Origin of the sequence: Lysinibacillus sp. FSL R5-0849 (assembly GCF_038595075.1) — a bacterium.
Taxonomy (GTDB): Bacteria; Bacillota; Bacilli; order Bacillales_A; family Planococcaceae; genus Lysinibacillus; species Lysinibacillus fusiformis.
This window is the reverse complement of the sequence record NZ_CP152004.1, coordinates 3,628,053-3,743,395: the sequence shown is the minus strand read 5'-3', so window position 1 is coordinate 3,743,395 and position 115,343 is coordinate 3,628,053. Positions and strand designations below refer to the sequence as shown.

At 38.8% G+C, this 115,343-nt stretch carries 104 protein-coding genes, 40 tRNA genes, 4 rRNA genes, 1 pseudogene and 1 riboswitch (2 of these 150 cut by a window edge); of the genes and pseudogenes, 112 read left to right on the top strand and 37 right to left on the bottom strand.

Annotation, left to right across the window (positions count from 1 at the left end; all coding sequences use genetic code 11):
- Window positions 1-55 carry the 3' portion of a 5'-3' exonuclease gene (locus MKY80_RS18520; RefSeq protein WP_008179968.1) on the top strand. The gene continues 833 nt to the left of window position 1, outside the view, so 55 of the gene's 888 nt are visible here — the last part of the coding sequence; its start codon lies off the left edge, out of view; it ends in the stop codon at window positions 53-55.
- An 89-nt stretch (window positions 56-144) separates the two neighbouring features.
- On the opposite strand, the gene MKY80_RS18515 is transcribed toward MKY80_RS18520, so the two are convergent.
- Complete coding sequence (locus MKY80_RS18515) at window positions 145-648, bottom strand: C39 family peptidase (RefSeq protein WP_043990671.1); 504 nt, start codon at window positions 646-648, stop codon at window positions 145-147.
- A 59-nt stretch (window positions 649-707) separates the two neighbouring features.
- Window positions 708-1,025, bottom strand: a complete 318-nt coding sequence (locus MKY80_RS18510; protein ID WP_008179965.1) for a thioredoxin family protein — start codon at window positions 1,023-1,025, stop codon at window positions 708-710.
- 375 nt (window positions 1,026-1,400) lie between these two features.
- Here MKY80_RS18510 and MKY80_RS18505 point away from each other — a divergent pair, with 375 nt between their 5' ends.
- From MKY80_RS18505 to MKY80_RS18435, 15 genes are all read left to right on the top strand, one after another.
- Window positions 1,401-3,785, top strand: a complete 2,385-nt coding sequence (locus MKY80_RS18505) for a 3-hydroxyacyl-CoA dehydrogenase/enoyl-CoA hydratase family protein (RefSeq protein ID WP_089986191.1) — start codon at window positions 1,401-1,403, stop codon at window positions 3,783-3,785.
- Between the two features lie 52 nt (window positions 3,786-3,837).
- Window positions 3,838-5,010: an acetyl-CoA C-acetyltransferase gene (locus MKY80_RS18500; protein WP_008179961.1), complete on the top strand. Its 1,173-nt coding sequence runs from the start codon at window positions 3,838-3,840 to the stop codon at window positions 5,008-5,010.
- 242 nt (window positions 5,011-5,252) lie between these two features.
- On the top strand, window positions 5,253-7,037 hold the full coding sequence (locus MKY80_RS18495; RefSeq protein ID WP_008179958.1) for an acyl-CoA dehydrogenase family protein: 1,785 nt from the start codon (window positions 5,253-5,255) through the stop codon (window positions 7,035-7,037).
- 182 nt (window positions 7,038-7,219) lie between these two features.
- On the top strand, window positions 7,220-7,576 hold the full coding sequence (locus tag MKY80_RS18490) for an arsenate reductase family protein (protein WP_008179957.1): 357 nt from the start codon (window positions 7,220-7,222) through the stop codon (window positions 7,574-7,576).
- Window positions 7,577-7,657: 81 nt separating this feature from the next.
- Window positions 7,658-8,038, top strand: coding sequence for a glycine cleavage system protein GcvH (gene gcvH / locus MKY80_RS18485; protein ID WP_025116632.1), 381 nt, complete (start codon window positions 7,658-7,660; stop codon window positions 8,036-8,038).
- 91 nt (window positions 8,039-8,129) lie between these two features.
- On the top strand, window positions 8,130-8,471 hold the full coding sequence (locus tag MKY80_RS18480) for a hypothetical protein (RefSeq protein ID WP_025116633.1): 342 nt from the start codon (window positions 8,130-8,132) through the stop codon (window positions 8,469-8,471).
- Between the two features lie 15 nt (window positions 8,472-8,486).
- Window positions 8,487-8,798, top strand: a complete 312-nt coding sequence (locus tag MKY80_RS18475; protein ID WP_089986190.1) for a thioredoxin family protein — start codon at window positions 8,487-8,489, stop codon at window positions 8,796-8,798.
- Window positions 8,799-8,854: 56 nt separating this feature from the next.
- Window positions 8,855-8,959, top strand: a riboswitch (SAM riboswitch).
- Window positions 8,960-9,042: 83 nt separating this feature from the next.
- Window positions 9,043-10,071 (top strand): methionine ABC transporter ATP-binding protein, encoded by a 1,029-nt coding sequence (locus MKY80_RS18470; RefSeq protein WP_036120001.1) that lies wholly within the window; start codon window positions 9,043-9,045, stop codon window positions 10,069-10,071.
- Window positions 10,061-10,729: a methionine ABC transporter permease gene (locus MKY80_RS18465; protein ID WP_107922460.1), complete on the top strand. Its 669-nt coding sequence runs from the start codon at window positions 10,061-10,063 to the stop codon at window positions 10,727-10,729. Before MKY80_RS18470 ends, MKY80_RS18465 begins: the two co-directional genes overlap by 11 nt.
- Before the next feature lie 66 nt (window positions 10,730-10,795).
- A complete protein-coding gene (locus tag MKY80_RS18460; protein ID WP_008178012.1) occupies window positions 10,796-11,647 on the top strand; it encodes a MetQ/NlpA family ABC transporter substrate-binding protein in 852 nt (283 codons plus the stop codon).
- A 676-nt stretch (window positions 11,648-12,323) separates the two neighbouring features.
- Window positions 12,324-13,649 carry a nucleotide sugar dehydrogenase gene (locus MKY80_RS18455; RefSeq protein WP_307723780.1) on the top strand — a complete coding sequence of 442 codons (1,326 nt, stop codon included), beginning with the start codon at window positions 12,324-12,326 and terminating at the stop codon, window positions 13,647-13,649.
- 16 nt (window positions 13,650-13,665) lie between these two features.
- Window positions 13,666-15,096: a polysaccharide deacetylase family protein gene (locus MKY80_RS18450; RefSeq protein WP_237068863.1), complete on the top strand. Its 1,431-nt coding sequence runs from the start codon at window positions 13,666-13,668 to the stop codon at window positions 15,094-15,096.
- Window positions 15,093-16,964 (top strand): glycosyltransferase, encoded by a 1,872-nt coding sequence (locus MKY80_RS18445; protein WP_089986188.1) that lies wholly within the window; start codon window positions 15,093-15,095, stop codon window positions 16,962-16,964. Before MKY80_RS18450 ends, MKY80_RS18445 begins: the two co-directional genes overlap by 4 nt.
- Window positions 16,961-18,712 (top strand): polysaccharide deacetylase family protein, encoded by a 1,752-nt coding sequence (locus tag MKY80_RS18440; protein WP_090003327.1) that lies wholly within the window; start codon window positions 16,961-16,963, stop codon window positions 18,710-18,712. The genes MKY80_RS18445 and MKY80_RS18440 overlap by 4 nt, the downstream gene beginning before the upstream one ends.
- Before the next feature lie 22 nt (window positions 18,713-18,734).
- The gene (locus MKY80_RS18435; RefSeq protein ID WP_089986186.1) at window positions 18,735-19,796 is read left to right on the top strand and encodes a glycosyl hydrolase family 18 protein; all 1,062 of its coding nucleotides are present in this window, start codon (window positions 18,735-18,737) and stop codon (window positions 19,794-19,796) included.
- A gap of 103 nt (window positions 19,797-19,899) precedes the next feature.
- Here MKY80_RS18435 and MKY80_RS18430 read toward each other — a convergent pair whose 3' ends face one another.
- Entirely contained in the window at window positions 19,900-20,802 is a 903-nt protein-coding gene (locus MKY80_RS18430) for a LysR family transcriptional regulator (RefSeq protein ID WP_090003326.1), read from the bottom strand.
- Window positions 20,803-21,318: 516 nt separating this feature from the next.
- Between MKY80_RS18430 and sufC the strand changes: the two genes are divergently transcribed.
- From sufC to MKY80_RS18355, 15 genes are all read left to right on the top strand, one after another.
- Window positions 21,319-22,104, top strand: a complete 786-nt coding sequence (gene sufC / locus MKY80_RS18425; RefSeq protein WP_085961721.1) for a Fe-S cluster assembly ATPase SufC — start codon at window positions 21,319-21,321, stop codon at window positions 22,102-22,104.
- Window positions 22,105-22,122: 18 nt separating this feature from the next.
- Window positions 22,123-23,430 (top strand): Fe-S cluster assembly protein SufD, encoded by a 1,308-nt coding sequence (sufD, locus tag MKY80_RS18420; RefSeq protein ID WP_107922463.1) that lies wholly within the window; start codon window positions 22,123-22,125, stop codon window positions 23,428-23,430.
- On the top strand, window positions 23,430-24,659 hold the full coding sequence (locus tag MKY80_RS18415; RefSeq protein WP_107922464.1) for a cysteine desulfurase: 1,230 nt from the start codon (window positions 23,430-23,432) through the stop codon (window positions 24,657-24,659). The genes sufD and MKY80_RS18415 overlap by 1 nt, the downstream gene beginning before the upstream one ends.
- Entirely contained in the window at window positions 24,649-25,074 is a 426-nt protein-coding gene (sufU, locus tag MKY80_RS18410; protein WP_008178033.1) for a Fe-S cluster assembly sulfur transfer protein SufU, read from the top strand. The genes MKY80_RS18415 and sufU overlap by 11 nt, the downstream gene beginning before the upstream one ends.
- A 99-nt stretch (window positions 25,075-25,173) precedes the next feature.
- On the top strand, window positions 25,174-26,571 hold the full coding sequence (sufB, locus tag MKY80_RS18405; protein WP_008178036.1) for a Fe-S cluster assembly protein SufB: 1,398 nt from the start codon (window positions 25,174-25,176) through the stop codon (window positions 26,569-26,571).
- Window positions 26,572-26,977: 406 nt separating this feature from the next.
- Complete coding sequence (locus MKY80_RS18400; RefSeq protein WP_342530581.1) at window positions 26,978-27,973, top strand: ABC transporter substrate-binding protein; 996 nt, start codon at window positions 26,978-26,980, stop codon at window positions 27,971-27,973.
- 134 nt (window positions 27,974-28,107) lie between these two features.
- Entirely contained in the window at window positions 28,108-28,965 is an 858-nt protein-coding gene (locus MKY80_RS18395) for a DUF72 domain-containing protein (protein WP_342530579.1), read from the top strand.
- Complete coding sequence (locus MKY80_RS18390) at window positions 28,965-29,789, top strand: sulfite exporter TauE/SafE family protein (protein WP_025116650.1); 825 nt, start codon at window positions 28,965-28,967, stop codon at window positions 29,787-29,789. The genes MKY80_RS18395 and MKY80_RS18390 overlap by 1 nt, the downstream gene beginning before the upstream one ends.
- A 36-nt stretch (window positions 29,790-29,825) precedes the next feature.
- Window positions 29,826-31,190, top strand: a complete 1,365-nt coding sequence (locus MKY80_RS18385; protein ID WP_008178045.1) for a bifunctional UDP-sugar hydrolase/5'-nucleotidase — start codon at window positions 29,826-29,828, stop codon at window positions 31,188-31,190.
- A gap of 36 nt (window positions 31,191-31,226) precedes the next feature.
- On the top strand, window positions 31,227-32,336 hold the full coding sequence (locus tag MKY80_RS18380; RefSeq protein WP_008178047.1) for an HD-GYP domain-containing protein: 1,110 nt from the start codon (window positions 31,227-31,229) through the stop codon (window positions 32,334-32,336).
- Window positions 32,337-32,359: 23 nt separating this feature from the next.
- Complete coding sequence (gene yunB / locus MKY80_RS18375; protein ID WP_008178049.1) at window positions 32,360-33,157, top strand: sporulation protein YunB; 798 nt, start codon at window positions 32,360-32,362, stop codon at window positions 33,155-33,157.
- 106 nt (window positions 33,158-33,263) lie between these two features.
- Window positions 33,264-34,181 carry a lipoyl synthase gene (lipA, locus tag MKY80_RS18370; protein ID WP_043990437.1) on the top strand — a complete coding sequence of 306 codons (918 nt, stop codon included), beginning with the start codon at window positions 33,264-33,266 and terminating at the stop codon, window positions 34,179-34,181.
- Window positions 34,182-34,213: 32 nt separating this feature from the next.
- Entirely contained in the window at window positions 34,214-34,564 is a 351-nt protein-coding gene (locus MKY80_RS18365; protein WP_008178052.1) for a YutD family protein, read from the top strand.
- A gap of 110 nt (window positions 34,565-34,674) precedes the next feature.
- Entirely contained in the window at window positions 34,675-35,202 is a 528-nt protein-coding gene (locus MKY80_RS18360; RefSeq protein WP_008178054.1) for an HAD family hydrolase, read from the top strand.
- 50 nt (window positions 35,203-35,252) lie between these two features.
- Window positions 35,253-35,447, top strand: a complete 195-nt coding sequence (locus tag MKY80_RS18355) for a hypothetical protein (protein ID WP_008178056.1) — start codon at window positions 35,253-35,255, stop codon at window positions 35,445-35,447.
- A gap of 123 nt (window positions 35,448-35,570) precedes the next feature.
- Here MKY80_RS18355 and MKY80_RS18350 read toward each other — a convergent pair whose 3' ends face one another.
- Window positions 35,571-35,837 (bottom strand): DUF3055 domain-containing protein, encoded by a 267-nt coding sequence (locus tag MKY80_RS18350; protein WP_008178058.1) that lies wholly within the window; start codon window positions 35,835-35,837, stop codon window positions 35,571-35,573.
- 88 nt (window positions 35,838-35,925) lie between these two features.
- Here MKY80_RS18350 and MKY80_RS18345 point away from each other — a divergent pair, with 88 nt between their 5' ends.
- Window positions 35,926-36,378: a DUF86 domain-containing protein gene (locus MKY80_RS18345; protein ID WP_036119960.1), complete on the top strand. Its 453-nt coding sequence runs from the start codon at window positions 35,926-35,928 to the stop codon at window positions 36,376-36,378.
- A complete protein-coding gene (locus tag MKY80_RS18340) occupies window positions 36,375-37,127 on the top strand; it encodes a TIGR01457 family HAD-type hydrolase (RefSeq protein ID WP_008178063.1) in 753 nt (250 codons plus the stop codon). The genes MKY80_RS18345 and MKY80_RS18340 overlap by 4 nt, the downstream gene beginning before the upstream one ends.
- Window positions 37,128-37,207: 80 nt before the next feature.
- Here MKY80_RS18340 and MKY80_RS18335 read toward each other — a convergent pair whose 3' ends face one another.
- Window positions 37,208-37,444 (bottom strand): YuzB family protein, encoded by a 237-nt coding sequence (locus tag MKY80_RS18335; RefSeq protein WP_008178065.1) that lies wholly within the window; start codon window positions 37,442-37,444, stop codon window positions 37,208-37,210.
- A gap of 269 nt (window positions 37,445-37,713) precedes the next feature.
- Between MKY80_RS18335 and MKY80_RS18330 the strand changes: the two genes are divergently transcribed.
- Window positions 37,714-38,778, top strand: coding sequence for an NAD(P)/FAD-dependent oxidoreductase (locus MKY80_RS18330; protein WP_008178067.1), 1,065 nt, complete (start codon window positions 37,714-37,716; stop codon window positions 38,776-38,778).
- A gap of 46 nt (window positions 38,779-38,824) precedes the next feature.
- Here MKY80_RS18330 and MKY80_RS18325 read toward each other — a convergent pair whose 3' ends face one another.
- Window positions 38,825-39,160 (bottom strand): YuzD family protein, encoded by a 336-nt coding sequence (locus MKY80_RS18325; protein WP_008178069.1) that lies wholly within the window; start codon window positions 39,158-39,160, stop codon window positions 38,825-38,827.
- Window positions 39,161-39,244: 84 nt separating this feature from the next.
- Between MKY80_RS18325 and MKY80_RS18320 the strand changes: the two genes are divergently transcribed.
- A complete protein-coding gene (locus MKY80_RS18320) occupies window positions 39,245-39,481 on the top strand; it encodes a NifU family protein (RefSeq protein ID WP_004228295.1) in 237 nt (78 codons plus the stop codon).
- A gap of 47 nt (window positions 39,482-39,528) precedes the next feature.
- Here MKY80_RS18320 and MKY80_RS18315 read toward each other — a convergent pair whose 3' ends face one another.
- The gene (locus MKY80_RS18315; RefSeq protein ID WP_089986182.1) at window positions 39,529-40,221 is read right to left on the bottom strand and encodes a DUF2225 domain-containing protein; all 693 of its coding nucleotides are present in this window, start codon (window positions 40,219-40,221) and stop codon (window positions 39,529-39,531) included.
- Between the two features lie 186 nt (window positions 40,222-40,407).
- On the opposite strand from MKY80_RS18315, the gene MKY80_RS18310 reads away from it, so the two are divergent.
- Entirely contained in the window at window positions 40,408-40,782 is a 375-nt protein-coding gene (locus tag MKY80_RS18310; protein ID WP_036127329.1) for an iron-sulfur cluster assembly accessory protein, read from the top strand.
- A gap of 183 nt (window positions 40,783-40,965) precedes the next feature.
- Here MKY80_RS18310 and MKY80_RS18305 read toward each other — a convergent pair whose 3' ends face one another.
- A complete protein-coding gene (locus MKY80_RS18305) occupies window positions 40,966-41,487 on the bottom strand; it encodes a GNAT family N-acetyltransferase (protein ID WP_008178077.1) in 522 nt (173 codons plus the stop codon).
- A 155-nt stretch (window positions 41,488-41,642) separates the two neighbouring features.
- Window positions 41,643-42,194: a hypothetical protein gene (locus MKY80_RS18300; RefSeq protein WP_239355273.1), complete on the bottom strand. Its 552-nt coding sequence runs from the start codon at window positions 42,192-42,194 to the stop codon at window positions 41,643-41,645.
- 167 nt (window positions 42,195-42,361) lie between these two features.
- On the opposite strand from MKY80_RS18300, the gene MKY80_RS18295 reads away from it, so the two are divergent.
- The 5 genes and pseudogenes from MKY80_RS18295 to MKY80_RS18275 all read left to right on the top strand — a co-directional run bounded on the left by MKY80_RS18295 (window position 42,362) and on the right by MKY80_RS18275 (window position 47,828).
- A complete protein-coding gene (locus MKY80_RS18295; protein WP_008178080.1) occupies window positions 42,362-42,859 on the top strand; it encodes an NUDIX hydrolase in 498 nt (165 codons plus the stop codon).
- 24 nt (window positions 42,860-42,883) lie between these two features.
- Window positions 42,884-44,635, top strand: a pseudogene (locus MKY80_RS18290) (sensor histidine kinase).
- 6 nt (window positions 44,636-44,641) lie between these two features.
- A complete protein-coding gene (locus MKY80_RS18285) occupies window positions 44,642-45,385 on the top strand; it encodes a LytTR family DNA-binding domain-containing protein (protein ID WP_008178082.1) in 744 nt (247 codons plus the stop codon).
- 118 nt (window positions 45,386-45,503) lie between these two features.
- On the top strand, window positions 45,504-47,297 hold the full coding sequence (locus MKY80_RS18280) for a carbon starvation protein A (protein WP_008178083.1): 1,794 nt from the start codon (window positions 45,504-45,506) through the stop codon (window positions 47,295-47,297).
- A gap of 201 nt (window positions 47,298-47,498) precedes the next feature.
- Window positions 47,499-47,828, top strand: coding sequence for a YuiB family protein (locus MKY80_RS18275; RefSeq protein ID WP_004228336.1), 330 nt, complete (start codon window positions 47,499-47,501; stop codon window positions 47,826-47,828).
- A gap of 97 nt (window positions 47,829-47,925) precedes the next feature.
- On the opposite strand, the gene MKY80_RS18270 is transcribed toward MKY80_RS18275, so the two are convergent.
- Window positions 47,926-48,408: a divergent PAP2 family protein gene (locus tag MKY80_RS18270; protein ID WP_008178086.1), complete on the bottom strand. Its 483-nt coding sequence runs from the start codon at window positions 48,406-48,408 to the stop codon at window positions 47,926-47,928.
- 123 nt (window positions 48,409-48,531) lie between these two features.
- Between MKY80_RS18270 and MKY80_RS18265 the strand changes: the two genes are divergently transcribed.
- The 7 genes from MKY80_RS18265 (at window position 48,532) to cysI (ending at window position 56,081) form a co-directional block, all read left to right on the top strand.
- Window positions 48,532-50,040 carry a leucyl aminopeptidase gene (locus MKY80_RS18265; protein ID WP_008178088.1) on the top strand — a complete coding sequence of 503 codons (1,509 nt, stop codon included), beginning with the start codon at window positions 48,532-48,534 and terminating at the stop codon, window positions 50,038-50,040.
- 134 nt (window positions 50,041-50,174) lie between these two features.
- Window positions 50,175-50,378, top strand: coding sequence for a hypothetical protein (locus MKY80_RS18260; protein ID WP_008178090.1), 204 nt, complete (start codon window positions 50,175-50,177; stop codon window positions 50,376-50,378).
- A 393-nt stretch (window positions 50,379-50,771) separates the two neighbouring features.
- A complete protein-coding gene (cobA, locus tag MKY80_RS18255) occupies window positions 50,772-51,545 on the top strand; it encodes a uroporphyrinogen-III C-methyltransferase (RefSeq protein WP_089986181.1) in 774 nt (257 codons plus the stop codon).
- A 12-nt stretch (window positions 51,546-51,557) separates the two neighbouring features.
- Window positions 51,558-52,298 carry a sirohydrochlorin chelatase gene (locus MKY80_RS18250; protein WP_008178094.1) on the top strand — a complete coding sequence of 247 codons (741 nt, stop codon included), beginning with the start codon at window positions 51,558-51,560 and terminating at the stop codon, window positions 52,296-52,298.
- A complete protein-coding gene (locus tag MKY80_RS18245) occupies window positions 52,298-52,447 on the top strand; it encodes a YezD family protein (protein WP_008178096.1) in 150 nt (49 codons plus the stop codon). The genes MKY80_RS18250 and MKY80_RS18245 overlap by 1 nt, the downstream gene beginning before the upstream one ends.
- Window positions 52,448-52,493: 46 nt before the next feature.
- Complete coding sequence (locus tag MKY80_RS18240; RefSeq protein ID WP_096364927.1) at window positions 52,494-54,275, top strand: assimilatory sulfite reductase (NADPH) flavoprotein subunit; 1,782 nt, start codon at window positions 52,494-52,496, stop codon at window positions 54,273-54,275.
- Window positions 54,276-54,362: 87 nt separating this feature from the next.
- On the top strand, window positions 54,363-56,081 hold the full coding sequence (gene cysI / locus MKY80_RS18235; RefSeq protein ID WP_008178099.1) for an assimilatory sulfite reductase (NADPH) hemoprotein subunit: 1,719 nt from the start codon (window positions 54,363-54,365) through the stop codon (window positions 56,079-56,081).
- Window positions 56,082-56,158: 77 nt separating this feature from the next.
- Here cysI and MKY80_RS18230 read toward each other — a convergent pair.
- From MKY80_RS18230 to MKY80_RS18210, 5 genes are all read right to left on the bottom strand, one after another.
- A protein-coding gene (locus tag MKY80_RS18230) for an IS3 family transposase (RefSeq protein WP_342530556.1) occupies window positions 56,159-57,444 on the bottom strand; the annotation gives its coding sequence in 2 pieces (ribosomal slippage) (window positions 56,159-57,111 and window positions 57,111-57,444; 1,287 coding nt in all).
- 139 nt (window positions 57,445-57,583) lie between these two features.
- Window positions 57,584-58,654 carry a sulfate ABC transporter ATP-binding protein gene (locus MKY80_RS18225; protein ID WP_008178104.1) on the bottom strand — a complete coding sequence of 357 codons (1,071 nt, stop codon included), beginning with the start codon at window positions 58,652-58,654 and terminating at the stop codon, window positions 57,584-57,586.
- A gap of 15 nt (window positions 58,655-58,669) precedes the next feature.
- Entirely contained in the window at window positions 58,670-59,542 is an 873-nt protein-coding gene (cysW, locus tag MKY80_RS18220) for a sulfate ABC transporter permease subunit CysW (protein WP_008178106.1), read from the bottom strand.
- 10 nt (window positions 59,543-59,552) lie between these two features.
- Window positions 59,553-60,386, bottom strand: a complete 834-nt coding sequence (cysT, locus tag MKY80_RS18215; RefSeq protein ID WP_342530553.1) for a sulfate ABC transporter permease subunit CysT — start codon at window positions 60,384-60,386, stop codon at window positions 59,553-59,555.
- Between the two features lie 11 nt (window positions 60,387-60,397).
- On the bottom strand, window positions 60,398-61,441 hold the full coding sequence (locus MKY80_RS18210; protein WP_239355471.1) for a sulfate ABC transporter substrate-binding protein: 1,044 nt from the start codon (window positions 61,439-61,441) through the stop codon (window positions 60,398-60,400).
- 444 nt (window positions 61,442-61,885) lie between these two features.
- Here MKY80_RS18210 and MKY80_RS18205 point away from each other — a divergent pair, with 444 nt between their 5' ends.
- The 4 genes from MKY80_RS18205 (at window position 61,886) to cysC (ending at window position 65,478) form a co-directional block, all read left to right on the top strand.
- The gene (locus MKY80_RS18205) at window positions 61,886-62,587 is read left to right on the top strand and encodes a phosphoadenylyl-sulfate reductase (RefSeq protein ID WP_008178112.1); all 702 of its coding nucleotides are present in this window, start codon (window positions 61,886-61,888) and stop codon (window positions 62,585-62,587) included.
- A 12-nt stretch (window positions 62,588-62,599) separates the two neighbouring features.
- Window positions 62,600-63,664, top strand: a complete 1,065-nt coding sequence (locus tag MKY80_RS18200) for an inorganic phosphate transporter (protein ID WP_008178114.1) — start codon at window positions 62,600-62,602, stop codon at window positions 63,662-63,664.
- Between the two features lie 84 nt (window positions 63,665-63,748).
- Complete coding sequence (gene sat / locus MKY80_RS18195) at window positions 63,749-64,888, top strand: sulfate adenylyltransferase (protein WP_342530547.1); 1,140 nt, start codon at window positions 63,749-63,751, stop codon at window positions 64,886-64,888.
- Window positions 64,885-65,478 (top strand): adenylyl-sulfate kinase, encoded by a 594-nt coding sequence (gene cysC, locus MKY80_RS18190; protein ID WP_342530546.1) that lies wholly within the window; start codon window positions 64,885-64,887, stop codon window positions 65,476-65,478. Before sat ends, cysC begins: the two co-directional genes overlap by 4 nt.
- 56 nt (window positions 65,479-65,534) lie before the next feature.
- Here cysC and mnhG read toward each other — a convergent pair whose 3' ends face one another.
- Genes mnhG through MKY80_RS18155 form a run of 7 tightly spaced genes read right to left on the bottom strand, consistent with a single transcriptional unit; the run spans window position 65,535 to window position 71,290 of the window.
- Window positions 65,535-65,903: a monovalent cation/H(+) antiporter subunit G gene (gene mnhG / locus MKY80_RS18185; protein ID WP_008178118.1), complete on the bottom strand. Its 369-nt coding sequence runs from the start codon at window positions 65,901-65,903 to the stop codon at window positions 65,535-65,537.
- Window positions 65,887-66,168, bottom strand: a complete 282-nt coding sequence (locus MKY80_RS18180; protein WP_008178119.1) for a Na(+)/H(+) antiporter subunit F1 — start codon at window positions 66,166-66,168, stop codon at window positions 65,887-65,889. Before MKY80_RS18180 ends, mnhG begins: the two co-directional genes overlap by 17 nt.
- Complete coding sequence (locus MKY80_RS18175) at window positions 66,165-66,644, bottom strand: Na+/H+ antiporter subunit E (protein WP_008178121.1); 480 nt, start codon at window positions 66,642-66,644, stop codon at window positions 66,165-66,167. Before MKY80_RS18175 ends, MKY80_RS18180 begins: the two co-directional genes overlap by 4 nt.
- A gap of 4 nt (window positions 66,645-66,648) precedes the next feature.
- On the bottom strand, window positions 66,649-68,136 hold the full coding sequence (locus tag MKY80_RS18170; protein WP_008178123.1) for a Na+/H+ antiporter subunit D: 1,488 nt from the start codon (window positions 68,134-68,136) through the stop codon (window positions 66,649-66,651).
- On the bottom strand, window positions 68,129-68,470 hold the full coding sequence (locus MKY80_RS18165) for a Na(+)/H(+) antiporter subunit C (protein WP_008178124.1): 342 nt from the start codon (window positions 68,468-68,470) through the stop codon (window positions 68,129-68,131). The genes MKY80_RS18170 and MKY80_RS18165 overlap by 8 nt, the downstream gene beginning before the upstream one ends.
- Window positions 68,470-68,892 (bottom strand): Na(+)/H(+) antiporter subunit B, encoded by a 423-nt coding sequence (locus MKY80_RS18160; RefSeq protein ID WP_008178127.1) that lies wholly within the window; start codon window positions 68,890-68,892, stop codon window positions 68,470-68,472. The genes MKY80_RS18165 and MKY80_RS18160 overlap by 1 nt, the downstream gene beginning before the upstream one ends.
- Complete coding sequence (locus tag MKY80_RS18155) at window positions 68,879-71,290, bottom strand: Na+/H+ antiporter subunit A (RefSeq protein WP_107922472.1); 2,412 nt, start codon at window positions 71,288-71,290, stop codon at window positions 68,879-68,881. The genes MKY80_RS18160 and MKY80_RS18155 overlap by 14 nt, the downstream gene beginning before the upstream one ends.
- Window positions 71,291-71,444: 154 nt before the next feature.
- Here MKY80_RS18155 and MKY80_RS18150 point away from each other — a divergent pair, with 154 nt between their 5' ends.
- Window positions 71,445-72,008, top strand: a complete 564-nt coding sequence (locus tag MKY80_RS18150; protein ID WP_008178131.1) for a DUF5366 family protein — start codon at window positions 71,445-71,447, stop codon at window positions 72,006-72,008.
- Window positions 72,009-72,421: 413 nt separating this feature from the next.
- Here the strand turns inward: MKY80_RS18150 and MKY80_RS18145 are convergent, their stop codons facing one another.
- Window positions 72,422-74,272, bottom strand: coding sequence for a transglycosylase domain-containing protein (locus MKY80_RS18145; protein ID WP_342530538.1), 1,851 nt, complete (start codon window positions 74,270-74,272; stop codon window positions 72,422-72,424).
- Window positions 74,273-74,509: 237 nt separating this feature from the next.
- Between MKY80_RS18145 and MKY80_RS18140 the strand changes: the two genes are divergently transcribed.
- Both MKY80_RS18140 and MKY80_RS18135 read left to right on the top strand, forming a co-directional pair.
- Window positions 74,510-75,097, top strand: a complete 588-nt coding sequence (locus tag MKY80_RS18140; protein WP_012292385.1) for a peptidylprolyl isomerase — start codon at window positions 74,510-74,512, stop codon at window positions 75,095-75,097.
- 22 nt (window positions 75,098-75,119) lie between these two features.
- On the top strand, window positions 75,120-75,332 hold the full coding sequence (locus MKY80_RS18135; RefSeq protein WP_008178137.1) for a hypothetical protein: 213 nt from the start codon (window positions 75,120-75,122) through the stop codon (window positions 75,330-75,332).
- 40 nt (window positions 75,333-75,372) lie between these two features.
- Here the strand turns inward: MKY80_RS18135 and MKY80_RS18130 are convergent, their stop codons facing one another.
- Together MKY80_RS18130 and MKY80_RS18125 are read right to left on the bottom strand one after the other, a co-directional pair.
- Window positions 75,373-76,794, bottom strand: a complete 1,422-nt coding sequence (locus MKY80_RS18130; protein WP_171366136.1) for a hypothetical protein — start codon at window positions 76,792-76,794, stop codon at window positions 75,373-75,375.
- Between the two features lie 110 nt (window positions 76,795-76,904).
- Complete coding sequence (locus tag MKY80_RS18125; RefSeq protein WP_008178141.1) at window positions 76,905-78,080, bottom strand: MalY/PatB family protein; 1,176 nt, start codon at window positions 78,078-78,080, stop codon at window positions 76,905-76,907.
- 72 nt (window positions 78,081-78,152) lie between these two features.
- On the opposite strand from MKY80_RS18125, the gene MKY80_RS18120 reads away from it, so the two are divergent.
- On the top strand, window positions 78,153-78,413 hold the full coding sequence (locus MKY80_RS18120; protein ID WP_089986172.1) for a DUF1871 family protein: 261 nt from the start codon (window positions 78,153-78,155) through the stop codon (window positions 78,411-78,413).
- 84 nt (window positions 78,414-78,497) lie between these two features.
- Here MKY80_RS18120 and MKY80_RS18115 read toward each other — a convergent pair whose 3' ends face one another.
- Entirely contained in the window at window positions 78,498-79,838 is a 1,341-nt protein-coding gene (locus MKY80_RS18115) for a sodium-dependent transporter (protein ID WP_008178145.1), read from the bottom strand.
- A 222-nt stretch (window positions 79,839-80,060) separates the two neighbouring features.
- On the opposite strand from MKY80_RS18115, the gene MKY80_RS18110 reads away from it, so the two are divergent.
- The 3 genes from MKY80_RS18110 to yugI all read left to right on the top strand — a co-directional run bounded on the left by MKY80_RS18110 (window position 80,061) and on the right by yugI (window position 82,701).
- Complete coding sequence (locus MKY80_RS18110) at window positions 80,061-80,609, top strand: sigma-70 family RNA polymerase sigma factor (RefSeq protein WP_008178147.1); 549 nt, start codon at window positions 80,061-80,063, stop codon at window positions 80,607-80,609.
- Window positions 80,602-82,239: a hypothetical protein gene (locus tag MKY80_RS18105; RefSeq protein ID WP_239355474.1), complete on the top strand. Its 1,638-nt coding sequence runs from the start codon at window positions 80,602-80,604 to the stop codon at window positions 82,237-82,239. The genes MKY80_RS18110 and MKY80_RS18105 overlap by 8 nt, the downstream gene beginning before the upstream one ends.
- Window positions 82,240-82,323: 84 nt before the next feature.
- Window positions 82,324-82,701, top strand: coding sequence for a S1 domain-containing post-transcriptional regulator GSP13 (gene yugI, locus MKY80_RS18100; protein ID WP_008178152.1), 378 nt, complete (start codon window positions 82,324-82,326; stop codon window positions 82,699-82,701).
- Window positions 82,702-82,744: 43 nt separating this feature from the next.
- Here the strand turns inward: yugI and MKY80_RS18095 are convergent, their stop codons facing one another.
- Window positions 82,745-84,052 carry a sigma-54-dependent Fis family transcriptional regulator gene (locus MKY80_RS18095; protein WP_008178156.1) on the bottom strand — a complete coding sequence of 436 codons (1,308 nt, stop codon included), beginning with the start codon at window positions 84,050-84,052 and terminating at the stop codon, window positions 82,745-82,747.
- A gap of 145 nt (window positions 84,053-84,197) precedes the next feature.
- Between MKY80_RS18095 and pruA the strand changes: the two genes are divergently transcribed.
- The 5 genes from pruA to MKY80_RS18070 all read left to right on the top strand — a co-directional run bounded on the left by pruA (window position 84,198) and on the right by MKY80_RS18070 (window position 90,979).
- Window positions 84,198-85,742 (top strand): L-glutamate gamma-semialdehyde dehydrogenase, encoded by a 1,545-nt coding sequence (gene pruA, locus MKY80_RS18090; RefSeq protein WP_036119850.1) that lies wholly within the window; start codon window positions 84,198-84,200, stop codon window positions 85,740-85,742.
- Window positions 85,743-85,987: 245 nt separating this feature from the next.
- Window positions 85,988-87,181 carry an ornithine--oxo-acid transaminase gene (locus MKY80_RS18085; RefSeq protein ID WP_008178160.1) on the top strand — a complete coding sequence of 398 codons (1,194 nt, stop codon included), beginning with the start codon at window positions 85,988-85,990 and terminating at the stop codon, window positions 87,179-87,181.
- A gap of 84 nt (window positions 87,182-87,265) precedes the next feature.
- Complete coding sequence (locus MKY80_RS18080; protein WP_008178162.1) at window positions 87,266-88,510, top strand: Glu/Leu/Phe/Val dehydrogenase; 1,245 nt, start codon at window positions 87,266-87,268, stop codon at window positions 88,508-88,510.
- A 218-nt stretch (window positions 88,511-88,728) separates the two neighbouring features.
- The gene (locus tag MKY80_RS18075; RefSeq protein WP_089986785.1) at window positions 88,729-89,892 is read left to right on the top strand and encodes an iron-containing alcohol dehydrogenase; all 1,164 of its coding nucleotides are present in this window, start codon (window positions 88,729-88,731) and stop codon (window positions 89,890-89,892) included.
- A 355-nt stretch (window positions 89,893-90,247) separates the two neighbouring features.
- Window positions 90,248-90,979 carry a hypothetical protein gene (locus MKY80_RS18070; RefSeq protein WP_342530525.1) on the top strand — a complete coding sequence of 244 codons (732 nt, stop codon included), beginning with the start codon at window positions 90,248-90,250 and terminating at the stop codon, window positions 90,977-90,979.
- Between the two features lie 99 nt (window positions 90,980-91,078).
- Here the strand turns inward: MKY80_RS18070 and MKY80_RS18065 are convergent, their stop codons facing one another.
- A complete protein-coding gene (locus MKY80_RS18065) occupies window positions 91,079-92,062 on the bottom strand; it encodes a cation diffusion facilitator family transporter (protein WP_008178167.1) in 984 nt (327 codons plus the stop codon).
- 13 nt (window positions 92,063-92,075) lie between these two features.
- Window positions 92,076-92,798: an MgtC/SapB family protein gene (locus MKY80_RS18060; protein WP_342530522.1), complete on the bottom strand. Its 723-nt coding sequence runs from the start codon at window positions 92,796-92,798 to the stop codon at window positions 92,076-92,078.
- A gap of 647 nt (window positions 92,799-93,445) precedes the next feature.
- Between MKY80_RS18060 and MKY80_RS18055 the strand changes: the two genes are divergently transcribed.
- From MKY80_RS18055 to MKY80_RS17940, 24 genes are all read left to right on the top strand, one after another.
- Window positions 93,446-93,544: a putative holin-like toxin gene (locus MKY80_RS18055; protein WP_220273102.1), complete on the top strand. Its 99-nt coding sequence runs from the start codon at window positions 93,446-93,448 to the stop codon at window positions 93,542-93,544.
- 950 nt (window positions 93,545-94,494) lie between these two features.
- Window positions 94,495-96,046 (top strand): 16S ribosomal RNA (locus MKY80_RS18050).
- A gap of 233 nt (window positions 96,047-96,279) precedes the next feature.
- Window positions 96,280-99,207: ribosomal RNA gene (locus MKY80_RS18045) — 23S ribosomal RNA — on the top strand.
- 186 nt (window positions 99,208-99,393) lie between these two features.
- Window positions 99,394-99,509: ribosomal RNA gene (gene rrf, locus MKY80_RS18040) — 5S ribosomal RNA — on the top strand.
- The 16S, 23S and 5S rRNA genes sit together here with 20 tRNA genes alongside, the layout of an rRNA operon.
- 10 nt (window positions 99,510-99,519) lie before the next feature.
- Window positions 99,520-99,592, top strand: a tRNA-Val gene (locus MKY80_RS18035).
- 6 nt (window positions 99,593-99,598) lie between these two features.
- Window positions 99,599-99,674 (top strand) — tRNA-Thr (locus tag MKY80_RS18030).
- 8 nt (window positions 99,675-99,682) lie between these two features.
- A tRNA-Lys gene (locus MKY80_RS18025) sits at window positions 99,683-99,758 on the top strand.
- 23 nt (window positions 99,759-99,781) lie between these two features.
- Window positions 99,782-99,866 (top strand) — tRNA-Leu (locus MKY80_RS18020).
- A 36-nt stretch (window positions 99,867-99,902) separates the two neighbouring features.
- Window positions 99,903-99,977, top strand: a tRNA-Gly gene (locus MKY80_RS18015).
- A 5-nt stretch (window positions 99,978-99,982) separates the two neighbouring features.
- Window positions 99,983-100,071 (top strand) — tRNA-Leu (locus MKY80_RS18010).
- An 8-nt stretch (window positions 100,072-100,079) separates the two neighbouring features.
- A tRNA-Arg gene (locus MKY80_RS18005) sits at window positions 100,080-100,156 on the top strand.
- Window positions 100,157-100,165: 9 nt separating this feature from the next.
- Window positions 100,166-100,242 (top strand) — tRNA-Pro (locus MKY80_RS18000).
- Window positions 100,243-100,259: 17 nt separating this feature from the next.
- Window positions 100,260-100,335: transfer RNA gene (locus tag MKY80_RS17995), tRNA-Ala, on the top strand.
- Between the two features lie 26 nt (window positions 100,336-100,361).
- Window positions 100,362-100,435: transfer RNA gene (locus MKY80_RS17990), tRNA-Met, on the top strand.
- Between the two features lie 6 nt (window positions 100,436-100,441).
- Window positions 100,442-100,515: transfer RNA gene (locus tag MKY80_RS17985), tRNA-Ile, on the top strand.
- A gap of 18 nt (window positions 100,516-100,533) precedes the next feature.
- A tRNA-Ser gene (locus tag MKY80_RS17980) sits at window positions 100,534-100,626 on the top strand.
- 50 nt (window positions 100,627-100,676) lie between these two features.
- Window positions 100,677-100,751 (top strand) — tRNA-Met (locus MKY80_RS17975).
- A 3-nt stretch (window positions 100,752-100,754) separates the two neighbouring features.
- Window positions 100,755-100,830, top strand: a tRNA-Asp gene (locus MKY80_RS17970).
- A 53-nt stretch (window positions 100,831-100,883) separates the two neighbouring features.
- A tRNA-Phe gene (locus tag MKY80_RS17965) sits at window positions 100,884-100,959 on the top strand.
- Window positions 100,960-100,964: 5 nt separating this feature from the next.
- Window positions 100,965-101,038: transfer RNA gene (locus MKY80_RS17960), tRNA-Gly, on the top strand.
- 1 nt (window position 101,039) lies between these two features.
- Window positions 101,040-101,113 (top strand) — tRNA-Ile (locus tag MKY80_RS17955).
- An 8-nt stretch (window positions 101,114-101,121) separates the two neighbouring features.
- Window positions 101,122-101,198 (top strand) — tRNA-Asn (locus MKY80_RS17950).
- An 11-nt stretch (window positions 101,199-101,209) separates the two neighbouring features.
- Window positions 101,210-101,300, top strand: a tRNA-Ser gene (locus MKY80_RS17945).
- Window positions 101,301-101,302: 2 nt separating this feature from the next.
- Window positions 101,303-101,374, top strand: a tRNA-Glu gene (locus MKY80_RS17940).
- 67 nt (window positions 101,375-101,441) lie between these two features.
- Here the strand turns inward: MKY80_RS17940 and MKY80_RS17935 are convergent.
- From MKY80_RS17935 to nadB, 4 genes are all read right to left on the bottom strand, one after another.
- A complete protein-coding gene (locus MKY80_RS17935) occupies window positions 101,442-101,858 on the bottom strand; it encodes a VOC family protein (protein ID WP_008181739.1) in 417 nt (138 codons plus the stop codon).
- 139 nt (window positions 101,859-101,997) lie between these two features.
- A complete protein-coding gene (gene nadA / locus MKY80_RS17930; RefSeq protein ID WP_008181741.1) occupies window positions 101,998-103,101 on the bottom strand; it encodes a quinolinate synthase NadA in 1,104 nt (367 codons plus the stop codon).
- Window positions 103,088-103,948, bottom strand: coding sequence for a carboxylating nicotinate-nucleotide diphosphorylase (gene nadC / locus MKY80_RS17925; RefSeq protein WP_008181743.1), 861 nt, complete (start codon window positions 103,946-103,948; stop codon window positions 103,088-103,090). Before nadC ends, nadA begins: the two co-directional genes overlap by 14 nt.
- Complete coding sequence (gene nadB, locus MKY80_RS17920; RefSeq protein WP_107922366.1) at window positions 103,905-105,491, bottom strand: L-aspartate oxidase; 1,587 nt, start codon at window positions 105,489-105,491, stop codon at window positions 103,905-103,907. Before nadB ends, nadC begins: the two co-directional genes overlap by 44 nt.
- Window positions 105,492-105,591: 100 nt before the next feature.
- Here nadB and MKY80_RS17915 point away from each other — a divergent pair, with 100 nt between their 5' ends.
- The 22 genes from MKY80_RS17915 (at window position 105,592) to MKY80_RS17810 (ending at window position 108,891) form a co-directional block, all read left to right on the top strand.
- Entirely contained in the window at window positions 105,592-106,662 is a 1,071-nt protein-coding gene (locus MKY80_RS17915; protein WP_239355512.1) for an IscS subfamily cysteine desulfurase, read from the top strand.
- Between the two features lie 248 nt (window positions 106,663-106,910).
- A 5S ribosomal RNA gene (gene rrf / locus MKY80_RS17910) occupies window positions 106,911-107,026 on the top strand.
- Between the two features lie 10 nt (window positions 107,027-107,036).
- Window positions 107,037-107,109 (top strand) — tRNA-Val (locus MKY80_RS17905).
- A gap of 6 nt (window positions 107,110-107,115) precedes the next feature.
- A tRNA-Thr gene (locus tag MKY80_RS17900) sits at window positions 107,116-107,191 on the top strand.
- An 8-nt stretch (window positions 107,192-107,199) separates the two neighbouring features.
- A tRNA-Lys gene (locus MKY80_RS17895) sits at window positions 107,200-107,275 on the top strand.
- Between the two features lie 23 nt (window positions 107,276-107,298).
- Window positions 107,299-107,383, top strand: a tRNA-Leu gene (locus MKY80_RS17890).
- Between the two features lie 36 nt (window positions 107,384-107,419).
- Window positions 107,420-107,494: transfer RNA gene (locus tag MKY80_RS17885), tRNA-Gly, on the top strand.
- Window positions 107,495-107,499: 5 nt separating this feature from the next.
- Window positions 107,500-107,588, top strand: a tRNA-Leu gene (locus tag MKY80_RS17880).
- 8 nt (window positions 107,589-107,596) lie between these two features.
- Window positions 107,597-107,673: transfer RNA gene (locus MKY80_RS17875), tRNA-Arg, on the top strand.
- 9 nt (window positions 107,674-107,682) lie between these two features.
- Window positions 107,683-107,759: transfer RNA gene (locus tag MKY80_RS17870), tRNA-Pro, on the top strand.
- Window positions 107,760-107,776: 17 nt separating this feature from the next.
- A tRNA-Ala gene (locus tag MKY80_RS17865) sits at window positions 107,777-107,852 on the top strand.
- 26 nt (window positions 107,853-107,878) lie between these two features.
- Window positions 107,879-107,952, top strand: a tRNA-Met gene (locus MKY80_RS17860).
- A 6-nt stretch (window positions 107,953-107,958) separates the two neighbouring features.
- Window positions 107,959-108,032 (top strand) — tRNA-Ile (locus tag MKY80_RS17855).
- An 18-nt stretch (window positions 108,033-108,050) separates the two neighbouring features.
- Window positions 108,051-108,143 (top strand) — tRNA-Ser (locus MKY80_RS17850).
- Window positions 108,144-108,193: 50 nt separating this feature from the next.
- Window positions 108,194-108,268, top strand: a tRNA-Met gene (locus MKY80_RS17845).
- Window positions 108,269-108,271: 3 nt separating this feature from the next.
- Window positions 108,272-108,347: transfer RNA gene (locus MKY80_RS17840), tRNA-Asp, on the top strand.
- Window positions 108,348-108,400: 53 nt separating this feature from the next.
- Window positions 108,401-108,476, top strand: a tRNA-Phe gene (locus MKY80_RS17835).
- Window positions 108,477-108,481: 5 nt separating this feature from the next.
- Window positions 108,482-108,555, top strand: a tRNA-Gly gene (locus MKY80_RS17830).
- Window position 108,556: 1 nt separating this feature from the next.
- Window positions 108,557-108,630 (top strand) — tRNA-Ile (locus tag MKY80_RS17825).
- Window positions 108,631-108,638: 8 nt separating this feature from the next.
- Window positions 108,639-108,715: transfer RNA gene (locus MKY80_RS17820), tRNA-Asn, on the top strand.
- An 11-nt stretch (window positions 108,716-108,726) separates the two neighbouring features.
- Window positions 108,727-108,817: transfer RNA gene (locus tag MKY80_RS17815), tRNA-Ser, on the top strand.
- Between the two features lie 2 nt (window positions 108,818-108,819).
- Window positions 108,820-108,891 (top strand) — tRNA-Glu (locus tag MKY80_RS17810).
- 120 nt (window positions 108,892-109,011) lie between these two features.
- Here the strand turns inward: MKY80_RS17810 and MKY80_RS17805 are convergent.
- From MKY80_RS17805 to MKY80_RS17795, 3 genes are read right to left on the bottom strand one after another with little or no spacing between them, the layout of a single operon-like run.
- Window positions 109,012-109,809 carry an ABC transporter ATP-binding protein gene (locus tag MKY80_RS17805; RefSeq protein WP_008180325.1) on the bottom strand — a complete coding sequence of 266 codons (798 nt, stop codon included), beginning with the start codon at window positions 109,807-109,809 and terminating at the stop codon, window positions 109,012-109,014.
- Between the two features lie 15 nt (window positions 109,810-109,824).
- Window positions 109,825-110,880, bottom strand: coding sequence for an iron ABC transporter permease (locus MKY80_RS17800; protein WP_008180327.1), 1,056 nt, complete (start codon window positions 110,878-110,880; stop codon window positions 109,825-109,827).
- Window positions 110,880-111,881, bottom strand: a complete 1,002-nt coding sequence (locus tag MKY80_RS17795; protein ID WP_089985571.1) for an iron ABC transporter permease — start codon at window positions 111,879-111,881, stop codon at window positions 110,880-110,882. Before MKY80_RS17795 ends, MKY80_RS17800 begins: the two co-directional genes overlap by 1 nt.
- Before the next feature lie 161 nt (window positions 111,882-112,042).
- Here MKY80_RS17795 and MKY80_RS17790 point away from each other — a divergent pair, with 161 nt between their 5' ends.
- On the top strand, window positions 112,043-113,023 hold the full coding sequence (locus MKY80_RS17790; RefSeq protein ID WP_258955058.1) for an iron-siderophore ABC transporter substrate-binding protein: 981 nt from the start codon (window positions 112,043-112,045) through the stop codon (window positions 113,021-113,023).
- A 118-nt stretch (window positions 113,024-113,141) separates the two neighbouring features.
- Window positions 113,142-114,350, top strand: coding sequence for a diaminopropionate ammonia-lyase (locus MKY80_RS17785; RefSeq protein WP_008180332.1), 1,209 nt, complete (start codon window positions 113,142-113,144; stop codon window positions 114,348-114,350).
- A gap of 52 nt (window positions 114,351-114,402) precedes the next feature.
- Here MKY80_RS17785 and MKY80_RS17780 read toward each other — a convergent pair whose 3' ends face one another.
- Window positions 114,403-115,343 carry the 3' portion of a trypsin-like peptidase domain-containing protein gene (locus tag MKY80_RS17780; protein ID WP_342533073.1) on the bottom strand. The gene runs 31 nt beyond the window's last position, so only the last 941 of its 972 coding nucleotides appear in the window; its start codon lies beyond the right edge, outside the window; the stop codon is at window positions 114,403-114,405.

Genomic DNA, 115,343 nt, shown 5'->3' with positions numbered 1-115,343 from the left:
GAGTGGCTACACGCTTATTGCCAAGCATGCCCGTTCTTTGTATTCGCTTATTTAATCAATCATCGCAGAGTATAGTCATATGCTCTGCTTTTTTATGGTAAGGAGAAGAATAGAGAGCAAATAGTAGGCGATTCGATATTTGCTCTAGTGAGGGGCCATTTTTACAAAGGACAATACTTTTTCGTTGTGTTGATAGAGTGCCTGACGAATGATGCTATCACGATTTGCTGTACCGTTATCATGAAAAATTAAGTTTAGCTGATCATTTCTAATGTCATAGCCAATTAGCGGTACCCAATGATAGGCGAAAGTAGAGGTTTGATCTCGCCAACGAAAACTAAAATAACGATCAAAGCGCATAGCAACAGGACGCCCTGCATCAATTTCCTGTAAAGCTTCTTTTAATGAACAAGTACGAACATCCCATGATGGATATAATCGGCGTAAATTGCGAATCAAACGCCATTTGAACAAACCAATTTTTGTACTACCAAGCTGTTTATAAAGCTCATTAATCGAAGGAGCAGTTCCATTCAAATAATTTAACATAACGTGTATGGTAGTAGGGCCACAAGCAGAATTACGATAGTTAGCTGCAATCGAAGCATCGTATTGTGATTTTCCGAGTAGCCCCAATTGTTGGCGCATAATGGTATCTCCTTTCAAAAAGAGCTGCATTTCATGAAGAAATGCAGCTCTCATTATTGTTATTGTTGAGCAGATAAAAATTCAGTTACTTGTTGAGGTGTTTTTGCATTGGCACTGTGTAAGTGAGCAAGCTTTTCACCGTTTTGGAAAATTAATAAACTTGGGATGCCCATTACATCATATTTGTCTGCAATTTCTGGAAGCTCGTCACGGTTTAGCTCATACCAATCAAATTGGTTATACTCTTCAATGATTGGATCGATGAACATGTTCATACGAGTACAGTCTGGGCACCAGCCAGCGTAAAATTTCACTAGTACTTTTTGGTTGCCATTGATTAATTCATTAAATTGTTCTGCAGTAGTAATTGTTTTCATTAAGTATTCACTCTCCTTGCTTACCATTCTACACATTTTTCGCGTAACCTGAAAGTTTTCTGTTTGGCTGTAGTCATCGCTACTTATTGTCTTCTTTTAGCTCGTAAACGACAAAAAAAGATGTGTATTGCAAAAATAATTCTTGAAAAAAGATTGCTAAATTAGACAAAATAATCTACACTAAAAACAGAAAAGTAGTTTTATCTTCATTCATTAGCAATGTTTTGAAATGGAGGTAAACCTTAGTTGTGCTTGTTGAATTTAGTAAATATTCATTCAGCAGAGGGACAAAAATCCACTAAGGTACACTTGATATTTTTTTGACTAAAAAATGAATGGCTATTCATTCAATGGAAGAATAAGGGGGAATTGCTTGTGACTTATAACATTAAAAAAGCTGCCGTTCTAGGTTCTGGGGTGATGGGCTCTGGAATTGCAGCGCATTTAGCTAATATCGGTATACCAACATTACTATTAGATATTGCACCGAAGGAACTAACGCATGAGGAAGAGGCAAAAGGTCTTTCCTTAGAGCACCCAGCTGTAAGAAATCGTCTTGTAAACGGAGCTTTGCAAAAGTTATTAAAGCAAAAGCCAGCACCACTTACTTCTAAGAAAAATTTATCACTACTAACGGTCGGCAATTTTGAAGATGATTTAGGGAAACTAAAAGATGTAGATTGGATTATTGAAGTTGTTGTAGAAAACTTACCTATTAAACAAAGTCTGTATGAAAAAATCGATGCTGTTCGTACACCTGGAACAATTATTAGCTCAAACACATCTGGGATTAGTATTAATGCGATGGCAGAAGGACGTTCAGATGATTTTAAAAAGCATTTTCTAGGCACACACTTTTTCAATCCGCCTCGCTATTTAAAACTATTAGAGGTGATTCCAGCTGATACAACTGCACCTGAAGTAGTAAGCTTCATGAAAATATTTGGTGAAGATGTGCTTGGTAAGGGCGTTGTGCTTGCAAAGGATACACCTAACTTTATTGCTAACCGCATCGGCACTTATGGGTTACTCATCACGTTACAGGAAATGCTAAAAGGCGGTTACTCAGTTGGAGAAGTAGATTCCGTGACAGGTCCGCTAATTGGTCGTCCCAAATCGGCAACGTTTCGTACGCTCGATGTTGTTGGATTAGATACATTTATTCATGTAGCTAAAAATGTCTACGATCAAACAACAGGTGAGGAACAACAGGTATTTGCTGTCCCAGAATTTTTGCAAAAAATGGTCACGAACGGTTGGCTCGGTGCCAAATCAGGCCAAGGTTTCTTCATAAAGCAAGGAAAAGAGATTCATGAAATTGACCCAACGACTTTGGCCTATAGTCCAGCGAAAAAATTAAAAACACCTTCCATTGAAATGGCGAAACAAACTCGTGGATTGGCTAATAAAGTGAAGGCTTTAACATATGCAAAAGATCGTACAGGTGAATTATTATGGGGAATATTTGCTCCTACATTAATTTATTCTGCTCAGTTATACGGTGAAATTGCAGATGATATTGTAGCTATTGATAATGCGATGAAATGGGGCTTCGGCTGGCAACAAGGACCATTTGAAATTTGGGATGCTATTGGCGTGAAAGAAGCTGTAGCAAAAATGGAGGCAGAAGGTCGAGAAGTACCTGCCTTTGTAAAAGAGATGTTAGCAAATGGGTTTGAAACTTTCTATTCAGATATAGATGGTGACTTGGCTTACTATAATGGTTCGGAGTATGTCAAAGTGCCTGTTAATGAAAAGGAAATTGATTTAAAACGATATAAGAAAAAACATGGCGTAATTAAATCCAATACAGGTGCTAGTTTAATAGACTTAGGTGATGGAGTTGCATTATTAGAATTCCATTCTCAGTCGAATGCTATTGGTTTAGATATTATTCAAATGATAAATTTTGCAATTGACGAGGTAGAAGCTAATTATAAGGGCTTAGTTATAGGAAACCAGGGGAAAAACTTCTGTGTTGGAGCAAATCTAGGAATGATTTTAGTAGAAGCACAGGATGATAATATCTTTGAACTAGATTTTGTCATTAAGGCATTCCAAGATGCGATGCAAAAAATTAAATATTCACGTAAGCCAGTTGTGGCGGCACCGTTTGCCATGACATTAGGTGGCGGCGCAGAGGTTTGCTTACCTGCTGCACATATTCAGGCAACGATGGAAACATATATGGGCTTAGTGGAAGTAGGCGTTGGGTTAATTCCGGGCGGCGGAGGTAATAAAGCCCTTTATCAAAAATTCCTAAAGGGTCTACCAAATGGTGTTGAAATAGACTATCAACATATTGCAAATAAAGTATTTGAAACAGTTGCGATGGCGAAGGTTTCAACATCTGGTGAGGAAGCACGCGAAAATAACTTCTTAAACTTCGTAGATGGGATTTCAGTTAACCAAGATCATCAATTATATGATGCGAAGCAAGCGGCTTTAGCACTTTACGAAGCAGGCTATCAACCACCTGTACCAACAAAAGTTCCTGTGGTGGGTGCATCAGGCTACGGTACATTACTCATGGGTGCGCAAGGTATGTATGAGTCTGGCTTTATCAGTAAGCATGATTTGAAAATTGCTAAAAAGCTAGCATATGTTATTGCGGGTGGTAAGGTTCCATATGGCACATTAGTCGATGAACAGTATCTATTAAACTTAGAGCGTGAGGCATTCCTTAGCCTCGTTGCAGATCCACTTTCACAGCAAAGAATGCAACATATGCTGCTAAAAGGGAAACCACTTCGTAACTAATGGACGGACGAAATAGACAAAACTTGCACATGAAACAAAGGGGGATTATACGATGCGTGAAGCCGTTATTGTAGCAGGAGCACGAACTCCAATTGGAAAAGCAAAAAAAGGTTCTTTAGCAACAGTAAGACCAGATGACTTTGGTGCTGCCGTTGTCAAAGAAACATTAAAAAGAGCAGGCTATGAGGGACCGATAGATGATTTAATTTTAGGCTGTGCTATGCCAGAAGCAGAACAAGGGATGAATGTAGCTCGTAGTATCGGTGCACTTGCCGGATTGCCAGATACAACTCCGGCTCTAACCATTAATAGATTTTGTTCTTCAGGTCTACAGGCGATTGCCTATGCAGCTGAACGAATTATGCTAGGGCACTCAAAGGCTATTCTTGCCGGTGGTGTCGAGTCAATGAGTATGGTGCCAATGGTGGGGAACACACCCCGCTTAAATCCAACTTTAGCAGAAACAGCTCCACAATATTATATGGGAATGGGGCATACAGCTGAGGAAGTAGCTCGACAGTACAATGTAAGTCGAGAAGATCAAGATGCATTTGCTGTTCGTTCACATGAACTTGCTGAAAAGGCGATCAAAGAAGGTAAATTTAATGATGAGATTGTACCAATAGAAGTGGAACAACATTATGTTGACGAAAACAATAAGCCACAGGTTAAAAAATTCACTTTCAGTATGGATGAAGGTGTACGTCCTGGTACATCGGTTGAAGGCTTAGCGAAGCTTCGTCCAGCTTTCCATGTGAAAGGGAGTGTGACGGCAGGGAACGCTTCTCAAACTTCCGATGGTGCAGCAGCTGTATTGGTGATGGATCGCGAAGAGGCTGTCAAGCAAGGTTTAACACCAATGGCAAAATTCCTAGGCTTTGCAGTAGGTGGTGTACCACCTGAAGTAATGGGAATTGGTCCAATTGTGGCGGTACCAAAAGCATTAGAAATTGCAGGTTTATCAGTAGATGCTATTGATCTATGGGAAATCAATGAGGCATTTGCATCCCAATCCTTACAGGTTGTTCGTCATTTAGGCATTGACCAAGATAAGGTCAATGTGAATGGTGGAGCTATCGCATTAGGACATCCACTTGGTGCAACGGGTGCTATTTTAACACTAAAACTTATTCATGAATTAAAGCGTCAAGGCAAGAAATATGGTGTAGTAACTATGTGCATTGGTGGCGGCATGGGGGCTGCTGGAGTATTTGAAATTCTATAATTTTCATTAGATCAGCTTGAGGTGTACTGTTTCCGGTTGCCTCCGAGCATGTATATGTCAAGCTTTTCTATATATGTTTGTCTTCACTCAGCAAAAGGTTTGTAGCGTCAGAAACCTTCTCTAATATGACTGGAGAAGATGCTGAATAAAGATTAAGCCTCTAGCAAATATCACAGATTTTGAAGAGGCATCATTCAATAGGGGATTAGACTATCAAAATAGATATATTGGGAGGAATTTATATGACTGAAAAAACAACGGATTTCATTAAAGGCGGCGGATTTTTAATTGAAGATGTGGAATTAGATCGTGTGTTTACACCAGAAGATTTCACTGACGAGCATAAAATGATTGCCAAAACAACAGAAGAATATGTAGCAAATGAAGTTTTACCTGTAGTTGAAAATTTAGAGCACCACGAATTTGAGCATTCAGTACGTCTCCTTAAAAGTGCTGGTGAATTAGGCTTGCTAGGAGCAGATGTTCCTGAAGAATACGAAGGACTAGGCTTAGATAAAGTTTCTTCAGCATTAATTGCAGAAAAAATGTCTGTAGCAGGTGGTTTCTCCATCACTCATGGTGCACACGTTGGAATTGGCTCATTACCAATCGTGCTATTTGGTGACGAAGATCAAAAGAAAAAATATTTACCGAAGCTTGCCTCAGGTGAATTAATTGCTGCTTATGCATTAACAGAGCCGGGATCAGGCTCAGATGCTTTAGGGGCAAAAACAACTGCGAAACTAAACGATGCAGGCACACATTATATTTTAAATGGTGAAAAGCAATGGATTACAAATGCAGGCTTTGCAGATGTGTTTGTTGTTTACGCTAAAATTGATGGCGATAAGTTCACTGCCTTTATTGTTGAACGTGCATTCAAAGGTGTTTCTGTGGGTCCTGAAGAGAAGAAAATGGGAATTAAATCTTCATCTACTCGTACACTAGTGTTAGAAGATGCAGAAGTGCCAGTAGAAAATTTATTAGGTGAAATTGGTCGTGGGCATGTCATTGCCTTCAATATTTTAAATATCGGTCGCTATAAACTTGGGGTTGGAACAATTGGTGGATCAAAACGTGCATTTGAGTTAGCAGTACAATATACAAACCAACGTCAGCAATTTAAAACAAAGCTTTCTGACTTCAACCTTACAAAAGAAAAATTATCAACGATGGCTTCTCAATTGTATGCATCAGAATCCTTAAACTATCGTACTGTTGGTTTATTTGAAGATCGTTTAAGCCAGCTAAGTCCAGAGGAGCAAAAGGAAGGAAAAGTGATTGCAGGTGCTATCGCTGAGTATGCGATTGAATGCTCAATTGCTAAAGTATTTGGATCAGAAACATTAGATTATATTGCAGATGAAGCGGTACAGTTACATGGCGGTTATGGCTTCATGGCTGAATATGAGGTAGAGCGTATTTACCGTGATTCTCGTATTAATCGAATTTTTGAAGGTACAAATGAAATTAATCGCATGATTGTACCAGGTACATTTATGAAAAAGGCACTAAAAGGTGAGCTGCCACTATTACAAGTTGCGCAAAATCTACAGCAAGAGCTTCTGATGTTAATGCCGGAGGATATCGGTACAGAGCCACTAGCTCAGGAAAAATACTTAGTGAAAAATGCTAAGAAGATTGCTGTATTAGCGGCAGGCTTAGCAGCACAACGCTTTGGTGCGAAGTTAGATCAAGAACAAGAAGTTTTAGTGAATATTGCCAATATCGCTAATCAATTATTTGCAATGGAATCAGCTGTATTACGTACAGAAAAAGCGATTGCTCGTGATGGCGTTGAAAAAGCACATCAAAAATTGCTATACACTCAAATTTTCTGCCAAGAAGCATTTGCTGAAATCGAAAAAGAAGCAAAAGATACAATTCTTGCTTCCGCAGATGGCGATGCAGCACGTATGACTTTATCTGCATTACGTAAATTAACACGTAATAATCCATACAACCTAATTACGAAGAAACGTGAAGCATCTGTGAAATTAATTGAAGCAGAAAAATATATCGTTTAATCGTATGAAAAACGCTAGCTATCCGCAAATGGGTAGCTAGTTTTTTTATTCCAGATAAATTTATGAAAGTAACGGATAAAAATACAGAACCGATGGATAGACTTACGAAAATGAGCGAAGATCCACCATTCTAAATGATTATGATGGTATACTACAGAAAAAGACAGCAGAGGAGCATTTTTATGACGATTCAATTTTTCCATTATCCAAAATGTACAACATGTAAAAAAGCACAAAAGTGGTTAAATGATCATGACGTTTCCTATGAAGAGGTACATATCGTAGAGCAGCCACCAACAAAGGATGAAATAACAGCTTTATGGCAAGCAAGTGGACTACCTTTGAAGAAGTTTTTTAATACTTCTGGCATGAAGTATCGTGACCTTGGTTTGAAGGACAAGCTAGCTGATATGACTGAGGAAGAACAGCTTAAGCTACTTGCTACGGATGGTATGTTAATAAAACGTCCCATCGTAACAGATGGAAAAAAAGTAACTTTAGGGTTTAAAGAATCCGATTTTGAGCAAGCTTGGTTATAACCGTTTTTATCCTTGTTTTTATAGGAGAAGTATGGCACACTGAAAGTGAATATATTACATAATTATGGAGGGGTTTTTTGCATGAGCACACCGAAAGACTTACGTTACTCTGAAGAGCATGAATGGGTAAAAGTAGAAGATGGAAAAGTACGTATTGGTATTACGCACTTCGCACAATCTGAATTAGGAGATATCGTTTTCGTTGAACTTCCACAAGTTGGCGATGAAATCAAAACAGATGATCCATTCGGTAGCGTAGAATCAGTAAAAACTGTTTCTGAATTATATGCACCAATCTCAGGTACTGTAGTGGAAGTAAATGCAGATTTAGAAGATAGCCCAGAATTCGTTAATGAATCACCATATGAAAAAGCATGGATGATCGTCGTAGAGCCTGCTGATGCATCAGAAGTTGATAAACTTATGACAGCAGAACAATACGAAGAGATGACTGCAGAATAAGACAAGCCATAATCAAAAAACGTCGGAAACTACCGGCGTTTTTTATTATATAATAATGTATAAGTGGATATGTCTAAATGGAGGTGGCGTAATGTTCGATGGGAAATGCTTGATAGTAGAAGGACGCTCAGATAAGCTACAAATTGAGCCGATTTTGAACGAGAATGTTACAATACTATGTACGAATGGAACAATTGGAGTGCATCAATTAGAGGAGCTAATAGACCCCTATGAGGGCTGCGAGCTATTTACTTTTTTTGATGCTGATACTTCAGGCGATAAGCTACGCGCTTTAATGGACAGACATTATCCGGAAGCGGAGCATTTACGTACAATGCCGACATATAAGGAAGTAGAAACGACACCAAGAAAAGTGTTAGCAATGATTTTACTGCGTGCGCATTTCTCCATCCATAATGAATATATTTTATAAGGTTGCGTGAACTAAATGGAAGAATGGTCAAAAGAGCAGTGGGAGTCGGCTTTACAGTCGGGAGAAAAAGCTGCGTTTTATTTATATACACCGATGTGTGGTACTTGTGCAGTGGCATCGAAAATGATGTCAATTGTAGAACAACTATTACCTCACCTAAAACTAGGGAAAGCAAATATTAATTTTTTGGAGCAAATTGCTATTGAACATCAAATTGAAAGCGTCCCATGTTTACTTGTGTGTGATGGCGGCAAAGTGACAGAAAAGATTTATGCTTTTCAATCCGTACCATTTTTGTACGAATTGTTAAAAAAATCAATTGACTGAACTTTATTAGCGTGGTAAAGTAACAAATATATTACTAAAACATTAAATATATCGAACTCTTATAAAGAGCGGCGGAGGGAAGTGCCCTATGAAGCCCGGCAACCATCACATAGTGAAAAGGTGCCAAATCACTCAAAGATTTTTTCTTTGAAAGATGAGAGAACGGTTCAACGTATAATACGTGACCCCTTCTACTTGTCTATAAGTGGAGGGGTTTTTTTATATAAGAAAAGGAGTATTCGCTATGATACAGCTTCAAAATATAACGAAGAAATACAAAACAGCAAATGGCGAATTAACGGCAGTCAAAGATGTTAACCTTACTATTAATAAGGGTGAAATTTTTGGCATTATCGGCTATAGTGGCGCTGGTAAAAGTACGATGATTCGTTTACTTAATGGTTTAGAGAAACCAACAGCAGGAACAGTAACGGTGAACAATCAAGAATTTTCTTCGATTAAGGGTCAAAAGCTTAGAGCAGCTAGACAAAAGGTTAGTATGATTTTTCAACATTTTAACCTACTTTGGTCACGAACAGTTGCAGAAAACATTGCCTTCCCATTAGAAATTGCAGGTGTATCAAAAGCTCAACGTGAGGCACGGGTGAAGGAATTGATAGCACTTGTTGGCTTAGAAGGTCGCGATCAAGCATATCCATCGCAGCTGTCTGGTGGACAAAAGCAACGAGTAGGGATTGCACGTGCATTAGCAAATAATCCAGAGGTTTTACTATGTGATGAGGCAACATCTGCACTAGACCCAGAGACAACAGATGCCATTCTTGATTTACTGGTAGATATTAATGAACGGTTAGGGTTAACGATTGTCCTCATTACTCATGAAATGCATGTCATTCGCAAGATTTGTCATCGTGTAGCAGTGATGGAGGCAGGCGAAATTGTAGAGCGTGGGGAAGTATTGCAAGTTTTCCAGGCACCTCAGGCAGCCATTACTAAGAAATTTGTAGCCCAAATTACAAATACAAAGGAAACACAGGATACAGTAGAACAAATCAAAGCAAATTATCCAACTGGACAACTTGTCAAATTGATTTTTGTTGGTGAAAAAACAGAACAGCCAGTTATTTCACATCTAGTGAAGCAATTCGATGTGGAAGTAAGCATCGTACACGGAAATATTTCACAAACGAAAAATGGTGCATATGGTACCCTCATAGTCCAAATTGATGGGTCGAAAGCAAATGTGACTGAAGCCTTAAGCTATTTAAATACAGTGGAAGTACAAACGGAGGTGATTGCAGATGCTAACTAATCTCTTTCCGAATGTAGACTGGGATAGCATGTGGCAGGCTACGTATGAAACATTATATATGACGGCCATTTCTACAGTTATTACATTTATTCTTGGGTTAGCTATTGGAATCGTCCTATTTTTAACAAGTCCCAATCAGTTATGGGCTAATAAAATTGTTAGCTTTTTAACAGGGTCACTCGTTAACATTTTCCGCTCTATCCCATTTATCGTGTTAATTATTTTATTAATTCCATTCACTAAGCTTTTACTAGGTACAATCCGTGGAGCTAATGCTGCTTTACCTGCTTTAATTATCGGTGCGGCTCCATTCTATGCACGTATGGTATTAATTGCGTTACGTGAGATTGATAAAGGTGTCATTGAAGCAGCTCGTTCAATGGGGGCAAAAACATCCACAATTATTTGGAAAGTTCTAATCCCTGAATCATTACCAGCACTAATTTCGGGTATTACGGTTACGGCTGTAGCACTTGTTGGATATACAGCAATGGCAGGGATAATCGGTGCAGGAGGTCTTGGGAACTTAGCCTTCCTAGACGGGTTCCAAAGAAATCGCCAAGATGTGACATTAATGGCAACTATTTTGATCTTAGTAGTCGTCTTTATTATCCAATGGATTGGTGATTTCATTACAGAAAAAATTGATAAACGTTAATAAAACTGAGGTTATTCCGGTTCTTGCCGCTAACATATTTTCATCAAAATAAAGGGAGTGTCATAAATGAAAAAGTTATTAACAGGATTATTTTTATCAATACTTGTACTAGCTTTAGCAGCTTGCGGTACTGATAAAAAAGAGGATGCAAATTCAGCATCTGGTGATAAAACAGATAGTAAAGAAAACGTTACTTTAACAGTGGGAGCTTCTAATACACCGCATGCAGTAATTTTGGATAAAGCAAAACCGATTTTAGCTGAGAAAGGTATTGACCTTAAAGTAGAAACATATACAGACTATGTGCTACCAAACCAAGATTTAGAATCAAAAGAATTGGATGCAAATTACTTCCAACATATTCCGTATTTAGAGTTACAAATTAAAGACAATGGCTATGACTTCGTCAATGCTGGTGGTGTTCATATTGAGCCAATCGGTATTTACTCAAAAAAATATAAATCTTTAGAGGAACTTCCTGAAGGTGCAACAATCTTACTTTCTAATTCTGTATCTGATCACGGTCGTATGCTGTCATTATTAGAAGCTAAGGGCTTAATTAAATTAAAAGATGGTATTGATAAAACAGCAGCAGAAATTAAGGATATAGAAGAAAATCCTAAAAACTTTAAATTTGATGCGAATACTGCACCAGAAATGCTTGTACAAATGTACGAAAACGACGAAGGGGACGCAGTACTGATCAACTCTAACTTTGCTATTGATAATGGCTTAAACCCAATCAAAGATGCGATTTCTCTTGAAGACAAAGAGTCGCCATACGTAAACATCATCGCAGTACGTGCGGGTGATGAATCAAGACCAGAAATTAAAACATTATTAGAAGTATTAACGTCTAAAGAAATCCAAGACTTTATTTTAGAAGAATGGAAAGGTGCAGTAGTACCTGTTCAATAATTTAAATAAAAGGGTACCTAAGTAGTGAAATACTTACGTACTCTTTTTCTTTTTTTAATGAATTTTGATAGCTTTCGGAAAGTGACTATTTACAAGTTGTCGATTTCCGAGGAAATAAAAAGGCTATATAAAATAGTTACAACAACTTATGTAATGTCTATTCTACGTGCTTCAAAGGATTGTTCTACCTAATCCCTCCAGTATCGGTGAAAACCAATGCTGAAGGGATTTTTTTAGAGTTTCAAAAAAGGAAAAAATGTTAATTTTCTATTTATTAACATTCTTCAGTGTCGCTTATCAACTTTTTCATCTACACTAATAAAGCGACTCTAAATATATTTACTAAATATCTGAATAAATAATGAACTTTTTTGTTCTAAATACTAATAAAGTAGGCGTTTTATCGTGAATGAAGGAATTATTTAGAAATTGTTTAGTTGCAAGTAGTACTATATAATTGTTAGAAAAGTTTTTTTGTGAAATTTAGATTTTATTCATCTATTTTGACTAAAAAAATCATACTTAAGTATGTGGAGATGGAAGGGGTTTGGTGAAAATGGCAATGAGAAATGGCCTATTACGTTGCAGAATACTCGGCATATATAAGTAGATGAATAGATAACGAAAAAAATGGCTATAAAAATTACATGAAAGTTAAGCCAAAGGAGTTATTGTTATGACGATAAACACGAAATCAATGAGCTCAGCTTTATTAAATAAAATTCAAACAAAAAAAGCGACAATCGGGGTAATTGGCCTCGGCTATGTAGGTCTACCATTTGCCATTGAAATTGTTCAAAAAGGTTTTCATGTTTTAGGCTTTGATAAAAATCAAGAAAAAATCGCCCTGTTGCAAAACGGTGAAAGCTATATAGCTGATATCCCGAAAGAAAATATACAGTTACTATTAAAGGAACATCAATTTGAAGCAACCTATGATTTTTCCAAACTTGCTTCTGTTGATGTTGTCATCATTTGTGTGCCAACCCCTACAACGGAGGATGGCACTCCTGATATTTCCTATATAGAAGAAGCAGCTCACGATATAGGGTGCCATATTAATTCAAATGCACTAGTCATTCTTGAAAGTACGACCTATCCTGGGACGACAGAGGAAATTGTTCAGCCTATTTTGCAAAAACATGGCTTTGCGGTTGGTCAAGATTTATTTTTAGCCTATTCACCAGAACGAGTGGATCCTGGTAATAGTAATTTTTCAGTTGCTAATACACCCAAAGTTGTTGGCGGTGTTACTTCCACATGCTTGGAAGTTTCAAAGGTTTTTTATGAAACAGTCATTCATACTAGTGTATATACAGTAACAAGTCCGAAAGTTGCTGAAATGGAGAAATTGCTGGAAAATACGTTTCGCCAAATCAATATCGCTCTTGTCAATGAACTAAGTCAAATTTGCTATAAAATGAATATTGATATTTGGGAAGTCATCGATGCCGCCTCAACAAAGCCATATGGATTCATGCCATTTAAACCTGGCCCAGGAGTCGGTGGACATTGTATCCCTGTGGACCCTAAATATTTATTGTGGGCGGGTCAACAGCATGGTGTCTCAGCAACATTAATAGAAGCAGCAGATAAAATTAATGATTCGATGCCTAGCTTTGTTGTAGAGAGACTCGAGCAGTACTTACGTCTGCAAAATACCGAGCTACCCCAAGCAAAAATTGTTATTATTGGTGTCACGTATAAGCCGGAAATAAATGATTCACGCGAATCTCCCGCATTACATGTCATTAAACAATTACTTGATAATCAGTGCTCAATACAAATTATCGACCCTTTTATTCAAACATTCCCTGTAGAACAATCCCTATTCAATACAGTTCCTTTAACAGAGCAAATTATTAAAGATGCAGATGCGGTATTGATTTTAACCAACCATTCTAACATTGATTATTCATTAATTGATCAACAAGCGTCATTAATTTTTGATACACGTAATACCCATTTTTTATTTAAGAATAAAAATTATTACAAGCTATAAGGAGAGTTCATGGGACATGAAACAGCTAAAAATATGTGGGCTTCTACTCCTGATGTTCTTAGCAGGATGTCAATCCACTCCTCAAAAAACGATTCAACCAATTGATTCTACTATAGAGATTAAGGAAACGGATGGTACGATGAGTGATTCAATCAGCCATGCCGATATTATTAAGCCAAAAGTGGCTCTAACATTTAATGGCTTTGCGGATAATCAAACAATGGAGCTACTGCTGAAGAAATTAGATGAATCTAATATGAAAGCTACCTTCTTTTTAGAGGGGCTACGTGTGGCACAGGAGCCAGAGCTTGTTCGAGACATTTTAAAAAGAGGTCATGAAGTGCAAAACGGTACATTGTCATTTCCAGATGTCACAGCTTTAGACTATGATCAAACGTATGAGGAGATTTATTTAACGAATCAAATATTTGAAGAGCATTTAGGATATAAGCCGAAATATGTTCGAAGCCGTTCCGGTGATATTACAGATAATATGCGCTTAGCGGCTGCTGCTTTGGACATGAATGCAGTGATAGGATTATCTATTAATCCACTGGATCGAAAAATGCAAGGTGCCCAAGAATTGGTCGATTATATAGGCAAATATATTGATAGAGGCTCTATTATTCACCTCAATACGTATATTAATCCTGCCATTATAGATACCATCCCTTTACTAGCACAATTAGCAGAAGAGCATGATTATACAATTACTACTTTAAGTGATGTGTTAGATAACCGTTATTTAACAAAGTCATTAGAAGAAATAGCAGGTTATGATGCCATCAAACCTAATTTAAATTATGAAAATATCGAACCACATTTATATTATCGAAAAGAGACATCTAAAAAAGAAATGGCCATTACCTTTGATGACTGGGCACATGAACAGCAAGTGAAGGATGTTTTAGAAGTTTTAAAAAAATATAACATTAAAAGTACATTTTTCTTAATCGGTAGTGGAGTGGAGAAAAATCCTCAATTGGCAAAGTTAATACTAGAGGAAGGTCATGAAGTAGCAAGTCACTCTTATTACCATTTAGATGTAACTAAAATGACGCCAGAGGAAATACAGGATGATTTAGTGAAGGCCCATAAAGCTCTTACTTATGCGCTACAGGAACCACCGATACTTTATTTTAGACCAGCACAGGGAATTATGGATGAACGTACTGCCAAAGTGATTACCGCTGCTGGAATTAAAACCATTGCCATGTATGATATTGCATCCTTTGACTGGAATTTAGATTACAGTGCTCAGGATATTTACGATCGGGTTATATCTAGAGCGGCACCAGGTAAGGTCATTGTCATGCACATCTTAGATGGTACGAAAACAGTCGAAGCACTTCCATTAATTATTGAAAAGTTGCAGCAGGATGGTTATAGCTTTAGTAAAATGTCAACTTGGATAGAAGAAGATGCAAATGGGGATGTGAATAAATGATAAAAACGAAAAAAGAGGTTTTAACAGTACCGCGCTCGGATCGTCGGATTCTATCAAATATTCCTGATCCCGAAAATGTCCGGAACCTTGTCAATCGTCGAGGTGCATCTTATCAGAAAGAAGAAATTGATGCGACAGATGTCAATGAAATATATCGTCTCCAACAGCTTAGCTTACGCTATGAAACTCATTTTGAGGTAATGGTGAGAAGAGCAAGACGTAAAACCAGTTCAGACAAATACTATGCGGAAGATATTTCAGTTACGGGAATCCTTGTATATACTCAACAGCCTCACCAATTATTAATAGATGAAATTTTAGAAATGAATTTTACAATTCCAGGGGGCGCAATGCCCGAGGGTTATGAGGCTAAAGTAAAGTTAAGGGCAAAGGTGGTACGACATTTTACCAAAGAGGTGGATGGTCAAACGCTGTATTATTTTGCTTGTGAATTTCTCCAACCTCTAAATGAATATATGGTAAAAAAACGGTGGGGCATTTCTGTTTTTATGGCGAGTTTATTTTTACTGGTGGTCACTCTTATTGTCATGTTGATGAGAGCAGAAAGTGTTATTTATTTTAGGTTTAATAAATTTTTATACCTTTATAGTATTATAGCGGCAACGTTTCTATTAAGTAGATACCTATTTGGTATTTTCTATAAAAATGTACCAATCAATCCGCACTATGAGCCCGGTGTATCCATAATTATCCCTGTGTTTAACGAGGAAGAATGGATACATCGAACGATTTCAAGCTGTATTAATCAGTACTATCCTGTAGATAAGTTAGAAGTGATTGTCGTGGATGATTGCTCTACGGATGGGACGGAGGAAAAAGCTAAGGAAATGATTGATCTTATTCATTTTGAGGGTGGGCGTTTTAAAACGACTGATCGCTTAAAGTTTTCTAAGCTCCCTCAAAATGGTGGAAAACGTGAAGCACTGGTAGCAGGTGTTCATCAAGCAAAACATGATTTAGTGGTTTTTGTGGACTCAGATAGTTTTTTGGAGCCACATGCAATCCGCAATTTAGTACAGCCTTTCCAAGATCCTAAAATGGGTGGAGTAGCTGGTCGGACAGAGGTAGAAAATAAATTTACAAATGCTCTGACAAAACTACAGACAGTGCGTTATTATATTGCCTTCCGTATTATGAAAGCGGCTGAATCTTGGTTTGATACGGTGACATGCTTATCTGGACCTTTAGCTTGTTATCGAAAAGAACTAATTTTAAAAAATGAAACAGCATGGCTCAATCAAAAATTTCTTGGGCAGCCTGCTACATTTGGTGATGATCGTAGTATGACAAACTATATTTTGAAAACTCATCGAACAGGTTATCAGGATAATGCAATTTGTTCGACGATCGTCCCCTCTGACACAAAGGTTTTTTTATCTCAGCAAATGAGATGGAAACGTTCTTGGTTAAGAGAATCTTTACGAGCATTTTTATTTATGTGGAAAAAAGAACCCTTCATGTTCCTTTTCTTCATCATAGGTTTAATTGTGCCAATTGCAGCACCCATTGTCGTCGTTTACAACTTAATCTATGTGCCGATTATGTATGGCGTGTTTCCAACTACCTTTTTATTAGGCTTACTTTTAATGGCCATGCTAATGAGTTTGGCTCATCTATTCTTTAGAAAAAGTAAATTATGGTTATTCGGGTTTATCTTCGTTCTTTATTATGAATTTATTTTACTCTGGCAAATGCCAGTTGCATGGGTAACTTTTTGGAAATCAACATGGGGAACAAGGGAAACACCACAAGACGTTTTGGCAAAAGAAAAGAAAATAGAAAAGCAAAAATTACGAAAATCCCGATTTTCAATGTTGAAAATTAGAAAAATGGGTGAGAAGGAATGAAAGAGAAAAATGTAATTTTACAGCCAGCTAAAAAAAATCGAAGGAAAATTCTACGTTCGATCCTACAATTAATCGTTGTTGTCTTTTTAGCAGTCGTGTTAATTAAAGCCGTTTTTCTGACAGACAAGAGATTTGCTGAGGCGGTACCATTAAACAATAAAGAAGGATTTATAGCACTTTCCTATTTTGGGGTGAGTAGAAATGACTCCCCTAAATATGTGTCAAAGAAGAATTTAGAAGAACAATTAACATTGCTTGAAAAACAAGGCTATCAAACGATTACACAACAGGATATATTGGATTTTTATCAAAAGAACAAACCATTACCTGAAAAAGCATTGTTTTTATCATTTGAGGATGGACGTACGGATTCTAGTATTTTCGCACAAAATATTATGGAGAAATTAAATTACAAGGCTACGATGTTTACGTATGCCAATAAAATGGATACCCGTGATCATAAATTTTTAAAGCCAAAAGATTTGAAGTTGATGGAGAAAAGCGGCTATTGGGAATTAGGCTCTAATGGGTACCGACTAACCTATATTAATATTTTTAATGATAAAGGGCAGTCCTTAGGAATGATTGATGAAAATAATATACCAAATAAAACAACAATCGAATATTATAACCACTATTTAATGGATTTTATTCGTAATCAATATATGATTCCAAGTGAAACTCGACAAGAGATGGAAATTCGAATTAAGAAAGATTACAAGCTTATGCAGGATATCTATCAGCAAGAGTTTGGGAAAGTTCCAAAAGCGTATGCCATTATGCATGCTAATTCATTGTATAACAATATGGACCCACTGGTGCAGAGTGCCAATGACAAGGAAATTAAAGACAAGTTTCTTATGCACTTTAATTTAGAATTGAGTGCCTATAATGATAAAGATAGCGATCTATATAACTTGAATCGATTACAAGTATCCCCCTATTGGTCAACCAATCATGTAATGATGAAGATCAGACAGGCTAGCAATCAAAATGTAGAGTTTAAAATAGGAGATCCTGCAGTAGCTCAAAAATGGCATACAGTTAATGGGGCAGCAGAATTTGATCAGAATAAAGTCATATTAACATCAGCTCCTTCTAGTGAAGGTAGGATTCTTTTAAAGGAAACAATGCCACAACAATATAATGTGAATTTTACATTTAAAGGGAATGTTGTTGGTGAACAAGCGTTCTACGTCAATTATGATGATAAAACAAATAGCTATTTACGCATTGCCTTAATCGATAATGAGCTTGTAGTAAGTGAAAAATTACCAGCTTCAGACATTGTGGAAAAGGCTCGTTTTCCATTGAATGAGATTAAGTGGAATGAAGAGGAGTATGCATTTAATAAGGCGACCGTCTATACGTATCAGGATACCCAAAAGGGATCGCGGATTGTTGAAGAAGAATACCCAAGAAACTTAACAAAAAATAGAGTATTTAACATTGCAGTAAATAAGGATAAAATAAACATAGATGTAGATAATATATTATCTGAAACTATTCAAATAAATCCTAGCCTTCATGGATCACAAATAGGATTTGGGGCGATGTTTAGTCATAAAGATACGTCCCATGAACAGTATGCAGATGATATATACGATACATTAATTGAAGATATTTTAATTACAGATAGAAAAGATCAAACCATTTTTACAAACCAATATACGAATTTCGAGAAGGTTAAGTATAAAAGTACAACATTGTTTAATCATGTTGTGGATTTCTTTATTGAAACCTTCTAAGTTGGGGTGAAATTTAAAACAAGTGAAAAATTTTATATTATTTATCTGTATAGCCCTGATTTTTATCACTGCTTGTAGTAATAGTAAAGAACCACCGGCTATAGCAAAGGAAGAATTAAAAGATAAAGCAAAGCTCCGTTTATCTATGTGGTTACCTGAATGGCAAAATCAATTAGCCTTAGAAGATGTTCAAAATTCTCAACAAGGATTACAAGATATACGTGTTTTCGGTGCGTATTTTAATGATCAAGATGAATTGTTGCTAACGGATAATGCAGTCGATATGTTGCAACAGACACAGCAGCAATACAATGAATCACATCGTGTAATCCTAACGCTTATTAATGATTATGTGACAGATAATGCTTCATCTGTTCAAAAGGATAGCACACTTTTGCATAGGCTATTACAGGATTCTGCAGCAAGGAAAAAGCATATCCATAATATTTTGCAGGTAGTTGAACAATACCAACCGGATGGCATCGAAATTGATTATGAAAAGATAGCTAAAGAGGACCTTTCAAAATATGTTCAATTTTTAAAGGAGCTTTACCGAGAGCTTGCCAAAAGGAATGTTACACTGCATGTCGTGCTAGAGCCTAGCTTTCCATTTGATATGAAGCTACCAAATGGGCCTAGCTATACGGTAATGGCCTATAATGTACATGGTTATCATAGTGGACCAGGTGCGAAGGCTACTTTTACCTTCCTCAATGATTTAATAAAAAAAATCAAGAAATCCAATCAAAAATTAGCCATCGCCTTTGCCACGGGTGGTTTCGATTGGGTAGCTCAAGGGAATACGGTTGCATTAACGGAGCTTGAGGCTGAAAAAGTGTTAGCTGAAACAAACGCAAACAAAAAACGCGATAAAGCAAGTGGAGCTGTTTATTTTACGTATACAGATTCTAGTAATATTAGTCATGAGGTTTGGTATGCTGATCAGGAAACACTTGAAAAATGGGTCAAATATGTCCAAAGGAAGAGCTATCATGATGTAGTGTTGTGGCGTGCAGGTGGATTAGGTGTCAAAACATTACAGTGGATTAATGAGCAAGAAACTGGAGAGCGCTCGTCGCCCTAAAAAAATCACCAATAATGAGAATTTCAACGAAAGCCATCGAGATTATATCAAACATCTCGATGGCTTTTGTCTACAGTTTGAATCGCCCATCAAGGCGATTTTTTTATTGAAATTGGGACAGACGTGAAAAGAAACCTTTGACGAAATTTAGAAAAATGGTTTCTGATGGAGCGATTTCTCGATTGACTGGAGAAATAATGCCAACTGTCCTTGGGATGGAGGGTGATTCGATGGGCACCTTTACAGTAAAGCGAGCAGCAGAATCATAAAGTGAGCTTTCTGGTAACAGACTAACACCTATTCCAGCTGCTACCAAGCCTTTAAGTGCATCCAAATCTTCACCCTCTGAAATAATATTAGGCAAAAATCCTGCAGCACGACAGGCATCCATAGCCACTTTATGCAATATATAGCCATCTGGGAATAACACAAATAGATCATTTCTCAATTCTGCAAGCTGGATACTCTCTCTTTTCGCCAATGGATGATTGGCAGGGAGAAGAGCTGCAATATTTTCTGTAAACAATATAGTCGACTCAATAGACTCATCTTTAGGAGGAAGCGGACCTAAAAAGGCAAGGTTTAACTCTCGATTTTTGACAGCATCAATTAAAAATCGGTAAGAACCTTGTCGTAGATGAAATTGTAAATTCGGATGCTCACGTTTAAAGGCTGAGATAACGGTTGGAAGTACATAGCTAGCCAAGCTTGTTGGAAAGCCAATCTTAATAGAGCCCTTAGCAGGATCAAGATATTCTTCTACTTGTTTGGCAGCAAAATCAATGGCCTTCAATGCTGTAATGGTATGTTCAAGAAATGTCTTCCCAATAGGGGTTAATTTCACATTACGACCTACTCGTTCAAATAACGGAGTACCTAATTCATCTTCAAGATTTGCGATTTGCCGACTAATGGCTGATTGGGCTACGTGAAGATGCTCAGCGGCTTCTGAAATATGCTCGCGTTCAGCAACCTCCACAAAATAGCGTAATTGACGTAACTCCACTAACATTTCACCTCTATTAATCTAAAAATAAGATTGATTATAGCTCAATTATATAGTATTGAAGATAAAAAGTGACTGTAAATACAGAAAAAAGTTTAAGTATTCAGTAATCTCGTACGATAGAATTTTATTGAGTGTAAAAGAGATTACCTTGAAAATATCTTCATTTTAATTGATTCCATTTTAATGAAATAGGTTATAGTATAGTTATGGTTGTTTATGCAAATTTGTCACAAAACCTCTACAATTAACCCTTTTCACGAGGTTTCCACTATGTAGCTAGATGAAATCAATTCTCAATTAGGGATAATTCATTGAAAATGAAGAAAGTCTATTCTCAATATCTATTCCAAATAGTAATAATCTGAAAATGCTTACAAAGCCTTTATTTTTCAAGATTTTATTTGAGGAGAAGGAAAGTAATTGAAATGGTTTGCATAGAGAACGATTTTCAGTTAAGATTAGAATGATGATAATTAAGGAATGGTCGACCCATTCACTGAACACTATGGAGGTATTTTCATGTCAACTTTAGTTATTAAAGATCTTCACGTTGCTATCGACGGGAAAGAGATTTTAAAAGGCGTAAATCTTACAATTAATACAAACGAAATTCACGCAATCATGGGACCAAACGGGACTGGTAAATCAACACTAGCTTCTGCTATTATGGGTCACCCTAAATATGAAGTTACTTCAGGTACTGTTGAGCTTGATGGCGAAGATGTACTTGAGATGGAAGTAGACGAGCGTGCTCAAGCTGGTTTATTCCTAGCTATGCAATATCCTTCTGAAATTGCTGGTGTTACAAATGCTGATTTCTTACGCTCAGCTATCAATGCTCGCCGTGAAGAGGGCGATGAAATTTCATTAATGAAATTTATCCGTGAATTAGATAAAAGCATGGAATTCCTAGAAATGAACGAAGATATGGCACAACGTTATTTAAATGAAGGTTTCTCTGGCGGTGAGAAAAAACGTAATGAAATTCTTCAATTAATGATGATTAAACCAACGATCGCTATTTTAGACGAAATTGACTCTGGTCTTGATATTGATGCACTTAAAGTAGTATCTAAAGGTATCAACGCAATGCGCGGTGAAGGCTTTGGCTGCTTAATGATTACGCACTATCAACGTCTTCTTAACTACATTACACCAGACCATGTACACGTAATGATGCAAGGACGTGTTGTGAAATCAGGTGGTGCAGAGCTTGCACAACGCTTAGAAGCAGAAGGTTATGACTGGATCAAAAAAGAATTAGGTATTGAAGAAGAAACAGAGGAACAAGAAGCATAAGAGGGAGGACGAACTAGCATGACAGTGGAACTTAACTTGCCTGTAACAGTACAGGACGTGCGCTCGTTCTCAGAAGCAAATGGTGAACCAACTTGGTTTACTGAGCTTCGCGCGGCAGCACTAGACAAAGTAACTGGTTTAGATTTGCCAAAACCAGATAGAACTAATATTACGAAATGGGATTTCATGAACTTCCCAGCATTTACAGTTCATAGTGAGGCATATCCATCATTGGATGCTTTACCTGAAGAAGCAAAAGGATTAATTGACCTTGAAGCGCAAGGAAACCTTTATATTCAACGCAATAATACACCAGCTTACATTAAAACATCACAAGAGCTTGCTGATAAGGGTGTTATTTTTACAGATATTTTCACAGCAGTTCGTGAACATGGTGAGCTTGTTCAAAAATACTTTATGACTGAAGCTGTTAAAGTGGATGAGCATAAGTTAACAGCGCTTCATACAGCACTTGTTAACGGTGGCGTATTTGTTTACGTACCAAAAAATGTAGTCATTGAGCAACCACTTCAAGTTGTTTTCTTAAACGATAATGCTGATGCATCATTATACAACCATGTACTAGTAGTGGCAGAAGCAAATTCTGCTGTAACATACGTGGAAACATATATTTCAACGGTTGAAGAAGCAAAAGGCCAAGCAAATATTATTGCGGAAGTAGTTGTCCAAGATAATGCGCAAGTAACATATGGAGCAGTGGATGTGCTTGCAAAAGGCTTTACGACATATGTAAACCGTCGTGGACGCTTAGCGCGTGACGCAAAAGTAGATTGGGCTCTTGGTTTAATGAATGACTCAGATACAATCTCAGAAAATATTACTCATCTAATTGGTGACGGTTCTCATGCAGATACAAAAACAGTAGTTGTTGGTCGTGGAGAACAAAAACTTAACTTCACTACAGAGGTTCGTCACTGGGGTAAAAACTCAAACGGGCATATCTTAAAACATGGTGTCATGAAAGATGCAGCTCAATCTATCTTTAATGGTATTGGCTATATCGAACATGGTGCAACGAAAGCAGATGCACAACAAGAATCACGTGTATTAATGCTTTCTGAAAAAGCTCGTGGGGATGCAAACCCAATTTTATTAATTGATGAAGATGATGTAACAGCAGGACACGCAGCATCTGTTGGTCGAGTAGATCCATTACAGCTTTACTATTTAATGAGCCGTGGTATCTCGAAAGCAGAAGCAGAGCGCCTTGTTATCCATGGATTCCTTGCGCCAGTTGTTACGCAATTACCAATTGAGGGCGTTCAAAAGCAACTGACGGAGGTTATTGAAAGGAAAGTTCGCTAATGATGAAAAAAGACATTAAAAGCTATTTCCCAATTTTAAATCAGGATGTAAATGGTCATAGACTTGCGTATCTTGATAGTGCAGCGACGTCTCAAAAACCTGTTCAAGTAATTGAAGCAATTAAAGCCTATTATGAATTTGATAATTCCAATGTTCACCGTGGTGTGCATACATTAGGAAACCGTGCTACAGATAAATATGAAGGTGCGCGTGAAAAGGTTCGTAAGTTTATTAATGCTCAATCAACACAAGAAATTATTTTTACTCGTGGAACAACGACAGCATTAAATACAGTAGCATCCAGCTATGGACGTGCAAATGTTGCTGAGGGTGATGAAATTGTCATTACTCAAATGGAACATCACTCCAATATTATTCCTTGGCAGCAGTTAGCCAAAGAAAAAAAGGCGACATTAAAATACATTGAGCTAGAAGCTGATGGAACGATTAGTTTAGAAAAAGTACGTGAGACGATTACACCGCAAACAAAAATCGTGTCGGTGTCAATGGCATCAAACGTACTTGGAACTATTAATCCAATTAAAGAAATTGCGCAAATTGCACATGCTAATGGTGCTGTTATGGTGGCTGATGGAGCTCAAGCTGCTCCGCATATGAAAATTGATGTCCAAGATTTGGATGTAGATTTCTTAGGGTTCTCTGGGCATAAAATGTGCGGTCCTACTGGAATAGGTGTACTATATGGTAAAAAGGAACACCTTGAAAAGATGGAGCCAATTGAATTTGGTGGCGAAATGATCGATTTTGTTGGGTTATATGATTCAACGTGGAAGGAATTACCGTGGAAATTTGAAGGTGGAACGCCTATTATTGCAGGTGCAATAGGATTAGGTGCCGCTATTGATTTCTTAACTGAGATTGGGCTAGATAATATTGCAAAGCATGAGCATAAGCTTGTTGGCTACGCAATGGATCAGCTTGAAACCATTGACGGTTTAAAAATTTTCGGCCCACGTGACCCAATGAAACGTTGTGGACTTGTGACATTTAACTTAGATGATGTCCATCCACATGATGTGGCAACAGTGCTTGATATGAATGGTATTGCTATTCGTGCTGGTCATCACTGTGCACAACCACTAATGAAATGTCTTCAGCAAGTAGCGACAGCGCGTGCAAGCTTCTATCTGTACAATACAGAGGAGGATATTGACCGTCTTGTTGCAGGGTTACGTTCTGCGAAGGAGTATTTTGGCGATGTCTTTTAATAATTTAGATCAACTATATCGTTCAGTCATTATGGATCACTATAAAAATCCTCGTAATAAAGGTGCTTTAGAAGGTGAAGCTGTAACGATTGATATGAACAATCCGACATGTGGAGACCGTATTCACTTAACATTAAAAGTGACTGACGGTATTGTAGAGGATGCCAAATTTGATGGTGAAGGCTGTTCAATTTCTATGTCCTCTGCTTCCATGATGACTCAACTGATTAAAGGGAAAAAGGTAGATGAAGCTTTAGAGCTTGCTGATATTTTTTCTAAAATGATGATGGGTGAAGAGTATAGCGATAAATATGACCTAGAGGATGTTGAAGCACTGCAAGGTGTCTCACAATTCCCTGCTCGTATTAAATGTGCAACATTAGCTTGGAAAGCAATGGAAAAAGGTGTGAAATAAATCATACTGCCTTGTCGGCTGGGTGAAAGTGACATACTTTCACTCAAGGCAAGGGTCGAATACCTTGAAAAATACATCTCAATGAACGGAGGATAAACGATGGCTAAAAAAATGCCTGATATCGGCGATTACAAATACGGTTTCCATGACAAGGACGTATCAATTTTCCGTTCAAAACGTGGTTTAACTGAAGAAATCGTCCGTGAAATTTCAAATATGAAACAAGAGCCAGAGTGGATGCTAGAGTACCGCTTAAAAGCACTTGAAACATTTTATGCAAAACCAATGCCACAATGGGGTGGCGATCTTGGTGATTTAGACTTTGATGAAATTACGTACTATGTAAAACCATCAGAAGCTACACAAAAATCATGGGATGAAGTACCTGACGAAATCAAAGCTACTTTTGATAAATTAGGGATTCCGGAAGCAGAACAAAAATATCTTGCGGGTGTATCTGCACAATATGAGTCAGAGGTAGTTTATCACAACATGAAGCAAGACCTTGAAGATCTTGGTATTGTGTTTAAAGATACAGACTCAGCATTACGCGAAAACGAAGATATTTTCAAACAATATTGGGGTAAAGTAATCCCGTACACAGATAATAAATTTGCGGCATTGAACTCAGCTGTATGGTCAGGTGGATCATTTATTTATGTACCACCAGGTGTTAAAGTTGAAACACCTTTACAAGCTTACTTCCGCATTAACTCTGAGAATATGGGACAATTCGAACGTACGCTAATTATTGTGGATGAAGGCGCGCATGTACACTATGTTGAAGGTTGTACAGCCCCTGTTTACACAACAAATTCTTTACACTCAGCTGTAGTAGAAATTGTTGTTCGTAAAGATGCCTACTGCCGTTATACAACGATACAAAACTGGGCAAACAACGTATACAATCTTGTAACGAAACGTACAGTTGTTGAAGAAAACGGTACAATGGAATGGATTGATGGTAACATTGGTTCTAAATTAACAATGAAATACCCAGCATGTATCCTAAAAGGTGAAGGTGCTCGTGGTATGACATTATCTATTGCATTAGCAGGTAAAGGTCAACATCAACATGCTGGAGCAAAAATGATTCATATGGCACCAAACACATCTTCTACAATCGTTTCTAAATCGATTGCTAAACAAGGTGGTAAGGTTACGTATATGGGACAAGTTCGTTTCGGTCCTAAAGCTAGCGGTGCTCGTGCCAACATTGAATGTGATACGCTGATTATGGATAACCAATCTACTTCTGATACAATCCCATACAACGAAATTCTGAATGATAACGTTTCTTTAGAGCATGAAGCTAAAGTTTCAAAAGTATCTGAAGAACAATTATTCTATTTAATGTCTCGTGGTATCTCTGAAGAAGAAGCGACAGAAATGATCGTAATGGGCTTCATCGAGCCATTCACAAAAGAATTACCAATGGAATACGCAGTAGAAATGAACCGTCTTATCAAGTTTGAGATGGAAGGGTCTATCGGGTAAAATTAAAATAAAAGGGGCAGATTCTAATATCTGCTCCTTTTTTACGTTTTCTATGAGGAAGTAGAGGATGCTTTTATAGCCTTCGATAAAATTCAAGGGGCACTTGAGAGTAATTGCTGAGAAAATGGAGAGAAGCAGCGAAGCCCTCACTTATCCCTTTAGGGAGGGCAATGTTCAAAGCTTTATTCAATCATCAGATTAGGAACTTATTAAGCCCTGTATTATAACGGGTTTTACCGGGTAAAGTATTAATTAACCCTTGTCACAACTATGTTTGTGGCAAGGGTTTTTGTTTTGTATGAAAAATAATTTTCTTAATATATTGAAATAATAGTGGATTTTTATAAGGAGACATACTAAAATGATAATGAGAATCAATATCAATTAAGAAAGGAAGTTTGAGTACATGAGAAACAAGTTTCTATTTATTAGTATGATAGCGGTATTTATGCTGATCCTCGCTGCATGCGGAGAGAAGAAAACAACGGAGGAGGATACGTCCACAGATTCGACGAAAGAGGAAGTGGCACAAACACAAGATGATTCTAGCAATGAAATTGGGACAAGAACCATTGATTATCTTGGAGAAAGCTATGAAGTGCCAGATAAGGTCGAAAGAATTGTTGTTACGGGTGCGATGGAGGCCATGGAAGATATGGTTGTACTTGATGTTCATCCAGTAGGAGCGATTGCGGTCGGTGGTAAATTCCCTGAGTTGTACGCTGCTGTTACAGATAAGGCAGAGTCGATTGGGGAGAAGATTAAGCCAAACTTTGAAAAAATATTAGAATTAGATCCAGATGTGATTTTAGGCTCAACGAAATTTCCAGAGGAAGTACAAAGTAAATTAGAGAAAATTGCTCCAACCATTTTAGTTTCGCATATCTCTACGAATTGGGAATCTAATTTAAACTTATTAGCTGAATTAACAGGCAAGCAAGCAGAGGCAGAAAAAATATTATCTACATATAAGGCGGATATTGAAGCGGCAAAATCTAGCTTAACAGAAAAGCTAGAAGGCAAAAAAGTAGCAGCCATTCGAATTCGTGGGGGACAAGCTTATGTCTATCCAAAAGAGGTATTTTTAAACCCTGTTTTATATGGTGAGCTTGGTTTAGAAGTTCCTGCTGAAATCGCTAAGGCGAAATCACAAGAAGCGATTTCTGTTGAGCAACTAGCGGATATGAATCCAGATTATTTATTTGTGCAGTTTTCAACGGATGAAAATGCGGATGCTCCAAATGCGTTAGAAGATTTTAAAAAGAATCCCATTATCCAAAATATCAATGCCTTTAAAAATGAGCAAGTATTTGTTAATGTTGTGAACCCACTAATGGAAGGTGGCCCAGCGTTTAGTCGTATTACTTTTTTAGAAGCAATCCAACAAAATCTTGATAAATAACTTGTTTGGCATGAGTTCAATTTGTATAAGGACTCATGCTTTTTCTTTGTGAAAAGCTAGATTTTTTACATGATGTTTAATTGTATGAGAAGACTGTATGCTATGATTATGTTGTAGATAGAGGAGGATGTCACATGATTGTAGTTGGATTAACTGGATGGGGCGATCACCCTTCACTTTATAGTGGAGTGACTACTTCAAAGGATAAATTATTTGATTATACAGGTCATTTTTTAGCAGTGGAAGTAGATACTTCCTTTTATGCCATACCATCCAAAGAGAATGTTCGTAAATGGTGTGAGAATACACCGGAGAATTTTCGTTTTATAGTGAAGGCCTATCAAGGCATGACGGGGCATTTGCGGGGAGAAATCCCTTTTGAATCCAAAAATGATATGTTCAATGCTTTTATTGAATGTGCCCATGAATTTAAACGTTTGGGGAAACTAGGAATGGTTTTAGCTCAGTTTCCACCGTGGTTTGATTGTCAGTCGAAAAATGTTCAATACTTATTGTATATTCGTCAACAACTAAAGGATTTCGAAGTGGCTATCGAATTTCGCAATCAAACATGGTATACAGATAATGTAGTACAACAAACAATGGACTTTTTACAAGAGCATCAATTGATTCATACGATTTGTGATGAGCCACAGGCTGGTGTAGGATCTGTGCCCTTCCATCCTGTAGTGACTGCAGATAAGGCACTGGTACGTATCCATGGGCGAAATATACATGGTTGGCGCAACACGGGGAATGCTGAAAATTGGCGCAAAGTTCGCTTTTTATATGACTATAATAAAGAAGAATTGCAGCAGCTTGGACAGCAAATCACGAAGCTTGAGTCCGAGGTGCAGGAACTATTTATATTATTTAATAACAATTCAGGTAATCATGCAGCTAAAAACGCGAAGGAATTACAGGGTATTTTGAATATTAAAGATGTTGGGTTAGCGCCTAAACAATTAAACATGTTTGAAGGGGAATTATAATGGCGTTTATTTTATTAATAATTATTGCACTATTTTCCGGTCTCCTTGGCTCATTAGTTGGGCTAGGCGGTGGCGTGGTATTAGTGCCAGCAACTTTATATATCGGTTTAAACCTTGGAATGATTCCAGATATAACACCACAAAAAGTAGTTGGTTTATCTGTTGTCATGATGATATTTACAGGACTTGCCTCCACATTAAGCTATATGAAATCAAAAACGGTGGATTATAAAACTGGCTATATATTTTTTATCGGCAGTATTCCAGGCTCTATTTTGGGCGCTTGGGTTAATAAAGGTTTAGATTTACCATCCTTCAATTTATACTTTGGTATTTTGCTTATTATTTTATCGATTATTTTACTTGTACGCGACAAATTGAAGCCTGTAAAATGGTTTGTGAAAAATGGTCTGCAACAAGAATTTACGGATGCCGAAGGGAAAACCTTTGTCTACGGATATCCGATTTGGTTTGCGATTTTATTTACGTTCGGGGTGGGCTTTGCCTCGGGGCTATTTGGTATAGGTGGAGGCTCAATGATTGTGCCGGCTATGATTATTTTGTTCTTATTTCCCCCACATGTAGCAGTAGCAACTTCGATGTTTTTAGTGTTTTTAACGTCTCTTGTTAATACGGCCAGCCATGTATATTTGGGGCATGTTCCATGGCTTTATACAATTCCTGTCATACCAGGAGCCTTTATTGGTGCGAAGCTTGGTGCGGCGTTAAATAAAAAAATTAAATCAGATACGCTTGTACTGGTTCTTCGAATTATTTTATTATTATTAGGAATTCGTTCCATCGTTGAAGGGATATTGGCTTAATCGGCTAGACTAGCTAATGAAAATGAGGTGGCTTTAATGCTTGAAAAAATCCATATTTTTCACACAAATGATTTGCATAGTCATTTTAAGTATTGGCCACGAATGCAAAGCTATGTGAAAGAGGAGCGCAACAATCTAGCGAGAATAGGGGAAACGAGTTATTTGTTTGATGTGGGAGATCATTTAGATCGCTCTAATATTTATACTGAAGCGACAATTGGTAAGGGGAATGTACAATTACTGAACGAGGCAGAATATGATGTAGTGACAATTGGGAACAATGAGGGCATTACATTGTCTCATAATGAGCTTTTTCATTTATATGATGATGCAAATTTTGATGTCGTTGTAGGTAATATTGATGCGGTTAATGGGAGAAATCCAGCCTGGCTGAAGCCCTATGTGGTGCTTACAACAGAGAAGGGAACACAGCTAGGGATAATTGCAGCCACGGCTATGTTTGACGTGTATTATGAGGCGTTAAATTGGCAGTTGGTTGAAGCGCGTAGCACACTTCTTCGTTTAGCCCATCAACTACGTAAAGAGGTCGATATTGTTTTATGCCTCTCACATTTAGGGATAACCGAAGACGAGCTATTAGCGGAGGAATGTCCAGAAATTGATGTCATATTTGGTTCTCATACACATCATGTCTTGCCAGAAGGGAAACTTGTCAATGGTGTTTTATTGACAGGTGGCGGGAAATTTGGACAATATACAGGACATCTTGTTATCGAATATGATAAAAAAATGAGGAAAATTGTTGAAAAAAAGGATACTTTAATTCATAATAAGGACTTGCCAAATATCCAAAACGAACAGCAAATTGTACAATCCCTAGAGGATGAAGGAATTAGAATACTGGATACACCAGTATTTACGACCGAAAAATCTTATAATAAGGAATGGTTCCACTACTCACAGTTATCTGATTTATTTGCACATGCTATTTTAGAAAAAAGTGGTGCTGACTGTGCCTTGTTTAATGCAGGAATTTTTTTAGATGGCCTCCCAAAAGGAAATGTGACTGCATTAGATGTGCATCGGATTTTTCCACATCCTATTAATTTATGTACAATTGAATTATCCGTTACGGAAATAAAGGAAATTTATATGCAATCCAAAAATGAAGAATGGCCCTATATTGAATTAAAAGGATTAGGGTTTAGAGGTGTAATTTTTGGAAAAATGTTGACATATGGTTTTTCCATGAACGACAATCGTCAGTTATTAATTAATGGAAAGCTGGCAGATAATAATCACATTTATAAACTTGTAACTTTAGATTTGTTTACTTTTGGATATTTTTATCCAAGTTTCAAATATGCAAAGAAGCAATATATATTACCAGAATTTTTACGGAACATTATGATAGATTATGGTCAAAGTTTCTTTAAGTAATAGCGTTAGCTTAAAGAATAGATTGGGGAAGAAATCATGCGATTAATTTCAATCGATGTATTAAAAGAAGGAATGGTATTAGGCAGAACCATTTGGAATGAGGCGGGGCATCCGCTTTTAAAGAAGGATGTCATCATTAATGACCGCATTATTCAGAGACTTCAACAGTTAAATACACATTACCTATACATTGACGATGATATTTCGGAGGGCATTGAAGTAGAAGAAACTGTGCCACCTGCGATGCGAAATAAAGTCATTACAACAATTAAAGATTCATTTCAATCAATCGATGGTTTAAATTCAGTAAATGCCTCTTATATATTAGATCAACAATCAAAGACAATTGTCTCGATTGTAGATGAACTACTTTCTGCTGTTACTGGAAATGATGAAATATTAACGATATTAACAGATGCTTATTTATTTGATGAGTATTTATATCAACACTCCTTCCAAGTGACACTTTACTCGATAGCCATCGCCAAAGAGCTCGGCTACTCTGCTGAGGATTTACGGTTAGTAGGGATTGGTGCATTACTACATGATGTAGGTAAACTAATGGTACCAAAAGATATCCTAACAAAACCAGGTCGTCTAACTAATGAAGAATTTGAAGCGATGAAAATGCACGCCCGCTATGGCTTTGATTTATTACGCAATTTACATTCTATTTCATTGCTAGTGGCCCATTGCGCTTTTCAACATCATGAGCGTATTGATGGAAGTGGCTACCCACGAGGATTAGTTGATTTTGAAATTCACCCATTTGCCAAAATTATTGGCGTAGCCGATGTCTTTGACGCGGTTACAACGAATCGAGTATATCGTGAAAAAATGCTTCCTTCACAAGGACTAGCTATTGTAGAGGCAGGCTCCGGTACGCTATATGATGCTCGCATCGTAAAAGCGCTTAAAAGAGCTGTCGTTCATTATCCAAATGGTGTTATCTTAAAATTATCAGATGGTCGACGTGGCATTGTATCTAGACAAAACCCATTGGATGCAGCATTACCATGGATTCGTATTTTTGAGGAGCAAAATCAACTGCTCGCAGCTACATATGAAATTAATTTAGTGGACTATCCAAATGTTTTAATTGAAAATGTTGAGACGGATTATATGGTTCCTGCAAAGGTAGAATAAAATACTCCTCCTGTTCATACGTTATGGAACAGGAGGAGATTTTTTTGTTTTTCCCTCGAAAAAGGATGAAATTGCGCTCTTATAATAAACGGGGAATACGTCTTAATCGATTAACCATTTTAATTGTTAGTATGGTTGTTTGTCTTATATTATTTATTTATTATTTAAATGAACGGCTCATGCCCACCTATTTGCAATATGCAGAGGTACAAACTACAAAAATTGCATCATATGTAGTAAGTAAAGCCATTAACTCAAGAACCTCCAATGTATTAGATGTAAATGATATCATTGAAGATATTCCTCCAGGTAGTTCTGATATGATGACGACAAAGTTTAATACGGAAATTATTAATCGTGTACGAGCGGAGACATTAGAGCTTGTAAAAATGTATTTAGAGCAGGCAGAACAAGGAGAGCTATCACATTTGCCTGAATTAGATAATGTTGAATATGATATTAACAGAATTCAGGATGGCGATGGCATTGTCTTTTTTGTACCGCTCGGGCAAGCCGCGAATATTCCTTTGCTCGGAAATTTAGGACCAAAAATCCCTATACGATTCCATGTGATCGGAAATGTCCATAGTAATGTCACCTCATCCATTCAAGAATTTGGGATTAATAGTGCGTATGTAGAAGTGGGCATTCATTTAGAGGTAAATGTCCAAATTATTGTTCCGTTTGCAAGTAAATCCTCAACCGTTGCACAGGATATTCCTGTAGCTATGGGGTTAACTAGAGGTCCAGTCCCGAACATCTATACCAATAGTAGTGATGCGCCTCAACCATCCATTGAAATACCTGTGCCATTTAAATAGAAATGTTTACTGTGATAGTTGTTGGAGTTCATTTATTATGTTACATTGACAACAGTGAAGATAGTTAATATAAAAAATGCATATTTTTGATAGGGGCGATATCCGTATGACATCTTGTAAACCTACAAGTAAAGAAGAACATTTAAGAAAACCAGACTGGCTAAAAATAAAACTAAACACTAATGATGAATATAAAGGTCTTAAGAAGCTAATGCGTGAGAAAAATCTTCATACGGTTTGTGAAGAGGCTCGCTGTCCAAATATTCATGAATGCTGGGGAGAAAGACGTACAGCTACAATGATGATTCTTGGTTCGGTTTGTACACGTGCTTGTCGATTTTGTGCAGTAAAAACAGGGTTACCCAATGAATTAGACTTGGCAGAGCCAGAACGTGTTGCAGATTCAGTAGCAATTATGAACCTAAAGCACGTTGTCATTACTATGGTAGCGCGTGACGATTTAAAAGATGGCGGAGCGGAAGTATTAGCAGAAACAGTCCGTGCTATTCGCCGTAAAAGTCCTTTCACATCTGTTGAAGTATTACCATCCGATTTAGGTGGTATGAAGGAAAATCTTCAAATGTTAATGGATGCGAAGCCAGATATTCTAAATCATAATATTGAAACCGTGCGTCGTTTAACACCAAGAGTACGTGCTCGTGCAAAATACGAGCGATCTTTGGAGTTCCTTCGTCTAGCTAAAGAAATGCAACCAGATATTCCGACGAAATCATCTTTAATGATTGGTTTAGGAGAAACTCATGAAGAAATTTTAGAGGTAATGGATGATTTACGAGCAAATAATGTGGATATCATGACGATTGGTCAATATTTACAGCCTACGAAAAAGCATTTAGCAGTTAAAAAATATTATTCACCAATAGAGTTTGGGAAACTGCGAAAAATTGCTATGGAAAAAGGCTTTAAACATTGTGAAGCTGGCCCACTTGTACGTAGTAGTTACCATGCTGACGAACAAGTAAATGCTGCAACAAAAGAACGTCAGTTACAAGCAGAGCTTTAAGCGTCAAGGATGAACAAGAGGGTGGTGTCACTTTGATCATAGTTGAAGGATTGGAATATGAACTATTAAAAGATTTTCGTGAAGCCTTTCAGGAAGAAGTTTTTCAGGAAAGGTATTCCGATATATTGGCTAGATATGATTATATAGTAGGTGATTGGGGCTATAACCAATTACGTTTAAAGGGCTTTTTTGATGATAAAAATCAAAAGTCGACTTTTGATACGAAAATAAGTACGCTTCAAGATTATTTATACGAGTATTGCAATTTTGGCTGCGCTTATTTTGTTTTACGTAAAACAGGAAAAGTTATGAAACCGCCAGAGGTGTTGGATGCGAATGAAGTAACAGCGCAACCAAACGACCAAGAACCATTGGCAGAATAAAGGGAAGAAACTTGATGCGATATGCATCAAGTTTTTTTCTTTTTTTTATTAGCTTTTGTATGATTGGGGAATAATAAAGCTCAAAACAGCTAATTAAAGGTGAGATACAAATGAAAAGAGCCGTCTTTTTAGACCGTGATGGTGTAATCAATGAAGTATTAACAACACGCGTTAAATTTGTTAATAAGCCTAGAGATTTATACTTTTTACCACAAGTTCCAGAAGCCATTCGCAAATTAAATAAACACTTTGACTATATTTTTGTTGTGACAAATCAAGGGGGTGTTGGTTTAGGCTTTATGAGTGAAAGAGGCTTGCAAAAAATACATGAGCATATGGTCAAGGTGCTAAAGAAAAACGGTGCCATTATTCATGAAGTAGTTTATTGTCCACATAAGCCTAAGTCAGGCTGTGCCTGTAGAAAACCTAATAGTAAACTAATTATTGATTTAGGAAAAAAATATAATATTGATTTATCGAAATCCTATATGGTGGGTGATACGGATACAGATATTATAGCGGGAAAACAAGCAGGTACAAAGGGCGTGTTTTTAGGAGAGGATGACCCGTTAGCAGATGCAATTTTTCCTGATTTGATGAGCGCTGCTCGGTGGATAATAAAGGATGCAACAGCTTGAGAAAAGAAGCTACAAGAAGTATAAAACGTTGAAAAAAGGATAATTTATGAGTGGAGGTGATGATGTTGACGAAGGATAAGCGCAATAAAAAGCCCCTAGATCGTGAAGAATATGGATATGGTTTTGATATTAGTGTAGATGATTTAGGCGTGATTGGTCAAAATAACGAAGCGAAAAAGCAAAATAATAATGAAAATAAAGACAAGCCACATAATAAAGATAATCCATCCACGCTCAATAAATAATCGATCTTAAAAGATTTCGCAAAAGCCAACTGGTGAGCGGAATTTTTTTATCTTGATTGATTCACAAAAAATGCTCGTGCAATATAATAATGTCCTACAAAAAAACACCCTGTAAAAAGGGTGTTAGTTCAATAGCTCACGTAAATATTCTCGAAGTTCCTCGGTTTCGTCCTCTGTACGATTGTATACATGTTCTAAGTAGCCAGGCTCTTCTACATCATCAGGGCCAATAATCGCAAATCGACCAAATTGTATATCCATGACAAGCACTTTCCCAAAGAAGCGGCCAGATTGTAATATCGCTAAATCATAGCGCAGTTTTTTTCCTGCAAAGCTAACAAAGCGAGTTTTTGTATCTTCTACATCATCATATAAAAAAAAACGTTCCATCTTTTAATCTCCTTCCAGTCCTATAGTTATGGTACTATAGAAGAGAAAAGACTATCAACTTTTAAAGATTTGAATGGGGGCTTTCCTTGTGTATTTTGTAGATCGTAATAAAATCACAAAAAATTTACAGTACTTAGATGGGCTATTAGCCATTTTGGAGACAGAGAATAACTGGTCTCAAAATGATATAAAGAAATTAGCTATCGAGCGAATTGGTCACAACATTATGGAGTCAATGATGGATGTAGGAAATTTAATGATTGACGGTTTCATAATGCGCGACCCAGGAAGCTACGAGGATATTATTGATATATTAGTCGATGAAAAAGTCGTAGTTGCTGAAATGGAGGCACCATATAAAGCAGTTGTTGGCTTGCGTAAAATGCTAGTACGCGAGTTTATAGAGGTAGATATCGATGAAGTTGTCCACGTACTTACAGCCAATTTATCGGCATTAAAGCAATTTTCGCCTGCAGTCCATAGTTATTTAACAAATGAGCTAGGTCCAGTTTCTGCCTTTTTACCAGAGGATCATCAATGAGAGATTATAAGGCCTATTGCTTTGATTTAGACGGCACTGTTTATCGTGGAAAGGAAGGGATTTCTTCTGCTGTTGCTTTTATTCATCGCTTACAACAAGCAGGGATCGAGCCATTTTATGTCACAAATAACTCTTCTAAAACACGTGAACAACTGCAAGATGCTTTAATGTCTATAGGGATTAGTGCACCATTAGAACATATTTATTCAAGTGCGTCCGTCACAGCAAAGTATGTGGCACTCCATTATACAGGTAAAAAAGTAGCTATGATGGGGTCTGATGGTATTCGTCAGGCATTACTTGATGAAAATATTGTGCCTGTTGAAGATGAAGCGGATGTATTTGTCATGGGAATTGATCGAACACTTGATTATATGGCACTTGCTAGAGCGACAATATTTGTTCAAAAAGGAGCAGTCTTTATTGCCACAAATCAGGACATTAAGTTCCCGACAGAATATGGTTTCTTACCAGGAAATGGTTCTTTTGCTCGTTTAGTAGGAGAGGTTGCGGGCGTTGATCCTATTTATATAGGGAAGCCATCACCTGCTATCCTAGAAGTAATTGCGACAGAACATCATTTTTCTAAAGAAGACATGGTTATGATTGGTGATAATTATGATACGGACATCATGTGCGGAATTAATTTTGGCTGTGATACAATCCATGTGAATACGGGCGTTACACCCACAAAGGTTGTACAAGAGAAAGAACTTCAACCTACATATATAGTGGATGCGTTACAATAAATAAAAGGATGTTATGCAGATTTTTTAGCATAACATCCATTTTTTTTGTTCAAATTTATTCATATAGGCGTTTTAGCAAACTACCATAAAGGGTTTTCTTCAATAAACTGATAAATGGCTTTCGTTAACGCTTCTGGAGAATCAGCTTCTACTAATTCACCATTGACAATAGCATAAAAAGATTCTGAGCACTTTGTACAATAACTGAGGCAGCCATATTCCAAAACGTCGATATTCGGATCGCGTTCGAGTACTTCATAAGTTGCTTGAGAGCCATTTGCTAAATTACTAATACAAAATTCAACCATTGGATTCATTCATGTCACCTCACCAAAGTAATGCTACTCGGTTTTACGAATTTCGTCAATTATTTAAATTGAAGGTAAAGAAGTGTTTTTATATAAAATTTTAAGGGAAAACCGTTATTAATTGCTTAAAAATCTATGGAAATGAACATCTTTTCATTTATTTTGTGAAATCCTTCACAAATTTTCATTCTGATATTGTGAAACTTCTCACAATCGGTTATACTCGTTTGTGGATACTTTGTGAACAATTATTAAAAGAGATATTAAAGGAGAATATTATGGGTAAATTAGTACTTTTAGGTGGCGGCTATGGCAATATGCGTGTCATGCTTCGTCTATTAAATAGTCTGCCATTAGACAGAGAGGTAGTCATAATAGATAGAGCCCCTTTCCATAGTTTAAAAACTGAGTTTTATGCGTTAGCCGCTGGAACTGCTACAGATAAAGAAATTCGTGTAAGCTTCCCTGAGCATGAACGTTTAACGCCTGTATATGGAGAAATCACTGAAATTAATCGTGCGGAAAAAGTTGTCATTTTAGAAGATGGACAACGTATTGAATATGATGATTTAGTCGTTGGTCTTGGTTGCGAAGATAAATATCATGGTGTACCAGGTGCAGAGGAGTACACTTATAGCATTCAAACGATGGGACAATCACGTGCTACACTTCAAGCGCTATGTGGTTTACCAGCTGGGTCTACAGTCGGAATTGTAGGAGCTGGCTTAAGTGGTATCGAACTTGCAAGTGAGCTACGTGAAAGTCGATCTGATTTAAAAATTAAGCTATTTGACCGAGGTCCACGTATTCTAAAGGATTTCCCTGAGAAACTAAGTAAATATGTAAATGATTGGTTCGTGAAGCATAACGTTGATGTTATTGCCAATTCCAATATTACTAAAGTGGAGCCAGGTAAAATTTTCAATCATGAAGATGAAATTTTACTCGACAAGGTCGTATGGACAGCTGGCGTACAGCCTGTCAAAATCGTACGTGATATGGATGTGGAGAAGGATAAACAGGGTCGTCCACTAGTAACACAGTACTTTAATGTACTTGACGATGAACATGTATATATTGTTGGAGATTGTGCTTCCTCAGATTTACCTCCAACAGCACAGTTAGCAGAGGAACAAGCAGAGCTAATTGTTAAAGTACTTCGTATGCGCTGGAAGGGCGAACATTTACCTGAAAAAATGCCAGATATTAAATTAAAAGGTTTCATGGGTGCCCTTGGTAAAAAACAAGGCTTTGTCTATTTGGCAGATACAACAGTTACAGGTCGTATCGCTCGTTTAATGAAATCCGGATTATTATGGTATTACAAACGTCAAAATGATTAGTTAGTAAAAGGGATTGTTTCTATTTGAAACAATCCCTTGGCTTTAATTAAACTGTTATGTCTGGAACAAATCCTAAACCTTCAAGTGCAGTGAAAACCGGTTTCAACTGTACATAGCCTTCACCAACGACTTCATTATTAATGAGGACAAGAGGGTAGAAAAATTCATCTTCCTGAATACGTGTCGCATAGTCTTGATCACGTTCATTCTCAATTGGACCTTCGATATCGATATAACGAATATCATATGGTTGATCTGGATATTTTCGATCGATAGCTGCTTGTAACCACTCATATGTATCTTTGGAAGATGGAGCATTGACACAGCTAGCGCAAATTACAGCTGTTCCATAAATTTCAATCATAGGTTTAGTTGGTTGCATCGTATTTTCTCTCCTTGTGATTCAATATTGGATTTTTTCTGTTGCTAACATTATAATCATTATAAGGAAAGGAGTCGAGATAAAATGGCTGAAGCAACAATTAACGACCAAGTTCAAGAGGTATTAGATAAATTACGTCCGTTCTTACTACGTGACGGTGGAGACTGTGAATTAGTAGATGTTGAGGATGGCGTTGTAAAATTACGTTTATTAGGTGCTTGTGGCAGTTGCCCAAGTTCTACTATTACATTGAAAGCTGGTATCGAACGCGCATTATTAGAAGAAGTACCAGGTATTGTGGAAGTAGAGCAAGTATTCTAAGACATTTAAAAAGTTCTAGCTGAATCTCAGACTAGAACTTTTTTTATTTATAGGTGGCGCGTATGCTCTTTTCCTTCGCGGATGACAGCCCATTGCTCTTTTGCCATGTCCACAATTTTTGCCTCGCCACCGCTGCTTTGTTTTTCAATTACTCTAGAGAAGAAGCGTGTCGCATTTTCAATGTCTCCGATTCTTCTTGATAATTCGGCAATCATATACATAATACGTACAGCAGACATTTGTGTAGAACTGTAATCTTCTGTTGAATACGATTCCATATAATGATCACGCGCCAGTTTCATAAAGCGCTCCTCTTGCCCACTATTTTTGAGAGAACGGTAGAGCCAAGCAAGACGCAAAGCTAAACCAGCAATAGCGACATGTTTTTCTTTTTTTATCGTGCCGCAGAGGAAAGCCAATTTATACGCTTGTATCGCCTGAAAAACAGTACGTTCTCCCTTAAAATCATGATGCACCCATTTTTTTGTTATTTGTGTGTGAATCTCATCTTGAATACCTGGTGCAAAATATTTTGTAAAGTCCTCTGTAAATGAAAACCCACAATGCTCGCAAACGAAGACATTGTAATAAAGCGCATTCACATCATCCGTATAAATAGGGTGGAAATCGGTTTCGGTATGCTCTACTTTAATAAATTTGGAACGAACTTTTAACGTCGGAAAATCTTTTTTACAATTCAAACATTGAATTTGTTTTTCATAATACGGTGAAATATCCATATATATTACCCCCTACATAGAAGTCGTTGTAACTATTATACCAATGGTGCTAGTAGAAACATGAATAAAAATTCCTAAACATGTGAAAAATATGAGAACTCTCACTAAAATTTACCTTGAAGCTGAATGTTTGTCATACAATGGTCAAAATTGATATGATATTAGGTAAGAAGGAAGGTGATGGGGATGACAAGTACAAAGCAAGTTATTGAAATTACACAGGCTGCCGGCTTTCATATTAATGAAATGATGGAGCATAATGAAGAGCAAGGTTCTTTTTTACGTGTAGTAGTAAACGGTGGCGGCTGTAGTGGGCTATCCTATGGTATGCATTTTGATCAAGAGAAAAAAGAGGAAGACTTTGTAGATGTACAACATGGTTTAACAATTCTTGTTTCCCGTGAAGATGCGCCGATTTTGATGGGAACAAAAATTGACTATAAACAATCGCTAATGGGCGGTGGCTTCACAATCGATAATCCAAATGCCATTGCTTCATGTGGCTGCGGTACATCTTTCAAAACAGCAAAGCGTGAAGGTACACCTGAGATTTGTGAATAATTAAACGTGATATAAATGTAGAAGACAATCCTGATGGAATGTAAACATAATCTGAATTAGGTTGTGAATACAAGCCTTTTCGATTTGTATGTTTTGAAAACAACAAATGGAAGAGGCTTTTACTGTGTTTTGAAGTCTAAAAGGAAAGCCTTGTTTAGATCATAAACAAGGCACTCTAATAATTTAAAATTTATAATACCAAAAAATTGCTAGTTCATTTGCTGTTGGAAAGTTTGAATATAGCATCGTATCCACTGCACCTATTACAAATTGATTTTTAGCATAAAAATGACAAGCTGAAACATTGATATCTTGTGTTTCAAGCATGAGACCACAGCAGTTCCTTTCTTTGGCCCACTCAATGGCTTTATTTAGTAAGGCAGTACCAACGCCGTTTTTTCTATAATCTTTTGCGACAGCGATATCTTCAATAAGTGCATATCCGTTCCAGTTAGAGCACATCTTAATCTGCCCTACACAGCTGTTGTCAATATAATAAAAAAATACAGCTTTCTCGATATCTTCTATATAGCTAAGATCAATTTCATCCTCTTCATATTTTTTGAAGTAAGGCACAGAACATATTTCCTCTGTAAATGTCCAAACTTTATCTTTGTATGTCGGTATAATTTTCCCCGAGACTATAAAACCATCGTTTGATTTATTAAAATCCTTCATAGTAGACGGAGTCATTTTAATGATCATTTTACTCTCCCTTTCTGTATTCAACTATGTGGTTGAGGGGATGGCTTTTATTTTATGAAAAAATCTTCTCTGACGATTGCTGGATTATTGAAACAAAGTGAAAATAAGAAAAGTGCTTCTTTCGCTGGTGATGAAAGAAGCCTTTTAGCATGGAGTTAGTCAGACTTTTCACGCTCCATAAACTTTACTCCGTTTAAAACTGCTAGCTTAAAGATGGTCCTCTTTTCATCAAGACCAAATTGTCCATTTTCCTCAATGATAAATTGTTCATTGCTTTTAGTTTGAAAGTAATAGGTTCCAAACGTACCTATTTCATATTCATAGATAATCTCATTTAAATCTTGCCATTTATAAATAGTTTGATGGTGATACTGTTGAAAAACGATTTGATCCTTTTGTATGGCGCTATAGCTTAATAAAGAATAATAACCTAATACGATACTACTTAAGATGATGACGCATGCAAGGGTGTAGATGTTTGGATTCCTTTTTAATCCGAGTACGATGAAAACTACGAAGATCAAGCCTAAGGCTATTAATAGCATAATAAAGTTGCTCGGTGGTGTCATCAGGATGACATCCTGTCTATGAGCATAGAATGTCTGCGATATGGTTAGAGGCGTAGAAAAGGCTAAAAAAGGTGTGAGTATCGCTACGATAAGGGCTACTATAAAGTACTTTGCTCGTACTGATAGTGCATGTAACATACAATCTCCTTTCTTATAAAATGATTGGTACACTAAGTGTAACATATTTACAAATAAGGATTGTCTATGCATTCTTTTGAATTATTAAAATTGGTCTTAAAATTCTGAATAAAAGCTTCATTCCACTGAAAGCAAGCAGGTATAATAGAAATATAGAGGTGAAGGTTATGAGAAAAGATCGAGGGAAAATATGGCTGGGCGTATCGGGTGTTACAGTGAATGAGCTTGGGCAATGGTTAGTTGTGAAAAAAGCGTATAGCGGATTGAAAGGGCGTTGGTCATTGCCGGCAGGATTTGTTAACGCTGGTGAAACCGTGGATGAGGCGGTCATCCGTGAAATAAAAGAAGAAACAGGAATAGATTGCAGTGTATCAGGCTTAATTGGATTTCGTACAGGCGTTATCCGTGATGATATCAGTGATAATATGGCGATTTTTTATTGTCGTATGCTAGATGAACAGCAGCAGGTATGCATTCAGGAAAAAGAAATACTGGAAGCCAAATGGTTGTATCCACAGGAGCTCGCACAAGATGAAACTACCTCCGTTATGTTAAAAGAAATGGCATCCAATCAATTCGAAAACCATCAGCTAGATGCGATAGAGGGGATTAATCCTGGCGATATTTTTGGGTATACCTCGTATCGACTGTTCTTTAAAAAATGATATGACTTTGGGAGGGGACCTATGATGGAGCTATTTTTATTTATGTTAGAGCGCGTTGGGCTGATCATTGTGTTTGCCTTTTTAATGTCAAGGTGGAGGCTGTTTCGAGAGAAGCTGTTTCAGGAGCAAGGATCGAAGGAGAAAATATGGCTCATCATTGTCTTTAGTAGTTTATGTATTATTAGTAGTTATACAGGGATTAAAATTGAAAGCGGTACGATACACCCGTTAAATCAGATGATACATAGTACGATTAATGCTGAGGAGGCTATTGCCAATACGAGATTAATTGGTGTAGCGATTGCAGGCATTTTCGGTGGACCCCTTGTTGGTGTATGTGTTGGGATTATAGCAGGGATTCACCGTATGACACTAGGGGGCTTTACAGCGATCGCCTGTGGCATTTCGACGATTTTAGCAGGCTTTATGACCGGTGGATTAAGTAACCGTTTCAAAATACGTCAAACTTTTTCCTATAAGAAAGCTGTTATCATTGGAATTTGTGCAGAGACGATACAGATGTTGGTGATTTTAGTAGTTGCGAAGCCATTCGAGCAGGCTTTGCAGCTAGTAACATTAATTGCCATGCCAATGATCTTGATGAATGCCTTTGGAATCTTCTTATTTTTTATGATTATAAAAACATTTATTGATGAAGAAGAACGAACAAAGGCATTGCAAACACATCAAGCATTTTCAATTGCTCAACAAACGATTGAGCATTTCCGAAAAGGCTTGAATTAGGAATCCTGTCAGACGGTGGCTGAAATTATTAAAAGAGAAATTAGTGTAGAGGCGGTCGCCATTACGGATAAAAACGGTGTATTAGCCCATGTTGGCGTTGGGGAAGACCATCATTTAATTCATCGGGAAATTATGACGGCTTTGACGAAGCGAGTACTAGAGGAAGGGGAAATTTTAATGGCTACTTCGGCAAAGGAAATTCAATGTCCACATGATGATTGTCCTTTAAGCGCCGCCATTGTTTTGCCTTTAATGGTACAGCATCGCACGGTTGGAAGCCTAAAGCTGTATTTCACGAAGGCAGATTCATTAACAGGGGTGAAGAAGGAGCTTGCGGAGGGCTTAAGTAGACTATTCTCTTCACAGCTGGAATATGCTGAAATTGAACAACAGAGAAAGTTATTAAAGGATGCTGAAATTAAAGCGTTACAGGCACAGGTTCATCCTCATTTCTTCTTTAACAGCCTTAATACGATATCAAGCTTGATCCGTACAGATGCAGATGAGGCAAGAGCATTATTGATCAAGCTTAGTACATTTTTTAGAAGCAATTTACAAGGTGCACGGCAAATGCTTATTCCATTGAAAAATGAAATTGACCATGTTGAGGCTTATTTATCCATTGAGCAAACAAGATTTCCTAATCGTTACGAAGTTGAGTTTATTATGGATGAATCACTTTTCGATGTGCAGATTCCACCATTTACATTGCAGCCTCTTGTTGAAAATGCTATTTATCATGCGTTTAAAAATCGTAAGGAAGGCAAGATTTTTGTCAAAGTACAACGAGTGAACGATAAGCTAGTTTTGCTAACTGAAGATAACGGCTGTGGCATGAGAAAAGAGCAGGTAAAGCAGCTCGGTAAACGGATTATGCAATCGGAGCAAGGGACTGGAACGGCGTTGTGGAATATTTATCAGCGTATTCATGAAATTTATGGCTCAGACGCTGATTTTCATATAGTGAGTACATTGGATGTAGGAACAAAAATAATGATTCAACTGCCGTTAAAGGCGACTAGATGGGAGTAAAAGAGATTGAATGTATACATTGTGGATGATGAACCGTTGGCACGCGCTGAATTGCGCTATTTATTAGAGCAAACAGCGTTAGTAAATGTTTGTGGTGAATCTGAAAGTCTTAAGGATTTTTACAACACGACACAGTATGAACAGGTTGATTGTGTATTTTTAGATATTGAGTTAGGCATGAATAATGGACTTGATTTAGCAAAACAATTACTGTTGCATACAAAAAGACCCGAAATTATCTTTGCTACTGCCTTTGATGAATACGCATTACAGGCATTTGAGGTGAATGCCTTTGATTATATTCTGAAACCTTTTGAAGCACAACGAGTACAAGCTGCTGTAGAAAAGCTAGTAGCTAAAAAAAGAGCCGCACAGGCGAAAACGATGGAAGAAATAAAGATTTCACAGCTGGACAAGCTTGATAAATTAACGGTTTATGTCAACGATCGAATTCTATTAATGAAAATACAGGATATTTTATATTGTACATCGGAGGACAGTAAAACGGTGGTTGTCACAGAGCAAGGAAGGTTCTTTGCTTCGGAGTCATTGGCAGCATTAGAAAAGAAGCTAACATTAAAAGGATTTGTGCGTGTCCATCGTGCGTTTATCGTAAATTTAGAGCATATTGTGGAGCTAGAGCCTTGGAGTAGTTCTAAATATAATTTAATTTTGGATAACAGACATTCCATTCCTGTCAGTAGGCTCTATATGAAGGATGTGCGGAAAATTTTTGACCTGTCGAGGTAGTTGCATTTCAGCGGTAGAAACCTACGTTTCAACTTTTAATTCTGACATTTCAGTTAATTTTATGAATATCGTGGACATTCCTTTGCTATGATGTGGAAAAAGTAAAAGGGGTGTTTGCATGAATGCGATTACAATTGTGATAGGCTCTATTTGTATTTTAGTGATTAGCTATCGTTTGTATGGCATATTTTTTACAAAAAAGGTACTGAAAATAAAGGATGATACGCCCACGCCCGCCCACGCTTTGGAAGATGGTAAAGACTATGTTCCGACGAATAAATGGGTAACCTTTGGGCATCACTTTGCAGCCATCGCTGCTGCGGGGCCATTAGTAGGACCGATTTTAGCTGCACAGTTTGGTTATTTACCTGGCCTTCTATGGTTATTAATAGGGGCTGTCATTGGGGGAGCTGTCCATGATGCAGTCGTGTTATTTGCTTCTATGCGCCATGGTGGTAAGTCTTTATCCGAAGTGATGAAGGAAGAGCTCGGTCCGATTGCTGGCTTCTGTACAGGCCTTGCTATGCTGTTTATTATTACAATTACAATGGCAGGTCTTTCTATGGTAGTTTTAGGAGCTTTAGAACGCAATCCATGGGGGACGTTTGCAGTAGGGATCACCATTCCAATTGCTATGCTTGTGGGTATTGCTTATCGTAAAACAGGCAATTTACTTGTTACGTCTGCAGTTGGGTTTGTTTTATTAATGATAGGCGTATTTATTGGGCCGCTTATTCAAGGAACTGCATTTGGTGATTTTTTAACATTTGACCGTGATACATTAGCAATTATTTTACCTATCTATGCATTTTTTGCAGCGGCATTACCTGTGTGGCTATTATTAGCTCCACGTGATTATTTAAGTAGTTTCATGAAAATTGGGGTGTTCATCGCTTTAATTATCGGTGTCTTTTTCGTTAACCCAGCTATTCAGTTCCCACCATTTACAGAGTTTATTCATGGTGGAGGTCCGGTAATTGCAGGTCCTGTGTGGCCATTTGTATCCATTACGATTGCCTGTGGGGCTATTTCCGGCTTCCATGCCTTTGTAGGCTCAGGAACGACACCTAAAATGATTGACCGTTGGGAAGATATTCGAATCGTTGGCTTTGGAGCAATGTTAGTTGAGTCGTTAGTAGGTGTGATGGCGTTAATTGCAGCTACAGCCCTTCATCCAGCAGACTATTTTGCCATTAACTCAGCGCCAGCAGTTTTTGCTTCATTAGGAATGGAGCCTGTTCATTTACAAGCATTATCTCAAAGTATTGGAATGGACTTAGAGGGACGAACAGGAGGAGCCGTGACATTAGCCGTCGGAATGACGGATATTTTTACAGGTATTCCTTGGTTTGCGGAGTTATCCTCCTATTTCTATCAATTTGTCATTATGTTTGAGGCTGTCTTTATTCTAACAGCGATAGACGCAGGAACACGGGTGGCACGCTATTTAATTCAAGACTTTGGGGGCAATGTTTATAAGCCATTAAAGCGTACTAATTGGATACCAGGAACAATTTTCGCTAGTGCACTTGCTTGCTTTATGTGGGGTTATTTATTGTATTCAGGGGATATTAGCTCCATTTGGGTATTATTTGGTGTATCCAATCAGCTAATGGCGGCAATTGGTTTAGTATGTGGAGTGACGATGGTACTGAAGGTGGCAGATAAACGAATCTATGCACTAACTTGTTTTATCCCATTAACTTATTTATACATCACTGTGAATGTGGCTGGTTATTGGATGATTAAAAACGTTTATTGGAATCCAGCAGCTGCCGGCTTTAATATGTTAAACGGCATCTTATCCGTTATCATGCTGATGCTAGGACTACTCATCGTTATTTCAGCGTTTAAGAAATGGGCACAGCTATGGAAATCTCCAAAGTTCGTATTAACTCAATCAACTTCATAATGTAATAGAAGAAACTATTGGAGATAAGAAATGGTCTTCAATAGTTTTTTGGTATTTGCTAGGATAAAATATCCATGATCAATCACAATCACCGTAAATGATTTCATAAATATGTCGAACAAGCGAAAACAAGGATATGTTCATTGAAAGCGTTGTCGTAATCATGTAAACTAATGAGAGGAAAACGGAGGTTATACATACATGGATGGTCCAGTTTCATTAGTACAGTTAATCATTTCTATTTTGTTATTTTTCGTCATGTTCTTTGGTATCGGATTCTTATTAAACATGCTGTTACGTATGACGTGGTTAATGGCGATTGTATATCCAATTGTTGTGATCTTTATCGTGGATGAAGTAAGCTTCTTAGATTATATTTTCAAGCCAGGTTCTGCATTTCCAGCGTTAATCGATAAATTACAAGCCCTTCAGTTTGTAGATATTGCTATTTTATCAGGCGGCTTTGCAGGCTCCATCGTGGCAGGCATTGTGATGATTTATTTACGAAAAAGTGGATATCGCATGTTCTAATTTACTTAGTATTCTTCTTTCTATTGCATGAAAGAAGAGTACTTTTTTTATTCGATAAAAAACACATCCTCCATCATAAAAGGATGTGTCTTAGCTATCATATGAAAAATTCGTAGGTTATGATGGCGATAAAAATACCTGTGAGCGCCCCAAAAAATACTTCACTTCGTTTGTGTCCTAATAACGTTTTTAATTCCTCCATTTTCTCTTGCCCATCCATCTGAGGCCATTTTTTAAAATCATGAAGCAGTGTTTGGAAATCCTTACGCAATTGATTTAAAATCACAGCATGTTGCCCAGCTTGGTAACGTACACCACTTGCGTCGTACATAACAATAATGGAAAACATTGCGGCTACGGCAAAAATAGGGGATGCTAAACCCGTCTCATAAGCAATAGAGGTTGCCAGTCCAGTAACAGAAGCGGAGTGAGAGCTAGGCATTCCGCCTGTAGAAGTAAAGAGGCTCCATTTCACCTGTCTGGTCATTAGAAAATGGATGGGAATCTTGACAAACTGAGCAAAGATAACCGAAAAGAGGGCAATCAGTAATGGGGTATTTTGAAGTAAACTCAAATTCATCACAACCTTCGCAAATAATTGCTTTTATTATAACATTCATTATTTTCTAAAAGAAGATATAGGCAAATATTACGCGCTTTTCAGAAACTTCGTTATAATAGTAGATGGAATGGAGGAATTTACATGAATATTGTAAAAGAAGCAAAGACATTTGAAACAATTTCTACTGAATTATTAGTGGTGGGTGTCACTAAACACCGTGAGCAAATGCAGGATTGGGCAAGCTTTTCATCTTTTTATGGTGAATCACTTGATATGTGGGTTAGCGCGGGAGACGTTTCAACTGAGCTTAAGAAGCTAACGAAGCTGCCATTTGTGAAGGATCATGCCAATTTAAAACGTATTTTATTTGTAGGGCTAGATGAGCGTAAAAACCTAACAGAAGGGGATATTCGAGCAGCCTTTGGTTTAGTTGGGAAAGAGCTAAGAGCCTTAAAAGTAAAAGAGTATTCCATCTGGCTTGAATCATTTACAACAGAAACAATTTCAGTGACTGATGTAGCCTTCTTAGCGGGTGAAGGAACTGGTCTAGGCTATTATTCTATTCCTCATTACAAAACAACTTCAAACGAAGTGGATAAACGTATTGATGCTGTTCATCTAGTGACGACAGCAGGGGATTTAGACGAAGTTGTAGCTGGCTTTGAGGTCGGTGTCATTTATGCGGATGCAGTGAATGAGGCACGTAGCTTAATTAATTTACCACCGAATTTACTAACGGCAACTGATTTAGCAAACTATGCGGAATCTTTGGCAAGTGAATATGACTTTGAAGTAGAAATTCTAGGTAAAGCGCAATTAGAAGAATTGGGAATGGGCGGCATTTTAAGTGTCAACCAAGGCTCTTTCGAAGAACCTCGATTAATCACATTAAAATATAAAGCGTCTGATGATTTTGAAAATCCAATTGGTCTCGTTGGTAAAGGTGTAACATATGATACAGGTGGCTATTCCTTAAAACCAAAAGACTCAATGGTTGGGATGAAAGGCGATATGGGCGGTGCAGCAGCAGTGCTTGGTGCCATGAAAATTATCGGTGAATTACGTCCAAATAAAAATGTAGTGGCGGTTATCGGATCTACAGATAATATGGTATCTGACACAGCATTTAAACCAGATGATGTCATCACAACGTATAGTGGCAAAACAGTGGAAGTATTAAATACGGATGCAGAAGGACGTTTAGTTCTGGCAGATGCAACTACATATGCGAAGCAGCAAGGGGCTGCATCGCTAATTGATGTAGCCACTTTAACAGGAGGCGTCATTACTGCGCTAGGTATGGATAAAACAGGTGCTCTTTCTAATGATGATGAATTTTTTGCAGCATTTATGGAAGCAGCAGAGGAAACGGATGAATTTGTTTGGCGTATGCCTTTGACAGAGAATGATAAAAAGAGAATTCGTAAATCTGATGTGGCAGATTTAAACAACTCACCTGGTCGTGATGGACATATGATTTTTGGTGGGGGCTTTGTCGGAGAATTTGTTGGTGAAACACCTTGGATTCACCTTGATATTGCCGGAACATCCGATGCAGTAGCTGTCCATGATCTAGGTCCTAAAGGTGGTACAGGTGTGATGGTACGTACACTTGCTAATTTTGTCCAACGTTTAGGTGAAGAAAAATAATAGAATATTTTGATCAGCGGGATTGTCTTTCCGCTGATTTTTTGTATTTGCAGCACTTATCCCGATAGATTAGGCAATGTACATATGATAGATGCAACTTCCTTCATACGATAGAATAAAAAGGGAGGTAGCATATGCGTAATTTCGGAGGTTACCCAGGAGGAGGATTTGGAGGAGGTATTTGGCCATTCGGTGCACCGTTTTTCGGTGGCTTTTTAGGAAGTTTCCTAGGTTCTCAATTTAATCAATATCCTTACAATCCATATTATCCAAACTATCGGCCATATCCGCCTGGTCCATTTTTCCGACCAGAACCACGGTATCGTAGACGCTGGTAAGAACATAAAATAAATAATCCAGTTGCCTAGTCAAAAACGGCAACTGGTTTTTTTGTTGTGTTGAGGAAGTATCAAATTTTGGGTTGACAGAATATACTAAATTATTTATTATTCTTATTATATTACTAAGAATTAAAAAGTAGCTGACTAGCAAACTAGAGGCTTTTATTGTTCATAGGCATTTTTGTGCCTAGGGATAATATTAGCCTTTTTTCTTTACCTTGATGACATCAATCTTTTTCCTCTATAGGGAGAATCAAAAATTTGTTCAAACGCCACCATTTGGAGACACAACCGCTTGTGGATGTCAAAGGGCGTGACGGTTGCTACTCCGTCAACTAAAAACAGGACACCATGACGCGAAGGCGCAACGGATAGAAGGAGTGAAATGGAATGGGGAAAGTATATATCGTTGGTGCTGGTCCTGGGGATGTGGATCTTATTACGGTCAAGGGTTTACGTTGTATTGAATGTGCAGATGTCATTTTATATGACAGACTCATAAATAAAGAGCTATTAAACTATGCTCGACAAGACGCTCAATTAATATTTTGCGGAAAACTGCCACAACAACATGCCATGATTCAGGAGCATATTAACCAAACGCTTGTCAGTTATGCACAGCAAGGGTTAATCGTTACAAGATTAAAGGGAGGTGACCCATTTGTCTTCGGAAGAGGGGCAGAGGAGGCTGAAGTGCTAGCCAAACATCATATTCCATTTGAAATTGTACCAGGGATTACTTCAGGTATAGCAGCCCCGGCTTATGCAGGAATTCCTGTGACACATCGGGATCTAAGCTCAAGTTTTGCAATGGTTACGGGACATATGCAGGAAGGAAAAGATGATGCAATACGTTGGGAAAGTCTTGCAAAAGGAATCGATACGATTGCTATTTATATGGGAGTAGGTAATCTGCCGTACATCCGACAGCAACTTCTCAAATATGGACGTGAGGAAGGAACACCTGTAGCCGTTATTCATTGGGGAACTTTTGCTGATAAGCAAAAAACGGTTACGGGTACTTTAGCAACAATTGAAGAAATCGTTCAAACAGAAAATATTCAGAATCCGAGTATCATTTTAGTTGGAGAGGTTGTGGCATTAAGAGAAACGATACATTGGTTCGAGCATAACAGTCCACAACCAATCCAAGTTACGGGGTAAGGATGTGACTTTATGCAGGCTATTTTATATATTGCTCATGGTAGTCGTGTTAAGGCAGGTACAGATCAAGCTGTAGCTTTTCTACAAGGCGTTCAACAAGAGGTTCATGTATCTATTCAGGAAATATGCTTTTTGGAGCTTGCAACACCTACCATTGCAGAGGGGATTGCCAACTGTGTTAGACAAGGGGCAACTATGATTGCTGTTATGCCTATTCTATTGCTAGCTGCACAGCATGCGAAGCAAGATATTCCAAGAGAAATTGCCGAAGCTCAAAAGCTCTATCCGCATATCCAATTTTCCTACGGTGAACCATTAGGCATTCATGAACGAATCATTGACACGTTGCAGGCTAGGATTTTAGAAAAGCAGCAGCCTAACTGCGAAGCAAGTGTTTTACTAATAGGACGTGGCAGTAGTGATCCGACCGTAAAGAGAGATTTAGCTGAAATTGCAACAAGATTGCGAATGAAATACAACTATCAAACAGTAGATACTTGCTTCTTATATGGGATGGGTCCGAGTTTTGATGACTGGCTCCAGCATGAAAAAGAGAGGCAGCATCAAGTTTTTATTGTGCCGTATCTCTTATTTACAGGTATCTTACGGCAAAGCATAACAAAGCGATTACAAGGACTATCTAACAACAACATGATGTTATGTGAAAGCTTAGGTTATGACGTCAATGTAAAAAAAGTGTTAGTGGAACGTATTGATGAATTACTACATTTCAAAGAGGAAGGTGTTTCATAATGGCAGATAAAAGGCTTGAAAATGTAAATCTAGCATTAGATAATGTCCGCCAAATGCTAAATACTGTGAACCATGGTTCGATTACATTGATTGTTCAAAACTCTTATGTGGTTCAAATCGAAAAGAAAGAAAAAATAAGACTCCGATAATTCTTTTTAGAGGATGAAATGATAACGATTCGCGAGGTGGCAAAGATTGAAACTGCAAGTTATAAACAGTCCATTTAATGAAGAGCAGGTAAAATTATTAAACGAACTTTTACCTCAATTAACACTGGAGCAAAAAATTTGGTTAAACGGTTATTTAAGTGCACCACAAGCTACTCAGGAGGCCGTAGTTGAGACGATCCCTGCAGCAGCCCCTATTACGAAAACCATGACGATTTTATATGGTTCCCAAACAGGTAATAGTCAAGGGCTAGCTGAAAAATATGCCTCTCTATTAAAGGCTCAAAACGTAGACGTTACTGTCTCATCATTAGGGAAATTTAAAGCAAGTAACTTAAAGAAAATCACCAATCTATTACTTATTGTGAGTACACATGGTGAGGGTGATCCACCTGATCAGGCGATCCAGTTCTATGAATTTTTGCATAGTAAACGAGCACCAAAACTAGAGCATCTTCAATATGCGGTACTTGCATTAGGGGATAGCTCCTATGAATTTTTCTGTAAAACAGGTAAAGACTTTGATGAGCAATTTGCCAAACTAGGTGCAACAAGAATTGTTCCTCGTACTGATTGTGATGTGGATTATGATGACGCTGCTGCACAATGGTTCTCAGCTGTTCAACAAGAATTTCTCAAACAGGCTACTACAATATCGGTTACTTCAACACAGAGCGATGAAATACAAGGAGCTACTACATATTCAAGAAAAAATCCATTTTACGCTGAAGTGTTAGAAAATATTAATCTAAATGGTCGCGGCTCCAACAAAGAGACACGTCATCTAGAGTTATCCATTGAAGGTGCTAATTTTCAATTTGAGCCAGGAGACAGTATTGGGATTCAACCGGAAAATAGTGAACCATTAGTCGATGCATTACTGGGAGTACTACAATTTGATCCAGCTACTGAAGTGACTGTGTTAGATGAAACAGTGTCCTTAAAGAATGCCTTACAAAAAAAATTGGAAATTACAGTGTTATCTAAGCCAGTTCTTGAAAAAATTAAAGCTTACACAGAACATAATGAGTTTTCATCGTTATTAGAAGAACCTAATGCATGGAAGGATTATGCCAAGGGAAGGGATTTACTTGATGTAGTAGAGGATTTTGCTCCTTTCACATGGAGTGCGCAACAATTCGTGGATATTCTGCGAAAAATTCCATCAAGACTGTATTCCATTGCAAGTAGCCAATTGGCGAATCATGATGAGGTGCATTTAACGATTAGCAAGGTAAGCTATGAGACGAATGGTCGACAACGTCTGGGAGTATGTTCAGGTAGTGTGGCAGAACTTCAAATTGGCGCTACATTACCAATCTATGTTCATAAAAATCCAAATTTCAGATTACCTGAGCAGAAGGAAACGCCCATAATTATGATTGGCGCGGGCACAGGTATAGCACCGTATCGAGCTTTCCTAGAGGAAAGAGAAGAGTTAGGGGTAGAGGGGAAAGCTTGGCTCATTTTTGGTGATCAGCATTTTGTCACAGACTTCCTCTATCAAACAGATTGGCAACGCTGGCTAGCTTCTGGCACATTAAGCCAAATGCACATAGCCTTTTCACGTGATACCGATAAAAAAATCTATGTTCAACACAAATTGGAAGAGAATGCAGCTAATTTTTATGAATGGCTTGAGCAAGGTGCTGTCATTTATGTATGTGGTGATGAGAAATCAATGGCAGCTGATGTGGATGCAACCATTCACCGTATTATAGAGCAGCAGGGGCAGAAAACGTCTGAGCAAGCAAAAGCCCTTGTGCAAGAACTAAAGCAACAAAAACGATACCAACGGGATGTTTATTAAGAAAAAACTCTTCCTCGTAGGAAGATGACTATTTGCTAGCAAGCAAAGCCTCTGGAGAGGTGTAATGGATTAAAGGAGCGATAAAGAATGACAGAGAAAATTGTTTTGCCTCCACAGTCAGGGAAACCAAGTGATGTAGAGCGTATTAAGACGGAAAGTAATTATCTTCGTGGGACACTCGAACGGACTATGAATGATCCATTAAGTTCTGGTATTCCTGAGGATGACAATCGTTTAATGAAATTCCATGGTAGTTACCTACAGGATGACCGAGACCTTCGCACTGAAAGACAACGACAAAAACTAGAGCCTGCCTATCAATTCATGGTACGCGTACGAACACCTGGAGGAGCGGCTACCCCAGAGCAATGGCTTGTAATGGATGAAATGGCTAGAAAGTATGGCAATGGCTCCTTAAAACTAACTACACGTCAAGCGTTTCAGGTGCACGGTATTTTAAAATGGAATGTCAAAAAATATATGCAAGAAATTAATGACGTGTTATTGGACTCTCTTGCTGCTTGTGGGGATGTAAACCGTAATGTTATGTGTAATGTAAACCCAAATCAATCAGCATTACATGAAGAAGTTTATAACTGGTCTGCTAAACTAAGTGAGCATTTACTACCTCGTACACGTGCATACCATGAATTATGGTTAGATGGAGAAAAGGTAATAGACAGTCAGGATGAAGAAATTGAACCGATTTATGGAGAACAATATTTGCCGCGTAAATTTAAAATTGGCATTGCGATTCCGCCAAGTAATGATGTCGATGTGTTTTCACAAGATATCGGACTAATCGCGATCGTAAAAGATCAAAAGCTTATTGGCTTTAATGTAGCTGTTGGTGGAGGAATGGGGATGACGCATGGCGATCATGCTACCTATCCACAGCTTGCGCGTGAAATTGGCTTTATTACACCGGATAAACTACTGGAAACAGCAGAAAAAATTATAACAATTCAGCGGGATTATGGGAATCGCTCAGTTCGTAAAAATGCACGTTTCAAATATACGATTGATGCAAGAGGACTAGAATGGTTTAACGAAGAATTAACGCGACGTTTGGGTTGGAGTATTCAAGAAGCGCGCCCTTATACATTTGAACGTACAGGAGATGAGTTCGGTTGGATTAAAGGGGCAGAGGGTAAGTGGCATTATACGCTATTTATTCAAAACGGTCGCATTAAAGATTTTCAAGATTATGAGCTGTTAACAGGGTTACGTGAAATAGCTAAGGTGCATACAGGTGATTTCCGTTTAACTCCTAACCAGAATTTAATGATTAGTAATGTAACACCACAGAAAAAGAAAAAGATTGATGCTATTATAGAGCAATATAAGCTGACGGATGGTGCGCATTATTCTGCATTGCGTCGTAATTCCATTGCCTGTGTCTCCTTACCAACCTGTGGTTTAGCCATGGCGGAGGCGGAACGTTATTTGCCATCTCTTATTACAAAAATGGAAACAATCATTGATGAAACAGGGTTAAATGATACAGAAATTGTTATTCGGATGTCAGGCTGTCCAAATGGTTGCTCCCGTGCAGCGATGGCTGAAATAGGCTTTATCGGTAAAGGTCCTGGGAAATACAATTTATATCTTGGAGCAAGTTTTACTGGTAATCGATTGAATAAAATCTATCGTGAAAATATAGGTGAGGAAGAGATACTAGCGGAGCTACGACCAATTCTTGTACATTATGCGAAGGAACGTTTAGACGGTGAGCATTTTGGTGATTTTGTCATTCGTGCTGGATATGTGACGGCTGTATACGATGGTAAAGAATTTCACATATAATAAATATAAAAACCATGTAGCAAATTTTGAACTGAACCCTATAAAGTAGACAGTTTAATAAAAGACCATTTGCTACATTAAACAGCGATTAAATGACTTCGGTATGCTGCCGGAGTCATTTTTTTTAACGTCCATTGCTTTCTTGTATTGTTGTAGTGCTCCATATAATCATCTATCATATATTTTAATTCTGATAAGCTTCCAGCTTCTTTATATTCTATTTCATCTTTAAAATGCCCAAAGAATGACTCCATTGGCGAATTATCTAGGCAGTTTCCTCGGCGAGACATTGACTGAAGTAATCCCATTTCTTTGACGCATTTTTGAAATGCTGGGTGTGTATAATGGAAACCTTGATCTGAATGAATCATCGCTTCAGGATGTAAATTGTCATTGATATGCTCTTCTAATTTTTTTAGCGTACGATAAACAAACTCCATGCGTAAATTTGTCGATACCTCATATGCAACGATTTCTCGTGTTGCAACATCCTTTATACACGATAGATACGCTGTTTGTCCGCCACGATATTGTAAATACGTAATATCTGTTAAAAACACTTTGCCTGGCTCTGTTTGATGAAAATTACGATTTAGATGATTAGGTACTTGACGATGGATTTCTGTAGCTTTGGCAAGATTTCGATAAGGGTTTGCACGTCTTACTTTCGAATATAGATTGAATTTACGCATTAATCGTAGAATTTTTTTATGATTCATCGGGATTTCAAGTAGTTCTTCTAGTGCCATGTAAAGACCCCGATAACCAACTTTTCCTTTTGACGCATCATAAATCGTTTTTAGTAGGACGTAGTCCTGAAAATCTGCTTCTTCTCGCATCGCTTGTTTCTCACTATTTTGGAGCCATTTATAATAACCACTGGGGCTTACATTTGCCAAATCACATAAATAACGTGTCATATTTTTCAACTGATACAGCCGAACGGTATCATTAATTGCTTGATACTTTTCCCTTGGTATTAAAATAGCCGTTTCTTTGCCTGCCTTTCCATCTCGTCTAGCTTTTTTAACAGTGTTAATTCAGCTTCAAGTAAACGAATACGTGCCTCTGCTTTTTCTAATTTCTTTTCAGCTGACATGTGTTCTTTTTTTGGTCGACCAGAACCTCCTTTTCCGCGTCTTTCCTCTGAAAATGCTTGTTCTCCATGAGTTTTAAAAGATGCTCTCCAGCGTTTAATCGATGACCTTGCTTTTTCCACACCAATCACTTCTAAATCAAACCCGTTTTCTTTAAAGATTTGTACAGGTCCCTTACCAGCTAGATTTTCTTTGACCACAGATGCTACAAATCGATTCGCTTCTATTTGTCGTATCTGATGTTCGTTAAAAATGATTTTACTCATGCTAATTTCTCCCGTTCTTAATTTCGTATATTTAGTATAACGAGATTTTTTTGTGAAATGAACAAAAAACCCCGAATAGGGTCACTTTTTAAAGTGTCCACTATTCGGGGTTCAGTTCATTTCTTTGCTACATGGTTATTTAAATGGAGTAATCTTCGGGGATAAAGACCTTTAATTGCTTCGGCCTAACAAATACATGATCGCCCACTTCAAGCTGAAGGTGAAGGAACTGTTCTTTTGATAATTCTGCCTCTAAAAATTCATCTAAATCTTCACGGCGTAGCTCAATTTGAACAATAGGCCCCAACAGATGGATATGATTGATTTTGACGGGAACCGTTCCTGGAATACTTACCTTTTCTATTTGTATATCATGGGGGCGTACATAACCAATCACATTATCTTTTGTATGTGATTGTACATCAGGTACATCCAGTGCAACTTCTCCATGCATCAGCTTACCGTTATGTAAGCGTCCTTTAAAAAGATTAACGTTCCCTAAAAAATCATAGACAAATGGACTTTTGGGATGTGTATACACTTCATCTGGACTCCCAATTTGCTCGATTTTGCCATTGTTCATGACAACAATACGATCTGCCACATCCAGTGCCTCCTCTTGATCATGCGTAACAAATATACTTGTAATATGAAATTCATCATGTAACTTTCGTAGCCAGCGACGCAACTCCTTGCGAACTTTTGCATCAAGTGCCCCAAATGGCTCATCTAGCAGAAGAACTTTCGGCTCTACTGCAAGTGCTCTTGCAAGTGCCACACGCTGTCTTTGACCACCTGAAAGCTGTGTAGGATAGCGGTCAGAGAAATTTTCGAGTTTAACTAATTGTAGCAATTCCATCACTTTGTCTCGTATCTCTTGCTTAGTAGGTCTAGTTTTCCGAGGGCGAACCTTTAGGCCATAGGCGACATTTTCAAAGACTGTCATATGACGAAATAGGGCATAATGCTGAAACACAAAGCCTACATTACGTTCCTTTGGATGCCGATCCGTCATGGAATGTCCATCAAAAAAAATATCACCCGTATCGGCGGTTTCCAGCCCTGCAATGACACGTAATAGAGAGGTTTTTCCTGATCCAGAGGGGCCAAGCAATGCAACAAGCTCCCCTGACTGAATATGAATAGAAATATCCTCTAGTGCTTGAAAAGATCCGTATATTTTCGAGACATTTTGAATTTGAATACTCATGTTGATCATCTCCTATTAACTAGAGTTGGACTTCCATGCAATGATGTCTTTTAAAATTAATGTAAAGATAGCTATAACACTCATTAAGGATGCAACAGCAAAGGCGGCTGAAAATTGATATTCATTATAAAGAATTTCAATATGAAGGGGCATTGTATTCGTCATGCCTCGTATATGGCCAGATACAACTGAAACTGCACCAAATTCTCCTATTGCTCGTGCGTTACACAAGATTAGACCATAGAATAAACCCCATTTAATATTGGGTAAGGTGACATACCAAAATGTCTTAAAGCCACTTGCACCAAGTGAAATCGACGCCTCCTCCTCAGACGTACCCTGTGCTTGCATTAGAGGTATTAGCTCACGAGCAACAAAGGGCAGTGTGACAAATATAGTCGCAAGCACAATTCCAGGTAGGGCAAAAACAATTTTAATATCATTGGTGAATAACCAATCACCAAATAATCCCTGCGATCCAAATAGTAAAATAAATACCAAACCTGCGATAACAGGGGAGACCGCAAAAGGTAAATCAATAATGGTTAGTAAAAGATTTTTCCCCTTAAAATTAAATTTTGTAAGGGTCCATGCAGCCATTACGCCAAAGATTACATTTAGAGGTACGGCAATCGCTACAACTGTTAAAGTGAGTTTAATAGCAGCTAATGCATCTGGATGTGTGATAGCTGCCAAGTAAACATCAACACCTTTTTGAAAGGCTGTAATAAAAATTGAAGCTAATGGCAGGACGATAAAAAAAGCTAAAAAGGCTAATGCAATAAATGTAAGCGCATAGCGAATAACACGAGGCTCCTGTAAGGCGGCAGACTTAGACACCTTATTTTTTTCAGTACTAGCCTGTTGAATAAATGTTGATTGTTCCATATAGCTCCTCCTAATGTACAAACCGACGATTGGCTAGCCATTGTATGACGTTAATAGTTAATAATAAAATAAATGAAGTAACAAGCATTACTACTGCAATTGCAGTGGCACCAGCATAATCGTATTGCTCAAGTTTAGTCATAATAACTAAAGGGGTAATTTCGGTTTTCATCGGCATATTTCCAGCGATGAAAACAACCGAGCCATACTCTCCTAGAGCACGGGCAAAGGCTAATGAAAAGCCCGTTAATATGCCTGGTAGCAACTCTGGTAAAATCACCTTACGAAAGGTTTGTAAACGATTGGCTCCAAGGCTAGCTGAAGCCTCCTCGACTTCAGCACTAATATTTTGCAATACTGGCTGTACTGTCCGTACAACGAAAGGGAGACCAATAAAAGTTAAGGCAATTATAATACCAAGGGGCGTAAAGGCAATTTTAAAATCAAAAAATTGGCCAATCCAACCATTGGGGGCATAGAGCGATGTTAAAGCAATCCCTGCTACAGCAGTAGGTAAAGCAAAGGGTAAATCTACTAATCCATCAATCATTCTTTTAAAAGGAAACTGGTAGCGAACCAGAACCCAAGCGATAATTGTACCGAAGAGTACATTTAATAGACCTGCAATGAGGGCTGTGCTGAAGCTCACTTTATAGGAAGCAACAGCACGAGGATCAGTGATAATATCGAAAAACGCAGCCCAGCTTAAGGACATCGTATGGAAAAATATCATAGAAAGTGGTAATAACACTAGTAAACTAACATATAACATCGTATATCCAAGAGATAGGTAAAAGCCTGGAATAATACGACGTGATTTTTTCGTCAGGGTTAAACTACTCATCAAAACACTCCTTATTGTGGCAAGTAGATTTCATCAAAGGTACCACCGTCTTTAAAGTGAGTTGCTTGTGCTTTTGTCCAGCCACCAAAATCATCGATAGAAACAAGTTCAAGCTGAGGGAATTGGTCTTTATATTTAGATAGAACAGCTTCATTGCGAGGTCGGTAATAGTTTTTGGCAGCAATTTCTTGACCTGTATCGCTATATAAATGCTGTAAATATGCCTCTGCCACTTCGCGTGTTCCTTTTTTATCAACGATTTTGTCAACAACCGCCACTGGTGGCTCCGCTAAAATACTTAATGATGGGGTAATAATCTCGAATTCATCCTTCCCTAATTCATGAAGTGATAAGTAAGCTTCATTTTCCCATGCAATTAAGACATCCCCAATTTTTCGTTCCACAAAAGTTGTGGTAGCACCTCGGGCACCGGAATCTAGTACTTCAACATTGCTGTATAGTGATTTCATAAATTCTTTTATTTTTGTTTCATCGTTGTTATATAACTTTCCCGCATATCCCCAAGCAGCTAGGTAGTTCCACCGTGCACCACCAGATGTTTTAGGGTTAGGGGTAATGACGGATACGTCTTTTTTGATGAGATCATCCCAATCTTGTATATTTTTCGGGTTGCCCTTGCGTACTAAAAAGACAATAGTGGATGTATAGGGAGTAGAGTTATGGTCAAATTCTGTTTGCCAATCTTTATTTAGCAGTTCACGAGTTTGGGCAATTTCATCAATATCATAGGCGAGAGCAAGCGTGACAACGTCTGCTTCGAGGCCATCAATCACTGCTCTACCTTGTTTTCCTGAGCCTCCATGAGATTGTTTAATCGTGACATCCTGCCCTGTTTCATCCTTCCATTTTTTTATAAAATCTTGATTGAACTCATCGTAAAGCTCGCGTGTTGGGTCATAGGATACATTTAATAGCTCTACTGATTCTTGGCCACCTGTATCTTCATTTGAGTTAGCACTACTACATCCTGTTACAGATAAAGTTAATACAGCAAGCAGTGCCAAAGATTGAAAGACATTGTTCCTTTTCTTCATTCCATTTCGCTCCCTTTCTGGCTAAAGAATGCAAAAAGCCATCCCCTATAACGATAATTCGTCATTGGTAGATGGCCTTCAGATCCTCTGATCAGCATTTTGGTATTTGTAGATAATACATTAAACATATATTTCCTATTAGTCAACAAGGAATTGTGGAATGTTGAAAATAAGGGTGATTTACCTAGCTATCATTTATCTTATGCAACTAAGAGTGTCAAAAATGGGTTTATTGCATAAGATATTTCAAAAACCTAGTTGACTGCTTGGTGTACTTTAGTATATATTTGGTAATAAGAAAAAACGATTATAGAACGAGGTAGCAATTACTAGTGAAAAATCGTTGAATAATGAGCTGGCTAGTCAAACTAGAGGCGTTTTAACAAAGACATGTTTTTGGGTGTCTTTTGTTAGAACGCCTTTTTTCGCTATGAGGGGGATTCAATGTTAACACATGCAAATTGGCAAGAACCAAACATTAATTTTCAGGTTGATGAAACGTATAAGGGAGCATTAGAGGTTTTACAGTGGAGCTATCAAGAGTATGGGAATGAAATTGTCTATGCCTGTAGCTTTGGGATAGAGGGCATAGTTTTAATTGATCTCATTTCAAAGGTAAGACCAGATGCAACCATTGTCTTTTTAGATACAGATGTCCATTTTAAAGAGACCTATGAAACGATCCAGCGAGTAAAGGAAAAATATCCACCATTAAACATTGTGATGAAAAAGCCTTCACTTACACTTGAACAACAAGCGGCCCAATATGGTGATGAACTATGGAAGTCAGATCCAAATCAATGCTGTGCTATACGCAAGATAAAGCCTTTACATGAAGCCCTTTCAGGTACAAAGGCTTGGATATCTGGTTTACGTCGTGAACAATCGCCATCACGTCAACAGACAAATTTTCTTAATCGTGATGATAAATTTAAGTCGATTAAAGTTTGCCCACTTATCCATTGGACATGGAAGGATGTTTGGCGATATGTCTCAAAACATAATTTGCCATACAATCCTTTGCACGATCAAGGCTATCCAAGTATCGGCTGTGAGCATTGTACGAAGCCGGCGTTTACGATGGATGATTTACGTTCAGGTAGATGGCAAGGCTCAGGCAAGACGGAATGTGGGTTACATGAATAAAGGAGTAATGCCATGCTAGAATATTTCGCCATAGCTATTAGTTTATTTTTTGCAATGAATATAGGTGCAAGTGGAGCAGCGGCTTCAATGGGAGTTGCTTATGGGGCCGGAGCTATTAAAAAGGCTTGGCAAGCATTATTGTTATGCGCCATAGGCGTTTATAGCGGAGCGGTTTTAGGCGGAGGAGAAGTAGTCAAAACGATTAGCTCAGGCATTATGCCTCAGGAATATATTACGGTGAAAATTGTCATCATTATTTTAATTTCTGCAACGAGCAGTTTATTTTTTGCCAACCTTCTAGGCATCCCCTTATCTACGAGTGAGGTGACCGTTGGTGCAGTCGTTGGTGTGGGAATGGCTTATAAAGTGCTATTCGTTCAATCTTTACTTGTCATCATGTCCTTTTGGGTTATCGTCCCACTTATAGCTTTTGTTATAGCCCTTATATGTGGAAAGTTGTTATATAAATTACAGCATAGGGGGCTACTAAAAGATCATCCAATTTTAACGGTTCTACTCGTATTAGCAGGATTTTTTGAAGCCTTTTCGGCAGGTATGAATAATGTTGCGAATGCAGTTGGACCGCTAGTAGGCGCTGGCATGATGGATGTTACTATCGGCATTATGCTTGGGGGTGCCTTTGTCGCTATAGGAGCCATCCTACTTGGAAAACGAGTTCTTGAAACAAACGGAAAAAAAATTATGCGGTTTCAAAAGGCAGAGGGTATTTTAATTTCAAGTACGGGTGCGCTCCTTGTTGGTATAAGCTCCATTTTTGGACTTCCAGTGCCACTAACGCAAGTAACATCTTCCTCTATTATCGGAATGGGTATGGCGAAGAACGGAAAACAAATTTTCCATAAGCATATTGTGAAAAAGATTATTCGTATATGGGTTGTATCCCCAATTTTTTCATTAGCCATTTCTTATTTTTTAGTGCAGTTATTTTTAGAAAAAGATCTTTATGCGATTATTTTGAATGGCAGCATTATCGTTGGAACGCTTGGAGTTATTAGTTTAATGCGTACAATGCGAGAGGAAGAGCAATCCATATATGATGCAGGAGAGGGTATTTAATTACACTAGTGTTACAACATCATTGATCTTTCATACATTTCAACTATTAAACTTAGTATTTAACTAGAATTAGGAGGAGATTATATGAGTTTACAACCACATGGAGGGTTTCTTGTGCAAGCTTTCCATCCCGAAAAGGAGATGACATCTATTCATAAGGAGATTGAGCTGGATGCCATTTCTTTGAGTGATTTAGAGTTAATTGCCATAGGTGGCTACAGCCCTATCGAAGGCTTTTTAACACAAGCAGATTATGAATCTGTAGTGGAAAAAAGTCGATTAGCATCAGGTATAGTATGGAGTATTCCAATTACCCTCCCTGTGACGAAAGAGAAGGCAGCAGCATTACAACCTGGCGAAGAGGTAAAATTAGTCTACCAAGGTGAAACTTATGGCGTTATTCAGGTAGCTGATATTTTTGAGCCGAATAAGCGAACAGAGGCATTACTTGTATATGGTACTGAGGATCTCGCACATCCTGGCGTTCACAAGCTACATGAACGTCCTGCCATATATGTCGGAGGGAAAATTACTCTAATCAAACGTCTGGCACAAAAGTTTCCTACCTATTCATTTGATCCGGTGGAAACCCGTCAACTATTTGCTTCAAAGGGTTGGCAAACCATTGTTGGCTTTCAAACGCGTAACCCGGTGCATCGAGCGCATGAATATATCCAAAAGGCAGCACTTGAAACGATTGATGGTTTATTTTTAAACCCTCTTGTTGGTGAAACAAAGTCGGATGATGTGTCTGCGGCTATCCGCATGGAGAGCTATAAGATTCTATTAAAAAATTACTATCCTGAAAATCGTGTGCAATTAGGAGTGTTTCCGGCTGCTATGCGTTACGCAGGACCAAGAGAGGCCATTTTCCATGCACTTGTAAGAAAAAATTATGGCTGTACACATTTTATCGTCGGTCGAGATCATGCCGGTGTAGGGGATTACTATGGCACGTACGATGCACAAAAAATCTTTGAACAGTTTACGGAAGATGAATTAGGGATTGTTCCATTAAAGTTCGAGCATAGTTTTTATTGTCAGCAATGTGAAGGAATGGCTACAACAAAAACTTGTCCACACGATAGCTCTGCCCATATTATTTTATCAGGAACAAAAGTACGAGAGATGCTACGTAATGGGGAAGTACCACCAAGTACATTTAGCCGTAAAGAGGTAGTAGATGTATTAATAAAAGGCATGCAAAAGGAGGTAGTCAAATGAGTTCGAATATTGTTTGGCATGAAGCCTCCGTTACAAAAGAGGAGCGTCAATCCCAAAATAAACATCAAAGCTTTATTTTATGGTTTACGGGCTTGTCTGCTTCAGGAAAATCATCTATAGCCAATGCGTTTGCCCGCCAATTATATGAAAGGGGCAACCAAGCCTTTGTATTGGATGGCGATAATGTCCGTCATGGCCTAAACAAGGATTTAGGTTTTGAGGAGGCAGGACGAAAAGAAAATATTCGTCGTATAGGGGAAGTTTCGAAGCTTTTTATAGAAAGTGGTCAAATTGTATTAACGGCATTTATTTCTCCTTATCGAGAAGATCGTCAGGTGGTCCGTGCACTTGTTGAAGATGGTGAATTTATCGAGGTCTTTGTAAAGTGTTCAGTAAAAACATGTGAAAAACGGGATCCCAAAGGCCTATATAAAAAAGCGAGAAAAGCAGAAATTGCTAATTTCACTGGTGTTAGCGCCCCTTATGAGGAACCAGAAAACCCTGAAATTATTTTAGATACTGAACATCATACGATAGAAGAATGTGTGCAACAGTTGACTAGTATTTTAACTTCCAAAGGGTATATATAATAAACAAATAAAAAAATCTGCTCGTTCAGAACGATTGAGCAGATTTTTTATATGTCTTATTGTGTGTCCTGTTCTTTTTTCATTCTGTCAATTTCAGGGCCTAATTCATCACGTACTGTCCCTTTCCAAGGCTTGACACCAGCAATATAAGAGGAGCGAGTCATAATATGTCCTCCAACAGGGCCAGTGATGAAGAGGAATAGTATTCCTAGTAATATACGTGGATTAAAATGATCTTCGATTAGCCAAAAGTGAAAGAATACACCAATTAGTACACACATGACACCAAGTGTAGCACTTTTTGAGGCAGCATGTGCTCGTGTATATAAATCAGGTAGGCGGATAAGCCCAATAGCTGTGACGACAATAAAAAGTACTCCAATAGAAATGAAAAAGATAACTAAACTATTAGCGAGAATTGTCACGTTTAATGATATCTCCTTTCTCTATGAATTTAGAGAAAGCAACTGTACCGATAAATGATAAAATCGCTAGCAATAAAATAATCTCAAGGAAGAAGCTTGTTTCCACTAAAATCGAAAATAATCCAATCAAGGAAATAAGAGAGACACCAAGTGAATCTAAAGCGACTACACGGTCAGATGCAGAAGGTCCTTTGATCATCCGATAAATGACCGCAATCATCGATAAGCAAATCACTACAATGACCGTTATAATAAATGTTGTCATGATTTACTCACCTCCAAAATCGCTTTCTCAAATGAATCTCGAATGGAGGCAACAGCCTCATCCACATCATTAATATCAATAGCATGTACATATAGTGTTTTAGCATCATCCGATACATGTACGACTACAGTTCCTGGCGTTAAAGTGATAAGACTGGATAATAATGTGATTTCCCAGTCTTCTGTTAATACAGTAGGATAAGCAAAAAAGGCAGGCTGCATGTCCAATTTAGGCTTTAATACTACCTTCAGGACTTGCACATTCGCTAATACTAATTCTTTAAAGAACAGCAAAGTTAATTTTAAAAGGGCCCATAGGCGGTAGACATAAAGACGAGATCTAAAAAATCTTCGCATTATTATGAGTAAAATGATGCCCATTAAGAACCCAATAATAAAGCCGGTTGCTGTGTAATTAGAGGATAGGAACATCCATACGAAGGCAAGTACAAAGTTTAAAATCATTTGAAATGCCACAGCGTTAATCCCCCTTCATCACAGCATCTATATAGATAGATGGATCATTTAAAAGTTTTGCTGCATCGTCCATAAATGGCGTCATCCATTCGGAACCAACACCATATGCGACAGAAATAAGTACTAAAAGGGCTGAGGGCATAAACAGCATTTTGTAGATAGATTTGTCAACGATGCCCTTCGTTTCTTTTTCCTCGCCCCAAAAGGCATAGATGAAGATACGAATTACGGATAGTAGAACGAGCAACGAGGACGCTAATATGAAAATACTACTCCACATATTACCCGCTTCAAAGCCACCTTGTACAATCAATAGTTTGCCAACAAATCCGCTAAGTGGTGGAATTCCGGCTAAGCCAAATGCTGCAATTAAATAACACCAACCAAGTGCCGGGTATTTTTTCATCAGACCACCCATCTTCCGCAAATCAGATGTACCAGTAATGTAGATGATTATACCGATTAACATAAAGAGTGCTGCCTTTATGAGCATATCGTGTACTAAATAAAACATTGCTCCCTTTAAGGAAGCTTCATTCATTTGTGAGACACCAAATAAAATAACCCCTACGGCGATGACAATATTGTAGATAATAATAAGTTTGACATCAAAGTAAGCGAGTGCCCCGATGCATCCAGCCACAATTGTAGCAATGGCAAGTACCATCAATAGATCATGAGTATAGGATAAATCGTGTACAAAGAATAATGTATAGGTACGTGTAATCGCATAGACACCTACCTTTGTGAGCAGTGCACCGAATAATGTTAGTACAGGTATAGGCGCCGCTGCATACGAAGTAGGAAGCCAAAAATACAATGGGAAAATGGCTGCTTTTAATCCAAATACCATTAAAAAGAGTACAGCTATAACGGTAATGATACCTGGTTGATTGATTTCAGCTATTTTAACGGCAATATCAGCCATATTCAATGTTCCTACAACCGAGTATAAAAAGGCTACAGTAATGACAAATAGGGCAGACGAAATAACATTAATTAAAATATATTTAATCGATCCTTTCAGTTGCCCTTTCTCGCCACCTAGGACGATCAGTAAATAAGAAGCCATTAATAATACTTCGAAGAAAACGAATAAGTTAAAAATATCACCTGTAGTAAAGGCCCCATTAACCCCAGTTAAAATAAACATGATTCCAGGGTAATAAAAGAATCGTTCACGTTCCTTCGTAATAGAACCAAAGCCATACCAAACAACAAAAAAGGCAATTAACAATGTCGTTGTCACGAGCAATGCGGATACCATATCAGAAACCATTGTAATGCCATAAGGAACTGGCCAATCTCCGAAAGTGACCTTTTGGATACCATCATGTTTCACTTTCATTAGAAGTGAAACGGCAGTGATCAAGGAGATCCCGATTCCAAGTAATGAAAATGTTCGTTGATACATTAAATTTTTTTGCCCAAACATTAAAATCATACCGAAGAAAAACGGAATGATGATAGGCAGCAGTAGGAAGTTATTCATCCTCATCACTTCCTCTCATTAAGCTAATATCATCAGTTTGCAGCTCCTGATAGGAACGATATGCCAGCACTAGGAAAAACGCCGTGACGCCAAAGCTAATTACAATAGCAGTTAAGATCAGTGCCTGAGGTAATGGATCTGCAAAAGTTTTGGCTCCTTCGTTTAACACGGGTGGAGCCTCACCACCAAGACCACCCATCGTTAATATAAGTAGATGAGCACCATGACTTAAAAGTCCTGTACCAATAATAATTCGTAATAAACTTTTTGATAAAATTAAATAGACAGCTGCCATAAAGAGGAAGCCAATGACAAAGGCCATAATTATTTCCATTATTCATCCTCTCCAATCGTTTGAATAATGGTCATCGTAACACCGACAACAACCAGATAGACACCGCTATCAAAAAGCATAGCCGTGTGTAAAGACTGTTTGCCTAGAAGCGGTAAATCAAAATAATCAAAGAAATGAGTAAAAAAAGGTTCGCCCACAAACATAGGGAATGCTGCAGTAGCAAGGGCTAATAATAAACCAATAGCCGTTAAATACGTGTAATTAATAGGTAAAATATGGCGTACAGTACGGATATCAAACGCTAACACTAATAGCACGATGGCACTGGAGGTTAAAAGCCCTCCAACAAAGCCACCACCCGGCGTGTAATGACCTGCTAAAAAAATATGAATGGAGAAGAAGAAAATAATGAAGAATACAATTTTAGCCGTAAATTGTATTATCACATCATTTGTTTTCATGTGTTTTCTCCTTTCTATTCATACGCAATTTAATCATTGCAAAGATAGCCATTCCAGCAATAGCGAGTACTGTAATTTCAAACAATGTATCAAAGCCACGATAGTCTACTAAAATTACGTTGACAATATTTCCTCCGCCCGCTAAAGAGTAAACGGTTTCCTCATAGTACTTAGAAATAGTAGGAATGAGTTTTTGCGAATGAGCAGATAGTGCGACAAGTGTTACCATGACACCTACTGCAATGGATATAACAGCTCGATTTAATTGAAATCTCATACGCTCTTCTCGTTTACCAAGCTTTGGCAAATGGTAGAATGCCAATAAGAAGAGGGCAACAGATATGGTCTCAATAACAAGTTGTGTTAAGGCTAAATCTGGTGCATTAAAAATAACAAAGAATAATGCTACCGTATATCCAACAGAGCCAAGACCTATAATGGCGGTTAACCGCGATTTAGCTAGTATGGTGATAGCTGTTCCAATTAATAAAACCACGACTAAAATAATTTCATAGGGTCTTATCGGAGCGGTCCCTTGGAATGAAAGACTAAAGGCATTTTTCACAAAAAGCGAACCAATGACGATAACAGCAATACCACTAAACATATAGAGTAAATAATGACGCATTGAGCCCGTCATATAGAGTCGAGAGAGGCGATTTAAGCCAACATCTAACCCCTGCATAATTTTGTCATAAGCATTATTCAAAGTGAAAGCCCTTGGGAATCGCTGATACATTCCTTGCCATTTCGGTAGTGAAACAAATAGCAGTACCCCAATAATGATAATTCCTATCGTCATGAGAAGTTCTGGGTTGACCCCATGCCAAGCTGCTACATGTATGTCAATATCTTGTGGTGTTTCGTATAAAAATGGCTGAATCGCTAGAACAGCCGGTTTGACAAATGTATCACCAATAAAATTCGGGATAAAGAATATGAACACAACTAATCCCGCTAAAAGCATTGGAGAAACTAGCATTCCAATAGGTGCCTCATGTGGTTTATGAGGTAATTGCTCTGGTTTGTAGTTGCCATTAAATGTCCGGAAAACAAAATAAAAGCTATAAATAAATGTGAAAATACTAGCAATCCAAGCGATGATTGGGAAGAGCACTCCCCATGTATCAAAGCCAAAGAGCTCAAACTTTTGAAGGGAGAGCATGGCTGTTAAAAACATTTCTTTACTTAAGAAGCCATTAAATGGTGGAAGACCAGCCATCGATAAGCTTCCTATCGCCGCAACTGTAAAACTGATAGGCATAATACTCATTAACCCACCCAATTTTCGAATATCACGCGTTCCTGTTTCATGATCGATAATCCCAGCAATCATGAATAGGCTACCTTTAAATGTTGCGTGATTAATGAGATGGAAGATCGCAGCAAATGCCGCGAATTTAATGGTATCTACTGATTCATTCGCATGAAACGCCACTGCGCTTGCCCCAAGTAGTGACATAATAAGTCCAAGTTGACTAACTGTCGAGAAGGCTAGAATTCCTTTTAAGTCCGTTTGCTTGACTGCAAAGAAGGAACCCCAGAATAAAGTTAAAATACCTATACCTGTTACAAGCCATACCCAGAGCTCAGAGGCCGCAAATATTGGGGTAAAGCGTGCTACTAAATAAATACCTGCTTTGACCATCGTGGCAGAATGTAGGTATGCACTGACTGGTGTAGGTGCTTCCATTGCATCTGGTAGCCAAATATAGAATGGGAATTGTGCAGATTTTGTAAATGCTCCTAGAAGTAATAAAACAAGCGACCATGTAAATAAAGGTTGATCAACTAGATTCGGTGCCATAATAATTAGCTCTCGAATGGAATAAGTTCCACCCATTAAGTAGAGAAGCACAAATCCACCTAGCATCATTAAGCCGCCGCCGACTGTTATCATCATTGATTTTAGTGCGCCAAGGCGTGATGCATCACGGTTATACCAATAACCAATGAGCAGGAATGATGAAATGGACGTTAATTCCCAAAAGAAATACAGTGTAATTAAATGATCTGACTGTACTACTCCAAGCATGGCAGACATAAATAACAGTAAGTAAACATAAAAATTATGTAATTTTTCTTTATGTTTATCTAAATAAAAAATGGAGTAGAGGACAACTAAAGATCCGATTCCAGTAATTAATAGCGAGAATAATAAGCTAAGGCCATCCAAATAGGAGACGAAGGAAATATCAAGCGATGGAATCCAAGGAAGTTTAGCGGTAAAAACTCCACCTTTAGCTACTTGTGCAATATAGGATGCATAAATAACTACGAGCGTAGCTGGAACAGCGAGAACAAACCAGCCAGTATGAATATTTTTTATGCTTTTATATAAAAATGGTACGAAGATTGCAGCAAGCATTGGAATGAAAATATAAAGTACTTGTAACAAAAAAACCCTCCTTTATGCAGGTAAGTAAATCAATTATAACGTACTTTAATTGGGAATGCATACGTACTATTGGGATTTAGCTTGCGGTAGTGGAAGAATTTTCGTTATATTATAAATAGGAAGTTATCAAGAAAAATAGAGGAAAAAAATTTTTATGAAGAATCCATATATCTACGGTTATTTACCATTAATTACAATTTTATTGTTTAGTTTGACATTTGGTATGTATGCAGTTGGAGAATCTTTACAGATTTTTCGAGCGATCGGTGTATATTCAGGAATGAGAGAGTTTTTATCTGATGTTGAATTACGTGTATTCTTACTCATAGTGTTTGCTGTTGTTTTTTTTATGCTATTTTCAGCACTCAAACTAGTAGGAGAAACCATCCATGAGTTAGGAATGCTCTTTTTTTCAAAAGACAACGATGGTGCAACTGTTAGCCAAGCGCGAGGCGGCTATATCATTTTGTTTATTGGTGCTATGTGTTCAGCATTTGCAATCCAATTTATTTATGTGTTAATAGGAATTTTTGTCCTCACTGTTTTTACATATTTCATTTATCTTATTTACAAAATGAGTCATTTTATGTCAATGGGCGGCACAATCGGTCTATTAATCTTTGAACTTTTTATGTGGACAATTCTATTAACATTCATCGTGTATGTTGTATTGAAACTATATAATGGTATTTTAGCAAGTCTACCATTTGCCCAATAAATGCATACCGTAGGCAAAAACTATCGAGAGGCTCAATCTCGATGGTTTTTCTTATGTTCAAGTGACTATTTGGTGAATGACTACATGTTGTTCGAGCATAGGCAACTTCTTATTTTGCATGGCACGTCCAAGCTTTACATTAATGGGTAAGTTGATTGGAATGAAGGGCTGTGACTTCTGCGGGGAATGGGGGAAGTCGAGATTCTGGACTGAGCAGATGTTTTCTGAGCGAAAGCGTAGGAAGCAGCTCGACCCCATCCGTAGTGGAAATCAAAGGCTTTCTTTTATTTGAATGTAAAAGAAAAAAAGATTGTAGGCAAACACTCCAATTTTTCGAGTTTGTCTACAGTCTGAAGGGAGCAGAAAATCTCTTTCTGCTCCCTTTCGTGATCATTACATCCAAACCACTTATCTTACTCAAGTAAAACATTAAATAATTGATGATGAATTTTGTATTCTTCTAATTTTTGCATGGATTGAGGCTTATCATATCCAATCCATACGGCAGCTGTATAGGTATCATTAAGTCCGGCAAGCCAATAGTCTCGATAGTCATTCGTTGTCCCTGTTTTGGCACCAACATAGCTGCTATTACTGTAGACTCCCTGTCCCGTACCGTTCATCACAACATCGGCAAGTAACTCACGCATGTATTTTACTGTTTTAGGAGACCAAATTTGATCACGCTGTGTATCCCAACTATAGAGCTCTGTTCCATCTAAAGCTGTAACTTTACGAATGCTATGGGCTAGAACATAAGATCCATCAATAAAGCTTGTATAGGCATCTGCTAGTTCTAATGCTGTTACACCATAAGTAAGCCCGCCCAAGGAAGCGGCATAATTATAGTCCTTTTCTACAATGGAGCGGAAATGGAAGCGATCTAAATATTGAAATGCTGTATCAACGCCAACTGTCTGGAAGAGTCGCAGTGCCGATGTATTATAGCTATGTCGAAACGCAGTGCGTAGCGACACATCCCCATACTTGTACCCCCCATAGTTTTGAGGGCAGAAGGATCCGACACAATAACTACCACCATTTACAATTGAATCCGGTGTATGTGTGGTTGTTTCAAAGAAAGGAGCATAGACGGCCAGTGGCTTAAAGGCGGAACCTGGCTGACGTGTTCCTTGAAATGCGCGATGATAATCAAACTTTTCATAGTTTTTTCCTGCATATAAGCTAACGATCTCTCTGGATTGGTTGTGAATAACAGCACCTGCTGCTTGCAATGAACCGGCACCCAAGGTAGCGGTAATTTGTTGCTCATCATACTGCTGTTTTTGTGGATCCAATGCAGTGTTAATTATGAGTCCATTTTGAAATAATGTATCAAGTCGATTGTCTAATTGTGTCTTAATTTTTTTCTTTTCTTCCTCATTGTCTGTATTGTTAAGTCGATCCGCATAGCCTTCTTTTTCTGCAACTAACCATTTTAATTCTTGAAGAACGTAAGTGCCATACATAGGATAGCTTTGTATTTTATCCTTAATATGCAATGTAATAGGTTCTCCCTTATAAGTCGTCGCATCTTCCTTAGTAATGCTACCTTTCACGGCAAGTGTATCTAATAAGCGTTCTTGACGTGCTTTAGTTTGATCAAAGTTTTTTAAAGGGTTATAAAGTGACGGGTTGTTAGGAATTGCTGCAATAAAAGCAATTTCAGCTATTGATAATTGCTGGAGTGGCTTTTGAAAATAATAAGTGGCTGCTCCACCAATTCCGTAAACTTGATTGCTAAAATAGGACTCGTTAAGATACATCGTTAAAATTGCTTCTTTATCGAACTCTTTTTCTAATTCATAAGCATAAAAAAGTTCGGTTAATTTTCGTTCATATGTTTTTTCATCAGATAAATAACGCATTCGAACAAGCTGCTGTGTAATCGTACTGCCACCCTGTGAGCTAGCACTCGTATTTGAATTGGCGACTACTGCACGCATAATAGCACTTAAATCAAAGCCGATGTGTTCGTAGAAGTCGGCATCCTCACTTGCAATGAATATTTCCTGGGCAATTTGTGGAATTTCTTGTAATGTTAGTGGCTGCCGCCATTCGACATATTCCTCACTAAATGTTTGCCCATTTTGGTCCGTAAGTGTTACAGGAAGCTGAGGTTGTACTTCAGGTAAATGAATAGCCTGTGTAATTTGTTCCTCATGTGCTTGTGCGGTATTGATTTCTGTTCGTATGTTTGTGCTAATCCACCATAGAACAGGTAAGGAAAGAAGTATAATAAAAAAACCAAAAGCCTTTTTCATGTGTGCCTCCACTCTTTCTATGAATCCTTCAACAGAATAACATATTTTGGATTGATTCCAAATACTCGGTCAGACCTATTTCCTTTGTTTTGAGAGAGGAAGTTAAAAGTGCATAAATCGTCAATACTTTGATGAAGAAAACCAATCGGAAGTATGTTAGACTAAAATGAGGTCAAGAAGGATGAATTGTCATCTTTTTCATTGAAACTGAAAATTATCATTAAAGGAGAGACTTCCATGTTTCCACAATTAACAACAGACGTACAAGCAGGCGAAGTGCTTGTAGAAATGAACACAACATTAGGGGCAGTTAAAATTAAATTGTTCCCAGAGTTTGCACCAAAAACTGTTGAAAACTTTTTGGGTCATGCTAAATCAGGTTATTATAACGGCATCATTTTCCACCGAGTTATTCAAGACTTTATGATTCAAGGTGGGGACCCAACTGGAACAGGTATGGGCGGAGAATCAATTTGGGGAGATTCTTTTGAAGATGAATTCTCAGATAAATTGTTTAACCTACGCGGTGCGCTATCAATGGCTAATGCTGGTCCAAACACAAATGGTTCTCAATTCTTTATCGTTCAAATGAAACATCTTCCAAGCGATATGCTTCGTCAATTACAGGGAGCAGGCTTCCCAGAGGAAATTATCGAAGCTTATGCACAAAATGGCGGTACACCTTGGTTAGACCATAAACATACTGTATTCGGTCATGTTGTAGAAGGAATGGATATTGTGGATAAAATTGCGGATGTAGAAAAAGATCCCCGTGATAAGCCATTAGAAGATGTGAAAATTGAGTCAATTACAGTCTTTGAATAATAATTATAAGGACGTGTAGAGCATGGAAAACTTAATGTATCAATTTTTATATTTCCCTGAAGATAAATCAGGATATATTCCAGCAGCATTTGAATTTTTAATCATGCTTATTTTGTGTGTAGTCGTGTTTACGCTTTTCCGTAAAATTTCTAAGAAACAGGAAATTAAATCAAAAGAAATTGAAGCACGTATACTAGCAGAAAAGAAAAGTACAAACAACCAACAAAATGTCTAATTAAAAAGAATCTGCCTCCAATGGAGACAGATTCTTTTATTTAAATTTTTCTTTTAGAACGACGAACGATGTTTTGTAGTGTTTTGAAGGCATTGAAGCAAACGAGTACAATGGATAGGCCAATCCCACTCATGGCGGTAATAAAGGCAACCCATTCGAACGGCGTATAGCTCCAAACACTATCTAAATCACTACTGTCCTTCCATTCTTCAATGACTAAATTCATTCCGTATATACCGGATATAACCGTAAATACAGTTAAAATAAATAGTAAATTATTACTTCGATTATCAGACTGATCTTCTTGTGTTCGATATAAGCTGTTCAATGTCGCTTTTGTTTCTACATAATGTTCATTGATACGGAAATGCTTTCGTAGCATTTGAGAAATTTCCCGACCTTCAGTCCGAACAACGACTTCTTCGAAATAATAACGTGCAGAAAACTTTGTGATTAGTTCGATTAATTCATTGACAATTTGTTTATCTTTTCCCCACTTTATTTCACTGTATTCGTAGGATAGCTTTAAGAGCATCATTTTATAAAAATAATGAATGAACAAATTATAATAGTGAGTACCCATAAACTCCTGAATGCTATGTGAACAATGTTTAAATGGCTTATTTGTAAGTGTCATTTGCGCCTGCGCTGAAGAGATAATATAACTATTGGGTGCCCAGCGTGTATGGGCGTGTTCCTGTACATAGTTTGAAATATATTGAGAATTTGTGCTTGAAATAAAGGGTTTGCCATCAGGTGTTCTTCCATCTACTTGCCCTAATCGAAAAAGATGCTCAGGTAAAAGTTCTGCTTGTTCATCACACATTAAATAGGCTGAGGAAAACATTCGTTCATCTTCAAAAAAGGGCAATCCTTCATAGCTATGATCTTGGTGGTGCTGTAAAAAAGGCTTTAAGAAGGGGATAAAATAGTTAAATAATAGCTCACTCGTAGAATCACAATGACCGAACGAGAAATGGTGACTTGCTCCCTTTTCCTCTCGCAATTTTGCCTCCAGCACCCTAAAGTAATGAATGAAATTTAAAATATCACTAATGTCATAAGGGGTGTCAATGCTTGTTCGTACAGTGACGATGCCATTGCCGAAAGGGCATAGCGTTACATCGATGCTCATAAGCTCATAGTTTATACAATTTTCTTGATGGTGTAAGGCCCCTTGTGTATAAAATGCTTTTGAGAAACGAAGAAAGTCTGGGCTATCCATTTTGTTTGGGAATAATTTGTCTTCAAGAAAGGGATAAAAAAATTGGGCAAGCTCTTCATGTATAATTGTTATGTCTCCATAAAAGGTATTTTCAAGAGTAATATTGTTCAATTCAAAAAAAGAAAACCCTTCTTCTAAAAGGATATTACCAATCTTTTGCCGATCTTTTGTTTGGTAGGCGAAGGGAAACAAGAATGTCATATAGGCACGCTGAATTATTAAAGGAACTAAGTCCATTGAAAACACCCCTTTTTCCATCCGATTGTTAAGAAACTTTTCCACATATTAAGGATTTTAAACATCTAAAAAGAAGGAATCCTAAATAATCGGGATTCCTTCTCTTGCTTTTATTGTTCAAACGCTTTTTTAAAGCGCTCTACGCCGTCTCGTACTGTTTCAAATGAACAAGCTACATTCATACGTAAGAAGCCTTGACCCTCTTCACCGTATTTTGTCCCTGGCTCTAATGCCAGTTTACCAATTTCTAATAGTCGGTTCATAATATCTTTTTCTTCAAGCTTAAGCTCTCTATAATCAATCCATATTAAATAAGTGGATTGTGGTTTAATGATGCGAATGCCTGGAATCTGCTCTAACTCTTCTTTGACATAATCCATATTTGCTGAAACATACGGCAGCAATTCATCTAGCCAAGGGGAACCTTCCGTATACGCAGCCTGCAATGCTACAGAGGCAAAAGTATTTAATGAACCTTGTCCACTTGCCATATTCACGGCTTCAAGCTGTAGACGTTTGTTCTTATCTGGCACAATCATATAGGAAACCTGAATACCTGCTAAATTAAATGTTTTAGTAGGAGCCATACACGTTACAATCCGATTGATTTCATCGCCTGCTACTTTGGCAATAGGAATATGTTTTTCACCATTTATCATTAAATCAGCATGAATTTCATCTGAAATAATAACGACATCGTATTGAGCACAGAGTCGTACAATTTCCTTTAAAGTAGCTTCATCCCATACATAACCGCCAGGATTGTGAGGATTGCATAATATGTAGGCTTTGACATTTTGAGCTAGTGCCTGTTCAAAAGCTTCAAAATCAACGATAAATGTACCATCATTTTTTTCAACTAGTTGGCAGCTTACCACTTCGCGCCCATTGCTTTTTGGTATGTTAAAAAATGGTGGATAAACAGGTGTGGAAATAAGGACTTTATCTCCCGGATTAGTAAAGGCAACAATGCTATTTGCTAAGGCAGCCACAACCCCATTACAGAATACGATGGAATCCTTGTCAATTTGCCAATCATGACGAGTACTTTGCCAGTCCACGATTGACTGTATTGCTTCCTCACTAATAAAGCTATAACCAAAAATAGTGCGTTCGGCATGTTTCTGCAATGCTTTTGAAACGGCTGTTGGAGCAGCAAAATCCATATCAGCTACCCACATTGGCAAGATATCGGACGCATCGTTTAGTCCATAAACCATTTTCATTGCGTCCCATTTTACGGAGTTTGTACAACGACGTTTGATAGTTTGATCAAAAATAGACAAGCAAATCACTCTTTTCTTTTTTATTTACTATGGTATCATACGATTATGATCAAAGGATAATAGGTGAGTATTTTGGAAAATGTAAAAATGAATCAAGCAGCTGTCCATCTGCTAGAGGAGTGGGACCCATTCCACTTAGGTCCAGACCATTATGATACGGAAACAGCAGATGTTGTAGCGGCATTGCAAGGAATCGATGATCCATCTACGCTTGCAAAAGTAGTTCAAGAAACATATGAGCATTCGTTTGAGCAATGGATTCCTTTTGAGGATTGTGTAGCCATCTCTTACAAACTGATTGCTATTAAATTTGAAGCAAAATGTATTATTTAAAATATTTTGCATATTTCCTATAAAAAAAAGGGGTTGTCCTACGACAACCTCTTTTTGCATTGACATGATAGAGGCTCTATATCCTTATTTAAATATTGGTAAAATACCTTGAATGAAAATAATTAATATAGCAATTGGGGACACATAGCGAATTAACATGTACCAAATTGTAAACATCCAATTAGATGCGGCTAGCTCTTTACGAGAAATATCTTTTGTATAATAATAACCTGCAAAAATTGATATTAGCAGAGCGCCAATAGGCATTCCGATATTGTTGGTCATAAAATCAACAAAATCAAAAATAGAACGGTCTAACATCTTCACATCTGATAGTATACCAAATGACAGCGCACTAGGAATACCAACAATAAAGATAATGATGCCACCAATCCAGGCAATTTTTTTTCTTTTTTCTGGTTTATCTCCAATTGCAATTGCCACGACAATTTCTAACATGGAAATGGAAGATGTAACTGTGGCAAATAGTAATAATATAAAGAAGATGGTTAAGAATAGACCACCGAGAGGCAGTTGCTCGAAAACAGCTGGCAAAATAATAAATACGAGGCCGGGTCCTTGATCAGGTGTATAGCCAAGTGCGAATACTGCTGGGAAAATAACAAGACCAGCAAGTAAAGAGATGATTATGTTCATGGACGCTACATTGATTGCTGAGTTACCAATTTTCTCGGTTTTTGATAGATATGAAGCATAGGTAATCATCACAGCAATACCAACACTTAATGAGAAAAATGCTTGTCCTAATGCCATTAAAAATGTTTCAGCATTCAAGTAAGACCAATCAGGCACAAACATAAATTTAACGCCTTCCATTGCACCATCCAATGTTAAAGAGCGTATGACTAATATAATGAAGAAAATAAATAAGAGCGGCATCATCCATGTGCTGGCTTTCTCAATGCCACCTTTAATGCCGGCTGATACAATGACTACTGTCAATAACATAAATAGCCCTTGCACAAGCACTGCTTCAAATGGACTCGATATTATATGGTCAAATAAATCTGCGTAGTTGATGTTAGAACCTGCATTCGTTAGCTTAAACGTAAAGGCACGGCCCAAATAGCTTAAAATCCACCCACCTACAACACTATAGAAAGATAAGATAAGGCCTGCAATGACCATACCACCCCAACCAATTAAATACCAAGGCTTTCCTGGTGCTTGTTCTTTAAAGGATGTGACAGCATCCTTTTGTCCACGACGACCAATCATAAACTCTGCAATGAGTACTGGTAAGCCGATAAAGAATGTACATAAAATGAATAATAAGATGAAGACACTACCACCATTAGTACCAGCCATATAAGGGAATTTCCAAATGGCTCCTAGCCCTATAGCACTTCCGGCAGCAGCTAAAATAAACCCAATTTTAGTTGTAAATTGATCTCTCGATGACACAAAAATAAAGCCTCCTTGTACTAAAGTTTTATTTTACCCCAATATTTTCATAACACAAGCAAATATCAGAATATTGATGGGGGCGATTTCTCCATTAAGAGCCAATTTATATAGCGTGTGATGGCGTTTTAGTAAGGTTCCTCCTTTAAGAGTAAATAACATCCTTAATATGTAACAATTAGGGAGGTTCTGTCGTTCCATAAACAAAAGGAGGGGATTGCCTTGGAGGAGGCTGAATTAATAGTTAGGGCACAGCAAGGGGACAAAGAAGCCTATATCGATCTTATTCGAATTCATCAACAAACAGTTGAAAAGTTTGCCTTTCAGTGTGGCGTACATAGCAATGATTTAGCAGATGTTTCACAGGAGGTATTTGTTAAACTGTATCGCTTTTTACATCAATTTAAACAGGATCGATTTACGACGTGGCTTTATAAAATTACATTGAATGCTACACGTGATTATTATCGTAAGGAACAGAGAGAGCTGGCAAAAGAGGACAAGCTTAATGCGCAAAGGCAAACCATTTTCCTCTCTGCTGAAGACGATGTTCTATTATTTGAAGAAGATAAACTCTTACACAATGCTATTCAAGCCTTAGATGAAAAATATCGGTACCCTATCGTACTGTATTATTTCCACGAGCTAAAATATGAAGAAATCGCAGAGGTTTTAAATATTTCATTATCAACGGTTAAGGTACGGTTATTACGTGCGAAAGAAAAGTTGAAGGCAGCATTAATGCAAGAGGGGAGTGTTGAAAATGGATGATAAACAATTTAATCAACGTATGGCACTACTGAAAAAATCCTATGAGCGAATGGAATCAAAGCTAGAACCACAGCATGTTCTTCAGCAAATTGAAAATGAGGATGCCAAAAGGGAATTTCAAGAAATCAATAAAACGGCTCCAAAGCCTTCAACAAAATGGCAAAAGCCTGCTGTTTGGATTGCGAGCATCGCCAGTGTGTTATTAGTTGGAATTTTAATGTCGTCATATATGTTCCATCCGTCAACACCCGTGCATTCAAATGAAGAAAAGATAGAGAGTAGCTATGAAGAATGGTTCTCAAGCTTACAAAAAAGGTATCAGGAAAAACGCGAAAAAACACGCCAGGAGCTCCATATACCCGAACAAGACTTTAGGAAACTATCGTTTATTGGAATCGCTGATAATAAATACAATGATAAAGCTAGAAATAAAAAATTAGTTGTTAATAGAATGATGGATAATCCAAAATATTTAGCGGAGTTGGAGCAAGAAATACTAGATAATTTGCAAACACCTCGGGAGTTAATAGAGCAAATCAACTCATTTGAAAGCTCTATGTCATATGAAGAATCTCGATATTTTTTTAGCAATTATTTTTATTCAACGAAAGATGTTTTGCAATATTATACTAATCAACTTTCTCCTTATAGTAGTGTACTATCACAAAAAGAGGGAAATTATCCCAAAGAACTAAAACAATTAATCGCTACGGCTAAAAAACAGTATTTTGAGTTGTCTAATGATGGGAATAACTTTAGCTTTAGAGCAGATCCCATTTTTCAGAAAAATGCACCAGCATATACTGATCGTCTTCACTCTGACATATTAGGTCTGTTTAAATATTGGGCTACTGGCTCATTATTGGAAGGTGAAAATTTACGGTTTTCTACAGAAGAAACTGCTCGAATTTTAAAATTATATGAAAGAACATTAGTATCGGACCTATCAATAGGAGGACTTGATTTCCTATTACGGGATTTAAAGAAAGAGTTCGAAAATACGTGGCTTTTACTTCTAAAAGGTATGGATGACATGAGTAGATATTCGCCCGAACATATTGAGTTTTTAAATGCCGCTGCAAATGGAAAGTATGGAGAATCGATGCGATTAACTGCACAATTTATCCATGAAGAATTTAAAGAAAAAGGAACATCCAAAACAATTGATAATCTTACAAGACATGATATTGGAATGGAGCTTTCATATTTAAGTAATGAAGTCTATATTGAATCAACAGATGGTTCGACGAGCTTACAAATTGATTACCGTTGGATTATCCAAACTGAAGGTTTATACAATGCTTATATATCAAGCAAAGATGATACCATCCTAGATTCATTAAATCCAATGAACGTCGTTAGCTTATTCTTATATGCACAAGGAAAAGGCGATCAAGAAACCATTAAACAGTTAGTTTCTCAAGATGTAGATGTGAAAAAAGTGGTTCAATATGATGGTATGGAACATTTTACAGTTCTTTATGCAACTGATACATCCCAAACAACGATAAAAGTAGACGTGAAATCAGAATCAGTTCATATGGTTGGCCAACGCTTAACCTTCCAATTAGGTACAGAGACTATAGGAAAAGGTGAAAAACGTTGCATCATTACAGCCATTTCTGAGTAAGGAGATTTTTTGCCCCGATTTTACACGTATGTTATAATTTAACCGATATATACGTAGCAAACCAAAAGAAAGTGGGCAAAGGTTATGGTAAAAAAATATGAATTAGGAGACGTGTTGACCGGAAAAGTTACAGGTATTCAACCATACGGTGCATTTGTTGCATTAGATGACAATACGCAAGGCCTTGTGCATATTTCGGAAATAACATACGGCTTTGTGAAGGATGTTAGTGAATTTTTAGCTGTTGGGCAAGAAGTAGAGGTCAAGATACTTGAAATCGATGAAGAGGCCGAAAAAATTAGTTTATCGATGAGAGCGCTACAGGAACGCCCTGCAACAGTTAGAAAAAAAGAAGCACCACCACGCAAATCATTGCAGGACCGTGTAGATGAATCGGATGCGAATGGTTTTAATTCCTTAAAAGATAAATTACAGGACTGGATTGAACAATCTGGACAATAAAAAACGAGGATACTTTCAACGTGAAGGTATCCTCGTTTTTATGTTATTGCTTTTTTATTTTTCGGATTCGGTATTGAAGGTTTTGTCTACTCATCCCAAGTGCATTCGCGGCTTTTGTAATATTGCCCTCATATAAATTTAAGACATTTTGCACATAATATGATTCGGCTTCGCGCAAATAAGCATCTAATGGCATGACATCATGATTTTGATGGAACATAAAGAATTCAGGTTCACGATTGTTGGTATCTTGCTGCTGTACCTTGAAGCGGAAATGCAGCGGCAATAAATCGGAGGTTACCGTAGACTCTATTGTCATAAATGAAACAATTTCATCCAATAGTAACTCGAGTTCCTTTAAATTGCCAGGCCAATCATATTGTAAGAATAATTCCTGTACATCTGGTGCTAGCTCTGTAACCTGTGAAGCAAATCGTTCTCGATGTCGGCTAAAATAATCATCCACAAATGGGAGAATATCTTCTTTTCGATCAGTTAAATGGGGAATAGTAATAGCCATCGTTGCAAAGAAATAATAAAGTGATTTGGACAGCTTTTTTTCAGCAATTAATGTAATCGGGTCGCTACCTACACTGCCAATTAACATGTACTTGGACTGCGGTAGGGACTGGAGTATATCTAATAATTGCTCTTGAATATCTAAGCTTAAAAAATCAATGCGCTCAAAGAAAAAGGTATAGTCTTTATCTTCTTCTAAAAGCTGATTTAATTTATCAAGCACTGATTGAGCGGAACGACGACTAACAAGAGTCATAAAGGCTTCAGGATCTGGTGAAGCAGCGTGGTGAATACCTTCAGCCACTAAATCCTTGCCTGTGCCAGATTCCCCAATTAATAATACTGGTAATTTTACAGCCGCTGCTTTTTTAGCATTTTCGATGACCTGCTTCATTGCTTCAGATTCAGCTTTTATCATGTCGAACGTCAAAGGCTCATCATATCGACGAAGGGGTTGATAAACAAGCTTTTCTAATGATGTAATATCACGCGCAAATTCTATTGCCCCAATCAGTTTTCCATCTACAATAAGTGGAAAAGTATCATTAATGGTTGTAATTTCATGCCCATTTTTATTCCAATAGGATTGTTTGACATTAATTTCTTTCTTTCCAGTTTGTAATACACGCATTAAGGTACTTTCGTGCTGACGGAAGGAAAACATTTCAATAATCGAACGATCCGCTAGCTCATCAAAATGGAATCCTTCAATTTCTTTCATTTTTGTATTATAAATAATCGTCTTGCCGGATAGGTCTACTGCATGAATACCAACGGATACATTTGTTGCAATAAACTCATAAAAAGGTAGTAAAGGTTCAGAATTTTTCATAAAAATGTGCACCTCAAAAATTTTTTACTTGAAATATGCAACGAAATTTTGCATTATAATAAGTGTAAGAATATTTTATACGCAAAGATATTTTGCGTCAATGTTTTTTGCATACCCAAATATATCTCACAAGGGAGGATTAAGTATGATTCCATACAAACACGAACCATTCACAGATTTTTCACAAGAGGCAAACTACAATGCTTATGTAGAGGCTTTAAATAAAGTTGAAGGTTACTTAGGGCAAGACTACCCACTTATTATCGGTGGCGAGCGTATTACAACTGAAGATAAAATCGTTTCGTACAATCCTGCAAAGAAAACAGAAGTTATTGGCCGTGTGTCAAAAGCGAGCAAAGATTTAGCTGAAAAAGCTATGCAAGCAGCAGATGAAACATTCAAAACTTGGAAAAAAGTTGATCCAGCTATTCGTGCTGATGTTCTTTTCAAAGCAGCCGCTATTATTCGTCGTCGTAAACACGAATTCTCAGCATTATTAACAAAAGAAGCAGGGAAACCATGGGCAGAGGCTGATGCAGATACAGCAGAAGCAATCGACTTCTTAGAATACTATGGTCGCCAAATGCTACGTATTAAAAACGGTCAACCAGTAGAAAGCCGTCCAGGTGAATACAACCGTTATGACTATATTCCACTAGGAATTGGTATTGTCATCTCACCTTGGAACTTCCCATTTGCGATCATGGCTGGTACAACAGTAGCTGCATTAGTAACAGGTAACACAGTATTACTAAAACCAGCTTCTACAACACCAGTAGTGGCGTATAAATTTATCGAAGTATTAGAAGAAGCAGGTCTTCCAGCAGGAGCTGTTAACTTTGTACCAGGTTCTGGTGCTGAAGTGGGCGACTATTTAGTGGATCACCCAAAAACTCGTTTCATCAGCTTCACAGGTTCACGTGATGTTGGCTTACGTATTAACCAACGTGCATCTGTCCTAAATGATGGTCAAATTTGGATCAAACGCGTAATCGCTGAAATGGGCGGTAAAGATACAATCGTTGTCGATAAAGAAGCAGATCTTGAATTAGCTGCACAATCGATCGTGAAATCAGCCTTTGGTTTCTCTGGTCAAAAATGCTCAGCATGTTCTCGTGCTGTCATCGTAGAAGATGTGTATGACCAAGTGGTGAACCGTGTAGAAGAGTTAACAAACGCTTTAACAGTTGGAGATCCAACAGATTTCAGCAACTTCATGGCAACGGTTATTGACCAAGCAGCATTCAATAAAATTACGGAATACATTGAAATCGGTAAAGGCGAAGGTCGTCTAGTAGCTGGTGGTACAGCGGATGATTCAGTAGGTTATTTCGTACAACCAACCGTATTCGCTGACGTAGAGCCTTCTGCACGTATTATGAAAGAAGAAATCTTCGGACCAGTAGTAGCGATCGCAAAAGCAAAAGATTTCGATCAAGCGATTGAAATTGCTAACGATACAGAATACGGTTTAACAGGTGCTGTCATTACGACAAACCGCGTAAACTTAGAAAAAGCACGTGAAGAATTCCATGTTGGAAACCTTTACTTCAACCGTGGCTGTACAGGTGCGATTGTTGGCTACCAACCATTTGGTGGTTTCAACATGTCAGGTACAGACTCAAAAGCTGGTGGCCCTGACTACCTACAACTTCACATGCAAGCAAAAACAACTTCAGAAATGCTTTAATTTTACATTGACGTTAGGGCTATTTTAATTAAGTAGTAAATGAAGCATTGTGACAGAATTTGTGGAACTTCTCCAAGTAATACGACCGTTGGCTAATATCGTAGCCAATTATGTAGTTACTTGGGGAGAGTTTGCAAATTGATCGTTTGAATTGTTGCTAAATTCTTAATTATTCTACTTACAGAAATACATAGTCCTTTCTTGCATAGATTTTTTATCATCATTTAGTAAGGAGAGAATAGAATATGACAAAAACTCAACAAGTTATTGAACAAACACAAAATTATGGTGCAGCAAACTATCATCCACTGCCAATCGTAATTTCAGAGGCTGAGGGTGCTTGGGTTAAAGATCCAGAAGGTAACAAATATTTAGATATGTTATCAGCTTACTCAGCTGTAAACCAAGGACATCGTCACCCAAAAATTATCGCTGCTTTAAAAGAGCAAGCTGATAAAGTAACATTGACTTCACGTGCATTTTACAGTGAAAACCTTGGTGAATGGTATGAGCTAGTAGGAAAGTTAACAAATAAAGAAATGGTATTACCAATGAATACTGGTGCTGAAGCAGTAGAGACTGCATTTAAAGCAGCTCGTCGTTGGGCATATGATGTAAAAGGCGTAGAAGAAGGCAAGGCAGAAGTGATTGCATGTAATGGTAACTTCCATGGTCGTACAATGCTTGCTGTATCTCTTTCTTCTGATGAGGAATACCGTCGTGGTTTCGGTCCAATGTTACCAAACGTTAAATTAGTAGACTACGGTAATCTTGAAGCATTAAAAGCAGCTATTACACCAAACACAGCAGCATTCTTAATTGAACCAATTCAAGGTGAAGCTGGTATTGTTATCCCAACAGAGGGCTTCCTAAAAGCAGCTCGCGAACTTTGCCGTGAAAACAACGTATTATTCATTGCTGATGAAATCCAAGCAGGTTTAGCACGTACTGGTAAAATGTTTGCTTGTGATTGGGAAGAAGTAGAACCAGATATGTACATCTTAGGTAAAGCATTAGGTGGCGGTGTATTCCCAATTTCTTGTGTAGCTGCGAACCGTAATATTCTAGGTGTATTCAACCCAGGCTCACACGGATCAACTTTCGGTGGAAATCCTTTAGCTTGTGCAGTTTCAATTGCATCTATTAAAGTATTATTAGATGAAAAATTAGCTGAACGTTCACATGAACTTGGTGAATACTTCAAAGGTAAGTTAAGAGAAATTAATAACCCAGTTATTAAAGAGGTACGTGGTCGTGGTTTATTTATTGGTATGGAATTAACAGAGGCAGCTCGTCCATACTGTGAAAAACTAAAAGAATTAGGTTTATTATGTAAAGAAACACATGATACAGTTATTCGTTTTGCTCCACCACTTGTTATTTCACAAGAGGATTTAGATTGGTCAATCGAACAAATTGAAAAAGTATTTAATCTTTAACAAAATGTTCACATTTTAATTCGGAAGTATGTTACAATGATGCCGATATACTATCATTAAATAAAACAAAGAGGCGATTTAATAATGTCTGAAAACTTAAATCTTTTCACATCAACACAAGATGTCATTCAAGATGCTCTAAACAAACTTGGCTATGATGAAGCAATGTATGAATTACTAAAGGAACCGCTTCGCATGCTACAAGTACGTATCCCGGTGAAAATGGATGATGGTACAACAAAAGTATTTACTGGTTACCGTGCACAACATAACGATGCTGTAGGACCAACTAAAGGTGGGGTTCGTTTCCACCCACAAGTGTCTGAGGAGGAAGTTAAAGCGCTTTCAATGTGGATGACATTGAAATGTGGTATTGTCGATCTACCATATGGTGGTGGTAAAGGCGGTGTCATCTGTGATCCTCGTCAAATGTCTATGGGCGAAATCGAGCGCTTAAGCCGTGGTTATGTACGTGCTGTAAGTCAAATCGTAGGGCCAACAAAAGATATTCCTGCGCCAGACGTATTTACAAATGCACAAATTATGGCATGGATGATGGATGAATATAGCCGTATGGATGAATTCAACTCTCCAGGCTTTATCACAGGTAAGCCACTAGTTCTTGGTGGTTCACAAGGTCGCGACCGTGCGACTGCACAAGGTGTTACAATTGTAATCGAAGAAGCAGCGAAAAAACGCGGTATTGATATTAAAGGTGCGCGCATTGTTATTCAAGGATTTGGTAACGCAGGTAGCTTCCTTGCGAAATTTATGCATGATTTAGGTGCAAAGGTAATCGGTATTTCGGATGCTTATGGTGCACTTCATGATCCAGAAGGTTTAGATATCGACTATTTATTAGATCGTCGTGATAGCTTTGGTACTGTAACAACTTTATTTGAAAACACGATTTCAAATAAAGAATTATTAGAACTTGATTGTGATATTTTAGTACCTGCTGCAATTGAGAATCAAATTACTGCTGACAATGCACACAATATTAAAGCTAATATCGTAGTAGAAGCAGCAAATGGTCCAACAACTGCTGAAGCAACTAAAATTTTGACAGAACGTGGCATTTTACTTGTACCAGACGTATTAGCATCTGCTGGTGGAGTTACAGTTTCTTACTTTGAATGGGTACAAAATAACCAAGGTTATTATTGGACAGAAGAAGAAGTTGAAGAACGTTTATACAAAAAAATGGTTGAAGCATTTGATAATGTTTATACAACAGCTACAACACGTAACATTAACATGCGCTTAGCAGCTTATATGGTTGGTGTTCGCCGCACTGCAGAAGCTTCACGCTTCCGCGGATGGGTTTAAGAATATTCAATTTACAACGAGTTTCTCCTATAGTTAATGGGAGGACTCGTTTTTTTGCGTCTCTTTACAAATTTGAAGAAATGTTAGAATGCATTCCCCTTATAAAACCCTTTAATAAATCGTCCAAACGGAATCTAATTAAACAGGTATGCCGAACGTTTATCTTTGCTTTCTTGAACAGAAATATGAGAAAATCCAACTAGAAAGGGGCGAATTAAATGGATTCATTTACATTTTTTAACCCAGTGAAACTTCATTTTGGTGAAGATGCACTGGAAAAGTTACCGAAGGAATTAGAGCAGTATGGAAAAAAAGTATTGGTTGTATATGGTGGCGGTAGCATCAAGACGAATGGTGTCTACGACGCGGTTATTGACAAATTACAGCAAGCAGATAAAACAATTTTTGAATTAAGTGGTGTAGAACCTAATCCACGTGTGGAAACAGCTAGACGTGGTATTGAAATTTGTAAAACAGAGGGAATTGACTTAGTTCTTGCAGTTGGTGGCGGTTCTGTTATTGATTGCTCCAAACTAATTGTTGCTGGTGCAAAATATGATGGGGATGCTTGGGATATCGTTAAACGCAAGGTATTTGTAGAACAAGCTTTACCATTAGGAACTGTCTTAACCTTGGCCGCTACAGGCTCTGAAATGAACTCTGGGTCAGTTATTACTAATGCCGCTACAGAAGAAAAATTAGGCTGGGGTAGCCCTGCGGCATTCCCGAAATTCTCAATCTTAAATCCTGCGTATACGGTGTCTGTACCTAAAAATCATACGGTTTATGGAATCGTTGATATGATGTCACATGTATTCGAACAGTATTTCCATAATACAACGAATACACCAATCACTGATGAAATGTGTGAAGGTGTATTACGTACGGTTATTACGACAGCACCTCAATTATTAGAGGATCTAGAGAATACACAGTTACGTGAAACAATTCTATTAGCAGGAACAATTGGATTAAATGGATTCTTATCAATCGGATCTCGTGGGGATTGGGCATCTCATAATATTGAGCATGCTGTATCGGCAGTATATGATATTCCGCATGCAGGTGGTTTAGCTATTCTTCAGCCTCATTGGATGCGTTTAAGTGTACCAGTGAATCCTGAGCGCTTTGCGGGTATAGCAACACGAGTATTCGGGGTGGATGCAACAGACAAAACGGTAGAAGAGGTTGCTTATGAAGGGATCGATCGCTTATCAGCATTTTGGTCATCATTAGGGGCACCAAATCGTTTAGCCGATTATAATATTGATGATTCGAAATTCCAGCAGATTGTAGAGCATGCAATGCAAAATGGTCCATTTGGAAACTTCCATCAGTTACAAGAAAAAGATGTACGTACTATCTTACAAAATTCCCTTTAAAATAATGATTGCGTGTGAGGCTATGTAGTTAGCCTCACACTTTTTTATTGTAGGTTAAGAAAAATTAACGAATCTTGTTGAATTTTGTCGTAGAAGTTTCTTAAGACCTACAATATAATGAAATAGTTAGATATTCAAAGGGGTGTAATAGTTAATTTTATTAAGAGAAGTGAAAAAAGTCATGATTTTAATCAAAATATTTAACTTAAATTGGATATTTTAATACATATTAGACTTTGTGATTGCTAGAGAATGATGGTATTTGTCGCAATAGCTCCATTAATGTAGGGTTGTTCAGAAACTGTTTAGCCACCTTTATTAAAATAATGACTTAAACAAAGGGGAGAGGGATGGAATGTTGAAGCAATTGCTTAAGGATCGTGTGGTTACATTAAGTTGTAAAGAGATACCATTTCAGCGGCATGTTTATAAAATGCAAAATTGTGTAGAAGTTTTGGGGATTGAAACAAAATCGATACAAATTGAAAATGATAACATTGTTACGGGTTACATGGCTGATCAAAGTATTTTCTTTAAAAGTTTACATTTTGGGCAAACGAACATTACTTTTTCGAATGGTGTAAATAAGGCAAGTGGACATTTATTTGTCCGTCCTTCTGGGGGAATTGTGGTAGAGGTAAAACCATATTTAGGAGATGCTGAAATTGTTCCGGTTTATTTTCGAACAATATTAGCAGATACAGTTATCGCAATTGATTTAAAAGGTGCTTTAAAGCATTATTTGGTAGCCCATCAATTCATGAAACGTGAAGATTCAATTTCTGAAGTGCATTACCGATCCATGCATCCTAACGTATTAAAAGATTCTTTTGCTGGTCATTTTGTTTTAGGCTGTCATGTGGACGGTAGGGATATTCTAAATGCCCAAGAATATGCTTTAGCCAATCGACAAGCTACTTTAATGTTTTCAGAAATAGTCATTCAACAAAATGGTACTAAGAAGACCGTTGTTAGTAATCAATTCCTAACATTTATGATAACCAATCAAGTCTTTGTAAGCTACGAGTCCATCCCTGACAATCTAAGGGAAACAAATTTTGATCGGGATCAATTAATATCAGTTTAACAAAAAGCCAACTGCCTGAAATGAACTGCCCTGTAAAAGTTAGATTGATGTCTAACTTTTTGGGGTGAGATCAAAACAGGGCAATTGGCTTTTTAGCTTCTACAATTCATGATTAGGTCTGTCGCCAAGATGTATCCAGCTAGCTTTTCCGTCATCTTCATCAAATAAAATGGCGACCTTCGATACACCTTTCTGACTTAAAATAACTTCTGTCAAATGATCTCGAACATCATCTAAAAAAGCTAAGGATAGTTTAGGGTCAGCTTCTGCCACTAATTCAACATGTAAAAACTCCCCTTCTTTAATGACTTCAAGGCGTACAATATCTTTAATATTTGGATCATCCATCACAAGATGGGCGATATGATTTAACATTTCTTCATCTGTCTCACCGATTACACCCCGAGCATTGTCTAAGAATACTTTACCAACAACATAAAACATCATTGCCCCAATAATCATGGAAACAAGACCTTCTATTCTAGTCCACCCTGTAAAATGAGCGATAACAATAGCAATGAAGGCTAAAATATTTCCGCTTGTAGCGACTAAATCTTCCATAAACACTAATTTAGTCGCAGGCTTGGCGCGGTTTAAATAATTGAAAGCTTTTGGGATGGATGTTATACCTGCTTTTTCTTGCCCAGCTTCATGTAATACTTCTACTGCTGCTTTAGCAAGTACTGTACCCTCTAAAACAATACCTATAAATAAAACTCCAAGTGCGATGAGTACCCCACTTGATTCACCAGTAGGGTGGATAAAATGATGCCATCCTTCTTTGATTGTTTCATAAGAAAGAATTGCTACGATAATAACTGCAAATAAGCATACTAAATTGACAATACGACCGAAGCCGCTAGGGAATTTCTTTGTAGGTGCTTTTTTCGATAGAGCGGAGCCTATATACACGAACAATTGGTTAGCTGCATCTCCAAGTGAATGCATCATTTCTGCGAACATAGCCACATTACCTGTTAAGAAAAAGGCAATGCCTTTAATAATACCTAAAAAGGCATTGACACAAGCCGCCATCAGGGAAGGTTTGTTACCATCCTTTAGTAGTTTAAATAATTCTGCCATAAAAATCCTCCAACTAGTTTAAAATTTCCATTTCGATTTTTTTAATATATGATAATGTTCTTAATGAACGGTAAAACGACAGTAAATTATCAGAAACAATTAAGGACAAACGTAAATCCAACTCATGTAAAACATTATCATTTTTTAAAGGTACATCTTTAATACGGATGTTTTCGATGATGATATTGTTGTTCTTAAGGAATAATAGAAAGGATTCCGTATGTTTGTCATCATCAATTTGAACCTTTAGTAAAATCTCTCTCATGCGAATACGTTTTGGTCCAATTTTCATTAGGAAAGGAGAGAGAATTTCAATTCCGAAAACGATGATAATGACAGCTAACGTTGCATCCATATAAAAACCAGCGCCTACAGCGATTCCGATGCCGGCAGCTCCCCATATCATGGCCGCAGTCGTTAAACCAGAGATGCTATCATTGCCACGTCTTAAAATTACGCCTGCTCCTAGAAATCCAATCCCACTGACAATTTGGGCTGCTAAGCGAAGGGGATCCATTGTAATATTTATATCTTCTCTAGAAGGGGTGGAGTAAGCTGTTTCAATGGAAATAATGGTTAGCAAACAACTGAATGTTGCTATGACTAAACTTGTCTTTAATCCAACTGGTTTCTTCTTTAATTCCCTTTCAATTCCGATGACTAAACTTAATGTGGCTGCTAAAACTAATTTTATGCCAACTTCATATGTAATCATATTTTCCAATAATGTTCCCATACACGACCCTCCATAGATGTTTCGCATTGCTAAGAGATATGCAACCAGTCATTATTATATGTGTATTACTTTTTTGTATTGTACAACATGGAAGTAAGGAAATATATGTGTTTTATTTTATAGGGATCTAAAAATTCATTTATACATCCATTTCGTAATTGATATGACTTTGGTTCTAGGTCGGTTATTTATGTAAAGCAAGCATCTACGTAAGCGAATATCATAGCATTTTCCCATATGCTCTTTTCTAATTTAATGATGGCGACTCTGTTCTTAGGGGAATGGACAAAGCGTTATTGATAGTAGGGAATGAGACTACTGATAGGGGGAAATAAAAGATTAATGATAAGGAAAGTTTTTATTCGCATTTTCAATAAAGAATGCTGATCGGATTCGGGAACCTAATTGCGGCTCCAGGCCTAGATCATACTAAAAATGTAAAGGGGAGATGAAGCAAACGGCGAGCTTGTAACAAGAATTGACGAGAGGTTATGATCAGATTTATATCCTAATTAAATTTCCAAAAACTATATTTCATTCACATAAAATGGTATAATAAAGGGGTAACTAGATAGAGGTTTCATGGGCGGTAAGCATACATTCTTCACCCGTTCTTCAGGTTTCTGGAGGGGAAGGAGGTGTTGCTAATGACAACTTACGAGGCAATGTCCTTAATGATCAGTTTTAGTGGATTGATTGTTTCGGTAATTGTTCTGTCATTTACTTTTTCTCAGAAAAAAAAGTAAACCGCCCCTGCCCTCCAAGCATGTGAGTGGTTTACTCCTTCATTATGCAAATCGCCTTTGAAGCGATTCGTCTGTTACATGACCATTTGGTGGTGACACACCAAGTGGTCCTTTTTTTATATCCATCTTCATGAAAAATTATAACATGCATTGTTAAATTACTCAAATTAATTGGAAAGAGTACAACTCTAAATTTATATAGGATACAAGGCATGCAAGAAGCACTTAGGATTACATTGGACGTATGCTTTCTATATATAGATATTCCAAAATCCAGATTGAAGATAACGATAGAAGATTCGTTCAATCAACATGTTCATTTGAAGTTTCGTCAGAATAAGTGTTGAGAAAAATGGGATGCACTCACTTGCTACATCTTATTATATAATAGGACGGAATATACGTATGCGATGAGCGTTGGAATGGCTGATGATGTTGATAGTACCATCATTTATTTGATCTGTAATGTAAAGAAGATCAAGTGGACCTTATAAGGGATGGGGTTGGTTTTTCTTAATAGTGTTAGTATCTAATTTATTTGGCCATACTTTGTTTACTTGTTTTTTTGACTATGGCTGAACATGTTAGTACTGCTATTTATTGTTTTAGAAGGGAGCGCTCTATTGTTTGTTATTGATATAAAAAAAGATTTTTAACTTTTTTTCAAAAAATGCTTGATTTTTAAAATGCTATATTATATATTATTACTTGTCCTTAACAAGACAAAACACTTTGAAAATAAAAAAACAAAAAAGTTGTTGACTTCTTGTTATAAACGAGTTATCATAATGAAGTCGCTGAAAACGACTGAGATAATAATGAACTTTGAAAACTGAACAAGCAAAACGTAATCAATAAAGTTTTAAGTAACTAGCCTAGCTAGTGAACGAAACAAAAATTTGGACATCAAAATTGATGCCAGCAAAACAATTTGAGCTAATCAAATTTCTTTTATGGAGAGTTTGATCCTGGCTCAGGACGAACGCTGGCGGCGTGCCTAATACATGCAAGTCGAGCGAACAGAGAAGGAGCTTGCTCCTTCGACGTTAGCGGCGGACGGGTGAGTAACACGTGGGCAACCTACCTTATAGTTTGGGATAACTCCGGGAAACCGGGGCTAATACCGAATAATCTGTTTCACCTCATGGTGAAACACTGAAAGACGGTTTCGGCTGTCGCTATAGGATGGGCCCGCGGCGCATTAGCTAGTTGGTGAGGTAACGGCTCACCAAGGCGACGATGCGTAGCCGACCTGAGAGGGTGATCGGCCACACTGGGACTGAGACACGGCCCAGACTCCTACGGGAGGCAGCAGTAGGGAATCTTCCACAATGGGCGAAAGCCTGATGGAGCAACGCCGCGTGAGTGAAGAAGGATTTCGGTTCGTAAAACTCTGTTGTAAGGGAAGAACAAGTACAGTAGTAACTGGCTGTACCTTGACGGTACCTTATTAGAAAGCCACGGCTAACTACGTGCCAGCAGCCGCGGTAATACGTAGGTGGCAAGCGTTGTCCGGAATTATTGGGCGTAAAGCGCGCGCAGGTGGTTTCTTAAGTCTGATGTGAAAGCCCACGGCTCAACCGTGGAGGGTCATTGGAAACTGGGAGACTTGAGTGCAGAAGAGGATAGTGGAATTCCAAGTGTAGCGGTGAAATGCGTAGAGATTTGGAGGAACACCAGTGGCGAAGGCGACTATCTGGTCTGTAACTGACACTGAGGCGCGAAAGCGTGGGGAGCAAACAGGATTAGATACCCTGGTAGTCCACGCCGTAAACGATGAGTGCTAAGTGTTAGGGGGTTTCCGCCCCTTAGTGCTGCAGCTAACGCATTAAGCACTCCGCCTGGGGAGTACGGTCGCAAGACTGAAACTCAAAGGAATTGACGGGGGCCCGCACAAGCGGTGGAGCATGTGGTTTAATTCGAAGCAACGCGAAGAACCTTACCAGGTCTTGACATCCCGTTGACCACTGTAGAGATATAGTTTCCCCTTCGGGGGCAACGGTGACAGGTGGTGCATGGTTGTCGTCAGCTCGTGTCGTGAGATGTTGGGTTAAGTCCCGCAACGAGCGCAACCCTTGATCTTAGTTGCCATCATTTAGTTGGGCACTCTAAGGTGACTGCCGGTGACAAACCGGAGGAAGGTGGGGATGACGTCAAATCATCATGCCCCTTATGACCTGGGCTACACACGTGCTACAATGGACGATACAAACGGTTGCCAACTCGCGAGAGGGAGCTAATCCGATAAAGTCGTTCTCAGTTCGGATTGTAGGCTGCAACTCGCCTACATGAAGCCGGAATCGCTAGTAATCGCGGATCAGCATGCCGCGGTGAATACGTTCCCGGGCCTTGTACACACCGCCCGTCACACCACGAGAGTTTGTAACACCCGAAGTCGGTGAGGTAACCTTTTGGAGCCAGCCGCCGAAGGTGGGATAGATGATTGGGGTGAAGTCGTAACAAGGTAGCCGTATCGGAAGGTGCGGCTGGATCACCTCCTTTCTAAGGATATTTTCGGAATACAAACCTTGGGTTTGTAAGATTACGTTTTGCGTTCAGTTTTGAAGGTTCATTCTTCTGAATGAAATACTTCAAAACTTGTTCTTTGAAAACTGGATAAAACGACATTGAAATAGTAACAAACACATTTATTTTTTAAGTTTTTTATAGGCTTAATAACATTAAAAGGTTTCAAGACACGAGCAGTTAAATGCGATGTGTATTGAAAGCTGATAGGTTAAGTTATTAAGGGCGCACGGCGAATGCCTTGGCACTAGGAGCCGAAGAAGGACGGCACTAACACCGATATGCTTCGGGGAGCTGTAAGTGAGCTTTGATCCGGAGATTTCCGAATGGGGGAACCCACTACGTTTAATCGCGTAGTATCTTGACGTGAATACATAGCGTCTTGAAGGCAGACCCAGGGAACTGAAACATCTAAGTACCTGGAGGAAGAGAAAGAAAAATCGATTCCCTGAGTAGCGGCGAGCGAAACGGGAAGAGCCCAAACCAAGAGGCTTGCCTCTTGGGGTTGTAGGACACTCAATACGGAGTTACAAAAGAGCGAGTTAGATGAAGCGACTTGGAAAGGTCCGCCAGAGCAGGTAAAAGCCCTGTAGTCGAAAGTTCGTTCCCTCCTGAGTGGATCCTGAGTACGGCGGAACACGTGAAATTCCGTCGGAATCCGGGAGGACCATCTCCCAAGGCTAAATACTACCTAGTGACCGATAGTGAACCAGTACCGTGAGGGAAAGGTGAAAAGCACCCCGGAAGGGGAGTGAAAGAGATCCTGAAACCGTGTGCCTACAAGTAGTTAGAGCCCGTTAATGGGTGATAGCGTGCCTTTTGTAGAATGAACCGGCGAGTTACGATTACGTGCGAGGTTAAGCTTTAGAAGGCGGAGCCGCAGCGAAAGCGAGTCTGAATAGGGCGAAATAGTACGTGGTCGTAGACCCGAAACCAGGTGATCTACCCATGTCCAGGGTGAAGGTAAGGTAACACTTACTGGAGGCCCGAACCCACGCACGTTGAAAAGTGCGGGGATGAGGTGTGGGTAGCGGAGAAATTCCAATCGAACTTGGAGATAGCTGGTTCTCTCCGAAATAGCTTTAGGGCTAGCCTCGTGATGAGAATACTGGAGGTAGAGCACTGTTTGGACTAGGGGGCCATCCCGGTTTACCGAATTCAGACAAACTCCGAATGCCAGATATTTATACACGGGAGTCAGACTGCGAGTGATAAGATCCGTAGTCAAAAGGGAAACAGCCCAGACCACCAGCTAAGGTCCCAAAGTAATCGTTAAGTGGAAAAGGATGTGGCGTTGCACAGACAACCAGGATGTTGGCTTAGAAGCAGCCATCATTTAAAGAGTGCGTAATAGCTCACTGGTCGAGTGACGCTGCGCCGAAAATGTATCGGGGCTAAACGATTCACCGAAGCTGTGGATTGACATCTACGATGTCAGTGGTAGGAGAGCGTTCTAAGTGCGTTGAAGTCAGACCGGAAGGACTGGTGGAGCGCTTAGAAGTGAGAATGCCGGTATGAGTAGCGAAAGACGGGTGAGAATCCCGTCCACCGTATGACTAAGGTTTCCTGAGGAAGGCTCGTCCGCTCAGGGTTAGTCGGGACCTAAGCCGAGGCCGATAGGCGTAGGCGATGGACAACAGGTTGATATTCCTGTACCACCTCCTCACCGTTTGAGAAATGGGGGGACGCAGTAGGATAGGGTAAGCGCGCTGTTGGTTATGCGCGTCCAAGCAGTAAGGCGTGTGTGTAGGCAAATCCGCACACTGTAACGTTGAGCTGTGATGGCGAGTCCGTATGGACGAAGTTCCTGATTTCACACTGCCAAGAAAAGCCTCTATCGAGGTGAGAGGTGCCCGTACCGCAAACCGACACAGGTAGTCGAGGAGAGAATCCTAAGGTGTGCGAGAGAACTCTCGTTAAGGAACTCGGCAAAATGACCCCGTAACTTCGGGAGAAGGGGTGCTCTTGAGCGTGCAAGCGCATGAGAGCCGCAGTGAATAGGCCCAGGCGACTGTTTAGCAAAAACACAGGTCTCTGCAAAACCGTAAGGTGACGTATAGGGGCTGACGCCTGCCCGGTGCTGGAAGGTTAAGAGGAGTGGTTAGCGCAAGCGAAGCTGCGAATTGAAGCCCCAGTAAACGGCGGCCGTAACTATAACGGTCCTAAGGTAGCGAAATTCCTTGTCGGGTAAGTTCCGACCCGCACGAAAGGCGTAACGATCTGGGCACTGTCTCAACGAGAGACTCGGTGAAATTATAGTACCTGTGAAGATGCAGGTTACCCGCGACAGGACGGAAAGACCCCGTGGAGCTTTACTGTAGCCTGATATTGAATTTTGGTACAACTTGTACAGGATAGGTAGGAGCCAGAGATCTCGGAGCGCCAGCTTCGAAGGAGGCGTCGGTGGGATACTACCCTGGTTGTATTGAAATTCTAACCCATGCCCCTTAGCGGGGCAGGAGACAGTGTCAGGCGGACAGTTTGACTGGGGCGGTCGCCTCCTAAAAGGTAACGGAGGCGCCCAAAGGTTCCCTCAGAATGGTTGGAAATCATTCGTAGAGTGTAAAGGCACAAGGGAGCTTGACTGCGAGACCTACAAGTCGAGCAGGGTCGAAAGACGGGCTTAGTGATCCGGTGGTTCCGCATGGAAGGGCCATCGCTCAACGGATAAAAGCTACCCCGGGGATAACAGGCTTATCTCCCCCAAGAGTCCACATCGACGGGGAGGTTTGGCACCTCGATGTCGGCTCATCGCATCCTGGGGCTGTAGTCGGTCCCAAGGGTTGGGCTGTTCGCCCATTAAAGCGGTACGCGAGCTGGGTTCAGAACGTCGTGAGACAGTTCGGTCCCTATCCGTCGTGGGCGTAGGAAATTTGAGAGGAGCTGTCCTTAGTACGAGAGGACCGGGATGGACACACCGCTGGTGTACCAGTTGTCTTGCCAAAGGCATCGCTGGGTAGCTATGTGTGGACGGGATAAGTGCTGAAAGCATCTAAGCATGAAGCCCCCCTCAAGATGAGATTTCCCATTACGCAAGTAAGTAAGATCCCTCAAAGACGATGAGGTAGATAGGTTCGAGGTGGAAGTGTGGTGACACATGGAGCTGACGAATACTAATCGATCGAGGACTTAACCAAAATGTTTGAAACATTCAATGAACCGTTTATCCAGTTTTGAAAGAATAATTTCTTTTATGAAGGGTTTCAAGATACGAGTAGTTCGAGGAAGCAATAGAGAGAGGGAAGGAGCGTACTCAAGTACGTGACTGACTGAACGACAGAAGCTGACGAAGAAATGCTATGTATATTGAAAGCCGAAAATAGTCTAGTGATGATGGCAAAGAGGTCACACCCGTTCCCATACCGAACACGGAAGTTAAGCTCTTTAGCGCCGATGGTAGTTGGGGGCTTCCCCCTGTGAGAGTAGGACGTCGCTAGGCATAATACCCAGGAGGATTAGCTCAGCTGGGAGAGCATCTGCCTTACAAGCAGAGGGTCGGCGGTTCGAGCCCGTCATCCTCCATCATTTGCCGGTTTAGCTCAGCAGGTAGAGCAACTGACTTGTAATCAGTAGGTCGTGGGTTCGATTCCTATAGCCGGCACCATTTCAGACGAGCCATTAGCTCAGTTGGTAGAGCATCTGACTTTTAATCAGAGGGTCGAAGGTTCGAGTCCTTCATGGCTCACCATTTATAAGTACCAACCATATTAAGCGGGTGTGGCGGAATTGGCAGACGCACTAGACTTAGGATCTAGCGCCGCAAGGCGTGGGGGTTCGACTCCCTTCACCCGCACCATTTTTCAATATGCCAGATAAAAAAACTTATGCACATGCGGAAGTAGTTCAGTGGTAGAACACCACCTTGCCAAGGTGGGGGTCGCGAGTTCGAACCTCGTCTTCCGCTCCAAATGTGCCGGGGTGGCGGAACTGGCAGACGCACAGGACTTAAAATCCTGCGGTAGGTGACTACCGTACCGGTTCGATTCCGGTCCTCGGCACCATTTTATATGCGCCCGTAGCTCAATTGGATAGAGCGTCTGACTACGGATCAGAAGGTTATGGGTTCGACTCCTGTCGGGCGCGCCATAAGAACAACGGGAAGTAGCTCAGCTTGGTAGAGCACTTGGTTTGGGACCAAGGGGTCGCAGGTTCGAATCCTGTCTTCCCGACCATTTCCAAAAAATATTATGGGGCCTTAGCTCAGCTGGGAGAGCGCCTGCCTTGCACGCAGGAGGTCAGCGGTTCGATCCCGCTAGGCTCCACCATAGTAATTAACCAGTATAAAGATCCTGGCGGCGTAGCTCAGCTGGCTAGAGCGTACGGTTCATACCCGTAAGGTCGGGGGTTCGATCCCCTCTGCCGCCATCTTAAGGACCTTTAGCTCAGTTGGTTAGAGCAGACGGCTCATAACCGTCCGGTCGCAGGTTCGAGTCCTGCAAGGTCCATCATTTATATATTATTACGGAGGTATACCCAAGTCTGGCTGAAGGGATCGGTCTTGAAAACCGACAGGCGGGTAACACCGCGCGGGGGTTCGAATCCCTCTACCTCCTCCAGTTTTATTCATAAATGGTGCTTTAAAAACTCGAAAAGACAATAAGATTATCGCGGGGTGGAGCAGTGGTAGCTCGTCGGGCTCATAACCCGAAGGTCGTTGGTTCAAATCCGGCCCCCGCAACCAAATGGTCCCGTGGTGTAGCGGTTAACATGCCTGCCTGTCACGCAGGAGATCGCCGGTTCGATCCCGGTCGGGACCGCCATTTTTTTATAGACATGAGAAGCAAAAAGTGAGCAAGCTTAGCATGGACGAAATGGGTCAGTAGCTCAGTTGGTAGAGCATTAGATTGAAGCTCTAAGTGTCGGCGGTTCGATTCCGTCCTGACCCACCATTTATGCGGGTGTAGTTTAATGGTAAAACCTCAGCCTTCCAAGCTGATGTCGTGAGTTCGATTCTCATCACCCGCTCCAAGGGCCTATAGCTCAGCTGGTTAGAGCGCACGCCTGATAAGCGTGAGGTCGATGGTTCGAGTCCATTTAGGCCCATTATTTATTCCGAAGTAGCTCAGTTGGTAGTAGCACCTGACTGTTAATCAGGTTGTCGCAGGTTCGAGTCCTGCCTTCGGAGCCATTTTTTTGTGTGGGGAAGTACTCAAGAGGCTGAAGAGGCGCCCCTGCTAAGGGTGTAGGTCGGGTAACCGGCGCGAGGGTTCAAATCCCTCCTTCTCCGCCATTGGCCCGTTGGTCAAGTGGTTAAGACACCGCCCTTTCACGGCGGTAACACGGGTTCGAATCCCGTACGGGTCATACAAAAAACAGTAGATGCATGTGCGTCTACTGTTTTTTTATAGAAAACTAATATAAGATAAACGATTTACTCTTGATTCATTGCATGCTCATCCATATAAACTACTTCCCAAATATGCCCATCTAAATCTTGAAAACCCCAGCCATACATAAATCCATGATCCTGTGGATCACTATAAGGTTTACCCCCGGAGGCAAGTGCCTTATTTACTAGCTGATCTACTTGCTCGCGATTTTCTGCAGATAGACATAAAATTGCTTGGGCAGAAACAGTAGTATCCGGTATCTCCTTGTTACTAAATCCTTTGAAGCGATCTTCGACCATTAGTAAAGCAAAAATATTTTCGCTAATAATCATTGAGGAAGTTGTTTCATCACTGAATTGTTGATTGAACTCAAAACCTAACTCCTTAAAAAATGACGTGGATTTGTTTACATTTTTTACTGGTAAATTAATGAAAATATTTTTCGATTGAAAAGACATTTCTTATCACCTCCAAATCGACATTATCATAAAAAATAAATGAGTGTCAATTTCAGGAGGTAACCAGATACTTAATTTTATGAGCAAATAAAAAGCAGAAATATTGTTTTTTACAACATCTCTGCTTTAAAATCGTAATTTATCTTCTTGCTAACATTCTTTCCAGAGAACTAAGAGCTTCAGTGCTAGTATGGCTATCAACTTGAATACGGTTATGTGGTTGACCTTGTTCAATGCTTTCTAAGCACCATAGTAAATGGGGGAGATCAATGCGATTCATTGTTAGGCAAGGACAAAAGTTTTCATTTAAAGAGATGATCTGTTTATCTGGATGCTGCTTTATAATACGATTGACCAGATTCATTTCTGTCCCTATTGCCCATGCAGATCCACTAGGTGCTTGACTAATTGTATCGATAATGTACTTAGTTGAACCAGCATCATCAGCCGCATCTACAACTTCACGACTACATTCAGGGTGAACAATAATTTTCATGGCTGGATATTCCTTACGAACAGTCTCTGTATGTTGAACTGTAAATCCTTCATGTACAGAGCAATGACCCTTCCACAGAATAACTTGGATGTTCTCAAGAGGCTGTTTAGTTTCAAGTATATTTTTATGCGGATTCCAAACGGCCATATTCTCGAGTGGAACACCTAAGTCATAAGCAGTATTTCTGCCTAAATGTTGGTCGGGTAAAAAGAAGATACGCTGTTTTTGTGTAAATGCCCACTGAACAAGCTCTTTCGCATTAGAGGATGTTACACATGCACCACCATGTCTTCCTGTAAAGGCTTTAATAGCGGCTGTTGAATTAACATAGGTAAGTGGAATGATCGTATCACCAAAGAGCTGCTGTAAAATGGGCCATGCTTGTTCAGTTTGATAAATATCAGCCATGTCAGCCATCGAGCAACCTGCACGCATATCTGGTAAATATACATGTTGCTGTTTTGATGTTAGCATATCAGCAGTTTCAGCCATAAAATGTACCCCACAAAATACGATGTGCTCCGCCTCTTTGTTTGCTGCAGATAATTGAGCCAGCTGTAAGGAATCTCCCGTTGCATCAGCAAATTGGATAACTTCATCTTTTTGATAGTGATGACCCGGAATAAAAAGCTTAGATCCTAATTTCTTTTTGATGGATAAAATACGAGATTCCATTTCCGTTACGGATAATGCTCGATAATGCTCAGGAAGTAACGTCGTCTGCTGTAATAAACTAGTGATGGACAATGGAATAGCCTCCTTTCATTTGTACAAGGGCGCTAATGTCAAAGGCTTTGACAGAGTGGGTTAGAGAACCAAGTGAAATCCACTGTATACCAGTTTGAGCATAAGCTCTTATATTTTCAAGAGTAATGCCACCTGACGCTTCAGTCGTGATAGAAGAAGGAACAGCAGGCAGCCATGCACGTATTTCTTCAGGACTTCGATTATCAAACATTATAATATCTGCTCCAGCTAAAATGGCTTCATCTAGCTGTTTTTTTGTTTCTATTTCCACTTCAATTTTAACGGTATGACCAACTTTTTCTCTAGCAGCCTGAATGGCGTTTGTCATGCTACCAGCAAAAGCAATATGATTATCCTTTAGCATGATTGCATCAAATAGGCCATTGCGATGGTTAAAAGCACCACCGATTCGAACAGCATATTTATCAAGCATACGCAAACCAGGAATCGTTTTACGGGTATCACATATTTTTGTGTTCGTTCCTGCAATTTCCTGTACTGCTAGGTGAGCCGCCGTAGCTATTGCAGACATCCGTTGTATAAGATTTAAAATTACGCGTTCTCCCATTAATAATTTTTGTAAGGGGCCATCTATAATAGCAATGACGTCGCCAGCCTCTACGGCTTCCCCATCTTTTTTAGGAAGGTTGACTTTTATAGACCGATCTAGTACGTGAAAGCCATGCTCAATAATAGGTGCGCCACAAAAAATGCCACTTTCTTTGGCATAAAATGAAAAAGTTCCTTGCTCTTTAGGAGAAAAAATATATTCACTCGATAAATCCCCATCACCTATATCCTCATTAAAAAATTGTTTGAGCATTTCCTCGAGTTTGATGATATTCATACAATGAATTCCTCACTTTCATTTGTCCTTGCGAAAAAATAATCCATCGGTTTGCCCACTTTGCTACCATCGCGGGTTTATCGCTACGAATGTGGGCTCCACGTGTTTCAGTTCTTGTAATGGCCGCATGGGTTATTAATGTGGCGACAACATGCATCATATATAGTTCCAGCTCAGTCTGTTGCAAACCCTTTAAATTTGCATGGAGAAGTGCTTGTATAGAGGGTAATTGCTGGAGGGAATATTGCAAATCGTCACCGTTCCTAACGATACCTAAGTACTGCATCATATGTTGCTGTAATTGTTGTTTGCTAAATAATGAAGGCATTGAATCGACATTTTTATCGCTAGCAAGTAAGAAATCCTTTTGACTACAGCCTTGTTGGATAATGAAATATGCCATTCTGTGACCAAAAGTAATCCCTTCTAATAGGGAGTTACTAGCTAAACGATTTGCTCCGTGAACACCTGTACAGGCCACTTCGCCGATAGCATACAAGTTGGCTATAGTGGTTCTGCCTTTATCATCAGCAATAATACCGCCCATTAAAAAATGACTACCTGGTGAAACAGGAATCAGGCCATCTTGTAAGTCAATATGGTTGTTACGGCAAAGCTGTGTGATTGATGGAAATTTTACATCGAAATTTTGGATGGAGGATATATCAAGGAATGTTTCCTCACCAGCCGCCCGTTTCTTAAATAATGTGAGTGCTGTAATATGTCTTGGCGCTAAATCAAGTTGTGCATGGATGCCCTTCATAATTGGACGACGTTGGGCATCGACAAAAATACCACCAGCTCCTCGTACCGCTTCAGAAATCAATCCTTTTGCCTCGTTTTCACACCAAAGCAGACTTGGATGAAACTGCATAAATTCCATATCACTGATGGCAGCTCCTGCTCGAAAGGCTAAAGCAATACCATCACCAGTATTTGTTGGGTAATTAGATGTACTTGAATAAAGTGCTCCTGCACCACCTGTCGCTAAAATAACATGATGGGCAAAGTAGCGTTTAGTGCCTTCGCTTCCTTTTGTAAGTACACCTACACAGTCACCATTTGTATTTAGTAAAAGTTCATAGGCCATTTCATAGCAATTTACCTTTGTATTAGGAGAAAGTTTATGAAGCAAGTAATCTATGAAAATTTGACCAGTACGATCACCACCTGCATGGAGAATACGATGATGGCTATGTGCTCCCTCCAGACCTAGAGCAGGAGCTCCATTGCTATTCCGATCAATGGGGAATTCAGCTTGAAGGTAGTTACGCATTATTTTTGTGCCTTCTTCTATGAGCGTTTGGACATTTCTACCTTCATGATGAAACTCTCCGGCCTTCAATGTATCCGCAATATGGCAATCAATATGATCCTCCTCACTTGTCACGACGGCAATGCCACCCTGTGCACGATAGGAACTGCTCGTATGGACGGATGATTTTGTAACTATTTGTATTTTAAAATGTTCTTCGAGGAGTAGAGCTGCCTGAAGTGCTGCAATACCACTACCAATTATAAGGACGTCTGTCTTTACATCCATAGTTATACCTTCTTTACAGTTGTCTTGACACTTATCTTTACATAAAATAAAAAAGAAAACAAGACCTGTTGAACGAGAGAGGAAGAATACGATGATCTACATGGATTACGCAGCAACAACACCAATGACGAAGAAGGCGCTTGAAGCATATGTAGAGGTGGCACAGCGTTATTATGGAAATAGCTCAAGTCTCCATGATTTAGGGGGACAAGCGTATTATTTTATCCAGCAATCAAGAGAAATTATAGCCAATGAACTTGGTGTCAATAGTGATGGCGTTATCTTTACTGGAAGCGGAACGGAAGGAAACATTATGGCCATTTTGTCATTAGCATTTGCCTCTAAAAAAGGAAAACATATTATTTCATCACAAGCTGAACATACGTCTGTACATGCAGCTTTGAATACATTGGAGAAAATGGGTTTTGAGGTGACAAAATTACCGTTGCAAAAGGATGGTTGTATTGACTCAGAACAACTACTACTCGCTATTCGAAAAGATACAGCATTAATTTCCATTCAACATGTAAATTCAGAAATTGGTTCTATTCAACCTGTGGAAAAAATAATTGAAGCGGCAAAAGAAGCCGCTGTTTACTGTCATATTGATTGTGTACAATCCTTTGGGAAATTAACTATACCAAGAGGAGGAGACGCTATGACAATTTCAGCACATAAAATAGGAGGACCTAAGGGCTGCGGCGCTGTTTATATAAACCCTGCAATTCGTGTTCCAGCACTGACACCAGGCGTAACTCATGAAAGAGGATTAAGAGGGGGAACTTTAGATACACCTGCCATTGTTTCCTTTGCGGCAGCGGTTGAAAATAATAGTTATGAAAGACAGCATTACGAGGAATTAAGAAGATATTTTAAAAGTCGTCTACCAAAAACAGTTCGACTAATAGAGTGTAAGCAGCAATTGCCAAATATTTGTGGTGTCATGATGAGTAAAGTGGAGGGGCAATATGTATTATTAAAATTAAACGAGGCAGGGATCAGTATATCAACGGGAAGTGCGTGTGATATTCATAGCGAATCTGGAACAAAAGCCATTTTATCTATGAATTATTCAATGGAAACGGCACGGCAATTCTTTAGAATATCTTTCGGAGATTCAACAACATTTAAAGAAATTGATAGATTGACTATGGAACTTGCTACTATTTAGTAGCAAGTTTTAAGCAAGATCATAAGCTGAAAATATATAGATGAAAAATAATTGTTTTCTTTTGAAACAACTATTGATATAATATTTTGCAGGGCAATATTTTCTCTTTCTTAACAAAAATATCTTTTAAAAGTAATAATTTCTTTTTTTTATAAAAAAGTATTGCACAATATGAGAAAACGTTATACAATAATTCTTGTCTTGAAGGACAGGTAAACAACTTCAAAACAAGATACATAATAAAGTAGTCTAGTGATGATGGCAAAGAGGTCACACCCGTTCCCATACCGAACACGGAAGTTAAGCTCTTTAGCGCCGATGGTAGTTGGGGGCTTCCCCCTGTGAGAGTAGGACGTCGCTAGGCATAATACCCAGGAGGATTAGCTCAGCTGGGAGAGCATCTGCCTTACAAGCAGAGGGTCGGCGGTTCGAGCCCGTCATCCTCCATCATTTGCCGGTTTAGCTCAGCAGGTAGAGCAACTGACTTGTAATCAGTAGGTCGTGGGTTCGATTCCTATAGCCGGCACCATTTCAGACGAGCCATTAGCTCAGTTGGTAGAGCATCTGACTTTTAATCAGAGGGTCGAAGGTTCGAGTCCTTCATGGCTCACCATTTATAAGTACCAACCATATTAAGCGGGTGTGGCGGAATTGGCAGACGCACTAGACTTAGGATCTAGCGCCGCAAGGCGTGGGGGTTCGACTCCCTTCACCCGCACCATTTTTCAATATGCCAGATAAAAAAACTTATGCACATGCGGAAGTAGTTCAGTGGTAGAACACCACCTTGCCAAGGTGGGGGTCGCGAGTTCGAACCTCGTCTTCCGCTCCAAATGTGCCGGGGTGGCGGAACTGGCAGACGCACAGGACTTAAAATCCTGCGGTAGGTGACTACCGTACCGGTTCGATTCCGGTCCTCGGCACCATTTTATATGCGCCCGTAGCTCAATTGGATAGAGCGTCTGACTACGGATCAGAAGGTTATGGGTTCGACTCCTGTCGGGCGCGCCATAAGAACAACGGGAAGTAGCTCAGCTTGGTAGAGCACTTGGTTTGGGACCAAGGGGTCGCAGGTTCGAATCCTGTCTTCCCGACCATTTCCAAAAAATATTATGGGGCCTTAGCTCAGCTGGGAGAGCGCCTGCCTTGCACGCAGGAGGTCAGCGGTTCGATCCCGCTAGGCTCCACCATAGTAATTAACCAGTATAAAGATCCTGGCGGCGTAGCTCAGCTGGCTAGAGCGTACGGTTCATACCCGTAAGGTCGGGGGTTCGATCCCCTCTGCCGCCATCTTAAGGACCTTTAGCTCAGTTGGTTAGAGCAGACGGCTCATAACCGTCCGGTCGCAGGTTCGAGTCCTGCAAGGTCCATCATTTATATATTATTACGGAGGTATACCCAAGTCTGGCTGAAGGGATCGGTCTTGAAAACCGACAGGCGGGTAACACCGCGCGGGGGTTCGAATCCCTCTACCTCCTCCAGTTTTATTCATAAATGGTGCTTTAAAAACTCGAAAAGACAATAAGATTATCGCGGGGTGGAGCAGTGGTAGCTCGTCGGGCTCATAACCCGAAGGTCGTTGGTTCAAATCCGGCCCCCGCAACCAAATGGTCCCGTGGTGTAGCGGTTAACATGCCTGCCTGTCACGCAGGAGATCGCCGGTTCGATCCCGGTCGGGACCGCCATTTTTTTATAGACATGAGAAGCAAAAAGTGAGCAAGCTTAGCATGGACGAAATGGGTCAGTAGCTCAGTTGGTAGAGCATTAGATTGAAGCTCTAAGTGTCGGCGGTTCGATTCCGTCCTGACCCACCATTTATGCGGGTGTAGTTTAATGGTAAAACCTCAGCCTTCCAAGCTGATGTCGTGAGTTCGATTCTCATCACCCGCTCCAAGGGCCTATAGCTCAGCTGGTTAGAGCGCACGCCTGATAAGCGTGAGGTCGATGGTTCGAGTCCATTTAGGCCCATTATTTATTCCGAAGTAGCTCAGTTGGTAGTAGCACCTGACTGTTAATCAGGTTGTCGCAGGTTCGAGTCCTGCCTTCGGAGCCATTTTTTTGTGTGGGGAAGTACTCAAGAGGCTGAAGAGGCGCCCCTGCTAAGGGTGTAGGTCGGGTAACCGGCGCGAGGGTTCAAATCCCTCCTTCTCCGCCATTGGCCCGTTGGTCAAGTGGTTAAGACACCGCCCTTTCACGGCGGTAACACGGGTTCGAATCCCGTACGGGTCATACTAAGTGCAGTAGATGAATTTACATCTACTGCACTTTTTTTATGAACGGAAAAGAACAGGTAACAAGAAAGCCTTCGCCAGATAATCAATCGGCGAAGGCTTGTTGTTTTTTGAAGACTTACGTAATATTTCGTCCTTTACCATAAGGAATACATAAAGGTGTTCCAAAGATTGGATCTGATGTCATTTGACATTCAAGATCAAATACATGGCTAACTAATTCTGTCGTCATGATCTCTTCAGGCTTACCTTGGCGATAAACTCCTCGATCACGTACAGTAATGATATGATCGGCATAACGACAAGCGAGGTTTATATCATGTAAGACCATAATAATTGTTCGCTTTTGCTGTTGATTTAATTCAAATAATAAATCTAACACTTCTATTTGATGAGTTAGATCTAAATAGGTTGTAGGCTCATCTAAAAGAATAATATCTGTATCTTGAGCAAGTGTCATAGCAATCCATGCACGTTGACGTTGCCCACCTGATAGCTCATCCACTGGTCTATCTCGTAATTGCTCCGTACCTGTTGCTTTTAAGGCATTCATCACAATTTCCTCGTCCTTCTCCGTCCATTGCTGGCGCCAACTTTGATAAGGAAATCGTCCTTGTTTAACGAGCTGTAGAACCGTTAAGCCTTCTGGTGCTACTGGTGATTGAGGAAGTATAGAAAGGTTTTTAGCTACTTGCTTTGTAGATAGTTTAAAAATATCTTCGCCATCTAATAACACAGATCCCTTTTTGGGCTTTAATAATCGAGCAATAGAGCGTAAAAGTGTAGATTTGCCACAGCCGTTCGCTCCAATTAAGACAGTAATTTCATTCAAAGGGATAGATAAATTGAGATCTTCGATAATATTGGAATCACCATAACTTAATGTTAGGGATTTAGTTAATAAGGATTCAGTCATGATGTATGAACTCCTTTATTTATTAGGATTTCTAAATAATAAATAGATAAAATAAGGAGCACCGATGGCAGCAGTAAAGACACCAGCTGGCACTTCTAAAGGGCTAAACGCAGTACGACCGATAATATCCGCAACCATTACGAGCAATGCTCCAATGGCTGCGGATGTTGGCACAAGTACTCCGAATGATGAACCAACGATACGACGTGCGATATGAGGGGCCATCAACCCTACAAATCCAATTGCCCCCGCAAAGGAAATGGCACTTGCTACTAAGCAGCAACATAACAGAATTAAATATAGACGAGTTTTTTGAACGGATTGTCCTAATCCTGCCGCTGTATCATCACCTAATTCTTGTACATTTAACTGACGTGTAGTAAAGAACGTGACAAGTAGGAGTACTAGTATTAAGGGCACAACGATTTGAACTTGATCCCAGTCTGCGCTTTTGACGCTCCCAGTAATCCACTTATTTGCTTCACTTGCTTGATAGATAGGACCAATAATCATTAGCATGGTCGTAATGGCTTGCATCAATGCGGATACACTAATACCGATTAAAACAAGACGATTTGGCGTAACACCATCTTTCCATGCAAATAGGTAAACCAAACACCCAACTACAGTAGCACCAATAAAACCTGCTAATGGCATCCATTCTATACTGACTGTTAAAGAGTGATTAGAATCACTGAAAATGGCTAAGAAACCAACAACAGCTGCACCGCCCCCAGCAGATATTCCAATAATATCAGGAGAGGCCAGTGGATTTTTAATGATTCCTTGTAAAACAGCACCTGCTACAGCTAGCGCCATACCAGTAAACATAGCCATAAAAATTCGGGGCATTCGAAAATCAATAATGATCAACTGATCAAAATCAGAGCCTTGGCCGAAGAGAGTTTGTACAACTTTAATAGGACTAATAAAAGAATCACCGAATGATGCGCTAAGAAAGAAAACCGCTAGTGTTAGAAAGCTAATCACCAGTAATTTTTTCATAGCTTGTACATCTAATAAAAATGATATTTTTTTCTGAAATAAACGGACTGTTCGTATGTTTTTCATTATTTTTTTCCACCTTTTCGCGCAAGGTAAATAAAGAATGGCGCGCCAATCATTGCGGTCATGACTCCGACTGGTACTTCTTGTGGCATGATGATATATCGGGCTGCGACATCCGCTAACAATAATAAAATGCCTCCAAGTAAGGCAGCCATAGGAATAAGCCATCGATGATCTGTGCCGACAAACTTACGCGCAAAATGGGGAACTACAATGCCAATAAAACCGATGGGGCCAGCGATAGCAACAGCACCCCCTGCTAAAAAAATAACAATCAAACCTACAATTATTTTCATTAACCCTATACGTAATCCTAGTCCTCTTGCCACATCATCTCCTAGCGCAAGAGTATTCATTTTAGGGGAAATGATTAGAGCAGCTATCCACCCGATGATTAAATATGGGAGAACTGAGATCAGAATTTCGAGTTTACGCCCTTGGACAGAGCCAGCTAGCCAAAACAATACTTGCTCAAGTTCTGCTTCATTTGTAGCGAGTAACCCTTGTGTAAATGATGCAAAAAGTGCACTAATGGCAGCGCCTGCTAAAGTAATTTTTACGGGTGTTACGGCATCTCTTCCGGAGAAACTGATTGCATAAACAGCTAGTGCCGCGATGGCAGCACCTAGAAAGGCGATCCATGCAAATGATTGTAAACCTGAAATATGGAAAAAAATCATGGCAAAGACAACGGCAAATCCTGCTCCAGCATTTATCCCTAATATTCCAGGAGAAGCTAAAGGATTTTTCGTTAAAGTTTGCATAAGCACACCCGTAATCGCTAACGATGCTCCAACACAACTGGCTATAAGTGCTCTTGGAATACGAACATTTTGAATAATGATATGCTCATTTGAATGGTTAAAATGAAAAAAAGATTCAAGGGTAGTTTGGATAGAAGTATTTGCATAGCCATAGACAATACTAATGCCCATGCAAAGAAGTAGTAGCAAAACCCCTACGATTAAAGTCAACGTTTTAGAATAATTATTTTTTAAAATCATGTTTAAACTATACTCTTTTCTTTCATAATTATTAAAATATGTATTGACACTGATAAGCTCATACAATAAGATTAGTAACGTTCTAAGAGACAAATGAAACTGATTTTCATTCTCGTCAATTATGCTTAAACATTTTATCATATACAATGGGGGAAGAAAAGGTGCAAAAAGGATTTCAAAAACTCTTAGTTTTGCTAGCTATTGTTGCTATTTTTGTTTTGGCAGCATGCGGTAATTCTAACGATGATAAGAAAGAAGAAAGTTCAAAAGAAAGCAATGCTTACAGTGTAGAACATGCTATGGGAACAACTGAAGTAAAAGACACACCAAAACGCATTGTTGTTTTAACAAATGAAGGAACAGAGGCACTTTTAGCGTTAGGCATTAAGCCAGTTGGTGCGGTACAATCATGGACAGGTGATCCGTGGTATGATCATATTAAGGATCAGATGGAAGGTGTCGAAGTAGTCGGCATTGAACATGAAATTAATTTAGAAAAAATTGCTTCATTAAAACCAGATTTAATCATTGGTAATAAATTACGACAAGAAAAAGATTATGCGAAACTTAGCAAAATTGCTCCAACCGTGTTCTCTGAAACATTACGTGGTGATTGGAAAGAGAACTTTCAGTTATACGCAAAAGCAGTAAATCAAGAAACAAAAGGTAAAGAAGTGTTAACAGCTTACGATGATAAGCTACAAGCGTTAAAAGAAAAACTTGGTGATCAAACAAACCAAGAAGTTTCATTTGTCCGCTTTATGGCAGATAAATCTCGTATCTATTACACAGATTCATTCTCAGGTATTATTTTTGATGCTTTAGGATTTAAACGTGTTCCGGCGCAAGCAGATTTATTTAAAGATAATGCAAAGCTAGGAAACTTAGCTGTAGAGGTAGGGAAAGAAGTAATTCCTCAAATGGATGGGGATGTTATTTTCTACTTCACATACATGCCAACTGGTGATGATTCAGCATTAGCAACTGAACAAGAGTGGACACAAGATCCTCTTTGGAAAAACCTTTCTGCTGTTCAAAAAGGCAATGCACATAAAGTAGATGATGTCATTTGGAATACAGCTGGAGGAATTCTAGCTGCTGATATTATGCTAGATCAAGTAGAAGAAATCTTTACGAAATAATTAATGGATAAGCTATACATTCATCGAAATAAGATGAGTGTATAGTTTTTTTATTTCCGTAAGAGCATTTTGTATTTTTTAGCGAGATAGACTAAGATGTGGGAGAGGGGGGATAGATTTGAGTGAAAAATTAAAATGGGTTCCTAATCAACATTATGTAGGGCAAGATAATGACGAACAAATAACAGCCTTACTTTCGAATTTTACTCTAGAACAAGTAAAGAAAGTTAGTCAATTCCAACGTACATATGAGAAGTTTGAAAAGACACCACTCCATCATTTAGCATCATTGGCTTCCTATATGGATGTAGAAAAAATCTGGATAAAAGATGAATCGTTTCGATTTGGTTTGAATGCCTTTAAAGTACTAGGAGGCGTTTATGCTATCGCACAATATGTTGCCAATATGCTCAATAAAGATATTGAAGATCTTTCCTATGAACAATTAAAGTCATCAGAACTAAAAGATCAGTTGGGTGAGTTAACGTTTATTTCAACAACTGATGGGAACCATGGTCGAGGGGTAGCTTGGGCAGCTCGAGAGCTAGGTTTTCAAGCACGAATCTATATGCCTGCTGGTAGCGCTAAGGAACGATTACAAAACATTATCAATGAGGGAGCCTATGCTGAAATCACCGCAATGAATTATGATGATACTGTTCGTTATACTTCTCAGCTAGCTGAAGAACATGGTTGGGTTTTAATTCAGGATACAATGTGGGATGGCTATGAGAAAATCCCATTATGGATTATGCAGGGCTATACAACTCTAATACAAGAGGTTGTTGAAGAGATAGAACAAGCACCGACTCATGTGTTTTTACAGGCTGGAGTAGGGTCTTTTGCAGCAGCAGTAGTTGCCTTTTTAAGACAATACTATGAGCAGGAAATGACTATTGTTTTAGTGGAGCCACATGTAGCTAATTGTTATTATAAAAGCTTTAAAGCGGGTACCAATGAATTTGTAACTGTTGGCGGCGACATGCAAACGATAATGGCAGGGCTTGCGTGTGGTGAACCGAATCCTCAGGCGTGGAAACTGTTAAAAGCCTATACGAAAATAAGCATTAGCTGTGGGGAAGAAGTAGCAGCAACAGGAATGCGTATCCTTGGTAATCCATTGAACACTGATACACGCATTGTAGCAGGAGAATCGGGAGCAGCTCCATTTGGTTGTTTTTATGAAATCATAACAAATGATCGTTACAGACAATTAAAAGATACGTTACAGTTAAATAGAGATGCGAGAGTATTATTAATTAATACAGAGGGTGACACGGATAAAGAAAATTATCGACAAATAGTGTGGCATGGAAAATATCAATAGCAATTTAGACGAAAGCCATCGAGAAGTTACTCTCGATGGCTTTCAGACGTTATTAGTGAATTTTAATAGCGGCAATTTTATAAGCACCATATTCATCTGTGATTACAGTATACGTCTTATACCGATTGTAAAATTGATAATTACCTTGGGCATCATAGAAATCAAAGGTTTCATTCATATCAACATAGTATTGGCCACTCGAATATTGTACATCAAGCACTTCATTGTTTGTAAAATAGAAGTAATTGCCCTGATACGCAATTTCATTTATATATTTTTCTAGTTCTTTATAAGCAGAACTACTAGGTGCAAGCATATCGGCAATCCAATAAAAATCACCCTCATTAAGGGCCATTTCATAGTATAGGCGGAATGCCTGCACGAATTGCCCTGCTAACAAATTTTCTGCTTCAGTAGTAGTTTCTGTATGACTAGCAGGTTGTTGACTGCTATCGTATAGATTAGCAACAGAACGAACCTCATTTGCAGAAAGAGGCTGAGCAATCCATCCATCAAATTGGTCTACCATACTGTAAAGAGGGATAGAGAAGGCGAAGTGTGTGCTTGTTTCGGTTGTGTAAAGTAGGGAGTTAATCCCAATTACATTTCCTGTATTAACATCCACCAAAGGACCGCCACTACTACCTTTATCAATTTGTGCATCGACCTGATATATTTGTTTGTATATAAAATTTTCAAGCTTCATATCCCGTTTATTGCCTGTTATATAGCCAATGGAGGCTGAATTTTCAAAGCCTTGTGGACTTCCAAAGGCAATGACTTCTAAGCCAATAGGTGATTCTGATGTTTCAATATCTAGTGGTGCTGTCTCTTGATAGCTAGGAACATGTATTAAAACTATATCATAACGATCAGATATACCGACTACTGTACCAGGTGATTCTTGACCCATAGAATTTCGAACCATTACTTCGACTTCACCTTGGACAACATGCGCATTAGTAATAACATACCCCCCTTTTTTATAGAGGA

Bases quoted from the DNA above. Each gene is read 5' to 3' on its own strand.
- MKY80_RS18515 (WP_043990671.1), bottom strand. From the start codon at position 648: ATGCGCCAACAATTGGGGCTACTCGGAAAATCACAATACGATGCTTCG.
- MKY80_RS18510 (WP_008179965.1), bottom strand. From the start codon at position 1,025: ATGAAAACAATTACTACTGCAGAACAATTTAATGAATTAATCAATGGC.
- MKY80_RS18500 (WP_008179961.1), top strand. From the start codon at position 3,838: ATGCGTGAAGCCGTTATTGTAGCAGGAGCACGAACTCCAATTGGAAAA.
- MKY80_RS18495 (WP_008179958.1), top strand. From the start codon at position 5,253: ATGACTGAAAAAACAACGGATTTCATTAAAGGCGGCGGATTTTTAATT.
- MKY80_RS18490 (WP_008179957.1), top strand. From the start codon at position 7,220: ATGACGATTCAATTTTTCCATTATCCAAAATGTACAACATGTAAAAAA.
- gcvH (WP_025116632.1), top strand. From the start codon at position 7,658: ATGAGCACACCGAAAGACTTACGTTACTCTGAAGAGCATGAATGGGTA.
- MKY80_RS18480 (WP_025116633.1), top strand. From the start codon at position 8,130: ATGTTCGATGGGAAATGCTTGATAGTAGAAGGACGCTCAGATAAGCTA.
- MKY80_RS18475 (WP_089986190.1), top strand. From the start codon at position 8,487: ATGGAAGAATGGTCAAAAGAGCAGTGGGAGTCGGCTTTACAGTCGGGA.
- MKY80_RS18470 (WP_036120001.1), top strand. From the start codon at position 9,043: ATGATACAGCTTCAAAATATAACGAAGAAATACAAAACAGCAAATGGC.
- MKY80_RS18465 (WP_107922460.1), top strand. From the start codon at position 10,061: ATGCTAACTAATCTCTTTCCGAATGTAGACTGGGATAGCATGTGGCAG.
- MKY80_RS18460 (WP_008178012.1), top strand. From the start codon at position 10,796: ATGAAAAAGTTATTAACAGGATTATTTTTATCAATACTTGTACTAGCT.
- MKY80_RS18455 (WP_307723780.1), top strand. From the start codon at position 12,324: ATGACGATAAACACGAAATCAATGAGCTCAGCTTTATTAAATAAAATT.
- MKY80_RS18450 (WP_237068863.1), top strand. From the start codon at position 13,666: ATGAAACAGCTAAAAATATGTGGGCTTCTACTCCTGATGTTCTTAGCA.
- MKY80_RS18445 (WP_089986188.1), top strand. From the start codon at position 15,093: ATGATAAAAACGAAAAAAGAGGTTTTAACAGTACCGCGCTCGGATCGT.
- MKY80_RS18440 (WP_090003327.1), top strand. From the start codon at position 16,961: ATGAAAGAGAAAAATGTAATTTTACAGCCAGCTAAAAAAAATCGAAGG.
- sufD (WP_107922463.1), top strand. From the start codon at position 22,123: ATGACAGTGGAACTTAACTTGCCTGTAACAGTACAGGACGTGCGCTCG.
- MKY80_RS18415 (WP_107922464.1), top strand. From the start codon at position 23,430: ATGATGAAAAAAGACATTAAAAGCTATTTCCCAATTTTAAATCAGGAT.
- sufU (WP_008178033.1), top strand. From the start codon at position 24,649: ATGTCTTTTAATAATTTAGATCAACTATATCGTTCAGTCATTATGGAT.
- sufB (WP_008178036.1), top strand. From the start codon at position 25,174: ATGGCTAAAAAAATGCCTGATATCGGCGATTACAAATACGGTTTCCAT.
- MKY80_RS18400 (WP_342530581.1), top strand. From the start codon at position 26,978: ATGAGAAACAAGTTTCTATTTATTAGTATGATAGCGGTATTTATGCTG.
- MKY80_RS18395 (WP_342530579.1), top strand. From the start codon at position 28,108: ATGATTGTAGTTGGATTAACTGGATGGGGCGATCACCCTTCACTTTAT.
- MKY80_RS18390 (WP_025116650.1), top strand. From the start codon at position 28,965: ATGGCGTTTATTTTATTAATAATTATTGCACTATTTTCCGGTCTCCTT.
- MKY80_RS18385 (WP_008178045.1), top strand. From the start codon at position 29,826: ATGCTTGAAAAAATCCATATTTTTCACACAAATGATTTGCATAGTCAT.
- MKY80_RS18380 (WP_008178047.1), top strand. From the start codon at position 31,227: ATGCGATTAATTTCAATCGATGTATTAAAAGAAGGAATGGTATTAGGC.
- yunB (WP_008178049.1), top strand. From the start codon at position 32,360: ATGGAACAGGAGGAGATTTTTTTGTTTTTCCCTCGAAAAAGGATGAAA.
- lipA (WP_043990437.1), top strand. From the start codon at position 33,264: ATGACATCTTGTAAACCTACAAGTAAAGAAGAACATTTAAGAAAACCA.
- MKY80_RS18360 (WP_008178054.1), top strand. From the start codon at position 34,675: ATGAAAAGAGCCGTCTTTTTAGACCGTGATGGTGTAATCAATGAAGTA.
- MKY80_RS18350 (WP_008178058.1), bottom strand. From the start codon at position 35,837: ATGGAACGTTTTTTTTTATATGATGATGTAGAAGATACAAAAACTCGC.
- MKY80_RS18340 (WP_008178063.1), top strand. From the start codon at position 36,375: ATGAGAGATTATAAGGCCTATTGCTTTGATTTAGACGGCACTGTTTAT.
- MKY80_RS18335 (WP_008178065.1), bottom strand. From the start codon at position 37,444: ATGAATCCAATGGTTGAATTTTGTATTAGTAATTTAGCAAATGGCTCT.
- MKY80_RS18330 (WP_008178067.1), top strand. From the start codon at position 37,714: ATGGGTAAATTAGTACTTTTAGGTGGCGGCTATGGCAATATGCGTGTC.
- MKY80_RS18325 (WP_008178069.1), bottom strand. From the start codon at position 39,160: ATGCAACCAACTAAACCTATGATTGAAATTTATGGAACAGCTGTAATT.
- MKY80_RS18320 (WP_004228295.1), top strand. From the start codon at position 39,245: ATGGCTGAAGCAACAATTAACGACCAAGTTCAAGAGGTATTAGATAAA.
- MKY80_RS18315 (WP_089986182.1), bottom strand. From the start codon at position 40,221: ATGGATATTTCACCGTATTATGAAAAACAAATTCAATGTTTGAATTGT.
- MKY80_RS18310 (WP_036127329.1), top strand. From the start codon at position 40,408: ATGACAAGTACAAAGCAAGTTATTGAAATTACACAGGCTGCCGGCTTT.
- MKY80_RS18305 (WP_008178077.1), bottom strand. From the start codon at position 41,487: ATGATCATTAAAATGACTCCGTCTACTATGAAGGATTTTAATAAATCA.
- MKY80_RS18300 (WP_239355273.1), bottom strand. From the start codon at position 42,194: ATGTTACATGCACTATCAGTACGAGCAAAGTACTTTATAGTAGCCCTT.
- MKY80_RS18295 (WP_008178080.1), top strand. From the start codon at position 42,362: ATGAGAAAAGATCGAGGGAAAATATGGCTGGGCGTATCGGGTGTTACA.
- MKY80_RS18280 (WP_008178083.1), top strand. From the start codon at position 45,504: ATGAATGCGATTACAATTGTGATAGGCTCTATTTGTATTTTAGTGATT.
- MKY80_RS18275 (WP_004228336.1), top strand. From the start codon at position 47,499: ATGGATGGTCCAGTTTCATTAGTACAGTTAATCATTTCTATTTTGTTA.
- MKY80_RS18270 (WP_008178086.1), bottom strand. From the start codon at position 48,408: ATGAATTTGAGTTTACTTCAAAATACCCCATTACTGATTGCCCTCTTT.
- MKY80_RS18265 (WP_008178088.1), top strand. From the start codon at position 48,532: ATGAATATTGTAAAAGAAGCAAAGACATTTGAAACAATTTCTACTGAA.
- MKY80_RS18260 (WP_008178090.1), top strand. From the start codon at position 50,175: ATGCGTAATTTCGGAGGTTACCCAGGAGGAGGATTTGGAGGAGGTATT.
- cobA (WP_089986181.1), top strand. From the start codon at position 50,772: ATGGGGAAAGTATATATCGTTGGTGCTGGTCCTGGGGATGTGGATCTT.
- MKY80_RS18250 (WP_008178094.1), top strand. From the start codon at position 51,558: ATGCAGGCTATTTTATATATTGCTCATGGTAGTCGTGTTAAGGCAGGT.
- MKY80_RS18245 (WP_008178096.1), top strand. From the start codon at position 52,298: ATGGCAGATAAAAGGCTTGAAAATGTAAATCTAGCATTAGATAATGTC.
- cysI (WP_008178099.1), top strand. From the start codon at position 54,363: ATGACAGAGAAAATTGTTTTGCCTCCACAGTCAGGGAAACCAAGTGAT.
- MKY80_RS18225 (WP_008178104.1), bottom strand. From the start codon at position 58,654: ATGAGTATTCAAATTCAAAATGTCTCGAAAATATACGGATCTTTTCAA.
- cysW (WP_008178106.1), bottom strand. From the start codon at position 59,542: ATGGAACAATCAACATTTATTCAACAGGCTAGTACTGAAAAAAATAAG.
- cysT (WP_342530553.1), bottom strand. From the start codon at position 60,386: ATGAGTAGTTTAACCCTGACGAAAAAATCACGTCGTATTATTCCAGGC.
- MKY80_RS18210 (WP_239355471.1), bottom strand. From the start codon at position 61,441: ATGAAGAAAAGGAACAATGTCTTTCAATCTTTGGCACTGCTTGCTGTA.
- MKY80_RS18205 (WP_008178112.1), top strand. From the start codon at position 61,886: ATGTTAACACATGCAAATTGGCAAGAACCAAACATTAATTTTCAGGTT.
- MKY80_RS18200 (WP_008178114.1), top strand. From the start codon at position 62,600: ATGCTAGAATATTTCGCCATAGCTATTAGTTTATTTTTTGCAATGAAT.
- sat (WP_342530547.1), top strand. From the start codon at position 63,749: ATGAGTTTACAACCACATGGAGGGTTTCTTGTGCAAGCTTTCCATCCC.
- cysC (WP_342530546.1), top strand. From the start codon at position 64,885: ATGAGTTCGAATATTGTTTGGCATGAAGCCTCCGTTACAAAAGAGGAG.
- MKY80_RS18180 (WP_008178119.1), bottom strand. From the start codon at position 66,168: ATGACAACATTTATTATAACGGTCATTGTAGTGATTTGCTTATCGATG.
- MKY80_RS18170 (WP_008178123.1), bottom strand. From the start codon at position 68,136: ATGAATAACTTCCTACTGCTGCCTATCATCATTCCGTTTTTCTTCGGT.
- MKY80_RS18165 (WP_008178124.1), bottom strand. From the start codon at position 68,470: ATGGAAATAATTATGGCCTTTGTCATTGGCTTCCTCTTTATGGCAGCT.
- MKY80_RS18160 (WP_008178127.1), bottom strand. From the start codon at position 68,892: ATGAAAACAAATGATGTGATAATACAATTTACGGCTAAAATTGTATTC.
- MKY80_RS18150 (WP_008178131.1), top strand. From the start codon at position 71,445: ATGAAGAATCCATATATCTACGGTTATTTACCATTAATTACAATTTTA.
- MKY80_RS18145 (WP_342530538.1), bottom strand. From the start codon at position 74,272: ATGAAAAAGGCTTTTGGTTTTTTTATTATACTTCTTTCCTTACCTGTT.
- MKY80_RS18140 (WP_012292385.1), top strand. From the start codon at position 74,510: ATGTTTCCACAATTAACAACAGACGTACAAGCAGGCGAAGTGCTTGTA.
- MKY80_RS18135 (WP_008178137.1), top strand. From the start codon at position 75,120: ATGGAAAACTTAATGTATCAATTTTTATATTTCCCTGAAGATAAATCA.
- MKY80_RS18130 (WP_171366136.1), bottom strand. From the start codon at position 76,794: ATGGACTTAGTTCCTTTAATAATTCAGCGTGCCTATATGACATTCTTG.
- MKY80_RS18105 (WP_239355474.1), top strand. From the start codon at position 80,602: ATGGATGATAAACAATTTAATCAACGTATGGCACTACTGAAAAAATCC.
- yugI (WP_008178152.1), top strand. From the start codon at position 82,324: ATGGTAAAAAAATATGAATTAGGAGACGTGTTGACCGGAAAAGTTACA.
- MKY80_RS18095 (WP_008178156.1), bottom strand. From the start codon at position 84,052: ATGAAAAATTCTGAACCTTTACTACCTTTTTATGAGTTTATTGCAACA.
- pruA (WP_036119850.1), top strand. From the start codon at position 84,198: ATGATTCCATACAAACACGAACCATTCACAGATTTTTCACAAGAGGCA.
- MKY80_RS18085 (WP_008178160.1), top strand. From the start codon at position 85,988: ATGACAAAAACTCAACAAGTTATTGAACAAACACAAAATTATGGTGCA.
- MKY80_RS18080 (WP_008178162.1), top strand. From the start codon at position 87,266: ATGTCTGAAAACTTAAATCTTTTCACATCAACACAAGATGTCATTCAA.
- MKY80_RS18075 (WP_089986785.1), top strand. From the start codon at position 88,729: ATGGATTCATTTACATTTTTTAACCCAGTGAAACTTCATTTTGGTGAA.
- MKY80_RS18070 (WP_342530525.1), top strand. From the start codon at position 90,248: ATGTTGAAGCAATTGCTTAAGGATCGTGTGGTTACATTAAGTTGTAAA.
- MKY80_RS18065 (WP_008178167.1), bottom strand. From the start codon at position 92,062: ATGGCAGAATTATTTAAACTACTAAAGGATGGTAACAAACCTTCCCTG.
- MKY80_RS18060 (WP_342530522.1), bottom strand. From the start codon at position 92,798: ATGGGAACATTATTGGAAAATATGATTACATATGAAGTTGGCATAAAA.
- MKY80_RS18055 (WP_220273102.1), top strand. From the start codon at position 93,446: ATGACAACTTACGAGGCAATGTCCTTAATGATCAGTTTTAGTGGATTG.
- MKY80_RS17935 (WP_008181739.1), bottom strand. From the start codon at position 101,858: ATGTCTTTTCAATCGAAAAATATTTTCATTAATTTACCAGTAAAAAAT.
- nadC (WP_008181743.1), bottom strand. From the start codon at position 103,948: ATGAATATCATCAAACTCGAGGAAATGCTCAAACAATTTTTTAATGAG.
- nadB (WP_107922366.1), bottom strand. From the start codon at position 105,491: ATGGATGTAAAGACAGACGTCCTTATAATTGGTAGTGGTATTGCAGCA.
- MKY80_RS17915 (WP_239355512.1), top strand. From the start codon at position 105,592: ATGGATTACGCAGCAACAACACCAATGACGAAGAAGGCGCTTGAAGCA.
- MKY80_RS17805 (WP_008180325.1), bottom strand. From the start codon at position 109,809: ATGACTGAATCCTTATTAACTAAATCCCTAACATTAAGTTATGGTGAT.
- MKY80_RS17800 (WP_008180327.1), bottom strand. From the start codon at position 110,880: ATGAAAAACATACGAACAGTCCGTTTATTTCAGAAAAAAATATCATTT.
- MKY80_RS17795 (WP_089985571.1), bottom strand. From the start codon at position 111,881: ATGATTTTAAAAAATAATTATTCTAAAACGTTGACTTTAATCGTAGGG.